This window comes from Isoptericola sp. F-RaC21 (assembly GCF_038593535.1).
Lineage (GTDB): Bacteria > Actinomycetota > Actinomycetes > Actinomycetales > Cellulomonadaceae > Isoptericola.
Genome location: NZ_JBCFYX010000004.1, coordinates 451,490 through 563,268, shown reverse-complemented (window position 1 = coordinate 563,268; position 111,779 = coordinate 451,490). Strand labels below are relative to the sequence as shown.

The following is a 111,779-nucleotide window of genomic DNA, read 5'->3' as shown; positions in this document are numbered from 1 at the left end:
CGTCGGCGCCGTGCTCTCCACCCTGGTGTCGGCGATGGCCGGCTACGGCCTGGCGAAGTACACGTTCGCCGGCAAGAACGCCGTGTTCAACGTGCTGCTGGCCGGGGTGCTGGTGCCCGCGGTCGTGCTCGCGATCCCGCAGTACCTGCTGCTGGCCGAGCTCGACCTCACCAACACCTACTGGTCGGTGCTGCTGCCCAGCATCATCAGCCCGTACGGCATCTACCTGGCGCGGATCTACGCGGCCGCCGCGGTGCCGGACGAGGTGGTCGAGGCGGCCCGCACCGACGGCGCGAGCGAGACCCGCACGTTCTTCCAGGTGGCCGTGCCGATGCTGGTGCCCGGCCTCGTGACGGTGTTCCTCTTCCAGTTCGTCGCGATCTGGAACAACTTCATGCTGCCGTACATCATGCTCGGCGACGACAAGCTCTTCCCGATCACCGTGGGGCTGTCCGGGCTGCTCAACCAGGGCGCCAGCCAGCCCGCGATGTACACGCTCGTGATCACCGGCGCGCTGCTGTCGATCCTGCCGCTCGTCGCCCTGTTCTTCGCGCTGCAGCGGTTCTGGCAGGTGGACCTCGCCGCCGGAGCGGTGAAGTCGTGACCCGGCCTCGTCCTGCCCCGGCCGGCGCGGCTCGTGTCCCTAGACTCGCGGGCGTGGACGGAACGGGTGGGCACGGGGCCGACGACGGCCGGGCGAAACGCCCCACGATCCGCGACGTCGCGGCCGTCGCGGGCGTGTCGCGCGGCACCGTGTCGCGGGTCATCAACGGCGGGCACTGGGTGTCGCCGGACGCGCGCACGGCGGTCGAGGAGGCCATCCGCACCACCGGGTACCGCGCGAACCCGCACGCCCGGTCCCTGGTGACCGGCCGCGCCAACTCGGTCGCGTTCCTCCTCACCGAGGAGCAGCACCTGCTGTTCGAGGACCCCAACTTCTCGCTGCTGCTTCGGGGCGCCACGCACGCCGCCGCCGAGCGGGAGATGCCGATGGTGCTGCTCGTCGCCGGCACCCCGGAGGAGCGGCGGCGGGTGGCGCAGTACCTCGAGGCCGGGCACGTGGACGGGGTGCTGCTCATCAGCTCCCACCGCGGCAACCCGATGATGGCCGAGCTGCTGAAGCGGGACATCCCCACCGTCGCGTGCGGCGTGCCGCTCGGGTACGAGGGCAGGGTCGGGCACGTCGCGGCCGACGACCGGTCCGGCGGGCGCGCGATGACGCAGCACCTGTGGGACACGGGCCGGCGCCGCATCGCCACTATCACCGGCCCGATGGACACCCCGGGCGGCGTGCTCCGGCTCGAGGGGTACCGCGAGGTGCTGGGCGACGCCTACGACCCCGAGCTGGTGGTGCACGGCGACTACTCCCGCGAGAGCGGGCGCCTCGCCATGGCCGAGCTGCTGGAGCGGCGGCCCGACGTCGACGCCGTGTTCGTGCACTCCGACCTCATGGCCGCCGGGGCGCTGGTCGCGCTGCAGGCCGCCGGCCGCAGCGTGCCCGGCGACGTCGCCGTCGGGGGATTCGACGACTCCGGCGTCGCCGCGCAGCTGCACCCGCCGCTCACCACGATGCGCCAGCCCTACGAGCGCATCAGCGCCGAGATGGTGCGCCTGCTGCTCGAGGTCGTCGACGGTCAGGAGCCTGCCGCGATCACGCTGCCCACCTCCCTCGTGGTGCGCGAGTCGGCCTGAGCGACCAGGAGCTCCCCGCGCTCGGGCTCGGGGTACGACGGCGGGTCCGCGCGCACCTCGGCCGACAGCCGCTCCAGCAGCAGCGCCGGCTCGAGGTCCGGCGACGGCTCCGCGCCGTCGGGCACGACGACGCCCACGACGACGAGCGCGCCCTCCACGACCGCGGCGACGGTCGTCGTGGTGCGCTCGACCCCCGCCGCGTCCCGGTGGTGCGCCACCAGGCCGAAGTAGCCGGGCCCGCCCGCGTCGAAGGCCTCGGCGCGATCTTCGAACCTCTCCTGCTCCGACGGCCGGTGCCCGACGTAGGCGACCGAGAGCAGCGTCTCGTCCGCGAACGGGTCGGCGTAGACCGGGTACTCCGTGTCGAGGAGACGCACCGGCGCGTCCAGCGCGGTGTCCCGCAGGGCCCAGGGGAGCGCGGCGCCCTGCGGTGTCGCGTACGACGGGCCCTCGGGCGCGCTGACGTAGGTGAGGACGTCGACGCCGTCCACCCGCGTCCCCGCGACCGCGTCGGTCGTCCGCCTGTCGTAGGAGAAGGTGCCGTCGTCCCGCCAGTCCCCCTCGGTGCCGACCGGACCCGTGGTGTAGAACAGCAGGTCCAGCCCCGGGACCATGCTCGCCTCGAGGGCCCAGTCGGGTTTGTGCCAGCGGGAGACGAACGCGCGGTCCACCGTCAGCTCCACGGCGTCGTGGCCGGGGAACTCGTCGGCGGTGAGCGCCCACGGCTCGGGGGTCCAGTGCATGGCGCGGTCGATCTGCCAGTCGTTGCGCAGGTCGGCCACGAGCGCCTTGCCCCAGGCGAACCACGCGTACGTGCCCACCGCGAGGAGGGCGATCAGGAGGCCGGGCGTGACCTGCGGGTTGGCGAAGACGCGCCTCAGGACGGTGCTCATCGGTCCTCCGTGCGGGGGGTTTCGGACATGGCCTCGAAGGTCTCGTCGAACAGGGTGGAGAGCGTCTCGTCCTCGTACTCGGGGTCGATCCCTCGGTGGGCGGTGATCGCCTCCTCGGCCGGGATGCCCCGGTCGATGTCGTGTGCGACCAGGAGGTCGTGCATCGTCGTGCCGTATCGCACGAACGTCTGCTCCTTCACCTCGCCGAGCGCGGCTCGCGCCTCGACGATCGGGCCCCTCGTGTCGAGGAAGGCCAGCCCCTGCGTCGCGGCGGTGGCACCGACCGCCTCGGCCGTGCTGCGCCCGAGGGTGCCGATCCCGAGCGCGCCGCTGGCCAGCGCGATCACCTGCTCGCGCGTCTCCACCCGGTCGTAGGCCGCGTCGAGGAGCTCCGCCCGCATCGACCCCGCGACGGCGCCGACGTCGCTGATCGCGTCCTGCGCGAGGCCGAGCCGGGCCGCGGAGCCGCCGTCGGCCGCCGTCGCCGCGAGCTCGACCATCGACGCCGTGTAGCGGTCGGTGGCGCCGAGCCAGGCGTCCGCCGCGCCGGGGGTGCGGGACGTCGCGGCGATCACGTCGCGCAGCGCGAAGGCGTCCAGCTCCGGCTGTGGCACGGCGGGCCACAGGTCCGCGTGGGTGGTGAGCCGGTACGTGTCGTCGATCCCGGGAGCGGGCCCGGACGCACGGCTGGTCGACGTGTCCCCGTCCTTCTGCTCGCGGGCGTCGTCGCCCATGCTCGGCAGGTACGGCTCGTACGCGCGGGCGATGTCCGCGCTGGCGCGGTCGTCCAGCGTCGGCCCGGACAGGAGCCCGGACGGCAGCTCCTTCGTCGCCCGCGAGACCAGCATCGTGGCGCGCCGCTGGTCCGCCTGGTGGGGAGACGACGTCCCCTCATCGACGGCCGCGGCGAGCGCGCCGGCGGCGGCCCTGCCGCCGTCGGGCCAGCCGTCCCGCGGGGCCCAGCCGAACCAGCGGCGGACGGCACGCGCGCCCTGCCCGTCGCTCGCGGGGGCGAGCCGGTCGAGCGCGAGCCGCGGGTGCCGCGCGTACCCCGCCAGGACGGCCGCGGCGAGCGGGGCGGTGAGCGTCGCGTCGACGAGCGCGTCGCCCGCGAGGTCGCCCGGTGCCCCGGCCGTACCCGCGCCGCGGGCCTCCTCGTCCGCGCGGACCCACCACCTCGCGTCGAGCGCGTCGCCGGCCGCGGCGTGCGCGGCCGCCGGGAGGCCGGCGGGCAGGAGCGCTGCCGCGAGCTGCGAACGCTCGGCCAGGCCGAGCGGCCAGTCGCCCACTCCGGCGACGACGCCGTGCCCGAACTCCCGCAGCTCGTCGTCCGACGCCGTGCGGGCCCAGTCGGCCGTTCCCTGGCTCAGCGCGCCGTGCAGCTCCGCGGAGACGGGCCGCGTCGGGTCGACGTAGGACGGCCCGAGCGCCAGGTAGAGGTCCTGCGGCGACGCCGTGTCCCAGAAGACGGCCCAGAACGCGGGGTCGTCGGCGTGCGCGGTCAGGACGCGGCGGACGTCCTCGCGCAGCTCGCGCCGGGCCGCGTCGTCCCCGCCGGACCCGGCGCGGGGCAGCAGCGCGGCGACCTGCCGCGCGGCGTTCCCGGAGGCCACGAGGGCGGCCGGGTCGGCACCGGCGGCCGTGACCGCCCGGACCGCGCGGACGTCCGCCAGTGCCGCGAGGGCGGCCGCCGCCCGGCGAGACGCCTCGGCTTTGGCGTCCCGTGCGGCGCGCCAGCGTGCCTCGGCCGCCACGACCTCCGCGCGCGCCGCGGCGGCCGCCCGCTCCGCCGCGGCCAGGCGATGGTGTGCCTGCCCCGGCCCGCCGAGCGGCGGCACCGTCCCCGGCCAGACGAGGGGCGCGCCTCCCAGCGCCTCGACCCCGGGGATGTTCCACGTGGAACGCCGGGCCTCGTCCGCTTCCGCCCGCCACCGGGCCTCGCGCCCGAGGGCCTCCGCCCGGTCCGCGAGCGCCCGCTCCGCCGCGAGCTGCGCCTCCCCGAGCGCGACCGCGTGCCGGCGCAGCGTGCCTGCGGATGCCTCGAGCATGCCGCCGCTCGCGCGGGCGTCGTCGGCCAGGGTGGTGACCCGCTCCCGCGCCCGCTCGACGGCGGTGCTGCGCTGGCCGTCGAGCGTCGCGCGCACCCGCAGCAGCGTCACGCGCACGTGCGCGAGCCGTTCCGCGGCGCGCGCCGCGGCGTCGGCGGCGTCGACCAGCGCAGGCGGGCTGCCCGTCAGGGGGCAGAGGTCCCCGTCGAGGCCGCCACCCGACGCGCCACCCGACGCGCCGCCGGACCGCACGACGGTGCTCACGACCGGTCCGCGGTGCCGGCGGAGCCCAGCAGCGCCGCCAGGTCGTGCGCCGTCCCGCGCTCCGCGCCGTCGAAGGCCTCCGCCGCCCGGGCGAGACCCGCGGCGACGGACTCGAGCGCCCCGACGAGCGACTCGTGGGTGGAGCGCCACGCCGCACCGAGGTCCTCCAGGGCGGCCGACAGGCTGGCGTCGCCGGTCGCGGCGGGAGCCGCGGCCGCGGCCAGCGCGCCGGTGCGGGCACCGGTGAGCGCCGTGGCGCCGCCGCGCAGGTCGGCTCCCGCCGCCGCGAGGGTCGTGGTGTCGAGGTCGAGCTGGGTCATCCCGTCCCTGTCCGTCGTCGGATCCGTCCGTGGCTGCGCCGTGGCGCGGGCACGACGCTAACGGCGGCGGGTGCAGGCGGGCCGAGGTTATCCACAGGGCCTGGTGCCGTCGGGTCAGTCCCACCAGACGCGCCACCACGGCTCGTCGTCCGCCCCGCTTCCCGCCCCGCCGGGCACGCCACGGTCGGGGAGGCGGCCGCGCCAGGGCGCGACCTCGTCGGGCGGCGCGTGCATGTCCTCGATGCCGACGTCGGCGAGGGCGCGCACCACGTCGGCGCGCCCGCGCCCGGGGCCGTCCCGCGGGCCGAGGTGCAGGTCGCGTCCGGCGCGGAGCAGCACCCCGGTCACGGTGACCCGCTCGTCGCAGCGCAGCGGCCCGACGACGTACCCCTGGGCGCGCACGCGGCCCGGGTGCCGCACGACGGCCCGCAGCACCGCGCCGAGCGTCGGGCCGAGGTTCTGCCGCTCGGTCTCGAGCTCCACCTCGTCGAGGCGCTCCAGCAGCCCGGCGGCGGTGCGCTCGTCGAGGGCGACGAACGGGTAGAAGCCCGGCGTCGTCGAGCCGGCGAGCACGGGCTCGAGCAGGACGTCGAGCCCGTCATCGAGCAGCCGGCCGTGCCGGCCCCGGCACCCACCGGCGCGGCCGCCGTGGTGCGGTGCGCCTGGCCTGGTCGCGAGCGCGCGCTCCCGGGTCCAGGCGGTGCGCAGGTCGACGAGGTCGGGCGGGACGAACCGGGCCGGGTCGGGCGGCGGTGCCGGGGGCACCGCTGGTGGCGTGCGCGGTGGTGTGGGGGACGGTGGCGTCGTCGCGACGGACATTGCGGCTCCTCGGGTCCGGACGCCCCGGAGCGGGCGTCGTGGCCGAGCCTGGCCGGGGCTGCGGCCGCGACGGGGGTGGCCGGCGCGAGCCTGTGGACGGCGTGGTCCTGGGGGCAGGCTCCCAGGACGGGCGTGGTGCGCCACCGTCGGGACCTTCGGACGCCGATGAGTTTCGGGCTGGTGCTGTGTCGTTCCCTCCGTAGACGATGGACATCCCTACCCGGCCGACGGAGGCCCCATGAGCGAGCTCAGCACCCACACCCTGGACGTGCCCGGCGCCGTCCTCACCTACGACGTGCGCCGGCCGGGCGCGCCCGGCGGCCACCCGCCGCTGTTCGTGCTGGGCTCGCCGATGGCGGCGTCGGGATTCACCCAGCTGCTCGACCACCTCGACGACCGGGCCGTGATCACCTACGACCCGCGCGGCACCGAGCGCAGCACGCTCGCCCCGGACGGCGAGGTGTCGGTGGAGCTGCACGCCGATGACTTCCACCGCGTGGCGCGGGCGGCCCGCGAGCTGGTCGGCGACGGCCCGGTCGACGTCTTCGCCTCCAGCGGCGGGGCCGTGAACGTGCTGCCGTGGGTCGTGGCGCACCCGGACGAGCTGGGCACCGTCGTCGCGCACGAGCCGCCGCTGTGGGCGCTGCTGGAGGACCGCGAGGTGCAGCGCAAGGTCACCCAGGACATCGTGGCGACCTACGAGCGCGACGGGTTCGGCCCGGCGATGGCCAAGTTCATCCAGCTCTCCATGCAGGGCGCGCCGCTCACCGAGGACTACCTGACGCAGCCCGCCCCCGACCCGGCGGCGTTCGGCCTGCCGACCGAGGACGACGGCTCGCGCGGCGACCTGCTGCTCGACGGCAACATGCGGGCGCTGCCCTGGTTCGAGCCGGACCTCGAGGCCCTGCGCGCCACCTCCGTGCGGCTGGTGCCCGCCGTCGGCGAGCTGAACCCGGGCACGATGCCGCGCCGCGGGGGAGAGGCGCTCGCCGCCGCGCTGGGGGTCGAGGTGATCACGTTCCCCGGCGACCACGGCGGGTTCGCGGCCAACGAGTGGTCGCCGGGCAACGACCCGGCGGCGTTCGCGGCCCGGCTGCGCGAGGTGCTGGCGGGCTGACGCTGCCCGGGCGGGAGACCGTCACACCGGGACGCCGGCGTCCCGGCCGATCCGCTCCAGCCCGGCGATACCCGCGGGGGCGTGCTCGAGGTACCGCGCGACGGCGGCGCGCACCTCGGGCCGCCCGGCCTGCTCGGGCGGCACGCCCGCGGGGTTGAGCAGCACGGAGTGCGCCCATGCGGCGACGTCCGGGTCGGCCATGAAGCTGGCGGCGGCGCGCGCCCCGCGGCCCTGCATGGCCGCCCAGTCGGCGGGCGTGCTCCAGTACGGCGTCGGTGGGCACAGGGCGTTCTTCTCGGCGTCGGGCCGGTCGTGGCGGTGGGCCTCGACGTAGCCGACCAGGGCCGCGCAGAACGGCGGGAAACCGGCCCGCACCGACTGCAGGGTGAGCCGCTCGCCCCAGATCGGCAGGGCCGGGCGCAGCTGCAGCCCGTACGCCGCGCAGTGCACCACGACCGCGCCCTGCGGCACCGCGACGTCGCCGGCGTCGAGCACCAGCCGGCCGGACGAGACCCGGCGCAGGTGGCCACCGCGCACGACGCGCGTCACCGACCGCAGCAGCTCGAGCTCCCAGCGCCCGAGCGTCGGCGTGCGGGCCATGCTCGGCATGACGTCCGGGTCGATCCGCGTCATGACGCCGGCGTCCTCGAGGCGGAGGAAGAGGTCGTCCGCCGACGAGGCGTCGCAGGCGGCGGCCATCAGCGTCCCCGCCATCCCCAGGAAGACCGCCGGGTCGGGCTGGACGACGGCGCGGTCCAGCATCCACGGGTCCCGCGGCCGCACCCACTGGATGGCGTCCGGGTCCACGCCGTGCCCGAGGAGCCACACGACGGCATCGGTCGCCGTCTTGCCGGACCCGGCGACGACGAACGCGGCGGCGTCCCCCGCGTCGGGCAGCGCGCCCGCGGGCACCACCCGGGCGTCGTCGTCGACGTCGAACGGCGGTGGGCCCACGGCGGGGATGGAGGGGGCGAGGTAGCGGGCGTCGACCACCCGCCGGCGCACGCGCGGCTCGACGACGTCCCCCGACGTGAGGTCGACGAGCAGACCGTCGCGGTACTCGACACCGCCGAGCAGCTCCACGCGCCCGGTCGGCAGCAGCCGCTCGGCGAGCACCGCCGCGTAGTAGTCGCAGATCTCGGGGCCGGTGGCGCGCTCGGCCAGCCCCGCTTCCGGGCCCGACTCCTGCAGGCGCCCCGTGCCGAGGCGGGTGGACGCGACGCCGTAGAACTGCGACGCCTGGTGCAGGCGCACGAACGGGTACGCGTCCCGCCAGTGCCCGCCCGGCGCCGTGCGCCGGTCGACGAGGGTCGCGTGCGCGGTCGGGTCGTGCTCGACGAGCGCGTCGACGAACGCCATCCCGACCGCCCCCGCGCCGACGACCAGATAGTCGGTGTCCACCGAGCGGGCCATACCTCCAGTGACCCACCGGCGTCCGGGCGGGTCAACGGGCGGCCGGGTGATGCCGCGGGTGATTCGACGTGCCCGGGGCGACGCCGTCGGCTCGGTCAGTCGTCCGCGGGCTCCTCGGTGACCTTGCCGTCCTGGGTGCCGACGCGGTAGTCGGTCTCCACGCCGTCCACGAGCACCGTGACCGACCAGTGGTACCGGCCGTCGTCCTCGTCGAGCTCGGCGTCGTCGAGGTCGCCCCCGGTCTTCGCCACCGTGCGCTCGATCGCCTGGCTGATGGAGAACCTCGCGTCGGCCAGCGCGCGCCGGTCGTCGGCGTCGAGGTCGTCGTCCCGCGTGCCGACCACCTCGGTGCCGTCGGCGCTCACCTCGACCTCGACGCTGATCTTCCCGGTCGCGACGTCGACCTCCCACGTGGTGTCGCGGTCCGGGTCGTCGATGGCGAAGGCGGTGCCGCCCGCCTTCTTCTCCGCGGTGGCGATCGCCAGCAGCCCGGCGGCCGTGCGGTGCTCCGGCGCGGCGGAGGCGCTGGGCGACGCGCCGTCGTCGGTCGTGTCGTCGGTCGCCGGGCTGGTGGCGCCGTCGTCGGACGCGGACGTCGTGGCCTCGCCCGTGGGCGCGGCGCCGTCGCCCGCGTCATCGGCGCAGGCGGTGAGGGTGAGGCCCAGCGTCAGGGCGAGGGCGGTGGGGACGGCGAGGCGGCGTGCGGTGCGGTTGCTCATGACGACGATCGTCCGGGCGGTCGGTGACCTCCGCATGAGATGCGGATGTGAATGCCCTCATCCACCGTCTTGCGGTTGACGCTGCGTCAACCTCTACCGTCGGAGTCATGACCCGTTCCATCCAGGACGTCGCCCGGCTCGCCGGCGTCAGCAGCCGCACGCTGCGCCACTACGACCAGATCGGCCTGCTGCCGCCGTCGGGCACCGGGCCCGGCGGGCTGCGCCAGTACGACGACGCGGCGGTCCGGCGCCTGCAGCGCATCCTGCTGCTGCGCGACCTGGGCCTGCCGCTGACCGACGTCGGCAGGGTGCTCGACGAGCAGGCGGACGAGGCCGGCGCGCTGCGCCGCCACCTCGACCAGCTGCGCGCCGAGCAGGACCGGCTGGCACGCATGATCGCGACCGTGGAACGGACCATGACCGCCATCGAGAAGGGAGAACGGCTCATGGCCGAGGACATGCTGGACGGCTTCGACCACACGCAGCACGAGCAGGAGGTGACCGAGCGCTGGGGCGCCGACGCGTACGCGACGAGCGACGCGTGGTGGCGCGGGCTCGGCCCCGACGGGCAGAAGGAGTGGCAGGCGCGCACCCGCGAGCTGGGGGAGGCGTGGGGCCGCGCCGCGGACTCCGGCGTCGACCCCAAGTCCGACGAGGCGCAGGCGCTCGCGGCGCGGCACGCCGACTGGCTCGGGAGCATCCCCGGCACGCCCGGGTCGGAGCACGGGCGGCCGACCAAGGAGTACGTCGTCGGCCTGGCCGAGATGTACGTGGCCGACCCGCGGTTCGCGAAGAACTACGGCGGCGCCGAGGGGGCTGTGTTCGTGCGCGACGCCCTCGTCGCCTACGCCGAGCGAGAGCTCTGAGGCCGACGCACACCCTGACAACTCGGCGGGTGGGAGGATGCCCCGGTGAGCGACGACTGGGCGGCGCAGCGCACGGAGGCGGCACGCGTGCAGGCGGAACGGCTGCGCGCGCGGCAGGACGCCGAGCACACGGAGGCGGAGGCGCTGCTGCGCGAGTTCGTCAGCGCCGCCGCGGACGCCGGGCTGGAGCCCGAGCCGCTGCAGGTCAAGGGCTACGGGGGCCGCGGGACGGCGCGCACGTCGCTGCGGGGCTGGTACCTGCGCACCGACCGCACGGCCGCCGTCACGACCGACGGCGCGTTCTACGTGCTCACCGCGCCGCTGACCGTGCTCGACCGGGTGCGCGGGGCGCGCGTCGCGCCGCAGCGGCCGCCGATGATCCTGGGCGCGGGCGGCAAGGACGGCAGCTCGATCGAGCTCGTCGACGCGCTGGAGCGGGTGCTGCCCGGCTGGCGAGCTCGGTGATCGAGCCCGTCGAGATCCAGGGCCCGGGTCTCGACAGGCTCGACCAGCGGGACGACTACGTCAGCGCCTCGCCGACCGGCCGGGCGACCTCCGGCAGCGCGAGGTAGCCGGCCCACGCGCCGTCGTCGAGCCGGTACGCGGCGGCGTGGTACCCCGGAGCCCGGTTCGTCACGCGCAGCGCCTCGATCGTCGGCGACCCGGCCGGCAGGGGGAAGACGTCGGGCGTGAGGTCGTGCAGCGCGAGCAGGTCGCGCGGGTCGCGGGGGCTCACCCAGCGCCTGACGCGCGCGGGGGAGGCGAGCGGGGCCCGCGCCACCAGCGCCTCACGGATCGCGCGGATGCCGAGCGGCGAGCCCGGCGTGAGGAGCAGCGGCACGTCCGGGCCGCCGGTGCGCGCGCCGAGCACCGAGTACGCGACGACGCTGCCGAGGGAGTGCGCGACGACGACGGCGGGCTCGCCGGCCGGGACGGCGGACAGCGCCTCGGCAAGGCCCGCGTCGATCACCGCCCGGACGGCGTCGTCGTGCAGGTAGGCGTACACGTCCCGGGTCAGCGTGAGCAGGACGGCGGCGCTCACGCCGGGCACGTACCGGTCCACGAGCGCCAGCGCCGCGACGGCGGCCTCGACCAGCGCGTCCCCGACGACGCCCTCGGCGACGGCGGGCGGCGCGACGCCGGGCCGGTGCCCGGCGCCCGCGAGCACCTCGCGCGCGACGTCGAGCAGGAACCGTAGCTCGCCGTCGGGCAGCGCGCCCACGAGCCGGGGGAGCGCCGCGGGGTCGGCGGCCAGCGCGTGCACCGTCACCGGGGGCGGCGTGCCGCCGTCCACCAGGCGCTCCAGGGTGTCGCCGTAGTAGACGAACGACGCGTCGGCGTCCGTGGGCCGCAGCGGCGACCCGGCCGCGGCGAGCCCCGCGCCCAGCGCGCCGAGCCACTGCGCCTCCAGCGCCTCCGGGTCGCGTCCGTCGAGGTCACGGCCGTGGACGAGCACCAGTCGGGTCACGCGGGCGACGGTACCGCCACGGCGAGTCTCGCGCGTGGCACGCTGGGCCCGTGAGAGACACCACCGAGGACGTCGCAGCCCTGGTCGCCGAGGTCGAGCAGCAGGAGCGCGAGCTCGTGCTCGGCCGGTTCACGCACGACGACGCGTGGCAGCTCGGCTGCCTGCTCGTCGAGCTCGCCACCGAGCGCGGCCTGGCCGTGACGGTCGACGTGCGCAAGGGCCCGCAGCAGGTGTTCCACGCGGCGCGCGAGGGCACCACGCCGGACAACGACACCTGGGTGCAGCGCAAGGTGCGCGTGGTGGAGCGGTTCGGCGCGTCGTCGTACCTCACCGGCCTGCGCGCACGCGCCAAGGGCGAGGACTTCAACGCCAAGCACCAGCTGCCGCTGCAGGAGTTCGCCGCGCACGGCGGCGCGTTCCCCGTGCGCGTGGACGGTGTGGGGATCGTCGGCGTCGTCACCGTGTCCGGGCTGGCGCAGGCCGACGACCACGCGCTTGTCGTCGAGGCGTTGCGCGTCCACGCCGCCGGCGGCGCCTGACCCGCGCGTCGTGGCAGGTCACGGCACGGCGGGACGGCGGGCGGCCGGAGCGGCCCCGAGCGAGGCGGAGGTGCTCCGGGTGCTGCGGGCGCTCGACGGCCACGTCGGCTACGGGGGCGACCCGGGCGTCACGGAGGAGCAGATCACGTGGCTGCGCTGGGAGAACGAGCACCCGACCGCCGTGTACCTGCCGCCCGGCCTCCCCCCGTACGCGGTGTGGAACCTCAAGCAGAACCTGCTGCGCGACCTGTGCCGTGCGTCCGTCCTCGCTCCGTTCGAGGGCGAGCTCGTCGAGCTGCTCCTCGGCGTGGTCCACCGTCGCCACGAGGAGTACGACCGCTACTACTCGCGCCTCGCGCTGCGCCTGGACGGGCCCCGCCTGCGTGCCGGGCTGACGGCGGCCCTGGACGCCCAGGAGGCGGGGACCGGGGTTCGGGCGGCGTGGCTCCTCGACGTCCTGGACCACCCCGACGTCCCCCCGACGCACGCCCGGTGGCGGGCCTGGACCGCCGCGCACGGGCTGCCGCACCGGCTCGACCGCTCCGCTCACGACGAGGACGAGCGCGACCGGCTCCATGCGCGACGGCGCGCGGCGATGCGCGCGTAGCCCGACGCTCGTCCCGCCGGGCGCCGGCGCCGTCTACCGTGGCCCCGTGCCCGCGCTGCTCCTGACGAACGCCCGCCTCGCGGGCCGCCCCGACCGGCCCGTCGACGTCCTGCTCGACGACGGCCGGATCGCCGCCGCGACCCCCTCGCGGGTCGAGCCTGTCGGCGGGTCTCGACGGGCTCGACCGGCGGAGGTCGTGGACGTCGACGGTCGCACGGTGGTGCCGGGACTGTGGGACGCGCACACCCACCTCACGCAGTGGGCGATGGTGCGCCAGCGGCTCGACGTGTCGGCCGCGACGAGCGCCGCGCACGCCGCGGCCCTGGTGCGCGACCGCCTCGACCTGGCCGCCCCGCCGACCGGCGGCACGCCGCTCGTGGGCTACGGGTTCCGGTGGGCCACGTGGCCGGACGACCCCACCGCCGCGGTGCTCGACGAGGTCGCCGGCGACGTCCCCGTGGTGCTGCTGTCCGGGGACCTGCACAGCGCGTGGGCCTCGTCGGCGGGCCTGCGCTTCCTCGGCATCGCGGAGCACCCCACGGGGCTGCTGCGCGAGGAGGAGTGGATGCCCGCGAGCCCGCGCATCGTCACGGTGGGCGACGCCGTCGCCGACGCCCTGGTGGCGGACGCCGCCCGCGCCGCCGCCGCGCGCGGCGTCGTCGGCGTCGTGGACTTCGAGGTGGCGGACAACCTGGCCGCCTGGCGGCGACGGGTGGCGGGCGGCTGGGACGGGCTGCGCGTGCGCGCGGCGGTGTGGGAGCAGCACCTGGACGGGGTGCTCGCCGCCGGGCTGCGCGACGGCGACCCGCTCGGGGACCCGGTCGGCTCGGACCTCGTGACGCAGGGGCCGCTCAAGGTGATCAGCGACGGCTCGCTCAACACGCTCACCGCGTACTGCTTCGACGCGTACGCCGGGGCGGTCGGCCCGGACGCGCACGGCGTGCTCAACGTGGCGACCGACCACCTCGTGCCCCTCATGAACCGCGCGCACGCCGCCGGGCTGCGGTGCGCGATCCACGCCATCGGCGACCGCGCGAACGCCCTGGCGCTGGACGCGTTCGAGGCCTCCGGAGCGCGCGGCTCGGTGGAGCACGCGCAGCTGCTGCGCGCGGACGACGTCGCGCGGTTCGCCGCGCTGGGCGTCACCGCGAGCGTGCAGCCCGAGCACGCGATGGACGACCGCGACGTCGCCGAGGAGCTCTGGCCCGGCCGCACCGCCCGCGCGTTCCCGCTGGCCGAGCTGCGGGCCGCCGGGGTGCCGCTGACCCTCGGTTCCGATGCGCCCGTCGCGCCCCTCGACCCGTGGACGGCGCTCGCGGCGGCCGTCACCCGCTCCCGCGACGGCCGCGAGCCGTGGCACCCCGAGCAGCGGATCGACGTCCGCGCCGGGCTCGAGGCGTCCGTCGATGGTCGCTCGCTGGACCTCGCCGTCGGCGGCCCCGCCGACCTCGCCGTGCTCGACGTCGACCCGCTCGCGCTGCCCGCGGCGCACGACGACCCCGCCGACCTCGCCGACGCGCTGCGCGCCGTACCCGTCGCCGGCACGCTCGTCGCGGGCCGCTGGACCCACCACGCCCTCGCTGGTTGAGGCTGTCGAAACCCGCCCGCCGCTGGTTGAGCCTGTCGAAACCCGGTGCATGGTTTCGACAAGCTCAACCAGCGGGTACCGGGTTTCGACAGGCTCAACCAGCGGGTGGTGGATCAGCCGCGCAGCTCGGCGATCTCCGCGAGCAGGGCGTCGCGCTGCTCGGCGTCGTCGACGTGCTTGGTCACGACGCGCTCCAGCCGATCCCAGTCCTCGCGGGCGAGGGCGGAGAACAGCTGCTGCGCCTGGCCGGTGGACAGGTCCAGGTCGGCGAGCCGCGCGAGCAGCCCCGGGCCGGCCTCGGGCTCCGGGTCGGTCTGCTCCTGCGCCGCCTTCCAGCCGATGAACGCGCCGGGGCGGTTGGTGATCATGCCCTCGACGCCGAGGTCGGTGAACCGCGACCAGTCGGCGGCGGCGTCGACCGTCCACACGAAGACGCCGACGCCGGCGGCGTTGAGGTCCTCGACGACGGACGGCCGGGTCGACAGCGCCGCGCCCGACGGGTTGTAGTACGCGGCGTGCAGGCGCTCCGCCGTGGCGACGGGGTCGGCGTCGAGGGTGCCGCGCAGCAGGCCCAGCGGGATCTGCGGCGCCCGCTCGTACGCGTACTCCAGGGCCTTCTCGTCGAACGACTGCAGCACCACCCGGTCCTCCAGCCCGGCCTCGAGGATCATGTCGACCGTGCGGTGCACCTCCTCGCGGGTCTCCGGCCCCTTGATCTCCAGCAGCAGGTCGGAGCTGCCGGTGCCCATGAGGTCGAGCACCTGCGCGAACGTCGGCACCCTCTCCCCGGTGAACGCGGGGCTGAACCACGACCCCGCGTCGACGCCGCCCACGTACGACGACTGCAGGAGCTCGACGTCGCCCGTGCCGTCGGTGGTGCGGTCCACGGTCTGGTCGTGGATGACGACGGGGACGTCGTCGGCGGTGGTGTGCACGTCGATCTCGACGTACTCGGCGCCGGCCTTCATCGCCGCGGCGTACGCGGCGAGCGTGTTCTCGGGGTTGACCGCTGAGTAGCCGCGGTGCGCCGCCGTGACGGGCAGCTCGCCGGGCTCGTTCACCACCGGCCGCGGCGGCAGCTCCGTGACGACGACGTCGTCGATGCTGACGCGGGCGCCGTCGGCGGAGAAGCCGAGCACGCCGTCGGTCGTGCGGCCGATGCGGCCCTCGAGCGCCTCCTGGCCGTCGTAGATCCACGTGGCGTGGTTGCCCTGCACCTCGACCGCGATCTGCACGTCCTTGCCGACCCCGGCGTCGGACGGCGCGGCCGCGGTGGACGGCACGTTCCAGGTGTTCCCGGTGGTGCGCTCGGCCAGCTCGAGGCCGTTCGTCGCCGTCGTGGTGGAGCGCATCGCGGCCTGCCACCAGGGCGCCGACCCGGAGGGCGCGATGTCGAGGACGGGCGCGAGCCAGCGGGCCGCGTTGTTGACCGCCTCGAAGCGGACGGTCGCCTCCAGGCGGTAGTTCTCCAGGTGCGGGCCGAACGTCACGCGCCCGATCGTCGACGGCTCGCCCACGAGGCGGCCGTCGCGCACCGACCAGTCACCGGCCGCGGCGGCCCACCCCTCGGGCAGCGCGCCGTCGGCGACGTCGTCGAAGTCCTCCGCGTAGGCGACGTCGCCGGGCTCCGCGGCCAGGGGCGCGGCGTCCGCGACGGGCGGCGCGACGGCGGTCGCCGCGAGCGAGGCGACGGTCACCCCGGCGGCGACGGCGAACGCCAGGGTGGCGGGGACGGTGCGCGTCCCCGGCGGGGCGAGCAGGGTGCGGCGGCGTGCGGTCATGGTGGTCCCTCCGAGGTCGGGGCCGGCCCGTTCCTGGCCGGTCGCCGCGGACGCTAGGAAGGCGGGATGACCACCCCGGGGGTGGTCCGGTGGCCTGTCGATGACGGGCCGCCGAACATTCGGCGCCGGGGGAGACTGCAGGGATGACGCATCGCACGGACGGCCGCGCGGGCGACGCCGAGCAGCGGCTGCGGGCGCGGCTCGCCGCCGTGCAGGAGCGGCTCGCGGCGCAGCGCGGCGCCGTCGAGGGCATCGTCGAGTCGGCGCGGGACGCCAACGTCGACGACGAGCACGACCCGGAGGGCACGACCCTCGCCTGGGAGCGGCAGCAGGCGGCGGCTCTCGCGGCCGAGGCGGAGCGCGAGCGTGACGAGCTGCTCGCCGCGCTCGACCGCGTCGCCGACGGGACCTACGGCGTGTGCGAGGTGTGCGGCCGCCCCATCCCCGACGCTCGGCTGGAGGTGCGGCCCGCGGCCACCCGCTGCGTGGAGCACGCGCGCTGACGCCCGGTCGCGGTCAGCCCGGGTCGACCTGCATCCCCCGCCAGGCGACGCGCACCGCCTCCCGGCAGCGGGCGACGGCGTCGGGGGCGTCGAGGCGCACGCCGCGCACCACGTACTGGTAGTAGAAGACGCCGTTGAGCAGGTCGATGCATGCGTCGACGTCGAGGTCGGGGTGCAGCTCGCCCCGGTCGATCCCGGCGCGGAGCAGCGCGACCATGGCGCCGCGCCGGCGCGCGACGTGGGAGCGCCAGTACGCCTGCGCGAGCTTGCGGTCCGTCATCGCGAGGCGGATCCGGAGACGGAACCGCTCCTCCGGGTAGTCCCGGCCGGCGGCCGCGGCGGCGGGCGTGAGGGCGGCGAGGAGGTTCTCGAGCAGGTCGCCGTCGAGCGGGATGACGTACGGCTCGCGCCCGTGGTCGAGGGCCGCGGCGACGAGGTCGGTGGTGCTGGGCCAGCGCCGGTAGATCGCGGCGCGGCTGACGCCGCTCTCCTCGACGAGGCGGTTGACGGTGACCTCCTCGCCGCGGCCGATGATCGCGACGGCGGAGGCGAGGATGCGCTCGTCGTGGCCCTCGGCCCGGGGCCGGCCGGGACGACGACCGGGGCCGCGGCGCTCGGCCGCGACCCCGGGACCCTCCGAGGGGAGCGTCGTCACGCGCGGCCCGCCGCACCGTCCGGCTCGCCCAGCGCGCGCTCGCGCAGCCGGGCGATCAGCCCGTCGGTGAGGCCCGCCGCGCGGAGCGGCGCCAGCGGGTCGCCGTGCCGCTCGGTGAGCACCGAGATGAGCTCGCGCATCGGCTCCGGCGAGAACTCCGGCCGGACGGCGGCCCGTGCGGCCTCGTCGAGGTCGAGCCCGAACCGGCGCATCAGGGGGCGCATCACGGGCGCGATGCGCGCCATGATCGCGGCCGAGTTCTCGCCCGTGCGGGCGTAGTCGGCCACGACGTCATCCTGCTCGGCCCCGAGGGCCAGCAGCAGGGACGCGGCAAGCACCCCGGTGCGGTCCTGGCCGGCGGCGCAGTGGAACGCGACCGTGCCCGGGGCGTGCGCGACGATCGCCAGCGCCGTGACCACCTGCGGCGCCGCGCCCTCGAACATGCGCAGGTACAGGCGGCCGAACCGGCTCTGGTCCAGCAGGTCGGTGGCGTCCCCCGGGACGTGCTCGGCGTCGTCCGCCGCCTGACCGATGTTCGCCATGAACGGCACGTGGTGGTAGGTCACCGCCGCCTGCGCGCCGAGCGGCCCGCGGCCGGTGACGCCGACCTCGTCGGCCGAGCGGAGGTCGATGACGGCGCGCAGGCCGCGCTCCACCAGGGCGTCCGCGACCTCGGGGGTCACGATCGACAGGTCGTCGGCGCGGATCGCGAAGCCTTCGCGGACGGAGCCGCCGGCGACGGGCACGCCGCCGAGGTCGCGGAGGTTGACGGGCGCGCTGAGCGGTACGGCCGGGAGGGCGACGGGCAGGTCGAGGGGGCTGTCGGTGACGGTCACGTGATCTTCCTTCGGATGACGGCGCTGGCCTGGTCGACGACCGTGACCAGCACGATGATGCAGATGACGATCGCGGACAGGTGCCCGTAGTCGTACATCTTCATGGCGGTGGTGAGCTCCAGGCCGATGCCGCCGGCGCCGACCATGCCGAGGATCGTGGCGCCGCGCACGTTGCCCTCGAACAGCAGCAGCGTGTACGACACGAGCAGCGGCGCGGCCTGGGGCAGGACGCCGTACTGCACGACCTGGCGCCGGGACGCCCCGACCGCCTCCATGGCGGTGACGGGGCCCCGGTCGACGGACTCCATGGCCTCGGCGAAGACCTTGCCGATCGACCCGATGGAGCCGACGGTCATGGCGAGGATGCCGGCGAACGGGCCGAGGCCCACGGCAGAGACGAACATCAGGGCGAACACGAGGTCCGGCAGGGACCGGATGACGTTCATGACCCAGCGGGTGGGGTAGTACAGCCACCTCGGGGCGATGTTCGACGCCGCGCCGAACGCGACGACCAGGGAGAGCACGGCGCCGAGCACGGTGCCCACGATCGCCATCTGCAGCGTCTCGATCAGCAGGTCGACGATGACGTCGAGCTTGTCCCAGGTGGGCGGGAACAGCCGGGAGAGGAACTCGCCCATGTTGGCCGCGCCCTCGCCGAGCTTCGCGAAGTTGAACTCCGCGCCGACGAAGGACCACACCAGCAGGACGACCGCGATCGGCACGCCCAGCATGAACCGGGCGCGGGGCACCCGGAACGCGTGCTCGAGCCGGTCCCGCTCGCGCGGGTCGAGCTGCGGCTTCTCCGTGCGCCGGGCCGCGGGCCGGGCGTCAGGCGACGTGAGCGTCATGGTCGTCCCCCTCCTCGTCGTCCTCGTCGCCCGCGTAGAGGACACCGAGCCTGTCGGCGTCGAGCTCCGTCGTCGGGGCACTGACGAGCATCTCGCCGCGGGCCAGCCCGACGATGCGGTCGGAGTGCTCGAGCGCGAGCGGCAGCACGTGCAGGCTGACCAGCACGGGGATCCCGTCCTGGCGCGCGATGTCGTGCAGCAGGTCGAGCACGGCGTGCGACATCTTCGGGTCGAGGGACGCCACGGGCTCGTCGGCGAGGATGAGCCGGGGGCGCTGCATCAGCGCACGGGCGATGGCGACGCGCTGCTGCTGCCCGCCGGAGAGCGTCCGGGCCTGGTCGTTCGCCTTGTGCGCGATGCCGACCCGGTCGAGCAGCTCCAGAGCCAGCCTGCGGTGCGCGCTGCTGAAGCCGCCGGCGAGGTTGAGCGGACCGGCGTCGTGCAGGCCGCCCGTGAGCACGTTGGTCAGCACGCTCAGCCGGCCCACCAGGTTGAACTGCTGGAACACCTGCCCGACGTGCGCGCGCAGCCTGCGCAGCTGGCCGTGCCGCAGGTTGGTGAGGTCGTGGCCGGCGACGCGGACGGTGCCGCCGTTCACCGGGGCGAAGCCGGTCAGGCTCTTCATGAGCGTGGACTTGCCCGAGCCGGACGAGCCCAGCAGCGCCACGAGCTCGCCCGGGAACAGGTCGAGGTCGACGCCGTCGAGCACGAGCGGGCCGTCGCCGTACGCGACCTGCAGGCCCCGCACGGTCGCGAGCGGCAGCGTCGCGCCCGTCGCGGTGGTCGTGGTGGTCGTGGTGGTCGTGCCCGTCGTGGTGGCGGTCGCCGTCATGATGCTCACGACCCGCCGAGGTCGGAGATGTCGACGTCGGCGACGGCCGCGATGTCGACGAACGGCTGGAAGATCTCGGGGTCCGGCTCGAGGATCGGGTCGGTGCCCTGCATCGCCTCCATCATGGGGCCGAGCGCCTCGGCGTTCTCCTCCGTGAAGATCTTGGGCAGCGCGTCGAGCAGCAGCTCGCGCTTGTCGTCCGCGAGCTGCTGGTCGGCGAGCACGGTGACCGACACCGGCATCGAGGCGCTCTCGCCGATCGAGCGGGTCTCGCCCTTCTCGAACGGGAACATCGCGCTGCCCTGGCCGGCCATGGTGGGGAAGATCGTCGACGTGCACGCCACGTCCGCCTGCCCCTCCTTGAGGGCGGTGAAGCTCATGTCGTGGCCGCCGGAGAACAGGGCCTGGTAGTCGGCGTCCTTCTCCAGGCCGGCGTCGTGCAGCGCCGCGACCGGCATGAAGTAGCCGGACGACGACGCCGGGTCGGCGAACGCGACCACGGTGTCGGGCGTGATGTCGTCGAACGACCGCAGCGGCGAGTCGTCGAGCACGAGGCACGTCGAGACCGGGTCGTCGTTGCCGGGCCACGCGACGAGGGAGTCGACCTCGCCGGTGTTGACGGCGAGCGCGGACGGGAAGCCGCTCATGAAGCCGATGTCGGTGTGGTGGTTGCGCAGGGCCTCGACCACCGCGGTGTAGTCCGGCACGTCGACGATCTCGACCTCGCGGCCGGTCTCGGACTCGACCAGGGCCGCGAACGCCTCGATCGGGTTCTCCGCGGCGGGGTCGTCGCCCAGCGGCGTGGTGGCGAAGGTGATGGGGGCGTCCGGGTCGGACGCCGCGACGGCCGCGGCGTCGGAGCCGGAGGCGGAGCAGCCTGCGAGGACGACGGCGGCGCCGAGGCCGAGCAGGCCCAGAGCGGGCAGAGCGCGGGCGCGCATGGGCGTTCCTTTCGGGGGGACGCCGGGCCCTGGCGGGCCCGGTGAGGTATCGCGACTGGCGATATCGAAATCACACCGGGCGCAGGTGACGGCGAAATACGAGACCGCTGGACCTCGAAAGGAAGGCTCGGTGAACAGTCGGTGCGGGGCGGTGGCAGCATGACCGGGTGCGCGTGGAGCCGGTGACCCCTGACGGCGTCGTCGAGCACGTCGTGGGCCGGGTCCTCGGCCGGGAGGACGGCGGCCCGGTGCGGGTGCTCGTCGACGGCCACCCGTCGACGCGCCCGGAGGCGCTCGCGGACGCGCTGGTCGAGCCGCTCCGGGCGGCGGGCCGGCCGGTGGCGCGGGTGCGCGTGCGGGACTTCCTGCGCGCGCGGTCGCTGCGGCTCGAGCGCGGCCGCCGGGACGCCGACGCGCTGCTGGACGAGTGGATCGACGTCGACGGCCTCAACCGGGAGGTGCTGCGCTCGGTGGTGACGCGCGGGAGCTGGCTGCCGAGCCTGCGCGACCCGGACACCGGCCGCTCGACGCGCGCCGCGTCCGAGGACGCGCCCCCGGGCACCGTCGTCGTGCTGGACGGGTCGCTCGCGCTGGGCCGGGGGCTCGACGTCGACCTCGCGGTGCACCTGGCGCTGCGGCCCGCGACGGAGACGCGGAACACGCCGCTCGACGACGCGTGGACCCTCGCCGCGTACGGCCGCTACCGCCGCGAGGTACAGCCCGAGCGGCGCGCGGACGTCGTCGTGCGCGTCGACCACGCCGACCGGCCCGCGCTCGTCCGGCACGAACGGGGGGAACGGACGGGGGAACCGGGCGGGACGCCCGCGCGTCGGAAGGGGCGTGATGTCTGAGTCCTCCCGCCACCGGCGGTCCGCGTCGTGGCTCGTCGGGCTCGCCGTCGCGTCCGGCGTGCTCGCCGCCGCCCGGCCCCTGGCCCGTGTCGTCCGGCGCCAGCGGGACGCGCTCGCGGCGGCGGACCGCCGCCTGCTGGGCCCGCTCGCGTTCGTGCCGATGATCCTGCATCGCGCGGTGCTGCCGCTGCTGCGGCAGTCGCCGCCCCGGGCGGTGCGTCCCGACGTCCGCACGGAGCGGCGCGCTGTGCCCGGCCCGGTCGGCGGGCCGGACGTCGAGATCGAGCTCTACCACCCGCTGCACCGGTCCCGGCCGTCCGGTGTGCTGGTGTGGGTGCACGGCGGCGGGTACGTCATGGGCTCCGTCGCCATCGGCGACACGTTCTGCTCCGACGTCGCCGCCGAGGGCGTCCTCGTCGTCAGCGTCGAGTACCGGCTCGCGCCGGAGCACCCGTTTCCTGCCCCGCTCGACGACGTCATGGCCGTGCTCGCGTGGGTGCTCGACCACGCCGTCGACCTGGGCGTCGACCCGGAACGGGTCGCCGTGGGCGGGGACAGCGCAGGGGGTGGCCTCGCGGCCGGCGCCGCGCAGCGCGCCCACGACGAGGGCCTGCCCGTCGCGTTCCAGCTGCTGGTGTACCCGATGCTCGACGACCGCACCGTGCAGCGGGCCGAGCGCGACGGCGAGTGGGCGCTCGTCTGGACGCCCCCGGCCAACCGCTTCGGGTGGACGGCGTACCTGGGGCACGCGCCCGGCGACCGGACCCCGGCCCCCTACGCGGCTCCGGCTCGTCGTGCGGACCTGGCCGGGCTGCCGCCCGCCTGGATCGGTGTCGGCGACATCGACCTGTTCCACGCCGAGGACGTCGAGTACGCGCGCCGGCTGCGCGCGGCCGGCGTCGCCGTCGACCTCGACGTCGTGCCGGGCATGTTCCACGGCGGCGACCGGTCGTCCGCCGTGCCGGCGGCGGAGTTCCGCGGGCGCGCCCGCGAGGCGCTGCGCGCCGCGATCGGCTGAGCCGCCGGGTCCGGATCAGCTGGTGCAGAGGCAGAACGGGTGGCCGGCGGGGTCGGCGAACACGCGGAACGTGTCCTCGCCCCCGGGCAGCCGCCTGGCGCCGACGGCGAGCGCCGCCGCCTCGGCGTCGTCCAGGCTCTGCGGGCCGATCTGCAGGTCGAGGTGCAGCTGCTGCGGGAAGGCGGGGTCGGGCCAGCGCGGCGCGGAGTAGCCCTCCACCTGCTGGAACAGGAGCGTCCGGTCGCCGCCCAGCATCGCCATGCCCTCGGCGTCGTACACCACCGGGTCGCCGAGCACCCGGGACCAGAACCCCGCGGCGGCGGACGCGTCGGGCACGTCGAACGTCAGGCCCATCACGGTCAGCCCGTCGTTGTCGGGCGCGTGGCACAGGTCGAAGGGGTGCCCGGCCGGGTCCGCGAGGGTGGTCCACTCGGGGTTCTCGCGCAGCACCGTGGCGCCCAGGCCGACGGCGCGCTCGACGGCGGCGGCGACGTCGGGCACGCGCAGGTCGAGGTGCAGCTGCTGGGGGTGCTCCTGCCCCGGCCACCGCGGCGGCACGAGGTCGGGCGCGGGCTGGAACGCGAGCGACCAGCCGTCGGGGGTGTTCAGCGTGATCCAGTCCTCGCCGTAGCCCTGCTGCTCCACCTCCGCGCCGGTCAGCGCGCGCCAGAAGTCGGCGGCGACCTGAGGCTCGGGGACGTCGAAGACCACCGCGTCCAGGGCCGCGACCCGCGTCGACGTCGTCGTCTGCTCGCTCATGCCGCCCAGGGTGCCGCGCCCCACCGACACCCGCACGGCGCCGGGGCTGTACACCGGGCCCCCGCGGGGCGATCATCGTGCCCACCGCCGCCGGTCCGAGAGGGAGCCCATGATCGTCGCACCGTTCGGACGCTTCACCGAGGGGCGGGTGCCCGACCCGGGGATCGCGCGCCTGTTCACGCGCGAGAACCGCTGGCAGGCGCGGCTCGACGTCGAGGCGGCGCTCGCGCTCGCGGAGGCCGACGCCGGCCTCGTCCCCGCGGAGTCGGCCCGCGCCATCGCGCTCACGGCGCGGATCGAGAAGCTCGACGTGCGGCGGGTGCTCGCCGCGACCGCCGAGGCGAGCCACCCGCTGGTGCCGCTCATCGAGGAGTTCGCGCGCGCCGTCGGCTCCAAGCACGGCGGCTGGGTGCACTGGGGCGCGACGACGCAGAACATCACCCAGACGGCGGACGTGCTGGTGCTGCGCGACGCGCACCGGGCGATCCTGCGCCAGCTCGGCCGCGTGCTGCGTTCGGCGGGCCGGCTCGCGGAGTCGTCCGCGGCGCTGCCGATGGCGGGCCGCACCCACAGCCAGCACGCCGTGCCGGTGACGTTCGGCTTCAAGGTGGCGGTCTGGATCGACCAGCTCGCCGCGCACGCCGACCGGCTGGAGCGGCTCGACGAGCGGCTGTTCTGCGTGCTCATGGGCGGCGCGGCGGGCACGTTCGCGTCGTTCGGCGGCTCCGGCCGCGCGATCGAGGCCGGGGTGGCGCGGCGGCTCGGGCTGCACCCGATGCGGGTGCCGTCGCGCTCGGTGAACGACGGCATCGTGGAGCTCGTGCTGGTGCTGGCGCAGCTCGCGGGCACGATCGGCAAGATCGGCAAGGACGTCTACACCCTCATGCAGCCGGAGTTCGCGGAGGCGTTCGAGCCGGTGCCGGAGGGCACGGTCGGCAGCTCGACCATGCCGCACAAGCGCAACCCGCAGCTCGCCCTGGACATGCAGACCATGTCGGCCGAGCTGCGCGCCCTCGCCGGCCCGGCGCTGGAGTCGATGCTGCACGACCAGGAGGCGAACGGCGCCATGACGGCCCTGCTCGAGGACGTCTCGGCGTCCGCGGCCGTCCTCGCGGGCGACATGCTCGCCCGCCTCGAGGTGGTCATGGACGGCCTGGAGCTCGACCCGGGCCGGATGCGCGCGAACATCCGGCTGTCCGAGGGGATGATCGGCTCGGAGTCGCTCATGCTCGCGCTCGGGGAGAAGATCGGCCGCCAGCGCGCGCACGATGTCGTCTTCGCCGTCGCGCAGGCGACGGCGTCCGACGGCCGGCCGTTCCTCGAGCTGCTGCACGGCGACCCGGTGGTCAGCGAGGCGTTCGACGACGCCGAGCTGCGCGCGCTGCTCGACCCGGCGGGCTACCTCGGCCTGAGCGTCGAGATCGCCCGCGAGCTCGCCATGTGCGCGACCGACGCCGCCGACCGGCTCGAGGCACTGCCCGAGCGCATCCCCGTCGCGATCGGGAGCCAGCGACCGGGCGAGGGGTGAGAAACGCCCGTGACCGGCCGCCGGGGACGCACTAGGGTCCCGGCATGGATCTCGAGGACGTCTGGCCGCTGTTCGGGCTCGAGATCCGGACCCCGCGCCTGATGTTGCGTCCGATGCGGGACGAGGACCTGCCGGGCCTGGCGCGGGCGGCGCTCGACGGCGTGCACGACCGCGAGCGCACGCCGTTCGGCGTCCCCTGGACCGACGCCGCCCCGGAGGACCTGCCGAGCAACCTCGCCGCGTACCAGTGGAGCCTCCGCCACCGCGTGGCGCCGCACAGCTGGGTGATCGCGTTCGCGGTGCACCACGGCGGCCGGGTCGTGGGTTCTCAGGACCTCTCGGCCCACGACTTCGCGAACCGGAAGACGGTCGGCTCCGGGTCCTGGCTCACGCGGAGCGTGCAGGGACAGGGGCTCGGGACGGAGATGCGGGCCGCGCTGCTGCTGTTCGCGTTCGACACCCTCGGCGCCGAGTGGGCGGAGTCCAGCGCGGCGTCGTGGAACGAGGCGTCCCTCGCCGTCTCGCGCAGGCTCGGCTACGAGCCGAACGGCGTGACGCGGGTGTCCCCGCGGCCCGGCCAGCCCGTGGACGAGCAACGCGTGCGGCTCGCCCGGGAGGCCTTCCGGCGGCCCTCGTGGGACGTGACCGTGCGCGGGGCCGAGCGGGCGCTCGCGCAGCTCGGCGTCGGGTGAAGTCGGCTCACGACCGCGCGGGCCGTCGCGGCCGGTGCCATCGTGGGCGCATGGACCGGCAGCCGGGCACGGACCGGCGGTGGACCCGCGGCGTGACGACGACCGTCGTCGTGGTCGCCGCTCTGGTGCTGCTGGGCGCCTGCGCGGCCGGGCCGAACCCCGGGGTGGACACGTCCGGGATCGGTGGCCAGGGGCCGTACGGGTTCTGGTGGGGGCTGTGGCAGGGGATGATCCTGCCGGTCACGTTCGTCGTCTCCCTGTTCACCGACTCGGTGTCGGTGTACGAGGTGCACAACAACGGCAACTGGTACGACGTCGGGTTCGTGCTCGGCATCTCGCTGGTCTTCGGCGGGCCGCTCGGTGCGCGCCGGGCCCGGCACTGAGCCCGTCACTGAGCGTCTTCGACCGTCTCCGCCGCGGCGTGCTCCTCGGCCGCGCGCGCGATGTTGCGCTGCATCCCGCCGAACACGATCCCGTGGAACGGGCTGATCGACCACCAGTACAGCTGCCCCGGAAGGCCGCGCGGGGAGAAGATCGCGCGCTGCCGGAAGACGGGTCGCGTGCCGGGCCCCTCCTCGACCGCCAGCTCCAGCCACGCGAGCCCCGGCAGCCGCATCTCGGCGCGCAGCCGGAGCAGCCGCCCGGGCACCACCTTCTCCACGCGCCACCAGTCGAGCGCGTCCCCGGGCTCCAGCCGGTGCGGGTGCCGCCGGCCGCGCCGCAGCCCGGGGCCGCCGAAGAGGCGGTCGAGGACGCCCCGGGCCAGCCAGCCGAGGCGCCAGGAGTACCAGCCGTGCGCCCCGCCGATGCCCTCGATGACCGACCACAACGACGCGGGCGGCGCGTCCACCTCGCGCGAGCGGTCGTCCACCAGGAGGCTGCCTCCTGCCCAGTCCGGGTCGTCGGGCAGGGGGTCGGACGGCGCGCCGCGCGTCGACGCCGAGGTCCAGCTGGTCCGCACGTCCAGGTCGCGGACGCGGGCCAGGGCCAGCGCGACGGCGTCGTCGAACCCCACCAGGCCCTCCGGTGGGTCGGGGACGTAGGCCGCGATGTCGCGGTCTCGGGCCACGACCTCGTGCACCAGCGACCCGACCAGCGGGCGGGCGATCGCCGGAGGAACGGGGGTGACCAGCCCGACCCACAGGCTCGCCAGGCCGGGCGTGAGCACGGGCACGGCTCCGATCACCCGCGGCCGCAGCCCCGCGACCGCGGCGTAGCGCTGCATCATCCGGCGGTAGGTCAGCACGTCGGGCCCGCCGATGTCGAAGCCGCGGCTGACGTCGTCGGGGATCGTGGCCGCCCCGACCAGGTAGCGCAGCACGTCGCGCACCGCGATGGGCTGGATGCGGTTGTCGATCCACCGCGGGGCGACCATGACGGGCAGGCGCTCGGTGAGGTACCGCATCATCTCGAACGACGCGCTGCCGGAGCCGAGGATCACCGCGGCCCGCAGGACGACGGTCGGGACGTCGCCGGCGAGCAGGACCTCCTCGACCTCACGTCGCGAGCGCAGGTGCGGGGACAGGTGGTCGGTGTCGGGGTACAGCCCGCCGAGGTAGACGACGCGGCGCAGTCCCGCCGCGGCGGCCTCGGCGGCGAAGGCGCGCGCGGTGTCCCGGTCCCGGTCGGCGTACCCCGCACCTCCGCCGAGGGCGTGGACGAGGTAGTACGCGACGTCCACCCCGTCGAGCGCGCGTCGCAGGTCGGCGCGGGAGGCGGCGTCGCCGGCCACGACGTCGACGGCGTCGGCCCAGCCGCGCCCGGCCACCCGCTCGGGGTGGCGGGCGAGCACGCGGACGCGGTACCCGGCGGCGAGCAGCTCGGGCACGAGCCGGCCCCCGATGTACCCCGTGGCGCCGGTCACGAGGACGAGGGATGCGTCGGACGTCATCGTGGGCCTCCCGGGAGCAGCGTGGTCGCTAGCCAGGCTAGCAATATTGTCCGCGCGGTGGCAGGGTTGGAGAGGCGCGGCGTCACGTCGCGGCGACGTCTCACGTGCGAGGAGGACCGGATGGTCGACACGACGGCCGCCCCGCGGCTGCACCAGGTCGTGGTCACGGCGAGCCTGCTGGTCTGCGTGGTGGGCTCGATGATCGGCGTGGGCGTCTTCGGTGGCATGCCGATCGCCGAGGCCGCGGGCGGAGCGCTCGCCGCCGACGCCACGCTCGTGGCCCCGGCGTCGCCGGCCTTCTCGATCTGGTCGGTCATCTACCTCGGTCTCGCGGGATACACGGTGTTCCAGTGGCTGCCCGCGCACGCGGCCGACGACCGCCAGCGGAGGCTGCGGCTCCCGGTCGCGGCGACCATGCTGCTCAACGCGGCCTGGATCCTCGTCGTCCAGGCCGGCGCCCTGTGGTGGAGCGTGCTGGTCATCGCGGTGCTCCTCGCCCTGCTCGCCCGGACGTTCCTGATCCTGGTGCGCACGCCCGCGAGCGGGGTGGCGGAGCGCGTGCTCGTGGACGGCACGCTCGGCCTCTACCTCGGCTGGGTGTGCGTGGCCACCGTCGCGAACGTGGCGGCGGCCCTGGCGGCCGCGGGGTTCGACGGCGGGGCCGTGGCGGCGGACTGGTGGGCCGTGGGGATCCTCGCGGCGGTCGCCGGCGTCGGCGTCGCCCTCGCGGTGCGGGGGCGGGGCCGCATCGCCGTGGCGGCGGCGATCGCGTGGGGGCTGGCCTGGGTGGCCGTCGCGCGGTCCGGGGGCGAGCCGGCCTCGGCCCCCGCCGCGGCCAGCGCGGTGGCCGCGGCGGTCGTCGTCCTCGGGGCGGCGGTGGTGCTGCGCGTGCGGGCCGCACGCGCCCGCGTCGTCACGGGCCCGGGTGCGCCGTGACCGGGGCCGACGTCGGGTCCGAGGCTGCCGGCGACCACGTCGTCCTGCTCGACGACGCGGGGACGCCGACGGGCACCGCGCCGCGCGCGACCGTGCACACGCGCGACACCCCGCTGCACCTCGGATTCTCCTGCTACCTGTCCCGGCCGGACGGCGGGGTGCTGCTCACCCGCCGCGCGCTGACGAAGCGGACGTGGCCGGGGGTGTGGACCAACTCGTTCTGCGGCCATCCCCGGTGGGGCGAGTCGCTGACGCAGGCCGTCCGGCGGCACGGCCGGCACGAGCTGGGGCTGGACGTGACCACCGACGGCGTCCCGGCCCTGCCGGCGTTCCGCTATCGCGCGGTCGACGCGGGCGGCGTGGTCGAGAACGAGCTCTGCCCGGTGCTGCTCGCGTCGGTGGACCGCGACCCGGAGCCGAACCCCGACGAAGTGATGGACTGGCGCTGGGTGCGGCCCGACGAGCTCGGGCCCCTCGTCGACCTGGCGCCCTGGGCGGTGAGCCCGTGGATGGTGGCGCAGGTGCCGGAGCTGCGGGCCGCGGGCCGGCTGTAGCGGCCCCGCGCCGTCAGGCGGTCGTGTCGCCGACCACGGTGCCCGCGACGTCGTCGGGCTCGCGCTCGGCCTCGGCAGCCATGGCGAGGAGGAAGTCGCGGACCGCGGGCCGGGAGCGCGCGGGGACGGCGCGGGCGATCTCGAGCATGCGGGCGTGGACCGGGGCGAGGCGCTCGCGCACCTCGGCGTGCGCGGCGTCGGACGCGACGACGACGACGGACCGACGGTCGGACGGGTGCGGGCGGCGTTCCAGGTGCCCTGACGCCACGAGCCGGTCGAGCAGCTTGGTGGTGGACGCCGTCGAGATGGTCAGGTACTCCGCGAGCCCGCGCGGCGTCGCCGGCTCGCCGTGCCCCTCGCAGGCGATGACGTGCTGCAGGGCGCGCAGGTCGGTGAGGTTCATCTTCATCTCGCGCCCGGCGCGGCGCCGCATGGCCTCGTCCGCGCGCCGGAACGTCCGGAGCGCCTCGAGGAGGCGGCGGGGCTCCGCGTCCGACTCCCCGTACCAGTAGGACGAGCCGCCCGTCGGTGCCTGGGTCACGCGGCCATCCTAGCCACTCGGCGTTCGGCTAGTATCTCGCTAAGCAATTAGATTGCTAGGCTAGGTAGATGCTGAGCGAGGAGGTGGGGGTCGTGCATCGCTCGTGGCCCGAGACGGACGACGCGGTCGGCCAGGTCGTCGAAGGCGCCGTCGACCGGCTGCTCGCGGCGGGCGACCGGCCGGACGCCCCCCGGCTGTGGGGCGCCGTCCGCGCCACCAGCCCCGGCGGCAAGCGGCTGCGCCCCCGGCTCCTGCTCGACGCCTTTGGCGCGCTCGTCGAAGGTGCGGAGCCGCGGGAGCCGCGCGAGGTCGCGGTGCGGGTCGCCGCGGCCCTCGAGCTGCTGCACCACGCGCTCCTCGTGCACGACGACGTCATCGACGGCGCGGACTCGCGCCGCGGGCGTCCCAACGTCTCCGGGACGTTCGCCGCCCAGGCCCGCGAGTCCGGGGCGACGGCCGGCCAGGCGCAGGCGTACGGGGCCGCCGCCGGCATCCTGGCCGGGGACCTCGCGCTCGCGGGCGCCGTGCGGGCGGTGGCGCTCTGCGGGGCACGGCCCTGGACAACGGAACGGCTGCTGGACCTCGTCGACGAGACGCTGCACCTCACGGCGGACGGCGAGCTGTCCGACGTCGGGCTGAGCACCGGCCCGTGCGCCGAGCTCGACGAGGCCCTCCGCGTGGCCGAGCGCAAGACGGCCGCCTACTCCTTCCAGCTCCCGCTGCGCGCCGCCGCGGTCCTGGCCGGACGGGAGGACCTGGACGCCGACGTCCGGCAGCTGGGTCGCGACCTCGGGCTCGCGTTCCAGCTCCGCGACGACCTGGACGGCGTGTTCGGCGACCCCGCGCGGACCGGCAAGAGCAACGCCTCCGACCTGCGGGAGGGCAAGTGCACCCCGCTGGTCGTGCTCGCCCGCGGCACGTGGGCCTGGCTCGAGCTGAGCGCGGTGCTGGGGCGCCCCGACGCGGGGGAGCAGGACCTGCAGCGGGCGCGCGACCTGCTCGCGGCCTGCGGGGCCGGCGCGGCCGTCGAGGCCCTGGCCGGCGACCTCGAGGACGCCGCGGCGAGGCTGGCGGTCGAGCTCGGACTGGGCGTGCTCGCCGAGCGCTTCTCCGGGTCGCGGCCCGCGCCGGCCGGGAGCGTGTCGTGAGCGCCGCCCCGGTCGTCCCGACGCCGGTCGTCCCGACGTCGACCGTCCCGATCCCGGTCGTCCGGGACGTGCCCGGCCCGCGCGCGGCGGACGCCGTCTACGACGCCGTGGCCGTCCGCAGCGCGGCGGTGGTCATCCGCGCGTACTCGTCGTCGTTCGGCTGGGCCTGCCGCCTGCTCGGCGGGCCCGTGCGCGACCACGTGCGCACCGTCTACGCGCTGGTCCGGGTCGCCGACGAGATCGTGGACGACCCGGCGTCGGGTCTGACCGGCGCCGAGCGCGGCGAGCTGCTCACCGAGCTGGAGCGCGAGGTCGGGCGCGCCCGGGAGCGCGGGCGCAGCAGCAACCTCGTCGTGCACGCCTTCGCGCGCACCGCGCGCGAGTTCGGCATCGGGGACGACCTGGTGACCCCGTTCTTCGGCGCCATGCGGGCCGACCTCACCGCCACCACGCACGACGACGCCAGCTTCGCCGCCTACGTGCACGGCTCCGCCGAGGTGGTCGGCCTGATGTGCCTGCGGGTGTTCGTCGCGGGGGACGACGCCGCCTACGGCCGGCTGGCCCCGGGCGCCGCCCGCCTCGGCGCGGCGTTCCAGAAGGTCAACTTCCTCCGCGACCTGGCCGAGGACCAGGACGTGCGCGGCCGCTCGTACTTCCCCGGCCTGGACGTCGACGCGTTCGACGACGCGGACCGCGACCGCTTGCTCGCCGACGTGGACGCCGACCTGGCCGCCGCGGCCGCCGTCATCGACGACCTGCCCCGCAGCTCCCGACGGGCCGTGCGGGTGGCGCACGACCTGTTCGCGGAGCTCTCCCGGCGGCTCGCGGCCACCCCCGCGGCCACCATCCGCCGCGAGCGGGTGCGGGTGCCGGACCTGGTCAAGGCGCGCCTGGTCGCTGCCGCCGTCGCGCGGGACGTGCTGCGGTGAGTCCGCGGGTGAGGCCGCAGGTGAGGTCGCGATGAGGGTGGTCGTCGTCGGCGCGGGGATCGCCGGGCTGGCCGCCGCGGGGCTGCTCGCGCGCGACGGCCACGAGGTGGAGGTGCTGGAGCGGCACGACGCGCCGGGCGGGCGCGCGGGCTCCTGGGAGCGGGCGGGCTTCCGGTTCGACACGGGGCCGTCCTGGTACCTCATGCCCGGGGTCTTCGACCACTGGTTCCGGCTCATGGGGTCGTCGGCGGAGGAGCAGCTCGACCTGGTCGGCCTCGACCCGGCCTACCGCGTCTTCTTCGAGGGGCACGACCGCCCGCTCGACGTCTCGCCCGACCGGGCGGCCAACGTCGCGGCGTTCGAGGGGATCGAGACGGGGGCGGGCGTGCGCCTGGGCCGGTACCTCGACTCCGCGCACGACACCTACGCCATGGCGCTGCGGCACTTCCTCTACACGACGTTCGCGTCCTGGCGGCCGTTCGCCCACCGGGACGTCGTGGCCCGCGCCCACCGGCTGGTGCCGCTGCTCGGCCGGTCGCTGGGTTCGCGCGTGGCGGCGACCGTCCGGGACCCGCGCCTGCGGCAGGTGCTGGGCTATCCCGCGGTCTTCCTCGGCTCGTCCCCCGACCGGGCGCCGAGCATGTACCACCTCATGAGCGCCCTCGATCTCGACGGCGGCGTGCGATACCCCCAGGGAGGGTTCGCGCGCGTGGTCGACGCGGTCACCGGGCTCGCGGTCGACGCGGGGGCCACCCTGCGCACCGGGGCCCGGGCGACCGCGATCACGACCACGGCCGTCGGGGCCGGCTCGGGGGAGGTGCGGCCCGGGCTCCCCGTCCCCGGGCCGCGCCGCCCCCGGGCCACGGTCACGGGGGTGCGCTGGGTCGACCGCGACGGCGAGGAGCACCATGCCCCCGCGGACGTCGTCGTGGCGGCGGCCGACCTGCACCACGTGGAGCAGGACCTGCTGCCGCCGGACCTGCGCGACCGGTCGCCCTCGTGGTGGTCCCGCCGTGACCCGGGGCCCGGCGGGGTGCTGGTGATGCTGGGCGTGCGGGGGAGGGTGCCGCAGCTCGCGCACCACTCGCTGTTCTTCACGGCGGACTGGGCGGAGAACTTCGGCGCGATCGCCGAGGGCCGCGTCCCGGACCCGGCGTCGCTGTACGTGTGCGCGCCGTCCCGCACCGACCCGGCCGTGGCGCCGCCCGGGCACGAGAACCTGTTCCTGCTGGTCCCGGTCCCGGCCGACCCCGGCCTGGGGCGCGGCGGCGAGGACGGCGCGGGGGACGCCGCCGTGGAGGAGATCGCGGACGCCGCGATCGACCGGGTCGCCGCCTGGGCGGGGATCCCGGACCTGCGCGAGCGGGTCGTGGTGCGGCGCACCGTCGGCCCGGGCGACTTCGCGGCCGACCTGTCGTCGTGGTCGGGCGGCATGCTCGGCCCGGCGCACACCCTGCGCCAGAGCGCGATGTTCCGGGCCGGCAACCGCTCGCGGCGCGTCGCCGGGCTGCTGCACGCCGGCGGGTCGACGATCCCCGGCGTCGGGCTGCCGATGTGCCTCATCAGCGCCGAGCTCGCGGTGAAGCGGGTGCGCGGCGACATCAGCGCCGAGCCGCTCCCCGAGCCCGGCCCCGTCCTCGCACCCCGGTGGTGATCGCCCTGCACTGGACCTCCTTCCTGTACCTCGCGCTGCTGCTCGGCGCCCTGGCCTCGATGGCCCTCGTGGACCGGCGCGCGCGCCTCGTCCTCTGGTCGGCGACGCCGGTCCGCGGCGCCGTCGCCCTCGTCGTGGGCACCGTCGCGTTCCTCGCCTGGGACCTGGCGGCGATCGCGGCGGGCTTCTACGCGCGCGGCGGCGCCGCCATGACCGGCGTCGAGCTGGCGCCACACCTGCCCCTCGAGGAGCTCTTCTTCGTCGTGTTCCTCTGCTGGTTCACGCTCCTTCTCCACGGGCTCCTGCGCCGCCGGCTCGCCCGGCGGCGTCGCTCGCCGCAGGAGCCCGCCCGGCGTGGCGCGCTGCACGCGGTGCCAGATCTCTCCGGGGAGGACCGATGACGTACGCCGGCCTCGCGGCCGTCGTCGTCGCCGGGGCGCTCGTCCTGACGCTGGTCGTCGCGCGGGTGCGCCGCCTCGGCCCCCGGTGGTGGGCCGCGACGGCGACGGCCGCCGTCGTGCTCATGGTGCTCACCGTCGTCTTCGACAGCCTCATGATCGCCGCCGACCTGTTCCGCTACGACGAGGCCGCGCTCCTGGGCGTGCGCGTGTGGCTCACGCCGGTCGAGGACCTCGCGTGGCCGCTCGTGGCCGCCCTGCTGCTGCCCGCCCTCTGGGCGCTGGTGGCCGGCGACGAGGCCGGTGCTCAGGAGACCGGGGCATGACGGCGGTGACGGCGTCGGGCCCGGCCGCGGCGCTGCGCCAGGTCGTGGGCTCGTCGCGCCCCGTGAGCTGGATCAACACGGCCTACCCGTTCGCCGCGGCGTACCTGCTGGCGGGCGGCGCGGGGCGGGTGGGGACCGCGGAGCTCGTCGTCGGTGCGCTCTACTTCCTCGTCCCGTACAACCTGCTGATGTACGGGCTCAACGACGTCTGGGACTACGAGTCCGACCTGCGCAACCCGCGCAAGGGCGGGATCGAGGGCGTGGTGCTGTCGCGCCGGTGGCACCGCCTCACCGTGCGGTCCGCCGTCCTGACCAACGTGCCGTTCCTCGCCTACCTCGTCCTGGTGGGCGACGCCGCGTCGACGGCGGTGCTCGCCGTGAGCGTGTTCGCCGTCGTCGCCTACTCGGCGCCGGGGCTGCGGTTCAAGGAGCGGCCGGTGCTGGACTCGGCGACCTCGAGCACCCACTTCGTGAGCCCGGCCGTCTTCGGGCTGGCGCTGGCCGACGGCGCGGTGACCGGGACGGTCGTCGCCGTGCTGGGGGCGTTCTTCCTGTGGGGCATGGCGTCCCAGGCGTTCGGGGCGGTGCAGGACGTCGACGCGGACCGCGCGGCCGGGATCGGCTCGGTGGCCACCTGGCTGGGCGCGGCGCGCACGGTGCGCGGGGCGATGGCGGCCTACGCGGGGGCCGGCGTCGTGCTGCTCCTGGCGGGCTGGCCGGCGGCGCTCGCCGCCGTCCTCGTCGTGCCCTACGTCGCGAGCGTCGCGCCGTACCGGAACCTGCCCGACGACCGCTGCGAGGAGGCGCACGCCGGCTGGCGCCGCTTCCTGTGGCTCAACCTCGTCACCGGCTTCCTGGTCACCCAGCTCCTCATCGCCGTCGCCCTGGGGTGGCTCTGACTCACGCCCGCTCCCAGTCCTCGCGGGGGCCCGGGACCACCGTGAACAGCGGGTGGGGGCGCACCTCGCGCACGTCCGCGTGAGCCTCCGCGAGCTCCGGGCTGCGCACGCGCAGCTTGGCCGTCAGGTGCTCCCACTCGACCGCCAGCTGGCCGTCGGTCACGGGGATCCGCGGCACGGGGGCCGCGGCGTCGTCCGGCGCGGCGAGGATCCGGCCGCGGTCGAAGGAGTACGACCGGGCGGACGCCTCCGCCGCGACCGCGTCGAGGTAGGCGCCGACCGCCGCCAGGGGGTCCGGCGTCGCGCGGAAGCGGGCGAGCTGGGGGTGGTTGCGGTAGCCCTTCGTCCTCCCGGCCAGCACGGCCTGCGCGAGCAGCGCCTCGCGCCAGCAGGCCGTCAGGCCCTGGCGGTCGAGGTAGTCGGGGGCGAGGGACCAGAGGCGCACGCCGTCATCGTGACACGCGGACCCAGCGCACGAGCAGCCCGACGGCGAGCACCGCGGCGCCCGTGAGCACCGCGGCCGGGGGCAGCGTCGCGCACAGGACCACGCACCCGGCGAGCCCCACGGCCTGGAACGCCCGCGGGTACCGGCGGTGCGGCGCGGTCTGGGTCCAGGCGGCCAGGTTCGCCACCGCGTAGTACACCAGCACTCCGAACGACGAGAACCCGATCGCGCCGCGCAGGTCGACCGTGAGCACCAGCGCGACCACGACGACGGCGACCGCCACCTCCGCCCGGTGCGGCACCCGGAAGCGCGGGTGCACGGCGGCGAGGGGGCGTGGCAGGTCGCCCTCGCGCGCCATCGCCAGCGTCGTCCGGCCCACGCCCGCGACGAGGGCGAGCAGCGCGCCCAGCGACGCCGCGGCCGCCCCCACGCGCACCACCGCCCCGGCCCACGGCGACCCGCCGACCGCCGCGGCCAGCGGCGTGGACGTCGCCGCCGTCCCCGCGAGGCCGAGCACGGCGAGCAGGGTCACCGCCACGACGGCATAGACCACGACGGTGCCGCCCAACGCTCCGACGATGGCGCGCGGGATTCCGCGGGCCGGGTCGCGGACCTCCTCGCCCAGCGTCGCGACGCGCGCGTACCCGGCGAACGCGAAGAACAGCAGCCCCGCCGCCTGCAGGACGCCGTACCAGCCGGCGGGTCCGCCGAGCAGGCCGTCCGCGGCCCCGCCCGCGCCCTCCGCACCGAGGCGGGCCGCGTCAGGAGAACCGGTGGCGAGCGCGACGGCGACCGTCACGGCCAGGGCGAGCAGCACCACGACGACGATCCACCGGGCCAGCCGGGCGGTGCGGGTGACGCCGCGGTAGTTCACCGCCGCCAGCGCGACGACGGCGACCGCCGCCACCGGCCGTTCCCACCCGGGCGGGGCGGCGTAGGCGGCGAAGGTCAGCGCCATCGCCGCGCAGCTCGCCGTCTTGCCGACCACGAACCCCCAGCCGGCGAGGTAGCCCCACCACGGGCCGAGTCGCTCGCGCCCGTACACGTAGGTGCCGCCCGACGCGGGGTACTGCGCCGCGAGCTGCGCGGACGACGTCGCGTTGCCGTACGCGACGACCGCCGCGAGGGCGAGGGCGAGGAGCAGCGCGGCACCAGTGCCCGCGGGCAGCAGGGCCGCCGCCGCAGGCGAGAAGGCCGCGAAGACGCCGGCCCCGATCATCGACGACAGGCCGATCACGACGGCGTCGGCGGTGCTGAGGCGGCGCGCGAGCGGGGTCACGGGCCGATCCTGACGCAATCCTGACGGCGCCGGGTCTTGCACCGCGACTGAACGCGTGTTTAGTCTCTTGAACATGCGTTCAGTCGATGCCGCTCCCGAGGACGCGGCCGAGGCCCGTGGCCCGGTCGTCCCGGCGCCCGACGGCAGCACGCGCGGCCGGATCCTCGACGCCGCGATGCGCCGGTTCGCCCGGTCCGGCTTCGACGCGTCGGTCCGGTCCGTCGCGACCGACGCCGGGGTGAGCGCGGCCCTCGTCATCCACCACTTCGGGTCCAAGGACAAGCTGCACGCCGCGTGCGACGAGTACGTGCTCGCGTGGATCCGCGACGTCAAGCGGGACTCGATCGGGCGCGCCGCGGGGGGCAACCTGCTGCAGGTGCTCTCGGCCGCCGACCAGTACGCGCCGCTCGTGGGCTACGTGCTGCGCTCGCTGCAGGCGGGCGGCGCGGTGGGCCGCGAGTTCACCGAGCACATGATCGCCGACGCCGAGGTGTACACGGCCGAGGCGGTGCGCGACGGCGTCGTGCGGCCCAGCCGGGACGAGGCGGCGCGGGTGCGCTACCTCGTCTACTCGGCGCTCGGCGCGATGCTGCTCTCCGTCACGCTCGACCCGCCGCAGGACGCCGAGGACGTCACGGCGGCCCTGCGCCGCTTCATGGACGAGCTGTACCTGCCGATGCTCGAGCTCTTCACCGAGGGCTTCCTCACCACCCGCCGCATGCTCGACGACTACCTCCTGTACGTGCCGGACCCGCCGGACGGGGCGCACGCCCCCACCGACGGAACCCCCCACCACGACGAAGAGGAACCATGACCACCACGGCTGCATCCACCACCCGGTCGGGCGCCACGACCGCGCCCGCGGTCGAGATCCACGACCTGCGCAAGTCCTTCGGCTCCGTCCAGGCCCTCGACGGGCTGGACCTGACCGTCGAGGCCGGCCAGGTGGCCGGCTTCCTCGGCCCGAACGGCGCCGGCAAGTCCACCACCATCCGCGTGCTGCTCGGCCTGCTGCGCGCCGACTCCGGCAGCGCCCGGCTGCTCGGCGGCGACCCGTGGCGCGACGCCGTCGCGCTGCACCGCCGGCTGGCCTACGTGCCCGGCGACGTGTCGCTGTGGCCGAACCTCACCGGCGGCGAGGCCATCGACTACCTCGCCCGCCTGCGGGGCAAGCCCGACAAGCGGCGCAAGGCCGAGCTGCTCGAGCGGTTCGAGCTCGACCCCACCAAGAAGGCCCGCACCTACTCCAAGGGCAACCGGCAGAAGGTCGCGCTCGTCGCCGCCTTCGTCTCCCAGGTCGACCTGCTCGTGCTCGACGAGCCCACGTCGGGCCTCGACCCGCTCATGGAGGCCGTGTTCACCGAGCAGGTGCGCGAGGCCAAGGCGGCAGGCACCTCCGTGCTCCTGTCGAGCCACATCCTGTCCGAGGTCGAGAAGGTCTGCGACACCGTGACGATCATCCGCGGCGGCCGCTCCGTGGAGTCCGGCACCCTCGACGACCTGCGCCACCTCACGCGCTCGGCCGTTACCGCCGTCGTCGACGGCGACCCGTCCGCGATCGGGAGCATGGCGGGCGTGCACGACCTCGCCACGACCGGGAACGGCGCCGGCACCCGCGTCACGTTCGACGTCGACAACTCCGAGATGGGCCGGGTGCTGCCCGCGATCAGCGCGCTCGGCGTGCACTCGTTCACCGCGCAGCCGCCGTCGCTCGAGGAGCTGTTCATGCGGCACTACGGCGACGAGCTCGCCGCCGACGGCGTCCCGGCCGACGGCGCGGGCAGGCACGCCGCGAGCACGCGGGCGGGTGCGCGATGAGCGCCGTCACCGCCGCCCCGCCGTTGTCGGCCCCGGCCGCGCGCGGCGGCACCACCCTGACCGGCACGTGGAGCCTGGTGCGGTTCATCCTGCGCCGCGACCGCGTGCGGCTGCTCGTGTGGTCGCTCGCGGTCCCGGCGCTCTACCTCGCGTCCCTCGGCGAGTACACGTCGATGGCGGACGACCCGGCGGGCATGCAGGCCCGCGCCGCCCTCGTCCAGACCCCCGCCATGGTGTCGATGACCGGGCCGGGCTACGGCACGGACGACTACACGGTCGGCGCGGCCGTCTCCAACGAGCTCGTCCTGTGGATGGTGCTGGCGCTCGCGGTGATGAGCATCATGCAGGTCGTGCGGCACACGCGCGCCGAGGAGGAGTCCAGCCGGTCCGAGCTGGTGCGCGCGGCCGCGGTGGGGCGCCACGCGGCCGTCGTCGCCGCGCTCGTCGTGGTGCTGCTCGTCAACCTCGTGGTCGCCGCCCTGTCCTCGGCGGTGCTGGTCGGCGCCGGGCTCGAGGCCGTCGACTCGGTCGCGATGTCGCTCGGCGTCGCGATGAGCGCGATGACCTTCGGCGCGATCGCGCTGGTCGCGGCCCAGGTGACCGAGCACTCCCGCGGCGCCACGGGGCTCTCGATGGCGGCCCTCGGCGCCGCGTTCACGCTGCGCACCATCGGCGACATGCAGGAGCAGCACGGCAGCTGGGTGTCGTGGCTGTCCCCGATCGCGTGGGCGCAGCAGATGCGCGCGTACGTGGACCTGCGCTGGTGGCCCGCCGCCCTCGGTGCCGTCGCCATCGTGCTGCTGCTGGTCGTGGCGTCGTCCCTGGCCTCGCGCCGCGACTTCGGTGCCGGGCTCGTGCCCGACCGCCCCGGCCGCGCCGACGCCCTGCCCAGCCTGCGGTCGCCGTCGGCCCTCGTGTGGGTGCAGCAGCGCATGGCCCTGCTGTGGACCGTGATCGGCCTCGCGTTCATGTGGTTCGCGACGGGCACGATCGTCAACCAGGTCGGGTCCATGACCGAGTCGCTCGCCGACAACCCCGTGTACGCGAGCGTGCTGGGCAGCGGCGAGGTGACCCAGGCGTTCGTCGGCATCATCGTGCTGTACGCCGCGCTCGGCGCGGCCGCGTACGGCATCGTCGCCGCGCTGCGCGGCAAGGCGGAGGAGGACGCCGGACGCGCGGAGTACGCCCTGACGACGCCGGTCTCCCGCGGCCGGTGGCTGGGGGCGAACCTCGCGGTGACGTCCGTCGGCACCCTCGTGGTGCTGGTCACGGGCGTGCTCGCCCTCGCCGGCGGCGCCGCCGTGGCCGGCACCGACGACGTCACCTTCGGCCAGGTCACCGAGGCCGGGCTGCTGTACCTGCCGGCGCTCGCGGTGTTCGTCGGGCTGGCGGCCGCCCTGTTCGCGTGGGCGCCCAGGGCGACCTCGCTGGTGTGGCTGCTGCTCGAGTACACGATCGTCGTCTCGCTGTTCGCGGACCTGTTCCACCTGCCCGACTGGGCACGCAGGATCTCGCCGTTCTGGTGGGTGTCCGACCCGCTGACCGGCGACGTCGACTGGGCGCACGTGGGCGGGCTGTGCGCCGTCGCGCTGGTGCTGTTCGTGCTCGCGTTCGTCGGCTTCCGCCGGCGCGACGTCGCGACGAAGTAGTCCCGCTCCGCCTGGTTCGCCGGTCGAGCCTGTCGAGACCCGTGGCCACGGTTTCGACAGGCTCAACCACCGGGCGCCGGCCGGGACAACGCGCCGCGGCGGGTTAGCGTGGTCCGCCGTGAGCACACCCACGGATCCCGGCGCGGGCCACGACGCCCAGCTGGCGCACGGACTGCGCACCCGCCACCTGACGATGATGGGCCTCGGCTCCGCGATCGGGGCGGGCCTGTTCCTGGGCTCCGGCGTCGGCGTCGCGACCGCCGGCCCCGCCGTCCTGGTCAGCTACGCCATCGCGGGCGCGCTCGTCGTCCTCGTCATGCGCATGCTCGCGGAGATGGCGTCCGCGCTGCCCGCGTCCGGCTCGTTCTCCGTCTACGCGGAGGCGGCGCTGGGCCGTTGGGCCGGGTTCCTGCTGGGCTGGCTGTACTGGTTCACGCTGATCATGGTGCTCGGCGTCGAGGTGACCGGCGTCGCGGGCATCGTCAGCGGCTGGTGGCCGGGCGTGCCGCAGTGGGTCGTGGCGGCCGTCGTCGTGGTGGTGCTGGGCGGCATCAACCTCGTGGGCGTGCGGCAGTTCGGCGAGTCGGAGTTCTGGTTCGCGGCGATCAAGGTGGCCGCGATCCTCGGCTTCCTCGTGGTGGGCGTCCTCGTCGTGGTCGGCGTCATCCCGGTGTCCGGCAGCGTGCTGGGCGACTGGGCCGCGCACGGCGGGTTCGCCCCCGCCGGCTGGGCGGGCATCGCGGCGGGCCTGCTCACGGTCGTCTTCGCGTTCGGCGGCATCGAGATCGTGGCCATCGCGGCCGCCGAGGCCCGCGACCCGCGCACCGCCGTCGCGCGGGCCACCCGGACCATCGTGTGGCGGATCCTGCTGTTCTACGTGGGCTCGGTGGCCGTGATCGTCGCGCTGATCCCGTGGGACGACGCCGCGGCGCTCGAGTCGCCCTTCGTCTCCGTGCTGCAGCTCGCCGGGTTCGACGGCGCCGCGCGGCTCATGGAGGTCGTCGTGGTGCTGGCGCTGCTCAGCGCGTTCAACGCGAACGTCTACGGCACGTCGCGGATGCTGTTCTCGCTCGGCCAGCGCGACGACGCGCCCGCCGCCACCACGCGCGTGTCCCGCCGCGACGTGCCGTGGGTGGCCGTGGCGGTGTCCGTGTTCTTCGGCGTCGTCGCCGTGGGGCTCAACTGGCTGCTGCCGGCGCAGATCCTGTCGATCCTGCTCAACGCCGTCGGCTCCGCGCTGTTCGTCGTGTGGGTGCTCATCACGATCTCGCAGCTGCGCCTGCGGCCGCGCCTCGAGGCCGACGCCGCGCGCGCCGGCGAGCCGCTGCGGCTGCGCATGTGGGGCTACCCGTACCTCACCTGGGTCACGCTGGCGGCGCTGGTCGCCCTCGCGGGGCTCATGCTGTCCGACCCGGCGGCACGCGCCCAGCTCGCCGCGACGGCAGGGCTCGTCGTCGTGATCCTCGTGGTCTACGGCCTCACGCGCCGGGTGCGGGGCCGCGCGACGACCTCGCCGTAGGCCCCGCCGGACGGGCGTCGATTCTCCTCTTGTCCACGTTTTCTAACACCGTTAGGCTACCCGGGACAGGAGGGGGACCCGGATGCCCAGACCGCCGCGCATCGGCACGGATGCGATCGTGAACACGGCGCTCGCGCTGCTCGACGAGCAGGGGACGGCTGCGCTGACGATGCGCCACCTCGCCGCCCGGCTCCAGGTGCGGGCACCCTCGCTCTATCACCACGTCGCGGGGAAGGCGGAGCTGCAGCAGCTCGTCGCCGACAGCGTCTGGGCGGAGGTGTTCGCCGGCCTCGGCACCGACCTCGCCTGGCGGCCGCTGCTCGAAGGGTTCGCCCGACGAGCCCGCCGCGCGCTGCGAGCACATCCCGGCGCCGCCCAGGTGCTCGCGGTCACGAACGTCTCCGAGGCGACCTACCGGCCTGTCGTGCCCGTCGTCACCCGCGCGTTCGAGGCCGTCGGCACCGACCCGCAGGAGGCCCTGCACCTGGTCTCCTCGCTCGGCGTCCTCGTCACCGGGCTGGCCCTCGCCGAGTTCGGTGACGCCCCGAATCCCCCCGTCGCACCACGGGACTACTACGACCACTGGTTCGAGCTCGCGGTCGGGACCTTCCTCGACGGTGTGGCGGCTCGGCACGAGACAGGGAGCTGACAGTGCTCATCACCGCCATCGCGCTCGCTACCACCGTGCTCGGGTACTTCCTCGTCACGACCCTGGTCGAGCTGCCGCCGTTGAACAACGTGGCCGCGGCCACGCTCGCCGAGCGCCGCACGGAGACCCTGGTCAACGGCCCCGTCCTGCTCGCCCCCGTCGTGCTGCTCGGCCTTGCCGGTGCCCTGCACACGCCCTGGCTCGGCTACGCCGGTGCCGGCGTCGAGGCGGTCGCCGTGCTGTCCGGCCTGGCGCTGTGGTGGCTGCCGTACCTGACGGGCCGGAGCGTGCCGTGGGCGACAGCGGGCACCGGCGACACGTGGGCGCAGCTGCACGCCCGCACCTACGCGCGCACCGTCATCGTGCTTCCCCGGATCGGCGACCGCCCTCGCCCGAACCTCGAGCACATGATCCTGCACTCGCTGATGGTCGCGGCGGCGGTCACGGCGTTCATCGCCTCGGCGCAGCAGTAGCGACTCCGGCGGCCGGCACTGGCCGCTATCGCTCCGGACGGATCGTCGGGACGTCGCCGACGATCGGGATCGGGCGGCGGTGGAACGGGAACCCGTACCGGGTGACCAGACCGGCGAGCGTCGTGACGCGGTTGCGCGGCCCGACCAGCGACATGATGTGCACGAACAGCCACACCAGCCAGGCGAGCCCGGCCGTGAGCCGCAGCTTCTTGGACGTCACGGGCAGCGTGATCTCGGCGATCGCGGCGCGGCGGCCGATGACCGCCATGGTGCCCTTGTCGTGGTAGGTCAGCGGCTCGGTGGCCCGGCCCTCGAGCAGCGCGAGGATGTTGCGCGCCACCTGCTCGCCGCCCTGGATGGCCGGCTGCGCGAGCTGCGGCAGCCAGTCGGGCGTCTCGGCGATGTCGCCGATCGCGAAGACCCCGGGCCGCCCCTCGACCTGCAGGTCGGGCCCGACGGCGATGCGGCCGCCCTTGCGGCGGGGCAGGTCCCAGTCGTCCACCTCGGGGTGCGGGCCGACGCCCGCGGACCACACCGTGAGGTCGGCGCGGATGCGGGTGCCGTCGGTGAGGACGACGGCGTCGGGCCGCACCTCCGCGACGCCCGCCCCCAGGTGCAGCCGCACCCCGCGGTGCTTCAGCTCCTGCGCCGCGTACTCGCGCAGGCTCGGGTGGAACGCCTTGAGCAGCTCGGTGCCGCGCTGCACCACGGTGATCTCGAACGCGTCGCCGTCGATCTCGGGGTAGGCGGGCGCGAGGCCGGCCGTGCGCAGCTCCGCGAGCGCCCCGGCGACCTCGACCCCGGTGGCGCCGCCGCCCACGACGACGACGCGCAGGCCGTCGTCCGACCCGGGGGTGAACGCCGACCGCTCCAGCCGGATGAAGAGCTGGTCGCGGATCCGCAGCGCCTGCGAGCGGGAGTACATGCCGAGCGCGTTCTCCTTGGCGCCCGGCGTGTCGAAGAAGTTCACGGTGACGCCGTTGGCGAGCACGAGGTGGTCGAAGGAGATCTGCTCGTCGTTGGCGAGGCGGATGGTGCGGGCGTCGTGGTCGATGCCGACCAGGTGCTCGTGCAGCACGCGCAGGTTCTTCTGCTTCAGCCGCAGCCCGCGCAGCCAGTAGGTGACGTCGCCGGGGTTCAGCCCTCCGGTGGCGACCTGGTACAGCAGCGGCTGGAACGTGTTGTAGACGCGGCGCTCGACGAGCGTCACCCGCACGGGCGCCTTCGCCAGGGCCTTCACCACCGCGAGGCCACCGAACCCTCCGCCGACGACGACGACATGGGGGAGGTTCTCGGTGCGTGCGCTCACGGAGACCACGGTAGGTGACCTGGGACCCGACGGCCTGCCGCCGGCGGTGTGAGGTGCGGCGCTGGCGGCCCGGGGCCCTCGGCCTGAGACGATGGAGCCGTGCCCGAGCTCCTCGCCGTCTGCCGCGTGTTCGCCCTCCTGCCCGACGCCGGGACGGTGGGCGTCACCGCCATCGACAAGCGCCCCGTGGAGGGCCGGGTCAAGGCCCGCCCGTACGGGCTGTACGCGGACGTCCAGGCGGACCGCAAGAACCACGGCGGGCTGGACCAGGCGGTCTACGCGTACTCCGAGGAGGACGCGGCGGTGTGGGGCGCCGAGCTGGGGTACGAGGTCGCGCCCGGCCTGTTCGGGGAGAACCTGCGCACCCGCGGCCTGGAGGTGAGTCGGGCGGTGGTCGGGGAGCGCTGGCGCGTGGGCACGGCCCTCCTCGAGGTGACGCAGCCGCGCACGCCGTGCCAGACGTTCGCCCGGCGCCTCGACTCGCCGCCGCGCTGGGTGCGCCGGTTCACCGAGGCCAACCGCACCGGCGCGTACCTGCGCGTGGTGGAGAACGGCGACCTCGGCGCGGGGGACGCGGTCGAGGTGGTGCACCGGCCGTCGCACGGCGTGACGCTCGCCGACTGGTTCGGGGCGTACAACGGGCTCGACGGCGCGCCCGAGCTCGCCGACGTCGCGAAGGCCCTGCTGGTGGCCCACGACGGCGGCGAGCTGCGGCTCAGCGGCGAGCTGCGGGGGCGGGCCGAGCACTCCCTGGGTCGCTGACCCCGGGGGCGTCCACGACGCCGTCCTCGACCCCGTACCGGTGCCCGGCGTAGCCCCAGACGGCGAGGGCGAGCGCGGGGCCCCAGAACCAGGCGGGGAAGTACAGGGCCGCGGCCCACCCCATCATGACGAGCATGGGGACGGCCGCGCCGCAGAGCATCACGGCGACGATCCCGGCGGGCACGATGGCGGCGGCCGGCGGCACCGGCCGTCCGGCGCGGCGTCCGAACCAGCGCGGCAGCCGCTCTCCCCACGGCAGGATCAGGCCGAGGGTGAGCACGATGCCGAGCCAGGCGCCGCTCGAGAGGGACAGGCCTTGGATGCGGACCGCGAGGGTCAGCTCCTCCGCGGGGCCCGCGAACTGCGGCCACGGCGTGAGCCAGGTGGCGCGGGCGAGCGCGTAGGGCAGGGGGCCGAGCGCGGCGACGATCGTGAACAGCCGCCGGTGCCGCGTCACCCAGGCGGTGGCGGTCCGCAGCGACCCGCGCTGCCAGGCGCGCACGGCGACGAGCCCGGCCCAGGCCGCCGCGGTCGCCAGCGGCAGCAGCACGGCCGGCAGCGCCCACGGCTCGCGTGCGAGCCCGGTCGTGATGGCGTCCCACCAGTCCGCGAACGCCCCGCGGCCGACGACGACGCCGACGGCGGCGAGCACCACGACGGCGCCGAGCGGCAGCCGCCACGCGGGGCGGGTGCGGAACACCTGCACGCCCGCCCACACGGCGAGCACGGGGACGGCGAACGACACGAGGTAGCCGGCGGCGGGGAGCGTGCCGGACCCCTGCGCGACGATCCCGAACGCGACGACCTCGAGGATCCCGACGGGGACGACGAGGCGCCCCGCGGCGCGGGCGGTGGGGCGGGCGAGCGCGGCCGCGGAGGCGACGACGCCGAGCAGCGCCGTCGCGAGCAGGACCAGGACGAGCGGCGCCGCGGGGACGAGCTCCGCGCCGAGCATGCGCCCGTCCGGGAGCAGGGCGTCGACGTCCGGTCGGGCGACGAAGACGCCGAGCATCGCCGCGGTGGCGGCCGACGCCGCGAGCGCGGCGCCCGCGAGCCGGCGGTCGGGAGGTGGTGCCTCGACGGTGCGCGCGGCGGCGCCGGGGGTGGAGCCGGCGCCGGGTCCGGCGTCGTGCCGGGGGAGGTCTCTGGGGACGGACGTGCTGGTCATCGTGCTGCCTCCGGTCGGTGGGTGGCTGTGCTCCCACGCTCGCGCCGACGGCGCCGCCGGGCTTCCCCCGTGCGGGGGAGCCGCGTCCCCCGCGCAGGGGGACCGACGTCGCACCGACCGTTGACCCGCCCGCCTGCCGGCCACTATGTTCACTCTCCGCACACTCGTTCGGAGAGCGGACCCTCTGTGGTCGTCTCCGGTCCGGACCGTTCAAGGGAGAACACCGTGCTCGGGAACACAGTCGCGCGCCGCACCGCCCCCGCCGTCGTCGCGGCGGCGGCCGCCCTCGCCCTGGCCGCGTGCAGCGGCTCGTCGGACGACTCCGACTCCGCCGCGTCCGGGGACGGCGGGCTCACGCCGGTCACGGTCGGCGTCATCCCGATCGTCGACGTCGCGCCCATCTACCTGGGCGTCGAGCAGGGGTTCTTCGAGGACGAGGGGCTCGACGTCACGCTCGAGCTCGCGCAGGGCGGCGCCGCGATCGTGCCCGCCGTCGTGAGCGGCGAGTACGAGTTCGGGTTCAGCAACGTCACGTCGCTGCTGCTCGCGTCGCAGCAGGGCCTGCCGCTCAAGGTGGTCGCCCCCGGGAACCTCACGACCGGCGAGGTCGGCAAGGACTTCGCCGCCGTCGTCGCGATGCCGGACTCGGGGATCGAGGACGCCGCCGACCTGTCCGGCAAGACGGTCGCGGTCAACACCCTCAACAACATCGGCGACACGACGGTCAGCGCCGTGGTGGACGCCGCGGGCGGCGACGCGTCGAAGGTCGACTTCGTCGAGATGGGCTTCCCGGACATGCCGGCCGCCGTGGAGAGCGGCCAGGTCGACGCCGCGTGGATCCTCGAGCCGCACCTCACGCGGGCGCTGCAGGCCGGCGCCGAGCCCGTGAGCTGGAACTACGCGGAGGTGGACCCGAACCTGCTCATCGCGGCGTACTTCACCACCGAGCAGCAGATCGCGAAGGACCCCGAGACGGTGGACGCCTTCACCGCCGCCCTGAAGAAGTCCCTCTCCTACGCCGAGGAGCACCCCGACGAGACGCGTGCCGTGCTCGACTCCTACACCGAGATCGACCCCGCCGTGAAGGACGCGATGATCATGCCGCGCTTCACCCCCGACCTCGACCAGGCGCAGCTGCAGCTCCTCGCGGACCTCGGCGAGCAGTACGGCGTGTTCTCCGAGCCCGTCGACGTCTCGGCGCTGATGCCATGACGGCGGGCGTCCGTCCGGTCGGCCGTCGCGCGGCGCCCGCCTGGCTGCTCGGCACCGCGGGCGTGGCGGCGCTCCTCGTCGTCCTGCAGGTGGTGCCGGCGACGGGCCTCGTGAACCCGGACTTCCTGCCCCCGACCACCGAGATCCTCGCCGCGCTCGCCGAGCGGATGCAGACGCCGGAGTTCTGGGCGGCTCTCGGCGACACCCTCGTCACCTGGATCACCGGGCTGGCGATCTCCGTGGTCGCGGGCGTCGTGCTCGGCGTCGTCATCGGCATGATCCCGTTCCTGCGGTCGGCGACCGCGTCGACGATCGAGTTCCTGCGCCCGGTGCCGTCGGTGGCGCTCATCCCGATCGCGGTGCTGCTGTGGGGCACGGGGATGCAGGCCACGCTGCTGCTGGTCGTGTACGCGGCGTTCTGGCAGGTGCTGGTGCAGGTGCTCGCGGGCGTGCAGGACGTGGACCCGGTCGCGAGCGACACCGCCCGGTCGTACCGGTTCTCCGTGCTCGCCCGCGTGCGCACCCTGGTGTGGCCGACGGCGCTGCCCTACGTCATGACGGGCGTGCGGCTCGGGGCGTCGGTCGCGCTGATCCTCACCGTCACCGGCGAGATGCTCATCGGCACGCCGGGGATCGGCAAGCTGCTCGCCGTCGCGCGCGAGTCCGGCGCCGTGCCGTCCATGTACGCGCTGGTCGTCGTGACCGGCCTGCTCGGCGTCGCCGTCAACCTGCTGGCCCGCGCGCTGGAGCACCGCGCGCTGTTCTGGCACCCCGCCGTCCGAGGGGAGGGGATCTCGTGAGCATCGTGCGGTCCGTGCTGTACGCCGTCGGCCTGCCGCTGCTGCTGCTCGCGGCCTGGTGGGTCGCGACGGCGAACAGCGAGTCGCCGTTCAACCCGCCGCTGTCGGAGATCCTCGCGACGTTCGGCCCGACGTGGTTCTCGGGCGACACCTTCGCCGACACCCGCTTCGCGGCGGACATCCTGCCGAGCCTGGGCCGGCTGCTCGTCGGCTACGCCGCGGCGCTCGTCGTCGGGGTCGGGCTGGGGCTCCTCATCGGCGCGGTGCGCCCGCTGCGCGAGCTCGCCGAGCCGGTGCTCGAGTTCTTCCGCGCCATCCCGCCGCCCGTGATGGTGCCGGTGCTCATGCTCTTCCTCGGCGTCGGCACGTCGATGCGGGTGTTCGTCATCGCGACGGGCGCCCTGTGGCCCATCCTCCTCAACACGGTCGAGGGGGTGCGCGGCCTCGACCCGGTGCTCAAGGACACGGCCCGCGCGTTCCGGCTGGGCCGCTGGGGTCGGGTGCGGCGGCTCATGCTGCCGGGCGCGAGCCCGCAGATCGTCACCGGCGCCCGGCAGGCGCTGTCGATCGCGATCATCCTCATGGTGATCAGCGAGATGTTCGCGGCCAAGGACGGCCTCGGCTTCTCCGTGGTGCAGTTCCAGCGCAGCTTCGCCATCCCCGAGATGTGGAGCGGCGTCATCATGCTCGGCCTGCTCGGGGTGCTCCTGTCCTTCGTCTTCCGGATCGCGACCGGCGCGGTCCTCGCCTGGTACCACGGGTACCTGCAGGCCCAGCGTGGAGGTGCCTAGATTGAACGCGATGCTCGAGGTCCGAGGACTTCGCAAGGTCTACACCGGCCGTGGCGAGCCCGTCGAGGCGATCGCGGACCTGTCGTTCGCCGTCGCCGAGGGCGAGCTCGTGTGCGTCGTCGGCCCGTCCGGCGCGGGCAAGACGACGCTGCTGCGCTGCCTGGCCGGCCTGCTGCCCGCGACGTCGGGCGAGGTCGTGCTCGCCGGGACGCCGGTCGTCGGGCCCCCGAAGGGCATGGCGGTGGTGCTGCAGGAGTACGGGCGCTCGCTGTTCCCCTGGATGACGGTCACCCAGAACGTCGAGCTGCCCCTGAAGGAGAAGGGCGTGCCGCGCGCGGAGCGGGCGCGGCTCGTCGGCGAGGCGCTCGAGGCCGTGGGGCTGGCCGACGTCGCCCGCTCCTACCCGTGGCAGCTCTCGGGTGGCATGCAGCAGCGCGTCGCCATCGCGCGGGCCGCGGCGTACGAGCCGCAGGTGCTGCTCATGGACGAGCCGTTCGCCGCCGTCGACGCGCAGACGCGCTTCGAGCTCGAGGACCTGGTCCGTGCCCTGTGGCAGCGACTCGGCGTCACGGTCGTCTTCGTCACCCACGACATCGACGAGGCGATCTACCTGGGGGAACGGGTGCTGGTGCTGTCCGCCCGGCCGACGGTGATCCTCGAGGACGTGCGCGTCGGCCTCGGCGCCGAGCGCGACCAGCTCGACACCCGCGGCGCGCCCGAGTTCGCCCGCCTGCGCACGCACGTCTACGAGCTGGTGCAGCAGGCCAAGCTGGGCGTGCGCTCGCTCGCCGACGCGAGGCTGACCCATGCAGGGTGAGGCCATGACAGACGAGGCGATGACAGACGAGGCGATGACCAACCACGAGAGCCGGTCCGGCGAGTTCGTCCAGTCCCTCGACCGCGGGCTGGCGGTGATCCGCGCGTTCGGGGCGGAGCGACCGTCGCTGACGCTGAGCGACGTCGCCCGCGTCACCGGGCTGAGCCGCGCGTCCGCGCGCCGCTTCCTGCACACCCTGGTGGAGCTGGGGTACGTGCGCACGGACGGGCGCGAGTTCGCGCTGCGTCCCGCCGTCCTCGACCTGGGCTACGCCTACCTCTCCAGCCTCACGCTGCCCGAGGTCGCCGTGCCGCACCTGGAGCGGCTGTCGGCGGAGGTGGGGGAGTCGTCGTCGGTGGCGGTGCTCGACGGCGCGGACATCGTCTACGTGGCGCGCGTCGCGACGCGCCGCATCATGTCCGCGGCGATCCACGTCGGCACCCGCTTCCCCGCCTTCGCGACGTCGATGGGGCGCGCGATCCTCGCGCACGTGCCCGACGGCGAGCGCGACGCCTTCCTCGCCGCGGCCGAGCTGCCGGCGCTCACGGCACGGACCGTGACGACGCCCGCCGCGCTGCGCGCCGAGCTGGACCGGGCGCGCGAGCAGGGCTGGGCCCTGGTGGACCAGGAGCTCGAGGAGGGCCTGCGCTCGGTCGCGGCGCCCGTGCACGACGCGCGCGGCGACGTCGTCGCGGCGGTGAACGTCTCGGCGCCGGTGCGTCGCGGCGACGTCGCCGAGATCCGCGACGACATCGTGCCTCCCCTGCTCGCCGCCGCGAAGCGCATCGAGGACGACCTGAGGAGGCTGCGATGAGGGACGCGTACGTCTACGACGCCGTGCGGACGCCGTTCGGCCGGTACGGCGGCGCGCTCGCGGGCGTGCGCCCCGACGACCTGGCCGCGTTCGTCGTCGGCGAGCAGGTGCGGCGCGCCCCGGCGCTCGACCCGGCGGCGATCGACGACGTGATCCTCGGCAACGCCAACGGCGCGGGCGAGGAGAACCGCGACGTCGCGCGGATGGCGGTGCTGCTCGCGGGGCTGCCGCTGAGCGTGCCCGGTGCCACCGTGAACCGGCTGTGCGGGTCGTCGCTGGAGGCGGCCGTGCAGGCGGCGCGCGCGGTGGAGACGGGGGACGCGGACGTGGTCGTCGCCGGCGGCGTCGAGTCGATGTCGCGGGCGCCGTGGGTGCTGCCCAAGCCCTCCCGCCCCTTCCCCGCGGGCGACGCCGCGCTCGTCTCGACGACGCTCGGCTGGCGGCTGGTGAACCCGCGCATGGCGCCCGACTGGACGGTGTCGCTCGGCGAGGCCACCGAGCGCCTGCGCGAGAAGCGCGGCGTCTCCCGCGAGCGGCAGGACGCGTTCGCGCTGCGGAGCCACGTGCTGGCCGCCCGGGCCTGGGAAGAGGGGTGCTACGACGACCTGGTGACGCCCTACCCCGGCACGGACCTGCGCCACGACGAGGCGATCCGCCCCGACACCACCCTCGAGAAGCTGGCCGCCCTGGCACCGTCGTTCCGTGACGACGGGACGGTCACCGCCGGCAACGCCTCCCCGCTGTCGGACGGCGCGTCGGCGGCGCTGATCGGGTCGGAGCGCGCCGCGGCGCTCACGGGCCTGGAGCCGCTGGCGCGCGTCGCGGGCCGGGCCACGGTCGCGGGGGAGCCGCAGTACTTCGGCGCGGCGCCCGTCGAGGCCGTGCACCGGGCGCTGGAGCGTTCCGGCATCGGCTGGGAGGACGTCGGCGCGGTCGAGCTCAACGAGGCGTTCGCCGCGCAGTCGCTCGTGTGCGCTGACGCGTGGGGCCTGGACGACCACGCCGCGTTCCTGGATTCCCCGATCCGTGACGTCCAGATTCTCAACGGCTGGGGCGGGGCGGTCGCGCTGGGCCACCCGTTGGGCGCGTCGGGCACGCGGGTGCTGGGCACGCTGGCGCGACGGCTGCAGGCGTCCGGCGCGCGGTGGGGCGTGGCGGCGCTGTGCATCGGCGTCGGGCAGGGCACCGCGGTGGTGCTGGAGAACGTGACGGAGAAGAGGGCTGCATGACCAGGGTCGCCGGATCGGCGCGCGAGGCGCTGGGGGAGGTTCCGGACGGCGCCACCGTGATGATCGGCGGGTTCGGACCGGCCGGGCAGCCGGTGGAGCTCGTCGAGGCGCTGCTCGCGTCGGACGCGGGCGACCTCGTCGTCGTGTCGAACAACGCGGGCAACGGCGACGACGCCCTCGCCCGCCTGGTGCGCGACGGGCGGGTGCGCCGCATCGTCTGCTCGTTCCCGCGGCAGGTGGACTCGTGGCACTTCGACGCCGCGTACCGGGCGGGGCGCATCGAGCTGGAGCTGGTGCCGCAGGGCAACCTCGCGGAGCGCATCCGTGCCGCCGGCGCCGGCATCGGGGCGTTCTTCACGCCCACCGGCTACGGGACGCCGCTCGCGGAGGGGAAGGAGACGCGCGTGCTCGACGGCGTGCCGATGGTGCTGGAGACGCCGATCCGCGCGGACGTCGCGCTGGTCAAGGCGCACCGCGCCGACACGGCCGGCAATCTCGTCTACCGGCGCACGGCGCGCAACTTCGGCCCGGTGATGGCCATGGCGGCGACCCGCACGGTGGCGCAGGTGGGGGAGGTGGTGCCGGCCGGGGGCCTCGACCCCGAGGCCGTCGTCACGCCCGGCATCTACGTCGAGGCCGTCGTGGCCCTCCGCTCGACGACCGCCGTGGCGGGGGTGAGCGCATGACGACGCGGACGACCACCGACGGCCCCCTCACCAAGGAGCAGCTCGCCGCGCGCGTCGCCGCCGACATCGCGCCGGGGTCGTACGTGAACCTCGGCATCGGGCTGCCGACGCTCGTCGGCGACCACCTGCCGCCCGGCTCGGGCGTCACGCTGCACACGGAGAACGGGATGCTGGGGATGGGCCCGGCGCCTGCGCCCGAGGACGTCGACCCGGAGCTCATCAACGCCGGCAAGGTGCCGGTCACGGAGCTGCCGGGGGCGTCGTACTTCCACCAGGCCGACTCGTTCGCGATGATGCGCGGCGGGCACATCGACGTGTGCGTGCTGGGCGCGTTCCAGGTCTCCACGTCGGGCGACCTGGCGAACTGGTCCACCGGCGCCCCGGGGGCCGTGCCCGCCGTCGGCGGCGCGATGGACCTCGCCGTCGGCGCCCGGCGCACGGTCGTGATGATGACGCTGCTGACCAAGGACGGGACGCCCAAGCTCGTCGAGGATTGCACGCTGCCGCTCACCGGCGTCGGCTGCGTGTCGCGCGTCTACGCCGACCGTGCGGTGCTCGACGTCGGGACGGGGCGGGACGGCGCGGGCGCCACCGTGGTGGAGCGGTTCGGCGTCACGCACGCCGAGCTGGAGGACCTGCTGGGCCTGACGCTGGGAGGGGCGGCATGAGCGTCGAGCGCACCCGCGTCGCGATCGTCGGCGGGGGCCCGGCGGGGCTGCTGCTGTCGCACCTGCTGCACACCTCGGGCGTCGAGCACGTGGTGCTGGAGGCGCGCTCCCGCGACGAGATCTACCGCACCACGCGCGCGGGCATCCTCGAGGCGAGCTCCGTGTCCACCCTGGTCGACGCCGGCATGGACCGCGTGCTGCGCGACGGCGACCGGCACGACGGCATCGCGCTGCGGTTCGACGGCGAGAGCCACCGCATCGACCTGCACGGGCTCACCGGCAGCGCGGTGTGGCTGTACCCGCAGACCGAGGTGTTCGCGGACCTCGCCGACCGGGCGGCGGCGAACGGGGCGGACGTGCGCTGGCAGGCCACCGTGACCGAGGTGCTGGACGTCCGCACCGACCACCCCGGCGTCCGCTGGACCGACGCCGAGGGGCGCGAGCGCGAGCTGCGCTGCGACGTCCTCGTGGGTGCGGACGGCTCGCACTCCGCGTGCCGGCGCTCGCTCCCCGAGACCGTGCGCCGGCACTACGTGCACGAGTACCCGTACGCCTGGTTCGGCGTGATCGTCGAGGCGTCGCGCAGCGCGCCGGAGCTCGTCTACACGACGTCGGAGCACGGCTTCGCGCTGATCAGTCAGCGCACCGACACCCACCAGCGGCTGTACTTCCAGTGCGACCCCGACGAGGACCCCGCCGGCTGGGACGACGCGCGGATCTGGCACGAGCTGCAGCGCCGCGTCGCCGGCACCGACGGCTTCCGCCTGGTCGAGGGCCCGGTGACCGAGCGGTCGGTGCTGCGGTTCCGGTCGTCCGTCGTCGAGCCGGTGCGGCACGGCCGCATGCTGCTCGCCGGCGACGCCGCGCACACCGTGCCGCCCACCGGCGCCAAGGGGCTCAACCTCGCGCTCGCGGACGTGGTCGTGCTGCACGACGTGCTGACCACCTGGTTCGCGCGCGGCGCCGGGGGCGGCACCCGAGGCGACGACCTGCTCGACGAGTACGGCCGCCGCGTGTCGGAGCGCGTGTGGCGGGCGCAGCACTTCTCGGCCTGGATGAGCCGGATGCTGCACTCGCACCCCGCCGAGTCGGGGTTCGAGGCGAAGCGGCGGGTGGCCGAGCTGCGCACGCTCGTCGCCTCGGAGAGCGGACGACGGTTCCTGGCCGAGGGATACACCGGCTGGGGCCGGATCATCAGAGAAGGAGCGATGTGAGCATCCACGACCCGCAGGCGCCGCCCGAGGTGCGGCTCGACGCGGAGACCGAGAGCCAGACGGACCTGTCCACCGAGATCCGGGCGAGCCACCGGGCGTACCGGGACAGGCGCGACACGAGCGGCCCCGAGGAGTCGGTGGTTGTCGAAGAGACGGGGCCCGTCCGCGACTTCGCCCCGTACCGCAGCTCGCTGCTGCGGCACCCGACGAAGGACCTGCGGCACGCGGACCCGGAGACGATCGAGCTGCTCTCGCCCGTGTTCGGCGAGCGCGACATCGGCACCCTCGAGTCCGACCTCACCGTGCAGCACGGCGGCGAGCCGATCGGGGAGCGCATCGTCGTCGCGGGCCGGGTGCTCGACGGCGCGGGCCGTCCCGTGCGGAGGCAGCTCGTGGAGATCTGGCAGGCCAACGCGGGCGGGCGCTACATCCACAAGCGCGACCAGCACCCCGCGCCCATCGACCCGAACTTCACCGGCGTGGGGCGCACCCTCACGGACGACGACGGCTGGTACCGCTTCACCACGATCAAGCCCGGGCCGTACCCGTGGAAGAACCACCAGAACGCCTGGCGGCCCGCGCACATCCACTTCTCGCTGTTCGGCACCGACTTCACGCAGCGCACCGTGACGCAGATGTACTTCCCCGGCGACCCGCTGTTCGCCCTGGACCCCATCTACCAGTCCGTGCGCGACCCGCGGGCGCGTGACCGACTGATCGCCGTCTACGACCACGCGCTCACCTCGCACGAGTGGTCCACCGGCTACCGGTGGGACATCGTGCTGTCGGGGGCGGACCGCACCTGGACGGAGCCGGAGGACGACGATGAGTGACGCCGTGACCAGCGGGCGCGCGCCGCGCCTGCGCCCGACGCCCGGCCAGACCGTCGGGCCGTTCTTCGGCTACGCCCTGCCGTACGACCGGGGCAACGAGCTCGTCGAGCCCGGCACCCCGGGGGCGGTGCGGCTGCACGGGCGCGTGCTCGACGGCGCGGGCCGGCCCGTGCCCGACGCGCTGCTGGAGATCTGGCACGCCGACCCGTCGGGCACCGCCGTGCGGCGCAGCGGCTCGATCCTGCGCGACGGCACGTTCACCGGCTGGGGCCGCGCCGCCACCGACCGCGAGGGCGGGTACTGGTTCCGCACACTCGAGCCCGGCCCCGCCGCGTCGACGGACGGGCGTCGCCGGCCCGCGATGGTCGCCGTCGCCGTCTTCGCCCGAGGCCTCACCGACCGGCTGTTCACCCGCATCTACCTGCCGGACGACGAGGACGCGCTCGCGGCCGACCCGCTCCTCGCGGGGCTCGAGCCGGAGCGTCGAGCGACGCTCGTCGCGGCGCGTGAGTCCGACGGGTCGCTCCGGTTCGACATCCGGCTGCAGGGGGAGGGGGAGACGGTGTTCCTCGACCTCGGCCAGGGCACTCCGGGTCACGCGCCGCCCGACGCGACCCCGGACGAGGTGCACGGCGTCGTCCGCGGGCTCGCCGCCGGCCTGCCGTCCGACCCGCTCGACCTGCCGGACCCGAGCGGGGAGATCGTCTCCGGGGTGCCGTCGCGTGCCTGACGTCGGACTGCTCACCCCCGGCGCGGACCTCGCCCCCGGCTCGCCCGCCGCCGTCACCGACGACGTCGCCGTCCTGCGCGCGATGCTCGCCGCCGAGGCCGCGTGGGTGCGTGCCCAGGCGCGGTGCGGCGTCGTCCCCGCCGCCGTCGTGCCCGTCGTGGACCGGGCCGTCGTGGCGCTCGCGGCCGACGACGGCGCGGCGCTCGCCCTGGCGACCGAGGTCGCGCGCGACGCGGCGGGCGGCGGCAACCCCGTGATCCCCCTCCTCGCCCGGCTGCGCGCGGCCGTGGAGTCCGGGTGCGGGCCCGCCGTCGAGGCGGGGGTGCCCGTCGCGGACGTCGTGGGCGCGGTGCACGCCGGCCTGACGTCGCAGGACGTGCTCGACACCGCCCTCGTGCTCGTGCTGCGCGACGCCGGCCGGGTGGCCGACGCCGGGCTCGGCCGCGCCGTCGTCGCCGCCGCGGGTCTCGCGCGCCGGTACCGCGACCTGCCCGCGCTGGGGCGCACGCTCACGCAGCCCGCCGTCCCCACCACCCTCGGCGCGCGCTGCGCCGGGTGGCTGCAGGCCCTCGCCGAGGCGCGGGCCCGGCTCGACGACGCGACCCGCGCGCTCCCGCTCGCCTACGGCGGCGCGGCGGGCACGCTCGGGGCCCTGCCGACCCCGTCGACCGGGCCTGCCGAGGCCACGTCGAGCCCGTCGGTCGAGCCCGTCGATGCCACGCCGGCCCCGTCGGTCGAGCCTGTCGAGACCCCGTCCGTGCCCGTGACCGCCGGCCCGTGGCCTCTGGTCGACGCCTGGGCGGCGGAGCTCGGCCTGCCCGTGACGGCCGGCCCGTGGCACGTGACCCGCTTCCCCGTCGTCCGCGCGGCGGGCGCGCTCGCCGAGGCGTGCGCGGCGACAGGCACGGTCGCGGCCGACGTCCTGGTCGGCGCCCGCGGCGAGGTGGGCGAGCTGCGCGAGCCGGCCGCCCCGGGGCGCGGCGCGTCGTCGGCGATGGCGCACAAGCGCAACCCGGTGCTGTCGGTGCTGGTGCGCCGGTCGTCGCTGGCCGCGCCCGCGCTGGCGGCGCAGGTGCTCGGGTCCGCCGGCGAGGCCGTCGACGAGCGGCCCGACGGCGCGTGGCACGCCGAGTGGCCGGCGCTGCAGCAGCTCGCCCGGCACGCGATCGGCGCCGCGCACGCCGCCGCCGAGCTGCTGGAGGGGCTGGAGGTCGACGAGGCGGGCGTCGCGCGGAACCTGCGCGAGCAGCTCGGCGTGGACGCGGGCTCCGCGGACACCGGCGCCGCGGCGACCGTCGTCGACCGGGTGCTCGCGCGGTACGCGCCGGACGCGGGGCCCGACGGCGCGGGGGCGGAGCGATGAGCGCCCCCGACCTGGGCGCCGTGGCGTTCGCGGTGCGCGACGCGTCCCGGCCGCTGCTGGTGCTGGGTCCGTCGCTGGGGACGTCGGTCGCGGCGTTGTGGCACGACGTCGTCCCGCTGCTGGACGACGGGCTCGACGTCGTCGGCTGGGACCTGCCGGGCCACGGCGCGTCGCCGGCCGTGGCCCCGGGGTCGCTCGACGACCTGACCATGGCGGACCTGGCGGCCGCCGTGCTGGGGATCGCCGACCGCGCGCAGGCCGAGCGCGGCGACCCCGGCGCGCCCTTCTGGTACGCGGGCGTCTCCGTGGGCGGCGCCGTCGGCCAGCAGCTGCTGCTCGACGCGCCGGAGCGCGTGCGCGGCGCCGTCCTGTGCTGCACCGCCGCCCGCTTCGGTGAGCCCGGGCCGTGGCTCGAGCGCGCGGCGCTGGTCGCGGCGGCGGGCACCCCGACGCAGGTCTCGTCCTCGGCGGGCCGCTGGTTCGGTCCTGGCTTCCTGGCGCGGGAGCCCGACGTCGGGACCCGCCTGCTGGCGTCCCTGCAGCACGCGGACCGGTTCGGCTACGCCGCCGTGTGCGGGGCGCTGGCCCGGTTCGACGTCCGCGACCGGCTCGCCGAGATCGGCGCGCCCGTGGTCGCCGTCGCCGGCGACGAGGACCCGGCGACGACGCCCGACGACGTCCGCCAGGTGGCGGACGGCGTGCAGCGCGGGCGGCTCGTCGTGATCCATGGCGCGGCGCACCTCGCGCCCGCCGAGCGGCCGGGCCGCGCCGCGGCCCTGGTCCGCGAGCTGGTGGACGAGGGGGAGGGGCGATGACGGAGCACGACGAGCGGCCGGGCGACGAGCGGCCGGACGGCAGGCGCGCGGACGAGAGGCGCACGGGCGACGAGCGAAGGCACGACGCCGGGATGCGCGTGCGCCGCGGGGTGCTGGGCGACGCCCACGTGGACCGGGCCGAGGCAGGGACGACGTCGTTCACGGCGGACTTCCAGGACCTCATCACGCGCTACGCCTGGGGCGAGATCTGGACGCGGCCGGGCCTCGACCGCCGCAGCCGGTCGATGATCACCCTCACCGCGTTGGTGGCGGGCGGGCACACGGACGAGCTCGCCATGCATGTGCGCGCCGCGGTGCGCAACGGGCTCACCGTGGACGAGATCCGCGAGGTGCTGCTGCAGTCCGCGATCTACTGCTCCGTGCCGAGCGCGAACTCCGCGTTCGCCGTCGCGCAGCGGGTGCTGCAGGAGGACGGCCTGGTCTGATCGTCGCTGATCGTGGCTGACTAGCGCAGGTCGTCCACAGCCTTCGGGCGTGCCCTTGTGGCGCGGTGCCATCCCCGCTACTCTCGAACACATGTTCGAAGACGACGGAGCGAGAGTCGCGCCGCCCGCGGCTGGCCGCCGTCGTTCTCGGGCGCTCGGTTCCGGCGCGGCCTGTGCCCCGGTCGCGCCGGAACCGCCCACGTCGCGCGCACCGCACGTCACGGCGGTGCGCGCGACGGTCCTCGAACGAGCCCTCGCCGGCCTGCTCGGTGGCGACGGGCCCGGCGATGGTCGGGACGAGCGTGGTCGGGACGAGCGCCTCGGCGATCGCGCCGCCCGGGTGCGCTGGGCGCCGGACGGCGCGACGGTGGACGCCGCGATGCTGGACGTCGCAACGCTGCACGCCGCGACGCTGCACGCCGCGACGCCGGACACCGCAACGCTGGACACCCCGACGCTGGACACCCCGACGCTTGACGGCGCCGCGCCACGGCACGGGAAGCTCGAGGCGCCGGCGCGCGACGACAGGGCACCAGCCGCGACGGCCCGCGCGGGCTCGGCGGCCGGGAGCCTGAGCGACGACCCGTTCGACCGTCCGCTGCTCGCCGTGCTGGACGACGCGGCCCCCGGCCCGGACCTCGCGGGCACGCTCGCGTCGCTGGACGAGGCCGAGCTCGACGACTTCACGATCCTGGAGGTGCTGGCCGCGTGGGAGCGGGTCGCCGCCTGGGCGCAGGCGGGCTCCGCGCGCGTGCTGGCCGAGATGCTGGAGCGCACGCGCGGCTCGTCGCGGCACGAGTTCGTGGCGGACGCCGTCGCGGCGCGGCTCGGCCAGACCCGGCACGCGGCCGCGCAGCTCGTCACGGTGGCGCACGGGACGGCCCGGCTGCCCGAGGTGGCGGACGCCCTCGCGGCGGGCGTCGTTGACCGTCGCAAGGCGGAGGCGCTGATCGACGCGGGCCGGCTGCCCGACCCCCTGCGCCGCGAGGTGGTCGCCGGCGTGCTGCCCGACGCCGAGCGCCTCACCGTCCCGCAGATCCGCGCGCGCATGCGCCGCGCGGAGATCGAGGCCGACCCGGAGGGCACGGAGGCCCGGCACCGCGCCGCGCGCGCCGAGCGCTTCGTCCGGCTCGAGCCGGTCGACGACGCGATGGCCTACCTCACCGCCTACCTGCCCGCCGACGACGCCGCGCGCGCGTTCGCGGTGATCGACGACGCCGGGCTCGCCCTGCGCCGGGCGCCCGGCGAGTCGCGTCGGCTCGACGAGTGCCGTGCCGACGCCCTCACCGCGCTCGTCACCGGACGGCTCGCCAACGGTCAGCTCGCTACCGGACGGCCCGCCGCCGGCGGCACGGCACCGGGCGGCGACGTGGACGGACCTGTGTCCCCGTCGTGCCGGGGCGCGCGTGCGGGCATCCGGGTGACGGTGGCGGCGTCGACCCTGCTCGGCTCGGACGACCTGCCCGCGATCCTGGCCGGCCACGGCCCGATCCCGCCGGCGATGGCGCGGGCGCTCGCGTCCGACCCGGACGCCGTCTGGCAGCGCCTCTTCACCGACCCGGGGAGCGGCGTGCTGACGGACCTGTCCCCCCGCTCCTACCGCCCGAGCGCCGCGCTGCGCGCCGCGGTCGTCGCGCGGGACGTCACGTGCACGTTCCCCGGCTGCCGGGTGCCCGCCGCGTCGTCGGACCTCGACCACGTCGACCCGTTCGACCCCGCGTCGGGCGCACCGCAGACCCACGGCGACAACCTGCACGCCCTGTGCCGCACCCACCACCGGGCCAAGACGGTCGGCGGGTGGCAGGTCGCACGGGACCCGGACGACGGCCGCACCACCTGGATCGCGCCCACCGGTCACCGGTTCGCCCGCGACCCCGTGCCGCAGGACCCTCGCGTCACGTCCCGGCCGCCGGCCCGCCCGCCGGGAGACCGGGACGGGCCGCCGCCCTTCTGAGCTCGCCCCGAGCAGGCGTCCCGACCGCCGCGCTGTCCGACGGCCGTGCTGTTCGACACCTGTGCACGGGAGGTTCATCGCCCGGTGCCCCCGACGTCTCCCGGGCCTCTTACGTTCCGGGGCATGACCGAGAACCAGAACGAGCACGTCGACGACTCCGAGCGGGACGGGCTGGGCCGCCGCACGTTCATGACCCTGACGGGGCTGGGCGCGGCAGGCACCGCCGTCGCCGCGGCACCGTCGGCGGCGGCGTCCAGCGGCGCGGCGTCCGCGGGGGCGGGGCACACGCCGCGGCTGCGCTTCCGCAAGGACGGCACGTACACGATCGTGCAGTTCAACGACACCCAGGACGACGAGAAGATCGACCGCCGCACGCTGGAGCTCATGCGCGCGGTGCTCGACGACGAGCAGCCGGACCTGGTGATCCTCAATGGCGACAACATCACGGGCGGCTGCGACACCCCGCTCGAGATGCGGCAGGCGATGAACAACGTGGTCCAGCCGATGGAGGAGCGGCAGATCCCCTGGGCGATCACGTTCGGCAACCACGACGAGGACTCGACGCCCAGCAGCGGGGTCGACGAGGCCCAGATGCTCGCGTTCTACCGCTCCTACCGCTACAACGTGAACGGCCCGACGGCGAAGGGCGTCACCGGCCAGGGCAACTCGCACCTGCTGATCGACGGCACGGACGGGAAGCCGGCGTTCAACGTGTGGCTGCTCGACTCGGGCCGGTACGCCCCGGGCACGATCGACGGGCAGGACCTGACGGGCTACCCGACGTGGGACTGGGTGCGGATGGACCAGGTGGACTGGTACTACCGCACCTCGGTCGAGCTGGAGAAGCGGTACCGGCGCGCGATCCCGTCGCTGATGTTCATCCACATCCCGCTGTGGGAGTACCGGTTCATGTGGTTCGGCTCGGTCGACGGCCGCACGGCCGCGGACCACGAGCGCGGCGTCGCGCGCCACGGGATCGTGGGGGAGCGCAACGAGGAGGAGTGCCCGGGCCCGTTCAACTCGGGCCTGTTCTCGGCGGTGCGGCACCGTGGCGACGTGAGGGGCATCTTCTGCGGCCACGACCACGTCAACACGTACTCCGGGAACTACTACGGCGTGCTGCTGGGCTACTCCGGCAACACCGGCTTCGGCACGTACGGGCTGAGCGGCGCGGAGCGCAACCGCCTGCGGGGCGCCCGCGTCTACCGCCTCGACGAGTCGGTGGACGGCGTCCTCGTCGACACGACGATGCGGTTCGCGTCGGAGTTCGGCATCGACCTCACGGCCGACGACCAGTGGATGGAGCCGCTTCCCCTGCCGCGGGGCAAGGGCTGACCGAGCAGGGGCTCAGCGCCGGCGCCCGCGCGACGGCTCGGTCGGCGGCCACTCGCCGTCGTCCGAGCCGTCGTCGGCGTGGTGCAGCAGCTCCTGCAGCTGCACCTGCACCCGCTCGACGCGGGGCACGTCGCGCAGCACCATGCCCGCCTTCTCGGTGGCGTCGGAGACCTGCAGGGTGCCGCAGCCGAGGAGGCGGTCCAGGAGGTCCTTCTCGAGCGCGATGTCGTTGATGCGGTAGAGCGGGATGTCCCGGCCCACGCGGGTGACGATCCCGGAGCGCATGGCGATCCGCTTGGTGGTGACGGTCCACGAGGTGGTGCGCCACTTCAGCCAGGGCACGAGCACCCACACGACGGCGACCACGAGGAGCAGGCCGAGCACGATCCACCGCACCAGGTCGTCCATGGGGACGACGAACGAGAACGCTGCGGCGACGAGCAGCACGAGCAGCAGCAGGAAGGGCCACACCACGGCCTTCGCGTGCTCGTGCAGGTCCATGACCACGCGCTCGCCGTCGATGAGGTCGTCCTGGTTCAGCGACATGCCGCACATCGTGCCAGACCGCCGGCCGGCGGGGCCGGAGCCGTTCAGCGCACCCAGCGCTGCTCAGACGTGCGGCGGCAGGTTCCAGCCCTCGATGGTGCGCAGGTCGTGCCCGTACCCGAGCTGGCAGATCGCGGCGGTGCCGAGCTCGAGCCGTGCGCCGAACCGCGGATCGATGCCCAGCCAGGCCGTGGCCAGCACGCGCAGCAGGTGGCCGTGCGCCACGGCCAGCACGTTGCCGCCCTCCTGCAGTGTCGCGTCGGCCCGCTCGACGAAGCGCCGGGCGCGGGTCGCGACGTCGTCCAGGAGCTCGCCGGGCCGCCCGTCGCCGTGCTCCGGGTCGGGCGGCAGCACGCGCACGCCGTCGTCGAAGATCTGGAAGCCGCGGCCCAGCAGGGCGGACACGTCCGCGCTGGAGCGCCCGTCGACGGGCCCGTAGTCCCACTCGGCGAGGTCCGGGTCGACGACGGCGTCCGGGTGGCCGGCCAGCGCGGCGGTGCGGCGGGCGCGCTCGAGCGGCGACGTGTAGACGGCGGAGAACGCGATGCCGGCGACCGCGCGCCCCGCGGTCCGGGCCTGCTCCTCGCCGGCCGGGGTGAGCGCGATGTCGGTGCGGCCGGTGTGCTGGCCGCTCACGCTCCACTCCGTCTCGCCGTGGCGCAGGAGCACGAGCTGGGGGTCCTTGCTCGGCACGAGTGGCATGCCTCCGAGCATCGCGCAGGCCTGCCGCGGCGGCACGTGGAGGCGCCTGTGGACCGGCCGTCCAGGAACTGTCCAGAGTTCGCTAGGGTGTCGTCGCCGTCACACGACCCTCACATCTTCGTCACCCTCACCTCGGGAGACCGCGTGCTCGTCTTCGTCCTCATCGGCTCGGCAGGGATGCTCCTCCTGCTCGTCTCGCTCCTCGTCGGCGACCTCGTCGACCTCGGTGACGGCGCGCTGTCGGGGACGTCGCTCGGCGTCGGCGCGGTCGTCTTCGGCGCCGTGGGCTCGATCGTCGTCGCCAACGACCTCGCCCCGTGGATCGCGTACGTGGCCTCCGCGGTGGTCGGCCTCCTGGCCGTCGTCCTGGCGCAGGTGCTGGTCCGACGGCTCGCGTCGAGCGACGACGGCGTCGCCGTCTCGCTCGTGGGCGCGCACGGCACGGCGACGACGGACGTGACGGCGACCTCGGGCGAGGTCTCCCTCGACGTCCCGAGCGAGCTCGAGCGTCGCCTGGCCCGCTCCGACGAGCCCATCGCGGCAGGGTCGCGCGTGGTGGTGCTCGAGCACTCCGGTTCCACCGTGCGGGTCGGGGCGTACGAGCCCAGCCCGCACCCCCGCTGACCTCCCCCCGACCGGAAGGAGACGCGCTCCGGCGCGCACCATGTTCGACTCGTCCGACAGCAACTTCATCACCACGATCGCGGTCCTCGCGCTCGTGGTGGCGTTCCTCGCGGTGGGCATCTTCGTCGCCCAGCGCATCCGCCGGGTCCCGCCGAACCAGGCGCTCGTCATCGTCGGCCGCGGCGCCGGCAAGAAGGAGTCCGCCGCCCAGAGCCAGCGCGTCGTCATCGGCGGCCGCACGTTCGTCTGGCCGATCCTGCAGCAGGGCTTCGCGATCTCGCTCGAGCAGCGGCAGATCGGCATCACCGTCGAGGGCGTCGACAAGAACCGCATCAAGATCGCGATCAAGGCGTCGATCAACTTCAAGGTGCGGGGCGACGACGAGGGGGTGCGCCGCGCGGCGCAGCGCTTCCTGTCCCAGCAGGAGATGCTCACCGAGATCATCAAGGAGTCCCTCGAGGGCTCGCTGCGCTCCATCGTCGGCGACATGACGATCGAGCAGATCATCTCCGACCGCAAGGGACTGTCGGACCGGGTCGTCGAGTCGACCAAGACCGACCTGGCCGAGCAGGGTCTGCAGGTCGACCTGCTCAACATCTCCGACATCTCGACGCCGGGGTCGGACTACCTGTCGAACCTCGGCCGCGCGGAGGGTGCCCGCGCCCTGCAGGTCGCGGAGGTCTCCGAGGCGGAGGCGCGCCGGGTGTCCGAGTTCGCCGTCATCGAGGCGGCCGAGCAGATCGCCGAGCGGCAGAAGGCGCTCGACCTCAAGAAGGCCGCCATCAAGGCGGACACCGACCGCGCGAACGCCGAGGCCGAGGCCGCGGGCCAGCTCGCCCGCGCGGAGCAGGACCGGCTCGTGGCGCAGCAGGAGCGCGAGGCGCTGGCCGAGCAGGCCCGCGTGACGCAGGAGCGCCTCGACATCGAGGTCCGCAAGCCGGCCGAGGCCCAGGCGTACGCCGAGGTTCAGGAGGCCACGGCCCGTCGTGACGCGGCGAACGCCGCCACCGAGGCCGACGCGTTCAAGCGCACCACCATCGCCGAGGCGAACAAGACGGCGGCCATCCAGGACGCCGAGGCGTCCGCTGCCGCCGTGCGCCGCGCCGGCGAGGCCGAGCGCGACCGTCAGGTGGCGCTGGCCGAGGGCATCAAGGCCGAGGGCGAGGCGCGGGCGTCCGCGATCGAGGCCGAGGGCCGTGCGGAGGCCGTCGCCACGGACGCCAAGGCCGAGGCGCTGAAGAAGTACGGCGAGGCCGCGCTGGTGCAGGAGCTCATCGAGCGCCTGCCCGAGATCGTCCGGGCCGCAGCCGAGCCGATCGGCTCGATCCAGGGCATGACGGTCGTCTCCACGGACGGCGCGTCGTCGCTGACGAAGTCGGTGGCGTCCGTCCTCGGCGAGGGGCAGGGCGTCGTCAAGCAGCTCACCGGCGTGGACATCCACCAGCTGATCGCCGGGATCGCCGGCGGGCAGCTGCCGACGTCGGACGGCGAGGCCAAGGCCGCCGCACGCGAGGCCGCGCCGCTGAACTGACGTCTGCGACGCACGACACGCCCCGCCGCGGGAATCGCCTCCCGCGGCGGGGCGTTCGCACGTGCGTGACCGCCATCGAGAAGACCCCGCTCAAGGTCGACGTCTGGTCGGACGTCGCATGCCCCTGGTGCTACATCGGCAAGCGCCGCTTCGAGTCCGCGCTGCAGCGGATGGCGGAGCGCGACGGCGACGCCCCCGAGGTGGAGGTCGAGTACCACTCCTTCGAGCTCTCGCCCGACACCCCCGTCGACTTCGACGGCACGGCGACCGAGTTCCTCGCCGACCACAAGGGCATCCCGCTGGAGACCGCCCAGCAGATGCAGGACCAGGTGACGGCGCTCGCGGCGGCCGAGGGGCTCACGTACCGGATGGACCAGGTCCGGCACACCAAGACCCTCAAGGCGCACGAGCTGCTGCACCTCGCCAAGGCGTTCGGCAAGCAGGAGGAGATGAAGGAGCGCCTGCTGCGCGCCTACTTCACCGAGGGGGAGCACGTCGGCCGGGTCGAGGACCTCGCGGACCTCGCCGCCGAGGTGGGCCTCGAGCGGGAGGCCGTCGTCGTCGCGCTGAACGCCGGCACCTTCGCCGACGCCGTCGCGGACGACATCGCCCGCGCCCGCGCGTACGGCATCAACGGCGTCCCGTTCTTCGTGCTCGGCGGCCGCTACGGCGTGTCCGGCGCGCAGGACCCGGACGTGTTCGTCCAGGTGCTCGACCAGGTGCTGGCCGAGGGCGTCTCGGCCTGACCGACGCCGTGACGAGGCGCATCTCACACCGCCAGCCCTGGCTGTGAGACGCGGTATCACCGAGAATCGAGGCCTGCCCGCACCGTCGCGGGCGCGCCGTGGTCCCGGGCCCACCACGCCCGGCCGTATCGCGGCCGTGGTTCCGTTGGAGGAGAAACATGAACGACGCCACCGAGAGCTCGTACCGCTCGATCGCCAACCCGCGCCGCACCACGCTCATGACCGTCAGCGCGGCCGAGGCGGCGGCGCCCTATCACGGCGCGGACGAACGCCCGCTGCAGCTGCTGGGCGACGACGGCGCGGTCTGCGTGGACGGCGTGTGCAGCCTGCCGGAGTAACGCTGGTCAACCGGCGGATTCGGTGATTGAGCCTGTCGAGATCCGGTGACCGAGGTTTCGACACGCTCAACCAACGGTCTCGACCACCGGACGCTCACATCGCGCGGTAGTCCGCGATCGACAGCCGCGGGCCCCGGCGCGGGGCCTGCGGCCTGCGGTCGAGGAACAGCAGGCGCACCACCCGGTGCCGGTGGGGCGCGTACGGCGCGAGCAGGCGCAGCATCCCCTCGTCGTCGGTGCGCTCGCCGGTGAGCGCCCAGCCGACCGCGCCCGCCAGGTGGAAGTCGCCCACGGACACGGCGTCGGCGTCGCCGAACGCCCGCTGCGCCACCTCGGCCGACGTCCACACCCCGACGCCGGGGACCTTCTCGAGCCGGGCGCGAGCCTCGTCGGCGGGCATCGTCGACGCGTCCTCGAGCCGCGCCGCGACCTGGGCGCAGCGCACCGCCGTGGCGGCGCGGCGGGGGTCGACGCCGGCGCGGTGCCAGTCCCACGTCGGGACGGCGGCCCAGCCGCGCGCGGACGGCACCACCCGCATCCCCTCCGGTGCGGGCCCCGGCGCGGGGGAGCCGTGCCGGGCGACGAGCGAGCGCCACGCGCGGTGCGCCGTGACGATCTGCACCTTCTGCTCGAGCACCGCCGGCACCAGGGCCTCCAGCACCCGCCCGCTGCGGCACATCCGCAGCCCCGGGGTGCGGCGCGCGGCGTCGCGGGCCTGCGGCGGCGGGGTGAAGCCCGTGACGTCGTCCGCCTCGCCGAGCAGGTCGGGCACGGCCTCCGCAGCCTCCCGCGACCCCGGGCCCCAGTGCTGCACGACGACGGTGCGCGCCCCGGTCGCGACGAACCGCTGCGTCACCGGGCCGGTGCGCACCAGCGTGGTGCGCCACAGCGCGCCGTCGGGCGTGCGACGGAACGTCGGGTCGAAAGCGCCGTGCCGCAAGGGGCCGAGCGTCAGCCCGAGGTCGAGCGGCCGGTCGGAGGCGTGCTCGAAGGTCACGTCGCTGCCGCCGGCGGCTCTGCCCGCCGCCGGCGGGGCGGGGCTCGACGCGAGTGAGCTAGTCAAAGAGGGTTCCGAGCTCCCAGCCGGTGTCGCTGCGGGCGCCGACGGGTGTGACCTCGGGCAGCGCCGTGTCGCGCGACGACCGCCCGGCCGGGCGCCCGGCGTCGTGCGTCGTGTCCTCGCGCGGGGAGCCGCCCGTGCCGGCGTCCTCGGTGAGCAGCAGCTCGTCGACGCCGCCGCGTCCGGCGGCCCAGTCCTGGGCGGCGAGCCCGGCGAGCTGGTCGGCGCGCTCGTTGAACGGGTTGCCCACGTGACCGCGCACCCACCGGAAGCGGACGGGACCCTCGCGGCCGGTGATCGCGGCGTCGATGGAGCGGATCAGCTCGAGGTTCTTCACGGCGTCGCCCGACGCGGTGCGCCAGCCCTTCCGCTTCCACCCGTGGATCCACTCGGACGCGCAGCGGATCGCATACTGCGAGTCCGACTCGATGAGGAGCGGCTCGGCCCCGGGGTGCGCCTCGATCGCGCGCAAGAGCGCGGTGAGCTCCGCGACCTGGTTGGTGCCGGACGCGGCGCCGCCGGAGTCGAAGCGGCCGCCCTCGTGGGCGATCCACGCCCAGCCGATCGCGCCCCCGGGATTGCGGAGGCACGAGCCGTCAGTGCTGACAATGATCACGCCGGAGTCTCCCAGTGTCCGAGCCCCTGGTTGCCGCCCCCATTGTGCCCCGAGCCGGTGACACTCGGGGCCGCGTCCACGCCGCCGACCCGAGAGTGGCGCGGGCACGGGCTGCGGACGGCCGAAAACTCGGGCGGGCGGCACCGGAAGACGGTGCGGCTCCGCCCGGAACCCACGGGCGGCCCTCGGCGGTGATCATGGCGGAATGACCGACGGCACTGCCATGCCTGGCGACGACATGCCCGAGAACGACCTGCCCGCCCGCCGCCCGGCCGACATCCGCAAGTGGCGGCGCTATCTCGCCGACGAGCGGGCCGAGGCCGCCACCTACCGGGACCTCGCCCGCCGGCGCACCGGCGAGGAGCGTGCCATCCTGCTCGCCCTCGCCGACGCGGAGAAGCGGCACGAGCAGCACTGGCTCGACCTGCTGGGCGACGACGTCGGCCGGCCGCTGCGCGGCGACCTGCGCACCCGCATGCTCGGCCTGCTCGCGCGGCGCTTCGGCGGCGTCTTCGTGCTCGCCCTCGCGCAGCGGGCGGAAGCGCGCTCGTCGTACGAGGCCGACGAGCACGCGACCGCCACGATGGCCGCCGACGAGCAGATCCACGAGGAGGTGGTGCGGGCGCTCGCCACCCGGGGCCGCAACCGGATGTCCGGCACGTTCCGCGCCGCCGTCTTCGGCGCCAACGACGGCCTGGTCTCCAACCTCGCGCTCGTGCTCGGCATCGGCGCCTCCGGCGTCTCGTCGCAGACCGTGCTCCTCACCGGCGTCGCCGGCCTGCTCGCCGGGGCGCTGTCCATGGGCGCCGGCGAGTTCGTGTCGGTGCGCTCGCAGCGCGAGCTCCTCGAGGCCTCCACCCCCGACCCGAAGAGCGCCACCGTGCTGCCGCACCTCGACGTCGACGCCAACGAGCTCGCGCTCGTCTACCGCGCCCGGGGCATGTCGTCCGACGAGGCGCAGGGGCGCGCCGACCGCGTGCTCGCCGGGCTGGCCGCGACCGGGACGCTGGCACCGGAGGTGCTCGAGGACGAGCGGGAGGACGAGCCCGCCCCGGCCCCCGCCGTCGAGCAGGACGACGACCTGGAGACGCACGGCACCGCCTGGGGCGCCGCGATCTCGAGCTTCTGCTTCTTCGCGTCCGGCGCGATCATTCCCGTGCTGCCCTACCTGCTGGGGCTCACCGGGTTCGCGGCGATCGCCGTGGCCGCCGCGCTCGTGGGCGTGTCGCTGCTGGTCACAGGCGCGATCACCGGGCTGCTGTCCGGCACGTCGCCCTGGACGCGGGCGCTGCGCCAGCTCGCGATCGGGCTCGGGGCCGCGGCCGTCACGTACGCGCTCGGGCTGCTGTTCGGGACGTCGGTGGCCTGACCCGCAGGGCGCGACCTCTCGGGCCCCTGATGTTGCAGGACCGTTGCTCCGGCGTCACAGTGTGACTTGGGTCATGTTCGAGCAGCACCTGACCTCGCGTGGCATCGAAGGGGGCCGAGTGACACGCAGCGTGGACCGAGCTCCGGCGGCAGCACACCGCCGGCGCTGGCTCGCGCGCGTGGCCGGAGCCGCCGTCGGTCTCGCCGGCGCGGCCGCGCTCAGCGTGGCCCTCGCGGGGTCCGCGTCCGCCGACGACGACGCCGGGCGGGACGGGCCGCTGAAGTCCGTCGTCCGGTCGATCGCCGACCACGGTGACGACGGCGGACACGGCGGCGACGCCGCGGAGCCTCAGAAGAAGGAGCCCGCGACGGCTGCGACCGAGAAGCAGCCGGTCGAGAAGCAGCCGGTCGAGAAGCAGTCGGTCGAGAAGCGGGCGCCGGAGCCGCGTGCCGAGGAGCCGGATCGGGACGGGGCCGCCCCGGCGGAACCGGTCGAGCGGGAGACGCCGTCCGAACCGCTGCGCGACGCCGTCGAGGACGCCGTCGCCCCCGTCCGTGAGAAGGTCGAGCCGCTGCGCCAGAAGGTGCACGACGAGGTCGTCGCGCCCGCGGAGGAGACGGCCGAGCGTGTGGCTCGCGAGCTGTCCGGCACGGAGAACGCCGAGGACGCGGAGAAGGCGGAGGCGGCGCGGGGTCCCGAAGAGCCGGAGGACCAGTCGGCTCGCGCTGAGGACGTCGCGGCCGAGCAGCCCGAGGACGCCGCGACCGAGCAGCACGCCGACGAGGCGGACGAGGCCGACGCGGCTGACGAGGCCGACGCGGCAGATGCGGCCGAAGGACTCGACCCCGCCGAGGCGGCGGAGCGCGCCGACGAGTCCGCGCCCGCTGCGGAGCCACGGTCCGCGCCGGAGTCGGAGGAGAACACCGACGACGGTTCCGCGGAGCGACGCAAGGTGCTCGAGCCGGTGGCGGCGACGGTCGAGGCGGTGACCCGGCCGGTCGGCGCGGTGACGAGGCCGGTGGGCGCGCTCGTCGAGGAGGTCGTGGCCCCGCTGTCGCCGGTGCTGGACCCGGTGACGAAGGTCGTCGAGGGCGTCACCACGCCGGTCGGGTCGGCGCTCGAGCCGGCGACGGGTGCGGCCGCTCAGACGCTGGCCCCCGTGACGAAGAGCCTGTCGCCCGTGCTCGAACCCGTGGGCCGCATCGTGCACGAGGCCACCCGGCCCCTCGCCCCCGTCACGGACGGTGTGGGCGACGTCGTCGCGCCGGTCGTGACGACGCTGGACCCGGTGCTGCGGCCCGTCGTCGGGCTGGTGGAGCCGGTGACGAGCTCCCTGAAGCCGGTGGTCGACCCGGTCCTCGACACCGCCGCACCGGTGGTCGATGCGCTCGCCCCCGTGGTCGAGCCCGTCGGCGGCGTGCTGGCGCCGGTCGTGGAGCCTGTGGCCGACGCCGCGGCTCCGGTCGTCGAGCCGGTCCTGGAGCCTGTGCCCGGCCTGGCCGGCGCGAGCGCAGACGCCGCATCGGCGCGTCCCGTGCCCCCGCGCTCGCCCGTCGTGCCGGCGGACGAGGCGGCGCCGGTCCCCGAACAGGCCGCCGACCGTGACGCCGACCGCGCCATGGTGGCGGAGCCGACCGCGATCCCGGCGGAGCCGACGGGCGACCTCGCCCCCGCGGCCGTGCACGGGCAGACCGCGGTGGCGGTCGACACCGCCGCCGACGCCGGCGAGAAGGCCACCGCGGATCGCGAGACGACGCCGGCCGCGCCGTCGTCGGCGCCCGCCACGAGCCCCGCATCGTCGGGCTCCTCCTCGACCACCCGCGTGCCGTCGGGCGGCGACGCCGCCGCCGACCTCGTGGGTCACCTGCACCCGACCGCACGGGCCTGGACGGCCCCCGCGGCGGACCAGCTCGACCGCCTCCCGGCGGTCGCCTTCGACATCCCCGTCTCTCCTGCCTGACGTGGCCGCGTCGCGCCCTGGTGCGCGACCGCGACCGCGGGCGGCGTCCGCCACCCGCGTACCACGTCAGTCAGGAGCGGATCATGCATACCCATGTCCGACGAGCGTTGAAAGTCGCGCTCGTCGCAGGCGGCCTCGTGGTCGCCGGGGCCGTGACGGCCCAAGCAGCGGACGATGACGTCGTCGACGCCACCGTCGGTGCGGACACCTCGGTCGACCTCCACCTGAGCGAGGTCTCCGAGGAGACCAACGACGCACAGCTCGACACGCCGGTCGACCTGCCCGAGGTCGACACCGAGGCGGTCGAGGACGCGGTCGACGGCGTCGCCGGTGATGGCGGTGCGGCCGACGACGTCGCCGGACCGGACGAGCAGTCCGACACGACGACCGACGACCTCGTGGACGCCGTCGCCGACGACGTCCACCGCACGGCGGACGACGCCCAGTCCGGCGACGTCGCGGGCGTCGTCGAGGACGTCGCCGGTGAGAGCGGTGTCGTCGACGACGCGATCGAGGACCAGCCCACGAGGCCAGGCCATGACGACCGGGCTGGGGCCGGCGACGCGGCGTCGGGCGCCAAGGACGCCGGTGGCGACGACTCCGGTGACCGATGCACCTGCGGTCAGGGTCCCAGTGACAGCGGTTCGGGCGACAAGGGTTCGGGCGACAAGGGCTCGGACGACAAGGGCTCCGGCGACGGCGCTCAGGACGGTGCTGACGGCGGTGCGACCCCTGGCGGGGGCGACGACCGAGGCGACGGCGGGGTACCGCAGCCTGCGGACCGCGGCGCCGGCGCGGTGGTGGACGAGACCGTGGACCGCGCGGCCGGCGAGGTGTCGGATGTCGCCGGGGCCGCCGACGAGGCGCTCGGCACGGGGTCGGCCGTCCGGGACACCGTCGACGGGATCGCGGGCGAGGACGGTGTCGTGGACGACGTCCTCGGCGCCGACGAGCCCGAGTCCGGCGTCACGGACCAGGTCACCGAGCACGTGGTGGACGACGTCGAACAGGCGGCCGGGCATCTCGTCGCAGGTGACCTCGACGGCGTGGTGGACGACGTGACGGCCGACAGCGGCGTCGTCGACGACGCGCTCGAGGACCAGGGCGTCGACGAGGCGCTCGGCCAGGTCGGCGAGACCGTCGACACGGCGACCGGCGCGGTGGACGGCGTGCTCGGTACCGGCACCGCGGTCCAGGACACCGTCGGCGCGAGCGTCGACGGCGCGGTCGAGGGACTCGTCGGTGAGGACGGCGTGGTGGACGACGTCGTCGGTGCTGACGAGCCCGAGGTCGGGGTGACGGACGAGGTCGTGGAGCACGTGCTCGGTGACGTCGACTCTGCGCTCGACGGTCTGGCCGCTGGTGACCCGGCGGGTGTGGTCGATTCCGTCGTTGCTGATGACGGGCTTGTCGATGACGCGCTCGAGGGCGACACGGTGGCCGGTCTGCCGGGGCTGGACGGTCTGGGTGAACTGGGTGAACTGGGTGACCTGGGTGACCTGGGTGACCTGGGGTCGCTTCCCGGGCTGGGTGGCGGTGAGCTGCCTGGTCTGAGCGGGGCGCTGCCGGGTCTGGACGGCACGGTGGATGACGTGCTGGCCGGGGTGTCGGACGTGGCCGGGAAGGTCGACTCCGCGGTCGGCACGGCTCCGGTGGTGCAGGGCACGGTGGACGGTCTCGTCGGTGAGGACGGCGTGGTGGATGACGTCGTCGGGGCTGACGAGCCCGAGGTCGGGGTGACGGACGAGGTCGTGGAGCACTCGCTCGGCGACGTCGATGCCGCTCTTGACGGGGTGACCGCTGGTGACCTGGACGCTGTCGTCGATTCCGTCGTTGCTGATGACGGGCTTGTCGATGACGTGCTCGAGGGCGACACGGTGGCCGGTCTGCCGGGGCTGGACGGTCTGGGTGACCTGGGTGACCTGGGTGACCTGGGTGAGCTGGGGTCGCTTCCCGGGCTGGGCGGCGGTGAGCTGCCTGGTCTGAGCGGGGCGCTGCCCGGACTCGACGGCACGGTGGATGACGTGCTGGCCGGGGTGTCGGACGTGGCCGGGAAGGTCGACTCCTCGCTGGGGACCGCTCCGGTGGTGCAGGGCACGGTGGACGGTCTGGTCGGTGAGGACGGCGTGGTGGATGACGTCGTCGGGGCTGACGAGCCCGAGGTCGGGGTGACGGACGAGGTCGTGGAGCACGTGCTCGGTGACGTCGACTCTGCGCTCGACGGGGTGACCGCTGGTGACCTGGACGGTGTCGTCGACTCCGTCGTCGCCGACGACGGCCTGCTGGACGACGCGCTGGAGGACGGTGCGACGGACACCATCGTCGGTGACCTCGGTGACCTCGGTGACCTCGGTGACCTCGGTGACCTCGGTGACCTCGGTGACCTCGGTGACCTCGGTGAGCTCGGTGACCTCGGTGACCTCGGTGACCTCGGTGACCTCGGTGAGCTCGGTGACCTCGGTGACCTCGGTGAGCTCGGCGACCTCGGTGAGCTCGGCGACCTCGGTGAGCTCGGCGACCTCGGCGACCTCGGCGACCTCGGCGACCTCGGCGACCTCGGCGACGTGGCCGGCCTGGACGGTGCGGTGGACGAGCTCGCCGGGACGGTGTCCGACACCGTGGGGACCGTCGAGGGCGTCCTGGGCACGCAGCCGCTGCTGCTTCCGGTGGTGAACGGGCTGCTCGGTGAGGGCGGTGTCGTGGACGACGTCCTCGGTCCGGACGAGCCGCAGGACGGTGTCACGGACGGCCTCGTGGAGGCCGTGGTGGACGACGTCGACTCGACGCTCGACTCGGTCACTGCTGGTGATCTGCCGGGCGTCGTGGACGACGTGACCGCCGAGGACGGTCTGGTCGACGACGTGCTCGAGGACCAGGGTCTGGACCCGGTGCTGGCTGACGTCGTGGGCTCCACCGGTGCGGTGGACGACCTGCTGGGCACCGGTTCGACGGTGGAGGACACCGTGGACGGTCTGCTCGGTGAGGACGGCGTGCTGGACGACGTCCTGGGTGCCGACGAGCCGCAGGACGGTGTCACGGACGGTCTCGTGGAGGCCGTGGTGGACGACGTCGACTCGACGCTCGACTCGGTGACGGCCGGTGACCTGCCGGGCGTCCTCGACGACGTCGCTGCCGACGACGGGCTGCTGGACGACGCGCTCGAGGACGGTGGCGTCGACACGGCCGCGGACGATCTGGTCGGTCAGGTCTCCGACCTGGCGGGCACGGTCGACGACACCGTCGGCACCGGCACGCTGGTGCAGGACACCGTGGACGGTCTGGTCGGTGAGGACGGCGTGGTGGACGACGTCGTCGGTGCCGACGAGCCCGAGGGCGGCGTCACCGACGAGGCCGTCGAGCACGCGCTCGACGACGTCGAGCAGGTCGTGGGGGACCTCACCGAGGGCGACCTCGGCGCGGTGACCGACGACCTCACGGCCGAGGACGGGCTGGTCGACGACGTGCTGGAGGACCAGGGTCTGGACCCGGTGCTGGCTGACGTCGTGGACTCGACCGGCACGGTGGACGACGTGCTCGGCACGGGTGACCTGGTCGAGGACACCGTCGACGGGATCGCTGGTGAGGACGGCGTGCTGGACGACGTCCTGGGTGCCGACGAGCCGCAGGACGGTGTCACGGACGGTCTCGTGGAGGCCGTGGTGGACGATGTCGACTCGACGGTGGACTCGGTGACGGCCGGTGATCTGCCGCGCGTGGTGGACGACGTGACCGCCGAGGACGGTCTGGTGGACGACGTGCTGGAGGACCAGGGTCTGGACCCGGTGCTGGCTGACGTCGTGGACTCGACCGGCACGGTGGACGACGTGCTCGGTACGGGTGACCTGGTCGAGGACACCGTCGACGGGATCGCCGGCGAGGACGGCGTGGTGGACGACGTCGTCGGCGCCGACGAGCCCGAGGAGGGTGTCACCGACGAGCTGGTCGAGCACGTGGTCCAGGACGTCAACGACACGGCCAACGACCTGCTCGAGGGCGACCTCGGCGGCGTGACCGACGACGTCCTCGCTGACGACGGCCTGGTCGACGACGTCCTCGAGGACGGCGCCACGGCCACCGACCCCGGTGACGGTACGGATCCGGGTGATGGTGGCGACGGTACGGATCCGGGCGATGGTGGCGACGGCACGGACCCGGGTGATGGCGACAACGGCACGGACCCGGGTGACGGTGGCGACGGCACGGACCCGGGTGATGGCGACAACGGCACGGACCCGGGTGACGGCGACAACGGCACCGACCCTGGTGACGGCGACAACGGCACCGGCACTCCCGGTGACGACGGCACCGGTGACGACGGATCCGGCGACGGCACGGGCGCTGGCGACGGCGGGACGGTGCCGGTCGGCAACCCGATCGCGGGTGCGCCGGGCTCGGACGGCCTGGTGCCGGTGACGGGCACCGGGTCGGACGGCCTCGCGGCGGCCGCCGGCACCGACGCCATCGAGGGCATCGACGGCATGTCAGGAACCGACGGCACGGGCGCGATGCAGTCCCTGCCGACGACGGGCGGTGACCTGCGCCTGCTGGGCCTGGCGCTGCTGCTGATGCTGACGGGCGGCGCGCTGGTGCTGCGTCGTCGGAAGGAGGTGGCGGCGGTCGAGCACCGCTGACCCCACCGGAGCCGGTACCGGCTCCGGACGGGGCGGCGTCGTCACGGGGGATCACTGGGGAGTGTCCCGTGGCGGCGCCGCCCCGGCTGGGGTCGGCGCGGGCGCAGCACGGCGCAGGGGGCCGGGCCGCGCCCACGACGCACCGGCGCCGCGGGGTGCGCGCGGCGGCCCCGGGCGGACGATCACCGGACCCTCGACGGAGGGTCCCGGCAGACCCGCCCGGGGTTGCCCGCGGAACACGCCTACCCTGGGACACCGTGCCCCGACTGATCGCCGACCTCACGCCGCTGCGCGTCTCCCCGGCCTTCCGTCGGCTGTGGTGGGGGCTCGGGGTCTCGAACATCGGCACGCAGGTCACCGTGGTCGCGGTGGGCCTGCAGGTGTACGCGCTGACGGGCTCGACGCTCGCGGTGGGCACGCTGGGCATCGCGGCGCTGGTGCCGCTGGTCGCGCTCGGCCTGTACGGCGGGGCGCTGGTGGACCACTACGACCGGCGCCGCGTCTCGCTGCTCGCGTCGGCGGTGCTGTGGCTGGTGACCGCCGCGATCGCGGTGCAGGCGTGGCTCGACGTCGGCTCCGTGAACCTCCTGTACGGGCTGGTGGCGCTGCAGTCCGCGGCGTTCGCCATCAACAACCCGGCGCGCACGTCGATCGTGCCGCGGCTGCTGGAGCCGCAGCTCATGCCGGCGGCCAACGCGCTGCAGACGCTGTCGATGAACGTGGCCCTCACGGGCGGCCCGCTCATCGGCGCGACCCTCGTCGGCTGGGGCGGGTACGGCATCGCCTACACGCTGGACGCGCTGCTGTTCACCGCCGCGCTGTGGGCGGTGTGGCGGCTGCCGGCGGTGCCGCCCGAGCGGGCCACGACCGAGGACGACAGGGGCGAGGACGACACGGCTGAGGACGGCGCCGCGCCCGCCCGGCGGCGCGTCGTCGGGCTGAGCTCCGTGCTCGACGGGCTGCGCTACCTCGCGACGCGGCCCAACGTGCGCACGACGTTCGTCGTCGACCTCGCGGCGATGGTGCTCGCGTTCCCGCGCGTGCTGTGGCCGGCGGCGGGCGCGCTCTACCTGGGCGGCGGGGAGGCGACGACGGGCGTGCTCGCGGCCGGGTTCGCCGTCGGCGGCATCCTGGCGAGCGTCTTCTCCGGCGCCCTGGTCCGCGTGCGGTGGCAGGGCCGGATCATCGTCTGGGCCATCACCTCGTGGGGGCTGTGCGTGGCCGCGTTCGGCGCGGTGCTCGTCGCCGTCGGGCCGGACGCCCCGGACGGCGTCCTGTGGGGCGCCGTCGTGCTCGCGGGCGTGGCGCTGCTGCTGGCGGGCGGGTCCGACGCGATCTCGTCGGTGTTCCGCCAGTCGATCCTGCAGACCGCGACCCCGGACCACATGCGCGGCCGCCTGCAGGGGGTGTTCATCGTCGTCGTGGCGGGCGGGCCCCGGCTCGGGGAGATGGTGCTCGGCTCGGAGGCCACGTGGTTCGGTGAGGGATGGGCGGCCGTGGTCGGCGGGTTGGCGTGCGTCGCCGTGCTGTGGCTGGTCGTGCGGCTGCAGCCCCGGTTCTGGCGCTACGACGCGCACCACCCGGAGCCCTGACCGCCGTGGTGGTCGAGCCTGTCGAGACCCGGGGTTTCGACAGGCTCAACCCACGGTGGGGTCGGCGTACGGACGACGACGCCGCATCCCGGGCAGCGCGACGAGCGCGAGCAGCGCGCAGGCCCAGCCGCCCGACATCGTGACGAGGAACCCGGCGTGCGAGTCCACCGCGTCGACGGCGACGCCCGCCAGCCACGACCCGAGCGAGACGCCCACGCCCAGCGACGTACCGACCCACGTGAGGCCCTCGGTGAGCTGGTGCGGCGCGACGAGCGCCTGCACCAGGGCGTTGCCGTTGATGAGCGTCGGGGCGATGGCGAAGCCGGCCACGAACATCACCACGCCCAGGACCACGAGGTTCTGGACGAAGAAGAACAGGGAGACCCCGACGGCGATCCCGCAGGCCGTGACCGTGAAGCGGATCGACAGCGGGGACACCCAGTGCCGGGCCCCGTACGCCAGGCCGGAGACCATCGAGCCCAGCGCGAAGCAGGCGAGCACCAGCCCGGCGAGGCCCTTGACCCCCTGCTCCTCCGCGAACGCCACGGTGGCGACGTCGCTCGACCCGAACATGACGCCCATGCCGACGAAGACGACGGCGAGCACCGGCATCCCGGGCATGCGGATCGCCGAGCGGCCGCCGCCTTGCGGCAGCGCCGCACGGCCCCGAGCGGGCGGCTCGGTGCGGCGCTGCGTGAGGAACCAGGCGGCGCCGCCGCCGCCCACGACCGCCGCCACCAGCAGACCGCCCGAGGGGATCACCGTCGTCGCGAGCGTCGTCGCCAGCACCGGCCCCACGATGAACACCAGCTCGTCGAGGGCCGACTCCAGGGAGTAGGCGGTGTGCACCCGCTGCGCCTCGGGGAGCACGTGGGACCAGCGGGCCCGGGCGAGCGACCCGTACGAGCCCTGGCTCGCCCCGCCCACCGCGGCGCACACCCACAGCACCCACTCCGGCGCGCCCAGGGCCGCGGCCACGATCAGCCCCAGCAGCCCCACCGTCGTCGCGACCAGCATCGGGGTCATCACACGGGCCTGGCCCGACCGGTCCACGAGGCGGGCGATCTGCGGCGCGACCAGCGCCTGCGCCACCACCAGCACCGCCGACACCCGGCCCGCCATCGCGTACGAGCCGTACAGGGCCTGCACCATGAGCACCGTGCCGATGCCGACCATCGACATCGGCAGCCGGGCGATCACGCCCGCGACCGAGAACCGGGCGGCGCCCGGCACGCGCAGGACGTCGAGATAGGGGTTGCGCTTCCGGGGCCCCGACGCCGCGTCGGGGGTGTCGGGGACGGGAACGTTCACTGCGGGATTCTCCCACCCGAGCCGTGTGTGTGGGGGGTGCGGGCAGCGCCGTCGCGCGCTCCGGGCGACGGCCGCCTACCGTGACGAACCATGACCACCGGAGACCGCGTCCGCGCGGCACAGCTCGTCCCGCGGGGCCTGTGGGCACTCGGCGGCGTCGCCGTGCTCGCCCTCGGGTCGGCCGCGCTGCTGTCCGCGCACGTCGGCGTCGACCCGTTCACGGCCGCGAACATCGGGGTCAGCGGGCACCTCGGCGTCGGGCTGGGGGCGTACCAGCTCGCGGTGAACGTCGTGCTGCTGGTGCCCGTGGTGGTGTGGGCGCGCCGGTACGTCGGCCTCGGCACCGTCATCAACATGGTGATGACAGGCTTCTTCGTCCAGTGGTTCGGCGCCCTGATCGACCCGCTGGTGCCCGACCCGCCCGGCCACCTGCTGCAGGCGGTCCTGTTCGGAGTGGGGATCGTCCTGTTCACCGCGGGGGCGTCCGCCTACATGACCGCCGGGATCGGCACGGCGCCGTACGACGCGATCGCGCCGATCGTCGTCGACCGCACCGGCTGGCGCTACCGGGCGGTGCGCGTGGTCCAGGACCTGGTGTTCGTCGGGCTCGCGGTCGCGTTCGGCGGCCCGGTGGGGGTGGGCACCGTCATGACGGCGTTCTTCGCCGGGCCCCTCATCGACTTCTTCACCGAGCGGGTCAACACGCCGCTGCTGCACCGCCTGCTGCCGACCGACGCGGCCGCGACCCCGACGCGGCCCCGATCGACGCGGTCCTGATCGACGCGGTGACGTCCGTCTCGCTGCGGCACGGGGTGTGACGGATGTCGGCGACAGCGGCCAGGATGGGGGCCATGAACGACTCCCCGACCCCCGTGACGGTCGTCGACGACCGCGACCACCAGGTCTTCCTCGCCCGGCTCGACGACGGGCGCCGCGCCGGCGGCGCGTACTACGAGCGGAAGGACGAGGCGGGCACGGCCGTCGTCGTCTTCACGCACACCGAGGTGGACCCGGCGTTCGAGGGGCAGGGCGTCGGGTCGCAGCTCGCCGCCGGGGCGCTCGACCAGGTGCGCGCGGCGGGAGAGAAGATCGTGCCGCTGTGCCCGTTCATCAAGGCGTACGTGCAGCGGCACCCGGAGTACGCCGACCTGCTCGCGCACCCCGCCCGGTGAGGGCGGTCAGCACCACCCGGCGCGGCGGGCTCGCGGCGCTGGGTGCCTCCGTCGCGCTCCTGCTCGGCGCGTGCGCGGGCGGGCTCGACCCCGCCTCGTCCGGCCCCGGCGGCGCGGACGACGAGCCGCCGGCGGCGACGGCCACGACGGGGACGGCTGCCCCCGAGGAGTCCGAGCGCCCGGGATCCGCACCCGCCGCGTCCGGCACCGCGCTCGCCGCGCTCGACGCGCTGCCGGTCAAGGGCCGCGCACCGAAGACGGGCTACGCGCGCGACCAGTTCGGCCCGGCGTGGGCCGACGTCGACCACAACGGGTGCGACACCCGCAACGACATCCTGGCGCGCGACCTGACCCGCACCGTCACGGACCCCGGCACGCACGACTGCATCGTGCTGCGCGGCGTGCTCGCCGACCCGTACACCGGCACGCGGATCGACTTCCTGCGCGGGCAGGCCACGTCCACCGCCGTACAGATCGACCACGTCGTGGCGCTGTCCGACGCGTGGCAGAAGGGCGCCCAGCAGCTCGACGGCGAGGCGCGCCGACAGCTCGCCAACGACCCGCTGAACCTGCTCGCCGTCGACGGCCCCACCAACGCGGGCAAGAGCGACGGGGACGCCGCGACCTGGCTGCCGCCGTCGAAGGCGTTCCGCTGCCAGTACGTGGCGCGCCAGGTGGCCGTGAAGCAGGCCTACGGGCTGTGGGTCACCCAGGCCGAGCACGACGCCGTCGAGCGCGTGCTCACGCGCTGCCCCGACGAGCCGCTGCCCTCGGGCGGCGCCGCGCCGACGCTCGACGACGCGACGTCGGACCCGACGTCCGACCCGACAGCCGACGCGACCGACCCGACGGACGGCGGGCAGACGCCGTTCGCGAGCTGCGCCGAGGCCCGGGCCGCCGGCGCGGCGCCGGTCCGCCGCGGCGACCCGGGCTACTCGTCGCGGCTGGACGGCGACGGCGACGGGGTCGGCTGCGAGTAGCCGGTCAGCCGGGCAGGGTATCGCCCTGCGCCGCCTGGATCTCCAGCTCCACCTTGAGGGTGGTGCCGACGATGGCGACGCCGGCCGCGGCGACCTCGTTGTACCGGATGGCGAAGGCGTCGCGGCGCAGCTCGGTGGTGGCGCGGAACGCCGCACGCACCACCCCCTGCGCGTCGGCGCCGGTGCCCAGGTAGGTCAGGTCCAGGTCGACCGGGTGGGCGAGCCCGTGCAGGGTGAGGTCGCCGTGCACGGTCCAGCGGCCGTCGGCGACCGGCGTCATCCCCGTGGAGCGGTACGTGATGTGCTCGTACCGCTCCACGTCGAGGAAGTCCGCCGAGCGCAGGTGCCCGTCCCGGTAGGCGTTGCCGGTGTCGATGGACGCCGCGGCGATCACCGCGGCCACGCCGGAGCGGGAGACGTCGCCGGACGCGACGTCGATCCGGCCGGCGAGCTCCGTGAACCGGCCCCGCACGCTGGAGATCCCCAGGTGCTGCGCCACCGCCGTCACCGACGAGTGCGCCGGGTCGATCGTCCACGGGCCCGGCGGCGGCAGCTCCGTGCCGCCCTGCCGCGCCAGCGTCACGGTGCCGACCGCGGCGCGGCCCGCGGCGGTGACGATCGCCGACGTCGCGGCGGGCGCGTAGCCCACCGCCGTGACGATCGCCACGTACGCCCCCGGCGCGAGCGCGGCCTCGCCGCGGACCGCGCCCTCGTCGTCCGCGGCCACCCGCAGCACCTGGGCGCCGGCGGAGTCCGTGAGGGTGACGACGGCGTGCGGCACCGCCCACCCGTCGCGCGTCCGGACGGTCGCCGTCAGCACGCCGCTCGCCCGCCCGACCTGCTCGCTCGTCACGTCGCTCACTCGTCCGGGTGGGCGAGCGCGATGTCGTGACCGTCGACGCCCGCGCCGGCGAGGCTGAGCGCCGTCGCCGCCGGCGGGTAGCCCGTCGCGATCACGGTGTACTCGCCGCCGTCCAGGTCGGTGAACGCGTAGGCGCCGTCGGCGCCGGTCGTGGCCGTCCCGGCGACGTTGCCCGCCGCGTCGACGAGGGTCACGCGGGCGTCCGGGAGCGGGCCGTGCGGGGAGCGCACGACGCCGGTCACGCGGGCGCCGGCGGCCAGCTCCACCTCGACGCGCGTCACGCCGGTGGCGCCGACCTCGACGGGCAGGGCCCGCGGCCGGAACCCGTCGGCGTTGACCGCCACCGTGACGGGGCCCGGCACGAGCTCCTCGAGGGCGAACGTGCCGTCCTCCGCCGTGCCGGTGCTCGCCTGCAGGTCGCCGCGCACGTCGGTGACCAGCACCATCGCGCCCGCGACGGGCTGCTGGTCGGGGCCGCGGACGATGCCGCGCAGGCCGCTGGTGCCGCTGAGCAGCACGTCGTGGGCCAGCGGCGTCGAGCCGACCACGATCGTGGAGGCCTGCGGCTGGAAGCCGTCGGCCGAGGCGATGAGCACGTAGGTGCCGGCGCCCGGGGCGTCGACCGCGTACGCGCCGTCGGACCGCGCGATCGCCAGGCCGAGCTGGCGCCCGCCCAGCGAGATGAGCGTGATCGCCGCCTGCGGCAGCGGGTGCCCCTCGGCGCCGCGGACCAGGCCGTGCACCGGCACCCCGCCACCGCCCTCGAGGGCGGCCGACGTTCCGGGGACGAGGGCCGCCTGGGCGGGGCCGGCGCCGGGCATCCCGCCCGCCGGGTCCGCCGTCGTGGCTGCCGTCGCCGGGGACGCCTGCGTCGCGCCCACCGTCGCGAGCTCCTCGGCCGGGCCGGTGGCCTCGGCCTCGGCCGCCTGCTCGAGCCCGGCCTGCGTGCGCAGCGGCACCTCCTTGATGAAGATCACCAGCAGGAACGCGACGAACGCGGCGCAGGCGCCGATCGCGAAGACGTCCGCGATGCCGTCGCCGTAGGCGCTCTCCATGACGGTGCGCAGGGGCCCGGGGAGCGCGTCCATGTCCGGGATGGCGCCGGACGCGGCACCGCTGCCCTGGGCGAGCTCGGCACCCTTCGGGCCGAGGTCGGCCAGCCCGTCCTTGACGTAGTCGGTGACCCGGTTCGCCAGGACGGCGCCCAGCGCGGAGACGCCGATCGCGCCGCCGAGCGAGCGGAAGAAGTTGATCGTGGAGCTGGCCGCGCCGAGCTCGTGCGGGCCCACCTGGTTCTGTGTCGCGAGCACGAGGTTCTGCATCATCATGCCGACGCCCAGGCCCATCAGCGCCATGAAGACGGCGACGTGCCAGTACTCGGTGTCGTACTCGATGGTGCTCAGCAGGCCGAGACCGCCGGTGAGGAGCACCGCGCCCGTGACGAGCCAGGCCTTCCACCGGCCGGTCTTGGTGATGATGAGGCCGGAGACCGTGGAGGAGACGAACAGGCCGCCGATCATCGGGATGGTCATGACGCCGGCCATCGTCGGCGACTTGTCGCGGGCCAGCTGGAAGTACTGGCTGAAGAAGATGGTGCCGGCGAACATCGCCACGCCCACGAACAGCGACGAGGTGCTCGCGATGGCGACCGTGCGGTTCTTGAACAGGTGCATCGGGATGACCGGCTCGGACACCTTGGTCTCGACCAGGATGAACAGCAGGATGAGGACGAGCGCGCCGCCCGTCATCGTGTAGGTCTGCCAGGAGTTCCAGTCGTACTTGTCGCCGGCGAAGGTGACCCACAGCAGCAGCAGGCAGACCGCGGCCGTCGAGAGGAAGGCGCCGCCCCAGTCGATCTTGACGTTGTCCCGCTTGACGACGGGCAGGTGCAGCGTCTTCTGCAGCACGATGATCGCGATGATCGCGAACGGGATCCCGACGTAGAAGCACCAGTGCCAGCCGAGCCAGTCGGTGTCGGTGATGACCCCGCCCAGCAGCGGGCCGCCGACCGTGGCGACGGCGAACGTCGCGCCCAGGTAGCCGGAGTACCGGCCGCGCTCCCGCGGCGCGATCATCGACGCCATGATGACCTGGGCGAGCGCGGACAGGCCGCCGCCGCCGATGCCCTGGAAGACGCGGCAGACGATCAGCCACTCCGGGGACTGCGCCATCCCGGCGGCCGCCGAGGCGAGGACGAAGATCACCAGGGCGACCTGGACCAGGACCTTCTTGCTGAAGAGGTCGGCGAGCTTGCCCCACAGCGGGGTGCTCGCCGTCATCGCCAGGAGCGAGGCGGTGACCACCCAGGTGTAGGCGGACTGGCCGCCGCCCAGGTCCGCGATGATCTCGGGCAGGGCGTTCGACACGATCGTGGACGACAGGATCGCGACGAACATGCCGAGCAGGACGCCGGTGAGCGCCTCCAGGACCTGCCGGTGGGTCATCGAGAACCCGGCGCCGCCGGGTTCGGGGTGCCCTCCGCGCTTGGCGTGGGCAGGCGCCGACGCTGTCGTGGTTGCCATGAGTTCCTCTCGAGGTGCTGCGTGATGCTGCGTGGGGTGGGGCGGGCCGTCAGGCGCGCGCCGGGACCGCGGGACGGGCGGTCGGGGTGCAGTCGGCGAAGCTGCCGTGCAGCCGGGCCATGAGCTCGGTCAGCCGGTCGATCTCCTCGTCGTGCCAGTCGCCCATGCGCTCGGCGAGCAGGCCGGTGGTGCGTTCGGAGATCTGCTCGAGCTTCCGCCGGCCGGCCGGGGTGAGGCTGAGGATCCACGACCGGCGGTCCTCCGGGTCGTGCGTGCGCTCGACCCAGCCCTGCTCGACGGCGTGGGAGGCGTGCCGGCTGGCGACGGACGGGTCGAGCCAGAGCTGGTCGGCGAGCCGGCTCAGCCGCATCGACCCCTGTCGGCGCAGGGTCGACATGACGGCGGTCGGCCCCACGGCGCAGTCCTGCGGCAGGTTGCGCACGATGGTCCGCTTGACGACTCCGACGGCGCGCAGCTGGCGCTGCAGCTCCTCGTACCGTGCGTGTTCAGGCATGCGTGCCCACCCCCATGTTGGTTGCGGGGAGCAAACATAAAAAGGTTGCCTGCTGAAATCAACTTCTGACCGCGATGCGGACGCGGCCCGTCCTGGTGCTCCTCAGGGAACGGTCAGGCGTCGCCGAGCGCGCCGTCGACCAGCTCCTTGGCGGCGTCCTGCACCTGCGCAAGATGGTCCGCGGAGACGAACGACTCGGCGTAGATCTTGTACACGTCCTCCGTGCCCGACGGGCGGGCCGCGAACCACGCGTCCTGCGTGGTCACCTTGAGCCCGCCGACCTTGGCCCCGTTGCCCGGCGCCTCGGTGAGCGTCGCGGTGATGTCCTGACCGGCGAGCGTCGTGGACGTGACCTCGTCGGGGGAGAGGGCGGACAGCCGCGACTTCTGCGCGCGGGTGGCCGGGGCGTCCACGCGGGCGTACCAGGACTCGCCGTAGCGGCCCACGAGGTCGGCGTGGTGCTCGGACGGCGTGCGGCCGGTGGTCGCGATGATCTCCGACGCCAGCAGCGCCAGCAGCAGTCCGTCCTTGTCCGTGGACCAGACGCGGCCGTCGCGGCGCAGGAACGACGCCCCGGCCGACTCCTCGCCGCCGAAGCCCACCTCGCCGTTCAGCAGGCCCGGCACGAACCACTTGAAGCCGACCGGCACCTCGACCAGCGCCCGGCCCAGGCCCGCCACCACGCGGTCGATGAGCGCCGACGACACGAGCGTCTTGCCGACCGCCGTGCCCTCGGGCCAGCCCGGGCGCGCCCCGCCGTACAGGTACTCGATCGCGACGGCCAGGTAGTGGTTCGGGTTCATCAGCCCCGCGTCGGGCGTGACGATGCCGTGCCGGTCGGAGTCCGCGTCGTTGCCGGTCGCGACGTCGAACGGCGCGTCGCCCTTCATCCGCTCCACCAGCGACGCCATCGCGTACGGGGAGCTGCAGTCCATGCGGATCTTGCCGTCCCAGTCGAGCGTCATGAACGACCAGCGCGGGTCCACCTGCGGGTTCACCACGGTGAGGTCCAGGTCGTACCGCTCGCCGATGGCGCCCCAGTACTCCACCGACGCGCCGCCCAGCGGGTCCGCGCCGATGCGGACGCCGGCGGAGCGGATCGCCTCGAGGTCGACGACGTTCGGCAGGTCGTCGACGTACGTGGTGAGGAAGTCGTGCTTGTGCGTCGTGTCGGCGGCGAGCGCCTCCTCGAGCGAGACGCGGCGCACGGACGCGAGGCCGCCGGTGCGCAGGATCTCGTTGGCGCGGTCCGCGATCCAGCCCGTCGCTTCGGACCCGGCGGGCCCGCCGTGGGGCGGGTTGTACTTGAAGCCGCCGTCGCGCGGCGGGTTGTGCGACGGCGTGACGACGATGCCGTCTGCCAGCCCCGGGCCCTGCGTGCGCACGCCGTCGCCGGTCGTCGCGCCGTTGTGGATGAGGATCGACTGCGAGACGGCGGGCGTCGGGGTGAACGAGTCGCGCGCGTCGACCATCACCGTGACGCCCGCCGCGGCGAGCACCTCCAGCGCCGTCTGCCACGCCGGCAGCGACAGGGCGTGCGTGTCCCGGCCGATGAACAGCGGCCCGTCCGTGCCCTGCGACGCGCGGTACTCGACGATCGCCTGCGTGACCGCCGCGATGTGCGCCTCGTTGAACGCCGTGTCCAGGCTGGAGCCGCGGTGCCCGGACGTGCCGAACACCACCTGCTGCGCCGGGTCCGAGACGTCCGGCACGAGGTCGTAGTACGCCCCCACCACCTGGTCGACGTCGATGAGGTCGATGTCCTGGGCCGGCTTCCCCGCGCGCTCGTGCATGGGGTCGATCTTGCCAGGCGACCCCGTCGGGTGTCAGGGCGGTCCGGCCGACGTCAGCGGCGGAAGTCCGCCTTGCGGACCAGCCCGTGCACGCCCACGGTGCGGTCGACGACCTGCGAGACGGCGAAGTCGGCCGCCGCGGACAGGTAGGCGTACGCGATCGCGCGGTCCAGGCCCTGGTCGTGCTCGAGGAAGTCGAGGGCGTTGACGACGGCGCGGCGCATCGCGACGTCGAGGTCGCTGCCGTTGCCGCCGACGGCCCCGTCCGGGTCGGACAGGCCGATGGGGATCCACGCGTCGTCGGTCTCGGCGAACGGGTAGGAGTAGGCGACGGACGGCGCGTCGCCGGAGCCCGGCTTGCACACCGTGAGGCGGAACGTGCCGCGCAGCGAGCCCTCCATCGCGGTGAGCGCCACCTCGCCGTCGCCCATCGCCATGTGCGGGTCGCCCACGTAGAACAGGGCGCCCGGCGCGCGCACGGGCAGGTAGAACGTGGAGCCCGCGCCCAGCTGGCTGATGTCGATGTTCCCGCCGCCGAGCGTGGGCGGGATCGAGTTCGCCTCGGGCGCGGTGAGGCCGGTGTTCTCCGAGAACGCCACGCCCATCGTGCCGAAGAAGCACCGCAGCGGGAACGACACCCGCGAGCCTCCCTCGCCGATGACGGCCCGCTTCCCCTGGATCCGTGCGAGCACCGACACGTTGCCGTACTCGGTGGGGATGCCGGAGGCGCGGCCGTCCGTCGCGACGGGCGGCATCACCTCGTCGAGGGTGATGCCCGCGGGCGCGCCGCCGCCGGTCAGCGCGAGCGCGCCCTTGCCGTGCCGCGAGGAGATGACCCCGTACGGGACACGCGGGGCGACGTCGAGCGTCTCGATCTTCAGCACGTCGCCCGGCTCGGCGCCGTCGACGTGCACCGGGCCGGTGATGACGTGCGGGCCGTCGGCGTCGAAGTCGCGCGGCGTGCGGTCGTAGCCGCCGGCGATGGCGACGGCGTCGTCCAGCACCTCGCGGCGGCGCACGCCCCGCTCGCCGAACCACGCGACGGGGTCGCGCCCCTGGTCCTCGAGGATGCCCTCGTGCGAGACGGAGTCGATCGTGATGGTGCGGCCGGAGCGGACCCGTGTCACGGCCGTCGCGTGCACCGACGGGACGTACCCCCACAGGACGTCGTCGACGTCCGAGCCCAGGTAGTGGTCCCCGCGGATGCGGCCCCGGCCCGGCTGCAGGATGCCGCCGAAGCCCGCACCGCCACCCTTCCGGGTCGTGGGAGCGGCGACGGCCGGCACGGCCGAGCCGACCGTCAGCGCGGCCCCCGCGCCCACTCCGGCCGCGGCCTGGAGGAAGCGGCGGCGGCCGAGGCCGGCGGTGAGGGTCTCGGCGGCGTCTCGTCCGTCGTGCATGGTGCTCCTCCTGAGGTCGGGCCTGGTTCGTCGACTGGGCCCGACGGTAGGCAGCGCGCATGACGCCCGTGTTCGGGACGGGTGTCCACGGGGTAACGGACGCGCCGCGTTCGCTGGGAGTTCGCCGGGGCCGCTCTGACGTTCCGCTGCCCGGTGTCTCGGCGTCACCGGACGGTTGCCTCGGCTGCCTACCGTCGTCGCCATCGGCATGCCGGAGCGCCCTGACGAGGGCGTGTACTCGATCCGCTCTCTCAGACCCCGGAGGAAGTACATGAACCCCCGCAGCATCCGCCAGGCCTGTGCCGTCGCCGGGACCGCCTCGCTCGTCGGGCTGGTCCTCGTGGCGCCGGGCGCCGCGGCCGCGCCGTCGCCCGACCCGGCTCCGACGACCGCGGCACAGGCGGCCGCGGCCGCCCAGCGCGCCCAGGCAGGCCTGTACACCGGCCACGTCGAGGTCGTCCGCGGCGAGGCCGCCGACCCCGAGGTGCTCACCGGCACCGTGTTCCACGACAAGGACGAGGACTCCACCCAGGACAAGGGCGAGAAGGGCGTCGCCGGCGTCCAGGTGTCCAACGGGCGCGACGTCGTCACGACCGACGGCAAGGGCCGCTACAGCATCCCCGCGTTCGACGACATGACCGTCTTCGTCACCCAGCCCGCGGGCTACCAGGTGCCGGTGGACGAGAACGCCATCGCCCAGTTCAGCTACAACCACTCGCCCGAGGGCTCGCCCGACCTGAAGTACGGGGGTCTCGAGCCCACCGGGCCGCTGCCGCAGGCCGTCAACTTCCCGCTCGGGAAGTCGAAGGCGACCGGCAAGGCGAAGCAGAGCTGCCCGATCGCGTCCGACACGCAGGCGTACAACATGACCGAGATGGGCTACGCCCGTGACGGCGCCGTGGCGGACCTCATGGACCGCGACGACTACGCCGGCTGCGGCATCCTCATGCTCGGCGACAACGTGGGCGACGACCTGAGCCTCAACCCGGCGCTCAAGGACATCTACGCCGCCGCCAACGGGCCGGTCCGCCTGGCGCCCGGCAACCACGACATGGACTACGACGCCGTGGACGACTCGCACGCCCTCGACACGTTCCGCCAGCAGTTCGGGCCGGGCTACTTCTCCTACGACGTCGGGCAGGCGCACGTCGTCGTCCTCGACAACATCGTCTACAACGGCGCCAAGCCGGACGGCAAGAACGGCGGCTACCTCGAGAAGATCGACGAGCAGCAGCTCGCCTGGCTCGAGGCGGACCTCGCGGAGGTGCCGAAGAACAAGCTCGTCGTGGTCGCGGCCCACGCGCCGATCCTCGACCACCGCGAGGTCATCACCGACAACGCCCCCGAGCTGTACGACGTGCTGCGCGGGCGCAACGCCGTCACCGTCGGCGGCCACACGCACATGCTGGAGAACCTCCTGCCCGGCGACACCCGCGCCGAGTGGCAGGAGGGCGGCGTCGACGAGCTCGAGCACACCCAGCTCGTGGCCGGCGCCGTCTCGGGCGACTGGTACTCCGGCGGCCTGGACGAGCACGGCCTGCCGTTCGCGTACATGGCCGACGGCGCCCGCCCGGGCGTCCTCACCCTGGAGCTCGACGGCAACGCGTTCTCCGAGCGGTACACGATCCGCGGCGAGTCGGACGACCTGCAGCTCGCGCTCGGCGTGAACACGCCGCACTGGCGGGACTGGGCGGCCGACGCGCTCGCCTGGCGCGACGGCGGCAAGGTCGGCGACGCACCGGCGCTCGGCGACCAGCACCTGGTGAGCGCCGAGGACCTCGCGGGCGACAGCTGGCTCACGACCAACTTCTACGCCGGCTCGTCGGACGCGCGCGTCGAGGTGTCGATCGACGGCGGCGCCGCGGTCGAGGCCGAGCACACGCAGCCGATGACCGGCGAGAGCCTGCACACCGGGTGGGAGTTCTCCGACCCGTCGGCGGCCACGCGCAACCTGCTCACCAGCGGGAACGCGACGCGGTCCAACGCGCACCTGTGGCGCCTGCCGATCCCCGAGGACCTCGAGGAGGGCACGCACGCCGCGACCGTGACGGCCACCGACCACCGGGGCCGGGAGTTCACCGACACCGTGCGGTTCACCGTCGGCAGCCGCTGACCCCTCAGGCGAAGTAGCGCGGCACGTCCAGCGGGCCGCCGTGCGCGACGAACTCGTCGTGCACGGCGGTCCGCAGCGCGTCGTCCGTCAGGTACTCGAGCGCCGTGAGGGCCAGCCCGACGGCGCCGTCGACGGCGGCGGGCACGGCCGCCGGGCCGCCCGCGGCGGCGGCGAACTCGGCGGTGTGCAGGGCGACGTCGGGCGCCGCGACCTGGATCAGCGGGTGCATCCCGGGCACGCGGAAGGACACGTTGCCGAAGTCGGTGGACGCCGCGAGGGTCTCGGAGACGACGCCGGCCGGCAGCGGGTCGCGGCCGCGCCGCCGCTGCGCCGCCACCCAGCGCTCGGTGAGGGCGGCGTTGGTGCGCACGGGCAGGCTCGGCAGCGCGCCGTCGTCCCAGACGATCTCCACCTCGGTGCCGGTCATGAGCGCGGCGCCCCGCGCGACGTCGTCGAGCCGGGCGGACAGGTCGCGCAGGGTGTCGGGGTACTTGGACCGGGCGTACAGCCGCATGACGGCGCGCTCGGTGATGATGCTCGGGCGGGTGCCGCCCTCGACGATCGTCGCGTGCACGCGGTCCACGGGCGGCAGCTGCTGCCGCAGCAGGCCGATGCCCTGGTAGGCGAGGTTCGCGGCGTCGAGCGCGTTGCGGCCCATGAACGGCTGGGCGGACGCGTGCGCCGGGCGGCCCGTGAACGTCCAGGTGAGCAGGCGCCGGCCCAGCCACACCTGGTCGGCGACGTCCTGGCCGTACGGGTGGACCATGATCGCCGCGTCCACGTCCTCGAACGCGCCGGCGCGGGCCAGCACCTCCTTGCCGGAGTGGCCCTCCTCGGCGGGCGTGCCCAGCAGCACCACGCGGCCCGCGGGCGCGTCCGCACCCGACAGCACGTCGCGCAGCGCCAGGAACGCGCCGACGCCCGCAGCGGCGATGACGTTGTGGCCGCAGGCGTGGCCGATGACGGGCAGCGCGTCGTACTCCGCGCAGATCGCGATCGTCGGCCCGTCGCCGGATCCGTGCAGCTCCGCGCGGAACGCCGTCGGGACGCCGTGGGCGCCGGGCTCGGCGTCGATCCCGTGCCGGGCCAGCACCTCGACCAGCAGGGCGGCGCTGCGGTGCTCCTCGAACGCCGGCTCGGGGTCGGCGTGCAGGCGCTCGACGACCTCGCGCAGGTCGGGCTCCAGCGCCTCGGCCGCGCGCTCGACGGCGTCGGCGACGGCGGCGGGCAGCAGCGAGGGGGCGACGTCGACGGGCGGGGCCGACCGCCGGCGCTCCTCGCTCTCGTGGAACAGGTGGTCGAGGTAGGCGGTGCTCGGGCGGGCGGAGGGCACGGTCGGGTCAGGCACGGCGTTCGCGTCGGGCACGGTCATGTCAGGCATCGTAGGGAAGCCGCCGCGGCGCGCGGGAGGAATCGTGCGAATCTCATGATGCGGACGATTCCGTCGATCTCTCGCCACGGGTGACCGGGGCCACTACGTTCGGGCGGACACGCCCGCGGCGGCGGGCCTGACCCGAGGAGACCGCGTGACCACCTCCGTCGACGCACGATCCCGCACCGACCGGTTCCTGGCGGCGGTGGAACGGGTCGGCAACAGGCTGCCCGAGCCGTTCACCCTGTTCCTCATCCTGTTCGGCGTCATCGCGGTGGCGTCCACCGGGATGGCGCTCGCCGGCGTCACGGTGCAGATGCCCGGCAGCGACGAGGTCGTCGAGGTCAAGGGCCTGTTCACGGCCGAGGGGATGACCTGGCTCACCGAGAACCTCGGCGAGAACTTCCTCGGCTTCCCGCCGCTGGTCACCGTGCTGCCGATCCTCATGGCGGTGGGCGTGGCGGAGAAGTCCGGGCTGCTGGGCGCCGCGGTGCGCTACGCGTTCGGCTCCGCGCCGCGCTGGGCGCTCGCGTACGCCGTCGGCCTCGTCGGCGTGATGGGCAGCATCATGTCGGACACCGCGTTCATCATCATCCCGCCGCTCGCGGCCATGGTGTTCCGGGCCGCCGGCCGGCACCCGGTCGCGGGCCTGCTCGGCGGGTTCGCGGCGGCCGGCGCGGGGTACTCCACGAACATCCTCGTCACCAGCCTCGACGCGCTCTTCGCGGGCATCACCAGCTCGGTCGCGCAGATCCTGCCGGACCCGGGCTCGCCCGTGAACCCGCTGTCGAACTGGTTCTTCAACGCCGTCTCGTCGATCGCCCTGGCCCTGCTCGCGGGCTTCCTCATCGACAAGCTGCTCGAGCCGCGCATCCGCCGGCAGGGCGTCCCCACCGAGCAGGTGGTCGAGGACGGCGAGGACCCGCTCGCGAACGCGTCCGCGGCCACGACGGCGGACGAGCGCCGCGGGCTGCGCAACGCGCTCGTCGTGGCGCTCGGCGTCGCCGCGGTCATGGCGGTCGCCGTGCTCGTGCCGGCGTCGCCGTGGCGCAACGAGGACGGCGCGTTCCTGCCCGAGTCGCCGCTGCTCAGCTCGATCGTGTTCATCGTCTTCACGCTGTTCCTGGTGCCGGCGATCGTCTACGGGCGTGCGGTCGGGACGGTGCGGCGGTTCGAGGACGTGCCGATCATGTTCGGCCAGGCGCTCAAGGACATGATCGGGTTCGTCGTGCTGGCGTTCGTGCTCGGCCAGTTCATCGCGCTGTTCAACTGGTCCGGCGTCGGGCAGTGGATCGCGGTGTCCGGGGCGTCGGCGCTCGAGTCGATCGGCCTCACCGGTTACGGGGCGATCCTCGGCTTCCTCGTCGTCGCCTCGCTGCTCAACCTGTTCATCATCTCGGGCTCGGCGCTGTGGACGCTCATGGCCGCCGTCTTCGTGCCCATGTTCGCCCTCATCGGGTACGAGCCGGCGTTCGTGCAGGCGGCGTTCCGGGTGGGCGACTCCGCGACGCAGATCATCACGCCGCTCAACCCGTACATGATCGTGCTGCTCGCCTACCTGCGGCGGTGGGAGCCCAGCGCCGGGCTCGGCACCGTGATGGCGCGGCTGCTGCCGTTCACCGTCTGCTTCTGGCTGGTGTGGGCCGCGATCCTCACGGTGTTCTTCTTCCTCGACCTGCCCGTGGGCCCCGGCAACGGGATCTTCCTCGACGGCTGACCCCGTCGCCGGGACGGTCACGCGCGCTGGTTGCGGCTGGGCCGGGACTCGTTCCAGAGCCGGTCGAGCGCGGTGACGGCGTACGCATGGCGCTCGCCCGGCGTCGCCGTGGTGTCCGTGAAGCCGTGCAGCACGCCCCCGTCGGAGCGGACGGTGCCGAGCAGCTGCGTGGCGTCGTCCACGTCCACGCGGCCGCCGGCCGGTGCGCGGTAGACCGCGAACGACGTCGCGCGGCGGCGGTGCGGGGCCGCGTCCACCCAGCGCAGCTCGACGCCGTCGTCGCCGGGGCGGGCGTGCGTGAGCACGGGCGGCTGCACGCGCGTGCCCGGCAGGTGCGGCATCGTCGGCACCAGCGCGGGGTGCGCGTAGTGGTCGGCGCGCACGCGCGACATCGAGCTCTGCGGGTCCTGCGGCACGTGCACGGCCGAGAAGTAGACGTTGCCGTGCACGGGCGTCCCCTGCGCGGTGACCTCCGCGCAGAACGTGAGGTGGTTGCTCAGCTCCGCGGGGTCGGTGAACACGCCGGACGTCACCTTGTACAGGGCTTCCCCGACGTAGAGATGGGTGCCGGACGTCGCCGCGACGTCGGCCCACCACGGCACGAGCTTGCGGTAGTCGGCGACGGCCAGGCCGAACTGCCAGTAGATCTGCGGGTTGATGTAGTCGAGCCAGCCCTCGAGGACCCACTTCCGGGTGTCGGCGAACTGCAGGTCGTAGCTCTGCGAGCCGCTCGTGTCGGAGCCCCGCGGGTCGGTCGACGCGTTGCGCCAGATGCCGAACGGGCTGATGCCGAACTTGACCCAGGGCTTGAGCTGCTTGATCCGCTCCGAGATCGTCCGGACGAACTCGTCGACGTTGTGCCGGCGCCAGTCCTCGATCGTCGCGAAGCCGGCGCCGTGCTCGGCGTACGTGCCGGCGTCGGGCAGGGTCTGGCCGGCCACGGGGTACGGGTAGAAGTAGTCGTCGAAGTGCACGCCGTCGACGTCGTAGTGCTCCACGCTGTGCAGGATCGCGGCGTAGATGTGCTCGCGGACCTCCGGCAGGCCCGGGTCGAAGTAGAGCTTGCCGCCGTACGGCCACACCCAGTCGGGGTGCTGCCGGGCGGGGTGGGTGGGCACGAGCTTCGCCGGGTCGGTCTGCATGGACACGCGGTACGGGTTGTACCAGGCGTGCAGCTCGAGGTTGCGGGCGTGCGTCTCCGCCACGACGAAGGCGAGCGGGTCGAAGCCCGGGTCGCCGCCCTGCGTGCCGGTGAGGTACTGCGACCACGGCTCGTACGGGCTGGGCCAGAAGGCGTCCGCCGTCGGGCGCACCTGCACGAAGACGGCGTTGAGGTGCATCCCGACGGCCACGTCGAGCCAGTGGACGTACTCGCCCTTGAGCTCGTCGGCGCTCAGGCCGGTGCGCGATGGCCAGTCGATGTTGACGACGGACGAGATCCACATCGCACGCAGCTCGCGCTTGCGGGCGGTGGTGCCGGCAGCCCCGGCGTCGTCCGTGTCGGCGGCGGCCCCGGTCGCCGCGGCGGGCGTCATCGAGCCGACGGTCACGGACAGCGCCGAGCCGGCGACGCCCGCCGTCGCGAGGGAGAGGAAGCCGCGGCGCCCGAGGGAGCGGTCGGGGGAGCTGGCGGTCGGATCGGGGTGCGTCATTGCAGACCTCCGGTGGTCAGGCGTGGGTAAGGGAGTTTCACGCTCACTGGTACCTGTGAAGACGAGTGTCGTGGATATGGTCCCGCGCGCGCCACCCCGTGCCCTGTGCTTACCGTGCCGCTGGGCAACGACGCCCCAGGACCCTGACGCTGAGAGGGCACCACCATGCGCACCGTGCGACGGATCATCACGACCGGAGTCACCATGGGGATCGCCACCACCGTGGCGCTCACGACGAGCCTCGCGGGAGCGGGGGCGGCGACGGCCGCCGTCCGGCCGCTCCCCGACAAGAGCTACGGGCTCTCGTCCTACTACGGGCCGCGGTGCATGCCGATCAAGTCGGCGTCCACCTACCACCTCGGCCAGGACATGAGCGCCAAGAAGGGCACCGCGATCAAGTCCGTCGCGCCGGGCACCGTCATCAAGGCCGGGTCGGCGCCCGGCTTCGGCCAGGTCGTCGTGGTGCGCTCCAACGCGAACGGCGGCAAGGTCTTCGCCGTCTACGGCCACGTCATCGACGGCGACAACTACGTGAAGAAGGGCAAGACCGTGAAGCGCGGCCAGCGCATCGCCGACGTCGGCAGCTCCGGCACCTCCACCGCGCCGCACCTGCACCTGGAGATCTGGAAGGGCGCGTACAAGGGCTCCGGCAGCACCACCGACCCGCTGCCCTGGATGAAGAACCACGGCGCGTCGCTCACCGCGGGAGCCGCGTGGGCCAACAAGCGCGTCGTGCCGAAGTCCTGCACCTACTACACGACCACCAAGGTCAACCTGCGCTCCGGCCCGGGCACCAACTACCGGGTGGTGCGCGAGGTGCGCGTCAACCGGGTGATGACCGCCAAGCCGGGCGCCAGCTCCGGCGTCTGGCGCAAGGTGACCCGCGACGGCACCACCGGCTGGATGCACTCCGCGTACGTCTCGCCCGGGCTGACGTCCCTGGGCACGCGCTACGTGGAGGTGAACGGGCTGCGGCTGCGCTCCACGCCCAGCACCAGCGGCAAGGTCCTCGACACGCTGAACAAGGGCAAGGCCGTGAAGAAGATCTGGCCCAAGTCCGGCGGCTGGGTCAAGGTCTACGTCAACGGCAAGCAGGGCTTCGTCGCCGCGAAGTACCTGCGCTACTGACCTCGCACCGCGTGCGGGTCGGTCGCGTTGAGCCGCGCGACCGTCGCCGCGTAGGCGCCCGACGTCTCGGCGAACCGCAGGAACTTCACGCCCTCGACGAGGATCTCGTGGGCGTCGGGCTGCGACGCCAGGAGCTCGACCGCCTCGTCCGCGAACGCGTCGAGCGGCATGGCGATCGGGCTGTCCTCCTGGCCGGGCATGAGCGACGTCCGCACCGCGGGCGGCACGATCTCGATCACCTGCACGCCCGCCGGCTCGAGCTGCAGCCGGATGCCCTCGCTGAGCCGGTGGACCGCGGCCTTGGTCGCGTTGTACGTGGGCGTCACGGCGAGCGGGACGTGCGCCAGGCCCGACGAGACGGTGACGAACGCGGCGCCCGCCCCTGCGTCCGCGCGGGCGCGCAGCTGCGGCAGGAACGCGGCGGCCAGCCGGATCGGGCCGAGCAGGTTGGTCGTGACGGTGCGCTCGGCGGTGGCGAGGAAGTCGTCCGACGCCCAGTCCTCCGCCTGCATGATCCCCGCCATCGCGACGACGGCGTCCAGGTCGGGGTGCCGGTCGAGCACCTCGCGTCGTGCCGCCTCGATGCTCGCCGGGTCGGCGGTGTCGATGCGGACGGCGTCGATGCCCGGGTGCGCGGCGACGATCTCCTCGAGCAGCGCGGTGCGGCGGCCACCGACGATCACGGTGCTGCCGCGGGCCTGGAGGCGGAGCGCGAGGGCCAGGCCGATGCCGCTGGTCGCGCCGGGGACGAAGACGGTGCTGCGGGTGAGATCCATGCCGCCCACCCTGCGTCGCGGGCCGGCAGCGCGGGAGAGGAGCGGACATCGGGGGACCGGCGATCCCTGGCTGCGCTCTGGCCCGGCCGCCGTCGGCGGCGGACGATGGGCGCATGGATCGTGCAGGTATGGATCGTCCTGCCCTCGCCGAGTTCCTGCGCCGCCGTCGCGAGGGGGTGCAGCCCGCCGACGTCGGTCTGCCCGCCGGGGCGCGGCGTCGGACCGCGGGCCTGCGGCGGGAGGAGGTGGCGGCGCTCGCGGCCATGTCGGCCGACTACTACACGCGGCTGGAGCAGCAGCGCGGCCCGCAGCCCAGCGAGCAGATGCTCGCGTCGCTGGCGCGGGCGCTCCGGCTCACCGACGACGAGCGCGACTACCTGTTCCGCGTCGCGGGCCGGGGTGCGCCCGACCGGGTGACGGTGTCGTCGCACGTGTCGCCCGCGCTGCTGCGCGTGCTCGACCGGCTGTCCGACACCCCGGCCCTCGTGCTGTCCGCGCTCGGCGAGACGCTCGTGGCCAACGACCTCGCCGTCGCGCTGCTGGGCGACCGGTCGGCGCTGACCGGGTGGGCGCGCAGCGACGTCTACCGATGGTTCACCGACCCCGCCGAGCGGCTGCTGTACCCCGAGGACGACCGCGACCGGCAGGGGCGCTCGCTCGTCTCCACGCTCCGCGTGGCGCACGGGATGCTCGGCCCCCGGTCGCGCGCGGGAGAGCTGGTGCGCGAGCTGCAGGCACGCAGCCCCGAGTTCGCCGAGCTGTGGGACCGGCACGAGGTGCACCAGCGGTTCTCCGACCACAAGACCCTGGTGCACCCGCAGGTCGGCCCGGTCGAGCTGGACTGCCAGGTGCTGTTCACCGAGGACCAGACCCAGGCGCTGCTGGTCCTGACCGCGCCGCCGCGCTCCGAGGCGGAGGAGAAGCTCGCCCTGCTCGCCGTCGTCGGTCAGCAGGCGATGGCGCGCTGACCGGCAGTTCGGCGCGTCTGGCATGCATAAGTTTGCGACGAGGGTATGGTCCTCGGCATGGCATCGAAGCCCGCACACAGACCGCTGCAGGAACCCGCGTTCCTCGTCCTGTCCGCCCTCGCGCAGGGGCCGGCGCACGGGTACGGGATCTCCAAGGACGTCGAGGAGAGCTCCGGCGGGCGCGTGACGCTGCGCGCCGGCACGCTCTACGGCGCCATCGACCGGCTCGTCGCCGCCGGCCTGGTCGAGGTGGACCACGAGGAGGTGGTCGACTCGCGGCTCCGGCGCTACTACCGGTTGACCGACGACGGCGGTACCCGGCTCGCCGTCGAGGCCCGGCGGGCCGAGGCGCAGGCGCGGCAGGCTTTGGAGCGGCTCGCGTCGAGGCGCGCTCCGGGGTCACGTCGCGGCCGCGCCGTCACCGGCGGGCTCGGGGAGGTGCCGGCATGAGCACCGACCGCCGCGACCTCCCCGACGTGCCCGAGCCGCACGCCGTCGTCCCCGCGCTGGTGCGCGACTACCGTCGGTTGCTGCGGCTGTTCCCGTTCGCGTACCGCCGCGCGCACGGCGCCGAGATGCTCGGCCACCTGCTCGACGCCGCCGCGCCCGGTCGGTCGCGGCCCGCGCGCGGTGAGGTCGTCGACCTGCTGCGCGCCGCCGCGCGGGAGTGGGTGCTCGCGCCGCTGGGGTCGACGGCGGAACGACGACGGTGGGGCGCCGTCGGCGTGCTCGTCGTGCTCTCCGTCGTGCTCGGCTATCCCGCGGCCGCGTCGATCGGCGGTGCCGCCGGGATCCTCGGCCGCGGCGGCGGGCTCCACGGGGTCCTCGCGTTCGCGCCGCTCGCGCCCGGCTGGGCGTTGTGGACCGTCGGGCTGCTCACGCTCGCGGTCGGGACCGTTCGGGGCGCGGCCGTGGTCCTCGGTGCCGCCGCCGGCACGTCGTGGGTGCTCCTCGGCGGCATGGCGTACCTCGGCCCGAGCGGGGGAGGGCTGTTCCCGGTGCTGTCCGGTCTCGGTTGGGGGCTCGCGCTGACCGCGACGGCGATGGCGGCGGGCGTGCTCGCGGGGCTCCAGGGCCTGGCGCAGGGCCGCCGCCGGTCCGAGCGGGCTGTCCGCGTCGCGGCGGCCCTCGGCGCGCTGATGCCGGTGGTCGCGGTGGTGCGGGCGGCGCTCGGTGTCCCGGCATGGTTCCCCGAGTACGCCTCGCCGGTGACCGACCTCAGCGGCGGCACGGTCGTGGTCGGTACCTGCCTGCTCGTCGGGGGCCTGCTGGTGGCACGTCGGGCCCGCCAGGCGCTGCCGGTCCTGGCGGGCGTGGGCGCCGCGGTCGTCGTGGGCCGTACGGGGCTGATGGGCTCGCGGGGGCTCGAGCCGATGGACGTCGTGGACGTCGGGAACCTCTGGGCGCTCCTCGCGATCGCACTCGTGGTGACCGCCGTCGCGCGCTGGGTGGTCAACCGAGTGGACGAACTCTCCGAGGTGCGGTCCACCGTCATGCTCGCTGGTTGAGCTTGTCGAAAACCGGTGACCTGCGAAGGAACCACGCTTCGACAGGCTCGACCGACGGTGGCCGGGTTTCGACAGGCTCAACCAGCGGGGGCGGGGCTACCAGCTCGCGTTGCGGGCCAGCTCCAGGGCGATCTCCTGCCACCAGGCGCCGGCGGCGGGGCCGCCGTTGCAGGTGCCGTCGCTCTCGCCGGGCAGCTTGACCCACAGCAGGGCGTCGAGGTGGCTGCCGTCGTCGACGACGGCGGGCCGCTCGCCCAGCGCGCGGCCGCGCGGGTTGCACCACTCACCGTTCGACCCGTTGCCGTTGCGCGACGTGTCGACGACGAACGGCAGGCCCCCGAGCAGGGCCGAGACTTCCTCGCCGTAGGCGCGCGACTCGTCCGTGGTGCGGTAGTTGGACACGTTGAGCGCGAAGCCCGCGACGTGCTCCAGGCCCACCTGCTGCAGCCGGGACGCCGCCTCGGCGGCGGGAAGCCAGGCCGAGTGGCCGACGTCGAGGTACACGCGGGCGCCGGCGTCGTCGAGGATGCGGGCGGCGTCGGCCAGCATGCCGACGCGGTCGCCCTGACCGTCGCAGTCGCCGAGCTGGGGGAGGGCGTCCGGCTCGAGCACCACCCACGGCTCGCCCTCCATCCCGGCGGCGACCTCCTCGACCCAGGTGCGGTACTCGGCCTCGTCGGTGCCGCCGCCGGAGTGCGAGCCGCAGTCACGCCCCGGGATCGCGTACACCGCCAGCAGCGGCGTCGCGCCCGCCGCGGCAGCCCGGCCCGTGTAGTCTGCGACGCCGGCGCGCGCCTCGGCCGGGTCGGCGTCGGTGACCCAGAACGCCTGGGGCGTGGTGGCGATCTTCTCCAGGAGCTCGCGGTCCGTGCCGGACGCCGCCTGCCACGCCTCCCACGCCTGCGTGCCCTCGTCGACGAAGAACGCCGCGTCGGCGGGCCGGTCCGGCGACGGCGCGGCGCCCGCCGCGGACGAGGCGAGGCCTGCGGCACCGGCGGTGAGGCCGGCACCGCCGAGCAGGGCGGCCGCCGCGAGGGCGGCGACACGGGTGGTCGATCGGCGTTGCGTGCGCATACGAGGCTCCGTCGCGTCGTGGACTCGGACGAGCCCACGCTAGGAGCCGGGCGCGGCGACCTGACGTCCCCTAAACGGTTCGGTGACCGCCCTCGAGGCGGTTCAGGCGAGGTAGTCCTCGACGAGCCGCGCGGCGATGCCGGTGTACGACGCGGGCGTGAGGTCCGCGAGCCGCGCGGCGACGTCGTCGGGCAGGCCGAGGCCGGCGACGAACTCGCGCATGCGGGCGGCGTCGACGCGCTGGCCGCGGGTGAGCTCCTTGAGCCGCTCGTACGGGTTCTCCATGCCCGCGACGCCGGCGACGGACGCGGCGCGCATCGCGGACTGGACGGGCTCGCCGAGCACCTCCCAGTTGGCGTCGAGGTCGTCGGCCATGAGGGCGGCGTTGACGTTGAGCGCCTTGAGACCGCGGCGGACGTTGTCGATCGCGAGCAGCGAGTGGCCGAAGGCCGGGCCGATGTTGCGCTGGGTGGTCGAGTCGGTGAGGTCGCGCTGCATGCGGGACGTCACGAGCGTCGCCGACAGGGTGTCGAGCAGCGAGCAGGAGATCTCGAGGTTCGCCTCGGCGTTCTCGAACCGGATCGGGTTGACCTTGTGCGGCATGGTCGACGAGCCGGTGGCCCCGGCGACGGGGATCTGCGTGAAGAAGCCCAGCGAGATGTACGTCCACACGTCGGTCGCGAGGTTGTGCAGGATGCGGTTGAAGCGGGCGACGTCCGCGTAGACCTCGGCCTGCCAGTCGTGCGACTCGATCTGCGTGGTCAGCGGGTTCCAGACCAGGCCGAGGTGCTCGACGAACGCCTTCGACACGGCCGGCCAGTCGGCGCCCGGGACGGCGACGGTGTGCGCGCCGTAGGTGCCGGTGGCGCCGTTGAGCTTGCCGAGGTACTCCGCGCCCTCGACGCGGCGCAGCTGGCGGCGCAGCCGGTGCGCGAGGACGGCGAGCTCCTTGCCCATCGTCGTCGGCGTGGCCGGCTGCCCGTGCGTGCGGCTCAGCATCGGGACGTCGGCGTGCTCGCGGGCCATGTCCGCGAGCTGGTCGGTCAGGGCCGTGGCGGCGGGCAGCCAGACGTCGCGCACCCCGCCCTGCACCATGAGTGCGTAGGAGAGGTTGTTGATGTCCTCGGACGTGCACGCGAAGTGCACGAGCTCGCTCGCGGACGGCAGGTTCGTCTCGCCGAGGGCGGCACCGGCGACGGCGCTGTCGAGGCGGCGCTTGATGAAGTACTCGACGGCCTTGACGTCGTGCACCGTCTCGCGCTCGATGGCGGCCAGCTCGGCGATCTCGTCCGCGCCGAAGGCGGCCGGGATCTGCCGCAGGTAGGCGATCTCGGCGTCGGTCAGCGTCGGGGCGCCGGGGACGACGGCGCCCGGGGCCTCCTGCGTGCCGTTGCACAGCGTGACCAGCCACTCGACCTCGACGTGGATGCGCGCCCGGTTGAGGGCCGCCTCGCTGAGGTGGTCCACCAGGGGCGCGACGGCGCCGCGGTAGCGGCCGTCGAGCGGCCCCAGGGCGATCGGCGGGGTGACGTCGGCGAGGTTCACACGGGCGGGCCGGACGGCTGTGGACTCGGTCGGCGAGGTCTGCGGCGCGGGGGAGGTCACGGCGCACATTCTCCCACGCGCGGTCCCCGAGGCGGACGTCGGTCCGTCGCGGTGCGGCTCGAGCCTGTCCCCAGGGCGGCGTCGTCCACAGGCCGGGGGCGGGCGGCGCGTCGCCGCGCGGGAGCGGCCTAGCGTCCGGGTCATGACCCCACCGGCCTCGCCCTTCCCGTCCCCGGCACCCGACCCCGCTGCGGTGCGCGGCGTCGTCCTCGCCGCCCGCAGCGACGCGGTCGACGCCGCGGCGGGCGCCCGGCGCAGCCTCGCGGTCGCGTGGGAGTCGACGGCGGCCGACCGGTTCCGCGACGACGTCGCCGCCCTGCTCGCCGACCTCGACGCCGACCTGCGCCTCCTCGAGGAGGCCGCGGCGGTGCTGGCCCGGTGACCCGCGGGCTGCCGCCCGAGGAGACCCTGACGGTCGCGGGCGGCCGGGCCCTCTCGCGGGTCGACGCGGAGGCCGTGCACGGGGCGGCGCTGCTGCTCGACGGCGCGGCGGAGGGCCTGCGACGGGCGGCGCACCGGTGCCTCGGCGCCGCGGGCACCCTGCGGGGCGCGGTGTGGGCGCCCGACCCGGTCACGCCGCCCGCCCTGGCGCTGCCTTCGGCACCCGACGGCGCGGAGGTCGAGGCCGTGCGCCGGGCGGCGGCCGCCCGGCTGGACGAGGCGGCCGCCCGGCTGCGCGCCCGGACCTCGGCGGCGGAGCGCTGCGCGTGGCGGCTGCGGCTCGCGGCCGGCCTGTACCGGGAGGCGGAGAGCGCGGCGCAGCGCGTCACCGACGGTGCGGTCACCCTGCTGGCGGGGGCGGCCGGGGCCTGGCTCGGGCTGCAGGCGCTGCCGGTGCTCGCCACGGCGTCGGTGGCGGGCGGCGTGCGCGACCTGCTCACGACCGGGGCTGCGACCGGCACGCCCACGGGCCCGCTCCGGGCTGCGCAGCTGCCCGAGCCCCCGTCGGCCCCGGTGATCTCCGGCCCCGACGGGCTGCTCGCGCGAGCCTGGCGGGTCGTGGCGCCGCTGTCGGACGAGGTGGTCGCGGGCGTCGCGACCGGGCTCGGCGCCACCCGGCCGCTGAGCTGGAGCGACCTCCGGCGGGGGACCGCGGAGGGCCCCGCGGCCGCGCTGGACCCGGTGACGCGGGGCGCGGGCTCGCTGTCCGACGTCGTCACCGCGCTGCTGCCGCGCTCCGTGACGCGGGTGGTTCCCCTGACGGAGGACGACCTCGCCGGGCCGCCGCCCGCGTGGGCCGACCGTCCGGCGGGCACCGTCGCCGAGGCGCTCGCCCGCACCGCGGACCTCTACCCCCAGGGCAGCGGGGTGGTCGACCGACCGGCGGCCGGCGTCCCCGAGGGGACGCTCGCGGTGGAGCAGGTGGTGCACGACGACGGCACGACGTCGTGGACGGTGCTGATCCCCGGCACGCAGGCCTTCCTGTCCCCGGCGAACCCGTTCGACGCCGCGACCGACCTGAGCCTCATGGCCCACGAGTCGGCGGACGTGTCCGTGGCGGTGGAGCAGGCCCTCGACGCGGCGGGCGCCGCACCGGACGAGCCGGTCGTGCTCGTGGGGCACAGCCTCGGGGGCATCGCCGCGGTGGCGCTCGCGGCCTCGCCGGCGTTCCGTGCGCAGCACCGCGTCGGCGGTGTCGTGACCGCCGGGGCTCCGACGGCGACGTTCGCCCTGCCCGCCGGGGTGCCGGTGCTGCACCTGGAGAACGACGAGGAGCTGGTGTCGGCGGTGGACGGCCGCTCGAGCGGCGAGAACCGCACGTCGCCGGACCGGGTCACCGTGGGCCGGCGCCTGCTCGACTCCACCGACCCGGCCGACGTCGCCGCGGCGGGCAGCATCCCGCTCGCGCACATCGTGCCCACGCACCTGCGCACCCTGACGGCGGCGCAGCGGTCCGGGAGCGTGCAGGTGGCCGGCGTGACGGGGCGGCTGGAGCGGCTGCTGGACGGCAGCCGGGCCCGCACCCGGTTCTTCGCGGCGCGTCGGGCGGGCCCGGCGGCTCTGGTGCTGGCGCCCGGGCCGGGGACGACGTCGCCCCCGCCGGGAGTCCCGACGGGGGCGACGCTGCACTGACGGTGCGGTGCTGCGGTGCGGGCTGGTCAGCCCCGCTTCGGCGCGAACGCGCCGATGATCGCCTGCAGCACGGCGAGGATGAGGGCGATCCAGACGAACCACCAGAAGCCGCCGCTGACGTCCACGCCCCAGTCGCCGAACCACCCCTGGTCGGTGATCCAGGTGGTGAGCCACAGCACGAAGGCGTTGATGACCAGGTAGAAGAGGCCCAGCGTGAGGATCAGCAGCGGGATGGAGATGATGCTGACGATCGGCTTGACGAAGCTGCTGATGATGGTGAACACCAACGCCACGCCGAGCACGGCCAGGACGTACTCGAGCAGGTTGTCCCCGTCGTACGGGGGCAGGATCTCGAGGTTGGTGAAGATCAGGTCGCTCAGCCACAGCGCCACGGCCGTGACGAGGGTGCGGACGATGAAGTTCATGCCGCCATCGTGGCACGTCACGCCCGCGCGGGGACGGTGCGACGCTCGGGCCGAGACGTCTCGCCACGGGATCCCCGCGGCCGGCGGGCGCGCGTAGGCTCGACCGGGTGAGCGAGCCGTCCGTCCTCGTCCTGCACGACAACCCCGACTGGCTGCCGCCGTTCGAGCGGGCCTTCGAGCGTGCCGGGGTGGCCCTCGAACCGTGGCACCTCGGCGACGTCACCCTGGACCTCGCGGCGTCGCCGCCCGAGGCCGTGCACTGGTCGCGCCTGAGCGCATCCGCGCACACGCGCGGCGTCCCGCACGCGCCCGAGGCGGCGCAGGCGGTGCTGTCCCGCGCGGAGGCCGCCGGGCGCCGGGTCGTCAACGGCACGCGGGCCGCCGCGCTCGAGGTCAGCAAGGTGCGGCAGTACGCCCTGCTGCGCGCCGCGGGCCTCGACGTGCCGCGCACGACGGCCGTCACCGACCGCACCGCGCTGCGGGCGGCGGCCGAGCGGTTCGGCGCTCCGTTCATCACCAAGCACAACCGCGGCGGCAAGGGGCTGGGTGTGCAGCGGTTCGACGACGTCGAGACGTTCGCCGCCGCCCTGGACGCGGGCCTCCTCGGCGAGCCCGTCGACGGCGTGTGGCTGCTCCAGGAGCTGCTCGTCGCGCCGGAGCCGTTCGTCACGCGGGCGGAGTTCGTCGGCGGCCGGTTCCACTACGCCGTCCGCGTGGACACCTCCACCGGGTTCGAGCTGTGCCCGGCCGAGGCGTGCGCGCTGCCCGGCGCCGACGGCGTCGCCCCGCCGCCGCTGTTCGCCCTGCGGCCCGAGATCACGGCCGAGCACCCGCTCGTGGTGCGGCTCGAGCGGTTGCTCGCGGAGCAGGGGATCGAGATCGCCGGGGTCGAGTTCTTCGAGACGGTCGACGGCCGCACCGTGCCGTACGACATCAACACGAACACCAACTACAGCCCGGACGTCGAGGCGTCCGTCGAGGTGCCGGCGGCCGACGCGATCGCGCGGTTCTTCGCCGGGCTGGTGCGGCAGCCGGAGCGCGCCGGAGTCTGACCGCGCACCCCGCGGCGGGTGGCATCCTTGATCGCTGTGACCACCCCCGCTGACCCCACGACTGTCCCCGACGCGGCCGTCCCCGACCCCGTCGTCCCCCTGCGCGCCGCCGTCGCCGCGCTGCCCGCGTACGTGCCGGGCGCGCGGCCCGCCGAGGGCGCGAAGCTGTGGAAGCTGTCGTCGAACGAGAACCCCTACCCGCCGCTGCCGTCCGTCCTCGAGGCGATCACCCGCGCGGCGGAGGAGACCAACCGCTACCCCGACATGTACGCCACGGAGCTGGTCGAGGCGCTCGCGGCGCACGTCGGCGTCCCGGCCGAGCAGGTCGTGGTGGGCAACGGCTCGGTGGCCGTGCTCGGGCACGTGCTGCAGGCGGTCGTGGAGCACGGCGACGAGGTCGTGTTCCCGTGGCGCTCGTTCGAGGCCTACCCGATCGTCGTCGCCGTCGCGGGCGGCGCGGCCGTGACGGTGCCGGTGCGCGCGGACGGCCGGCTCGACCTGCCGGCCATGGCCGCCGCGGTCACGCCGCGCACGCGCGTCGTCATGGTCTGCACGCCCAACAACCCCACCGGCCCGGTCGTGCACGCGGACGAGCTCGAGACCTTCCTCGCCGCCGTCCCGAGCGACGTGCTGGTGATCGTCGACGAGGCGTACCTCGAGTTCGTCCGGGACCCGCAGGTGCCCGACGGCGTCGACCTGCTGCTCCGGCACCCCAACGTCGTCCTGCTGCGCACGCTGTCCAAGGCGTACGGGCTGGCGGGCCTGCGCGTCGGGTACGCCGTCGCCGAGCCGCGCCTCGCCGCCGGCATCCGCGCCGTCTCCACACCGTTCGGCGTCAACCACGTCGCGCAGCGCGCGGCGCTCGCCTCGCTCGAGCCGGCGGCCCAGGACGAGCTGCGCGAGCGGGTCGACGCGCTCGTCGCCGAGCGCGAGCGCGTCACGGCCGCCCTGCGCGAGCAGGGCTGGGAGCTGCCCGAGACGCACGCGAACTTCGTCTGGTTCCCGCTCGGCGAGGACACCGTGGCCCGAGCCGCCGAGGCGACCGCCGCCGGCGTCCTGGTGCGCCCGTTCGCCGGCGACGGCCTGCGGGTGAGCATCGGCGAGGTCGAGGCGAACGACGCGTTCCTCGCCGTCGCCGCCACCTGGCGCCCCTGACCTCGCTGGTTGAGCCTGTCGAAACCTGTCACCCCGTTGGTTGAGCCTGTCGAAACCTCGGCGACTGGATTTCGACAGGCTCAATCACCGAACGGGCAGCCGGTCAGCGGGGCAGGTTGCGCAGGTTCGAGCGGGCCATCGACATGACCTCGCCCATGCCGCCGCCGAAGACCTGCTTGGTCATCGCGGTGGCGAACCCCCGGATCTGGCCGGACGTGATGGACGGCGGGATGGACAGCGCGTTCGGGTCGGTGACGACCTCGATGAGCGCCGGCCCCTTGCGGGCGAACCCGTCGGCGAACGCCCGGCGCAGGTCCTTGGGCCGCTCCACGCGGACGGCGGGGATGCCGACGGCGGTGGCGATCGCGCGGTAGTCCACCGGCGGCGAGTCGGTGCCGTACGACGGCAGGCCCTCGACGAGCATCTCGAGCTTCACCATGCCGAGCGTGGCGTTGTTGAAGACGACGACCTTCACCGGCAGGTCGTAGGCGCGCACGGTGATGAGCTCGCCGAGCAGCATGGACAGGCCGCCGTCGCCGGCGAGCGCCACGACCTGCCGGCCGGGCTGCGCGAACGCGGCGCCGATGGCGTGCGGCAGCGCGTTCGCCATCGAGCCGTGGATGAACGACCCGATGACCCGCCGCTTCCCGTTGGGCGTGAGGTAGCGGGCGGCCCACACGTTGTTCATGCCGGTGTCGACGGTGAACACGGCGTCGTCGGCCGCCGTCTCGTCGAGCTGCACGGCGGCGTACTCGGGGTGGATCGGCGTGTGCTTCTCCACGTTGCGCGTGTAGGCGCCGACGACCTTGGTCATGAGCCCGGCGTGCTTGTCGACCATCGAGCGCAGGAACTTGCGGTCCTTCTTGCGCCTGACCAGCGGGTTGAGCAGCCTCAGGGTCTCGCCGACGTCGCCGTGCACGGGCAGGTCGAGCCGGGTGCGCCGGCCCAGGTGCGAGGCGTCGACGTCGATCTGGGCGGTGGGCACGTCGGCGGGCAGGAACGAGTCGTACGGGAAGTCCGTGCCGACGAGGACCAGCAGGTCGGCGGAGTGCATGGCCTCGTGGCAGGAGCCGTAGCCGAGCAGGCCGGACATGCCGACGTCGTGGGGGTTCTCGTACTGGATGATCTCCTTGCCGCGCAGCGAGTGGCCCACGGGCGCGGCGGCCAGGTCGGCGAGCTCCAGGACGGCGTCGCGGGCGCCGCGCGCCCCGGCGCCGACGAACAGCGTGACCTTCTTGGCCTTGTTGATCGCCTCGGCCAGGGCCTCGACGTCGGCGTCGTTCGGTACGACGCGCGCCGGGCAGGCGCCGGGCACGAGGATCGGGGCGTCGTCGTCGGGGACCTTCTCGTCGGCGACGTCGCCCGGCAGGGTGAGCACGGCGACGCCGGGGGCGGCGAGGGCGTGCTGGATGGCGGACCGCGTGACGCGCGGCAGCTGGGCGGGCGACGAGATCAGCTCCGAGAACACCGACGCCTCGTTGAAGATGCGGTCGGGGTGCGTCTCCTGGAAGAACTGCGTGCCGATCTGCGCGCTCGGGATGTGCGACGCGATGGCGAGCACGGGCAGCCGGGACCGGTTCGCGTCGTAGAGGCCGTTGATGAGGTGCAGGTTGCCCGGCCCGCACGACCCGGCGCAGACGGCGAGCTCGCCCGTCACCTCGGCGTCGGCGGCGGCGGCGAACGCGGCCGCCTCCTCGTGGCGCACGTGCACCCAGTCGATCCCGTCGGTGCGGCGCACGGCGTCGACGACGGGGTTCAGGGAGTCCCCGACGATGCCGTAGATGCGCTTCACGCCGGCGGCGACGAGCTGGTCGACGAGGTGTTCGGCGACGGTGCGGGCCATGACGAGACCTCCTGGTGACGGCGGCGGGTCCGTCTCGATCCTGCCTCCGACGTCGTGTTTCCGCAGGACGGCTGCGCGTGAGGTGCCGCACGCCGGGCTTCCCGAGAGGGGGTTGACCTGAACCATGGTTGAGGTCAGAGCATCGAGGCATGACGACGACGACCTCACCGCCGGCCCCGCCCGCCGCGACCTCCGCCACACCCCCGCGGCGCGTCCCGCAGCACGTCCGCGACCTCGTCGCCCGGGTCACGGGAGACGAGAAGCACGACCCGAGCGCGCACTCCACGCTCGACGTCGTGTGGACCCTGTACGACCAGGTGCTCCGCGTGGACCCGGACGACCCGGACCACCCCGACCGCGACCGGTTCCTGCTGTCCAAGGGTCACGGCCCCGCGTCCACGTATGCGGTCCTGGCCGCGAAGGGCTTCTTCCCCGCCGCCTGGCTGGACGACGTCGCGTCGTTCGGGTCGCCGCTGGGCCACCACCCCGACCGCACGCTGGTGCCGGGCATCGAGATCGGCAGCGGCTCGCTCGGGCACGGGCTGCCGCTCGCCGTCGGCCTGGCGCTGGGGCTGCGGGGCCGTTCGCCCGCGCGGGTCGTCGTGCTCGTGGGGGACGCCGAGCTCGACGAGGGCAGCAACGCCGAGGCGATCCAGGTCGCCGGCCGGTACGGGCTCGCGAACCTCACGTGCGTCGTCGTCGACAACCACAGCGACAGCCTCGGCTGGCCCGGCGGCATCGCGTCGCGGTTCGCGCTCGAGGGCTGGTCGGCGGCGGAGGTGCGCACCCACGACCAGCCGCGCCTGACCGCGGCGCTGCGGCGCACCGAGCCCGACCGGCCGACCGTCGTGGTCGTCGACACCTCCGCCCCGATCGCCCCGACCAGCAAGGAGGCAGCATGACCGCCCTCGCCCCGCCCGCGCCGGCGCTCGACCTGCGCACGCGCTTCTACGCCGAGCTCGACCCGCTGCTCGACGCGTACCCGGACGTCGACGTCGTCCTGGCCGTGATCGGGTCGGGCTACATGGCCCGCGCGATCGAGCGTCACCCCGGCCGCGTCATCGACGTCGGCATCCGCGAGCAGGCGCTGATCGGGGTGGCGGGCGGCCTCGCCCTGGCCGGCCGGCGCCCGATCGTGCACACGTTCGCGTCGTTCCTCGTGGAGCGCCCGTACGAGCAGGTCAAGCTCGACCTCGGGCACCAGGACGTCGGCGCGGTGCTGGTCAGCGCGGGCGCGTCCTACGACGTGAGCGCGGGCGGCCGCACCCACCAGTCGCCGGCGGACGTCACGCTGATCTCCGCGCTGCCCGGCTGGACGGTGCACGTGCCGGGGCACGCGGACGAGGTCGCCGAGATCCTGCACCGCGAGGCCGCGGGCACCGGCCGCGTCTACGTGCGGCTGTCCGGGCAGCGCAACGTCCGGCCCGGGCCGGTGGACGGGCGGCTGCACCTGGTGCGCGACGGCGGGACGGCGGGCGCGCCGCTCGTGGTCGCCGTCGGGCCGATGCTCGACACCGTGCTGGAGGCCACCGCCGACCTGCCCGTCCGCGTCGCGTGGACCGCCACCCCGCACCCGCTCGACGCCGAGGGCCTGCGCGCCCTGGCCGGCCCGGCGCCCGTGCTCGCCGTGGTGACGCCGTACCTGGAAGGCACCGGGGCGGGGGAGGTGGCCGCAGCCCTGGTCGACCGGCCCAGCCGGGTGCTCCACGTGGGCGTACCCGGCGAGACGGAGCTGCGCCGGTACGGGACGCCGCGCGACCACGCCGCGGCGCACGGCCTCGACGCGGCGGGGGTCCGGCGGCGCGTGTCCGCGTTCCTCGCCTGACCGTCATGCCGCGCGCCTAGGCTGCCGGGGTGAGCAACGACGTGAGGAACATTCGGACCGCGCTCGAGAGCATCTCCGAGCCGTGGCAGCCGCACCTGCTGGCGAGCGTCAACGACTACGCGGTGAAGGTGGTCAAGCTCGACGGCGAGTTCGTCTGGCACACGCACGACGACACCGACGAGCTGTTCCTCGTGCTCAGCGGGCGGCTCACCATCCAGCTCCGGGACCGCGACGTCGTGCTCGGGCCGCAGGACGTGTTCGTCGTGCCGCGTGGGGTCGAGCACTGCCCGCGGGCCGACGGCGAGGTGCACGCGCTCCTCGTCGAGCCCGCCGCGACGGTCAACACCGGCGACGCGGGCGGGGAGCGGACCGCGCCGCTGCGCGAGCTGGGCTGAGCGCGTGGCGCACGCGAGCGACGCCTACGCGGCGCGCGCGGAGGAGTACACGGCGCTGTTCGGCTCCATGGACGCGGTGCACGACGACGACCGGGAGCTCGTGGCGCGCTGGGCCGGGGGGCTGACGGGGCGCGTCGTCGACGCCGGCTGCGGGCCCGGCCACTGGACGGACTTCCTCGCCCGGCAGGGGCTGGACGTCGAGGGCGTGGACCTCGCGGAGCCGTTCCTGGCACGCGCCCGGTCGGCGTACCCCGGCGTCCCGTTCCGCCGCGCTGCGCTCGGCGACCTCGGCGTGCCCGACGGCGGACTCGGTGGGCTGCTGTCCTGGTACTCGCTCATCCACACGCCGCCCGAGCCTGTGGGCGGAGAGTCCGTCGACGCCGTGCTGGCGGGCTTCGCCCGCGCCGTCGCACCGGGCGGCGGCCTGCTGCTGGGCTTCTGCCGCGGCCCGCGCGTCGAGCCGTTCGACCACGCCGTCGCGACCGCCTGGTTCTGGCCCGCCGACGAGCTGGCGGCGCGCGTCGAGCGGGCAGGGTTCGACGTCGTGGAGACCGCCGAGCGCGCCGACGCCGGCGTCCGGCCGCACGGCGCGATCAGCGCGCGGCGTCGGGCGGCCGATCGTCAGGTGCTGGCTCCAGCGTGACCCGACCGCCCGCGAGCGGGTCGTCGGGCACCGGCTCCACGAGCTCGGCGACCGGCCTCGCGGGGTCGCCGTAGTCCACGGGCGGGCGGATCCGGCCGAGGTAGAGGTCCTGCACCTCGTCGATGCCCTGCCCCGCGGGTCGTAGCCCCCGGCGGAGGCTGCGCGCCCGCACCACCCGCACAACCAGCGCCACGACGACCGCGCCCCAGAACGCCCAGACCGGCACCGCCGCCCACGGGTTCCCCGTCGCCTGGAGCGCGACGGCCACGCCCAGCAGCACAACCGCCCCCAGCAGGGCGAACCAGCCTCGAGCAGTCATCGGCGTCCCCTTCGACGGCTCGACCCTATGACCTGCGCGGCGTGAAGACGCCTCGAGCCCGCGTCGTGTGACTCTCGCGCATCGCTCACCAACACATTCGCAGTAAGTGTTACTAGGATGGCGGGCGTGGTCACAGTTCCGGTGCCCGAGATGGGCGACGAGGAGCATGTCTGGCAGGCAGAGCCCGACGGACTTCACGGGCGCGCACGGGTGGCG

The 111,779-nt window shown here is 74.9% G+C and carries 109 protein-coding genes (2 of these 109 running past the window's edge); 71 read left to right on the top strand and 38 right to left on the bottom strand.

The genetic code is table 11. The features are described from left to right. Positions 1 to 604: the 3' portion of a carbohydrate ABC transporter permease gene (locus tag AAG589_RS17440; protein WP_430568545.1), read on the top strand. It extends 326 nt beyond the left edge of the window; the window shows 604 of its 930 coding nt (coding positions 327-930); the start codon falls outside the window, past its left edge; its stop codon occupies positions 602 to 604. Positions 605 to 657: 53 nt separating this feature from the next. Continuing rightward, a complete protein-coding gene (locus AAG589_RS17435) occupies positions 658 to 1,692 on the top strand; it encodes a LacI family DNA-binding transcriptional regulator (RefSeq protein WP_430568544.1) in 1,035 nt (344 codons plus the stop codon). Here AAG589_RS17435 and AAG589_RS17430 read toward each other — a convergent pair. From AAG589_RS17430 to AAG589_RS17415, 4 genes are all read right to left on the bottom strand, one after another. Continuing rightward, positions 1,635 to 2,585, bottom strand: a complete 951-nt coding sequence (locus AAG589_RS17430; protein WP_430568543.1) for a hypothetical protein — start codon at positions 2,583 to 2,585, stop codon at positions 1,635 to 1,637. The two genes, AAG589_RS17435 and AAG589_RS17430, sit on opposite strands and share 58 nt — an antisense overlap. Beyond that, positions 2,582 to 4,897 (bottom strand): hypothetical protein, encoded by a 2,316-nt coding sequence (locus AAG589_RS17425; protein WP_430568542.1) that lies wholly within the window; start codon positions 4,895 to 4,897, stop codon positions 2,582 to 2,584. Before AAG589_RS17425 ends, AAG589_RS17430 begins: the two co-directional genes overlap by 4 nt. Next, positions 4,894 to 5,217, bottom strand: coding sequence for a hypothetical protein (locus AAG589_RS17420; protein WP_430568541.1), 324 nt, complete (start codon positions 5,215 to 5,217; stop codon positions 4,894 to 4,896). Before AAG589_RS17420 ends, AAG589_RS17425 begins: the two co-directional genes overlap by 4 nt. Positions 5,218 to 5,331: 114 nt before the next feature. Continuing rightward, positions 5,332 to 5,982 carry a hypothetical protein gene (locus tag AAG589_RS17415; protein WP_430568540.1) on the bottom strand — a complete coding sequence of 217 codons (651 nt, stop codon included), beginning with the start codon at positions 5,980 to 5,982 and terminating at the stop codon, positions 5,332 to 5,334. A gap of 292 nt (positions 5,983 to 6,274) precedes the next feature. On the opposite strand from AAG589_RS17415, the gene AAG589_RS17410 reads away from it, so the two are divergent. Beyond that, positions 6,275 to 7,153 (top strand): alpha/beta fold hydrolase, encoded by an 879-nt coding sequence (locus tag AAG589_RS17410; RefSeq protein WP_430568539.1) that lies wholly within the window; start codon positions 6,275 to 6,277, stop codon positions 7,151 to 7,153. A 21-nt stretch (positions 7,154 to 7,174) separates the two neighbouring features. Here AAG589_RS17410 and AAG589_RS17405 read toward each other — a convergent pair whose 3' ends face one another. Further along, positions 7,175 to 8,554: a pyridine nucleotide-disulfide oxidoreductase gene (locus AAG589_RS17405; protein ID WP_430568538.1), complete on the bottom strand. Its 1,380-nt coding sequence runs from the start codon at positions 8,552 to 8,554 to the stop codon at positions 7,175 to 7,177. Positions 8,555 to 8,661: 107 nt separating this feature from the next. Beyond that, the gene (locus AAG589_RS17400; protein ID WP_430568537.1) at positions 8,662 to 9,285 is read right to left on the bottom strand and encodes a PepSY domain-containing protein; all 624 of its coding nucleotides are present in this window, start codon (positions 9,283 to 9,285) and stop codon (positions 8,662 to 8,664) included. A 107-nt stretch (positions 9,286 to 9,392) separates the two neighbouring features. Here AAG589_RS17400 and AAG589_RS17395 point away from each other — a divergent pair, with 107 nt between their 5' ends. Further along, positions 9,393 to 10,151: a MerR family transcriptional regulator gene (locus tag AAG589_RS17395; protein ID WP_430568536.1), complete on the top strand. Its 759-nt coding sequence runs from the start codon at positions 9,393 to 9,395 to the stop codon at positions 10,149 to 10,151. Between the two features lie 45 nt (positions 10,152 to 10,196). Continuing rightward, on the top strand, positions 10,197 to 10,616 hold the full coding sequence (locus AAG589_RS17390) for a hypothetical protein (protein WP_430568535.1): 420 nt from the start codon (positions 10,197 to 10,199) through the stop codon (positions 10,614 to 10,616). Positions 10,617 to 10,671: 55 nt separating this feature from the next. On the opposite strand, the gene AAG589_RS17385 is transcribed toward AAG589_RS17390, so the two are convergent. Beyond that, positions 10,672 to 11,619: a hypothetical protein gene (locus AAG589_RS17385; protein WP_430568534.1), complete on the bottom strand. Its 948-nt coding sequence runs from the start codon at positions 11,617 to 11,619 to the stop codon at positions 10,672 to 10,674. Positions 11,620 to 11,669: 50 nt separating this feature from the next. Here AAG589_RS17385 and AAG589_RS17380 point away from each other — a divergent pair, with 50 nt between their 5' ends. From AAG589_RS17380 to AAG589_RS17370, 3 genes are read left to right on the top strand one after another with little or no spacing between them, the layout of a single operon-like run. Continuing rightward, positions 11,670 to 12,158, top strand: coding sequence for a heme-degrading domain-containing protein (locus AAG589_RS17380; RefSeq protein ID WP_430568533.1), 489 nt, complete (start codon positions 11,670 to 11,672; stop codon positions 12,156 to 12,158). Positions 12,159 to 12,168: 10 nt separating this feature from the next. Beyond that, on the top strand, positions 12,169 to 12,765 hold the full coding sequence (locus AAG589_RS17375; protein WP_430568532.1) for a hypothetical protein: 597 nt from the start codon (positions 12,169 to 12,171) through the stop codon (positions 12,763 to 12,765). Positions 12,766 to 12,811: 46 nt separating this feature from the next. After that, a complete protein-coding gene (locus AAG589_RS17370; protein ID WP_430568531.1) occupies positions 12,812 to 14,353 on the top strand; it encodes an amidohydrolase in 1,542 nt (513 codons plus the stop codon). 113 nt (positions 14,354 to 14,466) lie between these two features. Here the strand turns inward: AAG589_RS17370 and AAG589_RS17365 are convergent, their stop codons facing one another. Continuing rightward, on the bottom strand, positions 14,467 to 16,134 hold the full coding sequence (locus AAG589_RS17365) for a glycerophosphodiester phosphodiesterase (RefSeq protein ID WP_430568530.1): 1,668 nt from the start codon (positions 16,132 to 16,134) through the stop codon (positions 14,467 to 14,469). Between the two features lie 143 nt (positions 16,135 to 16,277). Here AAG589_RS17365 and AAG589_RS17360 point away from each other — a divergent pair, with 143 nt between their 5' ends. Further along, complete coding sequence (locus AAG589_RS17360; protein WP_430568529.1) at positions 16,278 to 16,637, top strand: TraR/DksA family transcriptional regulator; 360 nt, start codon at positions 16,278 to 16,280, stop codon at positions 16,635 to 16,637. A 13-nt stretch (positions 16,638 to 16,650) separates the two neighbouring features. Here the strand turns inward: AAG589_RS17360 and AAG589_RS17355 are convergent, their stop codons facing one another. The 5 genes from AAG589_RS17355 to AAG589_RS17335 are packed head-to-tail and all read right to left on the bottom strand — an operon-like array spanning position 16,651 to position 20,749. Next, positions 16,651 to 17,292: a TetR/AcrR family transcriptional regulator gene (locus AAG589_RS17355; RefSeq protein ID WP_430568528.1), complete on the bottom strand. Its 642-nt coding sequence runs from the start codon at positions 17,290 to 17,292 to the stop codon at positions 16,651 to 16,653. Next, complete coding sequence (locus tag AAG589_RS17350) at positions 17,289 to 18,128, bottom strand: tyrosine-protein phosphatase (protein WP_430568527.1); 840 nt, start codon at positions 18,126 to 18,128, stop codon at positions 17,289 to 17,291. Before AAG589_RS17350 ends, AAG589_RS17355 begins: the two co-directional genes overlap by 4 nt. Then, positions 18,125 to 18,976, bottom strand: a complete 852-nt coding sequence (phnE, locus tag AAG589_RS17345; protein ID WP_430568526.1) for a phosphonate ABC transporter, permease protein PhnE — start codon at positions 18,974 to 18,976, stop codon at positions 18,125 to 18,127. Before phnE ends, AAG589_RS17350 begins: the two co-directional genes overlap by 4 nt. Beyond that, entirely contained in the window at positions 18,957 to 19,808 is an 852-nt protein-coding gene (locus AAG589_RS17340; RefSeq protein WP_430568525.1) for a phosphonate ABC transporter ATP-binding protein, read from the bottom strand. The genes phnE and AAG589_RS17340 overlap by 20 nt, the downstream gene beginning before the upstream one ends. Positions 19,809 to 19,813: 5 nt before the next feature. Beyond that, a complete protein-coding gene (locus AAG589_RS17335) occupies positions 19,814 to 20,749 on the bottom strand; it encodes a phosphate/phosphite/phosphonate ABC transporter substrate-binding protein (RefSeq protein ID WP_430568524.1) in 936 nt (311 codons plus the stop codon). 167 nt (positions 20,750 to 20,916) lie between these two features. Between AAG589_RS17335 and AAG589_RS17330 the strand changes: the two genes are divergently transcribed. Next, complete coding sequence (locus AAG589_RS17330) at positions 20,917 to 21,600, top strand: uridine kinase (protein ID WP_430568523.1); 684 nt, start codon at positions 20,917 to 20,919, stop codon at positions 21,598 to 21,600. Next, the gene (locus AAG589_RS17325) at positions 21,593 to 22,618 is read left to right on the top strand and encodes an alpha/beta hydrolase (protein ID WP_430568522.1); all 1,026 of its coding nucleotides are present in this window, start codon (positions 21,593 to 21,595) and stop codon (positions 22,616 to 22,618) included. Before AAG589_RS17330 ends, AAG589_RS17325 begins: the two co-directional genes overlap by 8 nt. A 15-nt stretch (positions 22,619 to 22,633) precedes the next feature. Here AAG589_RS17325 and AAG589_RS17320 read toward each other — a convergent pair whose 3' ends face one another. Then, the gene (locus AAG589_RS17320) at positions 22,634 to 23,377 is read right to left on the bottom strand and encodes a VOC family protein (RefSeq protein ID WP_430568521.1); all 744 of its coding nucleotides are present in this window, start codon (positions 23,375 to 23,377) and stop codon (positions 22,634 to 22,636) included. A gap of 109 nt (positions 23,378 to 23,486) precedes the next feature. On the opposite strand from AAG589_RS17320, the gene AAG589_RS17315 reads away from it, so the two are divergent. The 3 genes from AAG589_RS17315 to AAG589_RS17305 are packed head-to-tail and all read left to right on the top strand — an operon-like array spanning position 23,487 to position 25,980. Next, entirely contained in the window at positions 23,487 to 24,905 is a 1,419-nt protein-coding gene (locus tag AAG589_RS17315) for a class-II fumarase/aspartase family protein (protein WP_430568520.1), read from the top strand. 44 nt (positions 24,906 to 24,949) lie between these two features. Next, positions 24,950 to 25,597, top strand: coding sequence for a GNAT family N-acetyltransferase (locus AAG589_RS17310; protein ID WP_430568519.1), 648 nt, complete (start codon positions 24,950 to 24,952; stop codon positions 25,595 to 25,597). 50 nt (positions 25,598 to 25,647) lie between these two features. Next, a complete protein-coding gene (locus AAG589_RS17305) occupies positions 25,648 to 25,980 on the top strand; it encodes a hypothetical protein (protein ID WP_430568518.1) in 333 nt (110 codons plus the stop codon). A gap of 5 nt (positions 25,981 to 25,985) precedes the next feature. Here AAG589_RS17305 and AAG589_RS17300 read toward each other — a convergent pair whose 3' ends face one another. Next, on the bottom strand, positions 25,986 to 27,488 hold the full coding sequence (locus tag AAG589_RS17300) for an SDR family oxidoreductase (protein WP_430568517.1): 1,503 nt from the start codon (positions 27,486 to 27,488) through the stop codon (positions 25,986 to 25,988). 120 nt (positions 27,489 to 27,608) lie between these two features. Here AAG589_RS17300 and AAG589_RS17295 point away from each other — a divergent pair, with 120 nt between their 5' ends. Next, positions 27,609 to 28,424 (top strand): tryptophan-rich sensory protein, encoded by an 816-nt coding sequence (locus AAG589_RS17295; protein ID WP_430568516.1) that lies wholly within the window; start codon positions 27,609 to 27,611, stop codon positions 28,422 to 28,424. Further along, positions 28,421 to 28,978, top strand: a complete 558-nt coding sequence (gene idi, locus AAG589_RS17290) for an isopentenyl-diphosphate Delta-isomerase (protein WP_430568515.1) — start codon at positions 28,421 to 28,423, stop codon at positions 28,976 to 28,978. The genes AAG589_RS17295 and idi overlap by 4 nt, the downstream gene beginning before the upstream one ends. A gap of 13 nt (positions 28,979 to 28,991) precedes the next feature. On the opposite strand, the gene AAG589_RS17285 is transcribed toward idi, so the two are convergent. Then, positions 28,992 to 29,519 (bottom strand): MarR family winged helix-turn-helix transcriptional regulator, encoded by a 528-nt coding sequence (locus AAG589_RS17285; protein WP_430568514.1) that lies wholly within the window; start codon positions 29,517 to 29,519, stop codon positions 28,992 to 28,994. Between the two features lie 68 nt (positions 29,520 to 29,587). Here AAG589_RS17285 and AAG589_RS17280 point away from each other — a divergent pair, with 68 nt between their 5' ends. The 6 genes from AAG589_RS17280 (at position 29,588) to AAG589_RS17255 (ending at position 34,873) form a co-directional block, all read left to right on the top strand. Next, positions 29,588 to 30,667, top strand: a complete 1,080-nt coding sequence (locus tag AAG589_RS17280; RefSeq protein WP_430568513.1) for a polyprenyl synthetase family protein — start codon at positions 29,588 to 29,590, stop codon at positions 30,665 to 30,667. Positions 30,668 to 30,735: 68 nt separating this feature from the next. Continuing rightward, the gene (locus tag AAG589_RS17275; protein ID WP_446719763.1) at positions 30,736 to 31,596 is read left to right on the top strand and encodes a phytoene/squalene synthase family protein; all 861 of its coding nucleotides are present in this window, start codon (positions 30,736 to 30,738) and stop codon (positions 31,594 to 31,596) included. Between the two features lie 31 nt (positions 31,597 to 31,627). Next, positions 31,628 to 33,250 (top strand): phytoene desaturase family protein, encoded by a 1,623-nt coding sequence (crtI, locus tag AAG589_RS17270; RefSeq protein ID WP_430568511.1) that lies wholly within the window; start codon positions 31,628 to 31,630, stop codon positions 33,248 to 33,250. Then, complete coding sequence (locus AAG589_RS17265) at positions 33,247 to 33,651, top strand: lycopene cyclase domain-containing protein (RefSeq protein WP_430568510.1); 405 nt, start codon at positions 33,247 to 33,249, stop codon at positions 33,649 to 33,651. Before crtI ends, AAG589_RS17265 begins: the two co-directional genes overlap by 4 nt. Next, positions 33,648 to 33,974 carry a lycopene cyclase domain-containing protein gene (locus tag AAG589_RS17260; protein ID WP_430568509.1) on the top strand — a complete coding sequence of 109 codons (327 nt, stop codon included), beginning with the start codon at positions 33,648 to 33,650 and terminating at the stop codon, positions 33,972 to 33,974. The genes AAG589_RS17265 and AAG589_RS17260 overlap by 4 nt, the downstream gene beginning before the upstream one ends. Then, entirely contained in the window at positions 33,971 to 34,873 is a 903-nt protein-coding gene (locus AAG589_RS17255) for a prenyltransferase (protein ID WP_430568508.1), read from the top strand. Before AAG589_RS17260 ends, AAG589_RS17255 begins: the two co-directional genes overlap by 4 nt. A 1-nt stretch (position 34,874) precedes the next feature. Here AAG589_RS17255 and AAG589_RS17250 read toward each other — a convergent pair whose 3' ends face one another. Further along, a complete protein-coding gene (locus AAG589_RS17250) occupies positions 34,875 to 35,318 on the bottom strand; it encodes a pyrimidine dimer DNA glycosylase/endonuclease V (protein ID WP_430568507.1) in 444 nt (147 codons plus the stop codon). 4 nt (positions 35,319 to 35,322) lie between these two features. Continuing rightward, positions 35,323 to 36,597, bottom strand: coding sequence for an APC family permease (locus AAG589_RS17245; protein WP_430568506.1), 1,275 nt, complete (start codon positions 36,595 to 36,597; stop codon positions 35,323 to 35,325). A gap of 73 nt (positions 36,598 to 36,670) precedes the next feature. Between AAG589_RS17245 and AAG589_RS17240 the strand changes: the two genes are divergently transcribed. From AAG589_RS17240 to AAG589_RS17215, 6 genes are all read left to right on the top strand, one after another. Beyond that, positions 36,671 to 37,411: a TetR/AcrR family transcriptional regulator gene (locus tag AAG589_RS17240; protein WP_430568505.1), complete on the top strand. Its 741-nt coding sequence runs from the start codon at positions 36,671 to 36,673 to the stop codon at positions 37,409 to 37,411. Further along, positions 37,408 to 38,415 carry an ABC transporter ATP-binding protein gene (locus AAG589_RS17235; protein WP_430568504.1) on the top strand — a complete coding sequence of 336 codons (1,008 nt, stop codon included), beginning with the start codon at positions 37,408 to 37,410 and terminating at the stop codon, positions 38,413 to 38,415. Before AAG589_RS17240 ends, AAG589_RS17235 begins: the two co-directional genes overlap by 4 nt. Next, a complete protein-coding gene (locus AAG589_RS17230; protein WP_430568503.1) occupies positions 38,412 to 40,064 on the top strand; it encodes an ABC transporter permease in 1,653 nt (550 codons plus the stop codon). The genes AAG589_RS17235 and AAG589_RS17230 overlap by 4 nt, the downstream gene beginning before the upstream one ends. A gap of 118 nt (positions 40,065 to 40,182) precedes the next feature. Then, on the top strand, positions 40,183 to 41,583 hold the full coding sequence (locus AAG589_RS17225) for an amino acid permease (protein ID WP_430568502.1): 1,401 nt from the start codon (positions 40,183 to 40,185) through the stop codon (positions 41,581 to 41,583). A gap of 82 nt (positions 41,584 to 41,665) precedes the next feature. Further along, positions 41,666 to 42,232 carry a TetR/AcrR family transcriptional regulator gene (locus AAG589_RS17220; RefSeq protein WP_430568501.1) on the top strand — a complete coding sequence of 189 codons (567 nt, stop codon included), beginning with the start codon at positions 41,666 to 41,668 and terminating at the stop codon, positions 42,230 to 42,232. A gap of 2 nt (positions 42,233 to 42,234) precedes the next feature. Next, positions 42,235 to 42,705, top strand: coding sequence for a hypothetical protein (locus tag AAG589_RS17215; protein ID WP_430568500.1), 471 nt, complete (start codon positions 42,235 to 42,237; stop codon positions 42,703 to 42,705). A gap of 25 nt (positions 42,706 to 42,730) precedes the next feature. Here AAG589_RS17215 and AAG589_RS17210 read toward each other — a convergent pair whose 3' ends face one another. Beyond that, on the bottom strand, positions 42,731 to 44,014 hold the full coding sequence (locus AAG589_RS17210) for an NAD(P)/FAD-dependent oxidoreductase (protein WP_430568499.1): 1,284 nt from the start codon (positions 44,012 to 44,014) through the stop codon (positions 42,731 to 42,733). A 99-nt stretch (positions 44,015 to 44,113) separates the two neighbouring features. Here AAG589_RS17210 and AAG589_RS17205 point away from each other — a divergent pair, with 99 nt between their 5' ends. Next, positions 44,114 to 44,776, top strand: coding sequence for an MOSC domain-containing protein (locus AAG589_RS17205; RefSeq protein WP_430568498.1), 663 nt, complete (start codon positions 44,114 to 44,116; stop codon positions 44,774 to 44,776). On the opposite strand, the gene AAG589_RS17200 is transcribed toward AAG589_RS17205, so the two are convergent. Next, on the bottom strand, positions 44,730 to 45,944 hold the full coding sequence (locus AAG589_RS17200) for a hypothetical protein (RefSeq protein ID WP_430568497.1): 1,215 nt from the start codon (positions 45,942 to 45,944) through the stop codon (positions 44,730 to 44,732). The genes AAG589_RS17205 and AAG589_RS17200 overlap by 47 nt on opposite strands. 225 nt (positions 45,945 to 46,169) lie before the next feature. Between AAG589_RS17200 and AAG589_RS17195 the strand changes: the two genes are divergently transcribed. From AAG589_RS17195 to AAG589_RS17120, 16 genes are all read left to right on the top strand, one after another. Then, complete coding sequence (locus AAG589_RS17195; protein ID WP_430568496.1) at positions 46,170 to 47,156, top strand: ABC transporter substrate-binding protein; 987 nt, start codon at positions 46,170 to 46,172, stop codon at positions 47,154 to 47,156. Beyond that, the gene (locus tag AAG589_RS17190) at positions 47,153 to 47,956 is read left to right on the top strand and encodes an ABC transporter permease (RefSeq protein ID WP_430568495.1); all 804 of its coding nucleotides are present in this window, start codon (positions 47,153 to 47,155) and stop codon (positions 47,954 to 47,956) included. The genes AAG589_RS17195 and AAG589_RS17190 overlap by 4 nt, the downstream gene beginning before the upstream one ends. Then, on the top strand, positions 47,953 to 48,747 hold the full coding sequence (locus AAG589_RS17185; RefSeq protein ID WP_430568494.1) for an ABC transporter permease: 795 nt from the start codon (positions 47,953 to 47,955) through the stop codon (positions 48,745 to 48,747). Before AAG589_RS17190 ends, AAG589_RS17185 begins: the two co-directional genes overlap by 4 nt. A gap of 10 nt (positions 48,748 to 48,757) precedes the next feature. Next, positions 48,758 to 49,564: an ABC transporter ATP-binding protein gene (locus AAG589_RS17180; RefSeq protein WP_430568493.1), complete on the top strand. Its 807-nt coding sequence runs from the start codon at positions 48,758 to 48,760 to the stop codon at positions 49,562 to 49,564. Between the two features lie 4 nt (positions 49,565 to 49,568). Continuing rightward, positions 49,569 to 50,378, top strand: a complete 810-nt coding sequence (locus AAG589_RS17175) for an IclR family transcriptional regulator domain-containing protein (RefSeq protein WP_430568492.1) — start codon at positions 49,569 to 49,571, stop codon at positions 50,376 to 50,378. Continuing rightward, positions 50,375 to 51,607: a thiolase family protein gene (locus AAG589_RS17170; protein WP_430568491.1), complete on the top strand. Its 1,233-nt coding sequence runs from the start codon at positions 50,375 to 50,377 to the stop codon at positions 51,605 to 51,607. The genes AAG589_RS17175 and AAG589_RS17170 overlap by 4 nt, the downstream gene beginning before the upstream one ends. Beyond that, entirely contained in the window at positions 51,604 to 52,293 is a 690-nt protein-coding gene (locus AAG589_RS17165; RefSeq protein ID WP_430568490.1) for a 3-oxoacid CoA-transferase subunit A, read from the top strand. The genes AAG589_RS17170 and AAG589_RS17165 overlap by 4 nt, the downstream gene beginning before the upstream one ends. Continuing rightward, positions 52,290 to 52,961 (top strand): 3-oxoacid CoA-transferase subunit B, encoded by a 672-nt coding sequence (locus AAG589_RS17160; protein WP_430568489.1) that lies wholly within the window; start codon positions 52,290 to 52,292, stop codon positions 52,959 to 52,961. The genes AAG589_RS17165 and AAG589_RS17160 overlap by 4 nt, the downstream gene beginning before the upstream one ends. After that, positions 52,958 to 54,175: a 4-hydroxybenzoate 3-monooxygenase gene (locus AAG589_RS17155; RefSeq protein ID WP_430568488.1), complete on the top strand. Its 1,218-nt coding sequence runs from the start codon at positions 52,958 to 52,960 to the stop codon at positions 54,173 to 54,175. Before AAG589_RS17160 ends, AAG589_RS17155 begins: the two co-directional genes overlap by 4 nt. Next, the gene (pcaH, locus tag AAG589_RS17150; protein WP_430568487.1) at positions 54,172 to 55,008 is read left to right on the top strand and encodes a protocatechuate 3,4-dioxygenase subunit beta; all 837 of its coding nucleotides are present in this window, start codon (positions 54,172 to 54,174) and stop codon (positions 55,006 to 55,008) included. Before AAG589_RS17155 ends, pcaH begins: the two co-directional genes overlap by 4 nt. Next, positions 55,001 to 55,738 (top strand): protocatechuate 3,4-dioxygenase subunit alpha, encoded by a 738-nt coding sequence (pcaG, locus tag AAG589_RS17145; RefSeq protein ID WP_430568486.1) that lies wholly within the window; start codon positions 55,001 to 55,003, stop codon positions 55,736 to 55,738. Before pcaH ends, pcaG begins: the two co-directional genes overlap by 8 nt. Then, positions 55,731 to 57,101, top strand: a complete 1,371-nt coding sequence (locus AAG589_RS17140; protein ID WP_430568485.1) for a lyase family protein — start codon at positions 55,731 to 55,733, stop codon at positions 57,099 to 57,101. The genes pcaG and AAG589_RS17140 overlap by 8 nt, the downstream gene beginning before the upstream one ends. Beyond that, on the top strand, positions 57,098 to 57,916 hold the full coding sequence (locus AAG589_RS17135; protein ID WP_430568484.1) for an alpha/beta fold hydrolase: 819 nt from the start codon (positions 57,098 to 57,100) through the stop codon (positions 57,914 to 57,916). Before AAG589_RS17140 ends, AAG589_RS17135 begins: the two co-directional genes overlap by 4 nt. A gap of 92 nt (positions 57,917 to 58,008) precedes the next feature. Beyond that, entirely contained in the window at positions 58,009 to 58,362 is a 354-nt protein-coding gene (gene pcaC, locus AAG589_RS17130; protein ID WP_430568706.1) for a 4-carboxymuconolactone decarboxylase, read from the top strand. 226 nt (positions 58,363 to 58,588) lie between these two features. Then, positions 58,589 to 60,316, top strand: coding sequence for an HNH endonuclease signature motif containing protein (locus tag AAG589_RS17125; RefSeq protein ID WP_430568483.1), 1,728 nt, complete (start codon positions 58,589 to 58,591; stop codon positions 60,314 to 60,316). A 123-nt stretch (positions 60,317 to 60,439) separates the two neighbouring features. Next, positions 60,440 to 61,651: a metallophosphoesterase family protein gene (locus AAG589_RS17120; protein WP_430568482.1), complete on the top strand. Its 1,212-nt coding sequence runs from the start codon at positions 60,440 to 60,442 to the stop codon at positions 61,649 to 61,651. Positions 61,652 to 61,663: 12 nt separating this feature from the next. Here AAG589_RS17120 and AAG589_RS17115 read toward each other — a convergent pair whose 3' ends face one another. Continuing rightward, positions 61,664 to 62,197: a PH domain-containing protein gene (locus tag AAG589_RS17115; protein WP_430568481.1), complete on the bottom strand. Its 534-nt coding sequence runs from the start codon at positions 62,195 to 62,197 to the stop codon at positions 61,664 to 61,666. 63 nt (positions 62,198 to 62,260) lie between these two features. Further along, positions 62,261 to 62,899 (bottom strand): histidine phosphatase family protein, encoded by a 639-nt coding sequence (locus AAG589_RS17110; RefSeq protein WP_430568480.1) that lies wholly within the window; start codon positions 62,897 to 62,899, stop codon positions 62,261 to 62,263. An 87-nt stretch (positions 62,900 to 62,986) separates the two neighbouring features. On the opposite strand from AAG589_RS17110, the gene AAG589_RS17105 reads away from it, so the two are divergent. The 4 genes from AAG589_RS17105 (at position 62,987) to AAG589_RS17090 (ending at position 66,138) form a co-directional block, all read left to right on the top strand. Then, positions 62,987 to 63,523 (top strand): NfeD family protein, encoded by a 537-nt coding sequence (locus AAG589_RS17105; RefSeq protein WP_430568479.1) that lies wholly within the window; start codon positions 62,987 to 62,989, stop codon positions 63,521 to 63,523. 40 nt (positions 63,524 to 63,563) lie between these two features. Further along, the gene (locus tag AAG589_RS17100; RefSeq protein WP_430568478.1) at positions 63,564 to 65,054 is read left to right on the top strand and encodes a flotillin family protein; all 1,491 of its coding nucleotides are present in this window, start codon (positions 63,564 to 63,566) and stop codon (positions 65,052 to 65,054) included. Between the two features lie 65 nt (positions 65,055 to 65,119). Further along, positions 65,120 to 65,800 (top strand): DsbA family oxidoreductase, encoded by a 681-nt coding sequence (locus tag AAG589_RS17095; RefSeq protein WP_430568477.1) that lies wholly within the window; start codon positions 65,120 to 65,122, stop codon positions 65,798 to 65,800. Between the two features lie 158 nt (positions 65,801 to 65,958). After that, a complete protein-coding gene (locus AAG589_RS17090; protein WP_430568476.1) occupies positions 65,959 to 66,138 on the top strand; it encodes a hypothetical protein in 180 nt (59 codons plus the stop codon). A gap of 94 nt (positions 66,139 to 66,232) precedes the next feature. Here AAG589_RS17090 and AAG589_RS17085 read toward each other — a convergent pair whose 3' ends face one another. Then, entirely contained in the window at positions 66,233 to 67,135 is a 903-nt protein-coding gene (locus tag AAG589_RS17085; RefSeq protein WP_430568475.1) for a DNA-3-methyladenine glycosylase family protein, read from the bottom strand. Positions 67,136 to 67,193: 58 nt separating this feature from the next. Beyond that, positions 67,194 to 67,814, bottom strand: a complete 621-nt coding sequence (locus AAG589_RS17080) for a ribonuclease H family protein (RefSeq protein WP_430568474.1) — start codon at positions 67,812 to 67,814, stop codon at positions 67,194 to 67,196. A gap of 223 nt (positions 67,815 to 68,037) precedes the next feature. On the opposite strand from AAG589_RS17080, the gene AAG589_RS17075 reads away from it, so the two are divergent. From AAG589_RS17075 to AAG589_RS17060, 4 genes are all read left to right on the top strand, one after another. Further along, complete coding sequence (locus AAG589_RS17075) at positions 68,038 to 69,183, top strand: VIT1/CCC1 transporter family protein (protein ID WP_430568705.1); 1,146 nt, start codon at positions 68,038 to 68,040, stop codon at positions 69,181 to 69,183. Positions 69,184 to 69,301: 118 nt separating this feature from the next. After that, positions 69,302 to 71,143, top strand: coding sequence for a hypothetical protein (locus AAG589_RS17070; RefSeq protein WP_430568473.1), 1,842 nt, complete (start codon positions 69,302 to 69,304; stop codon positions 71,141 to 71,143). A 152-nt stretch (positions 71,144 to 71,295) separates the two neighbouring features. Then, positions 71,296 to 75,774, top strand: coding sequence for a hypothetical protein (locus AAG589_RS17065; protein ID WP_430568472.1), 4,479 nt, complete (start codon positions 71,296 to 71,298; stop codon positions 75,772 to 75,774). A gap of 257 nt (positions 75,775 to 76,031) precedes the next feature. Continuing rightward, complete coding sequence (locus AAG589_RS17060; protein WP_430568471.1) at positions 76,032 to 77,366, top strand: MFS transporter; 1,335 nt, start codon at positions 76,032 to 76,034, stop codon at positions 77,364 to 77,366. A 45-nt stretch (positions 77,367 to 77,411) separates the two neighbouring features. Here the strand turns inward: AAG589_RS17060 and AAG589_RS17055 are convergent, their stop codons facing one another. Continuing rightward, positions 77,412 to 78,677, bottom strand: a complete 1,266-nt coding sequence (locus AAG589_RS17055) for an MFS transporter (protein WP_430568470.1) — start codon at positions 78,675 to 78,677, stop codon at positions 77,412 to 77,414. A gap of 90 nt (positions 78,678 to 78,767) precedes the next feature. Between AAG589_RS17055 and AAG589_RS17050 the strand changes: the two genes are divergently transcribed. The 3 genes from AAG589_RS17050 (at position 78,768) to AAG589_RS17040 (ending at position 80,829) form a co-directional block, all read left to right on the top strand. Further along, positions 78,768 to 79,454 (top strand): YczE/YyaS/YitT family protein, encoded by a 687-nt coding sequence (locus AAG589_RS17050; protein ID WP_430568469.1) that lies wholly within the window; start codon positions 78,768 to 78,770, stop codon positions 79,452 to 79,454. A gap of 74 nt (positions 79,455 to 79,528) precedes the next feature. Continuing rightward, entirely contained in the window at positions 79,529 to 79,849 is a 321-nt protein-coding gene (locus AAG589_RS17045; RefSeq protein ID WP_430568468.1) for a GNAT family N-acetyltransferase, read from the top strand. Further along, entirely contained in the window at positions 79,846 to 80,829 is a 984-nt protein-coding gene (locus tag AAG589_RS17040; RefSeq protein WP_430568467.1) for a GmrSD restriction endonuclease domain-containing protein, read from the top strand. The genes AAG589_RS17045 and AAG589_RS17040 overlap by 4 nt, the downstream gene beginning before the upstream one ends. 4 nt (positions 80,830 to 80,833) lie before the next feature. Here AAG589_RS17040 and AAG589_RS17035 read toward each other — a convergent pair whose 3' ends face one another. The 5 genes from AAG589_RS17035 to AAG589_RS17015 all read right to left on the bottom strand — a co-directional run bounded on the left by AAG589_RS17035 (position 80,834) and on the right by AAG589_RS17015 (position 87,920). Further along, a complete protein-coding gene (locus AAG589_RS17035) occupies positions 80,834 to 81,682 on the bottom strand; it encodes a YceI family protein (protein ID WP_430568466.1) in 849 nt (282 codons plus the stop codon). A gap of 5 nt (positions 81,683 to 81,687) precedes the next feature. Beyond that, entirely contained in the window at positions 81,688 to 84,213 is a 2,526-nt protein-coding gene (locus tag AAG589_RS17030) for an MFS transporter (RefSeq protein ID WP_430568465.1), read from the bottom strand. A 49-nt stretch (positions 84,214 to 84,262) separates the two neighbouring features. Next, complete coding sequence (locus AAG589_RS17025; protein ID WP_430568464.1) at positions 84,263 to 84,727, bottom strand: MarR family winged helix-turn-helix transcriptional regulator; 465 nt, start codon at positions 84,725 to 84,727, stop codon at positions 84,263 to 84,265. A 113-nt stretch (positions 84,728 to 84,840) separates the two neighbouring features. Next, positions 84,841 to 86,520, bottom strand: coding sequence for a phosphoglucomutase (alpha-D-glucose-1,6-bisphosphate-dependent) (gene pgm, locus AAG589_RS17020; protein ID WP_430568463.1), 1,680 nt, complete (start codon positions 86,518 to 86,520; stop codon positions 84,841 to 84,843). Between the two features lie 53 nt (positions 86,521 to 86,573). After that, on the bottom strand, positions 86,574 to 87,920 hold the full coding sequence (locus AAG589_RS17015) for an acetamidase/formamidase family protein (protein ID WP_430568462.1): 1,347 nt from the start codon (positions 87,918 to 87,920) through the stop codon (positions 86,574 to 86,576). 271 nt (positions 87,921 to 88,191) lie between these two features. Here AAG589_RS17015 and AAG589_RS17010 point away from each other — a divergent pair, with 271 nt between their 5' ends. After that, positions 88,192 to 90,033 (top strand): calcineurin-like phosphoesterase family protein, encoded by a 1,842-nt coding sequence (locus AAG589_RS17010; protein WP_430568461.1) that lies wholly within the window; start codon positions 88,192 to 88,194, stop codon positions 90,031 to 90,033. A 4-nt stretch (positions 90,034 to 90,037) separates the two neighbouring features. On the opposite strand, the gene AAG589_RS17005 is transcribed toward AAG589_RS17010, so the two are convergent. Further along, positions 90,038 to 91,405, bottom strand: coding sequence for a M20 family metallopeptidase (locus AAG589_RS17005; protein ID WP_430568460.1), 1,368 nt, complete (start codon positions 91,403 to 91,405; stop codon positions 90,038 to 90,040). Between the two features lie 154 nt (positions 91,406 to 91,559). Here AAG589_RS17005 and AAG589_RS17000 point away from each other — a divergent pair, with 154 nt between their 5' ends. Beyond that, positions 91,560 to 93,122: an AbgT family transporter gene (locus AAG589_RS17000; protein WP_430568459.1), complete on the top strand. Its 1,563-nt coding sequence runs from the start codon at positions 91,560 to 91,562 to the stop codon at positions 93,120 to 93,122. Positions 93,123 to 93,139: 17 nt separating this feature from the next. Here AAG589_RS17000 and AAG589_RS16995 read toward each other — a convergent pair whose 3' ends face one another. Beyond that, complete coding sequence (locus AAG589_RS16995; protein ID WP_430568458.1) at positions 93,140 to 94,774, bottom strand: glycoside hydrolase family 10 protein; 1,635 nt, start codon at positions 94,772 to 94,774, stop codon at positions 93,140 to 93,142. Positions 94,775 to 94,939: 165 nt separating this feature from the next. Here AAG589_RS16995 and AAG589_RS16990 point away from each other — a divergent pair, with 165 nt between their 5' ends. Continuing rightward, entirely contained in the window at positions 94,940 to 95,902 is a 963-nt protein-coding gene (locus AAG589_RS16990; RefSeq protein ID WP_430568457.1) for an SH3 domain-containing protein, read from the top strand. On the opposite strand, the gene AAG589_RS16985 is transcribed toward AAG589_RS16990, so the two are convergent. Further along, positions 95,896 to 96,678 carry an SDR family oxidoreductase gene (locus AAG589_RS16985; RefSeq protein WP_430568456.1) on the bottom strand — a complete coding sequence of 261 codons (783 nt, stop codon included), beginning with the start codon at positions 96,676 to 96,678 and terminating at the stop codon, positions 95,896 to 95,898. The two genes, AAG589_RS16990 and AAG589_RS16985, sit on opposite strands and share 7 nt — an antisense overlap. Before the next feature lie 128 nt (positions 96,679 to 96,806). Between AAG589_RS16985 and AAG589_RS16980 the strand changes: the two genes are divergently transcribed. The 3 genes from AAG589_RS16980 to AAG589_RS16970 are packed head-to-tail and all read left to right on the top strand — an operon-like array spanning position 96,807 to position 99,154. Then, positions 96,807 to 97,646: a helix-turn-helix transcriptional regulator gene (locus AAG589_RS16980; RefSeq protein ID WP_430568455.1), complete on the top strand. Its 840-nt coding sequence runs from the start codon at positions 96,807 to 96,809 to the stop codon at positions 97,644 to 97,646. A gap of 57 nt (positions 97,647 to 97,703) precedes the next feature. Next, complete coding sequence (locus tag AAG589_RS16975; RefSeq protein ID WP_430568454.1) at positions 97,704 to 98,096, top strand: PadR family transcriptional regulator; 393 nt, start codon at positions 97,704 to 97,706, stop codon at positions 98,094 to 98,096. Continuing rightward, positions 98,093 to 99,154 (top strand): hypothetical protein, encoded by a 1,062-nt coding sequence (locus AAG589_RS16970; protein WP_430568453.1) that lies wholly within the window; start codon positions 98,093 to 98,095, stop codon positions 99,152 to 99,154. Before AAG589_RS16975 ends, AAG589_RS16970 begins: the two co-directional genes overlap by 4 nt. A gap of 96 nt (positions 99,155 to 99,250) precedes the next feature. Here AAG589_RS16970 and AAG589_RS16965 read toward each other — a convergent pair whose 3' ends face one another. Continuing rightward, positions 99,251 to 100,228 carry a glycoside hydrolase family 6 protein gene (locus AAG589_RS16965; RefSeq protein ID WP_430568452.1) on the bottom strand — a complete coding sequence of 326 codons (978 nt, stop codon included), beginning with the start codon at positions 100,226 to 100,228 and terminating at the stop codon, positions 99,251 to 99,253. Positions 100,229 to 100,330: 102 nt separating this feature from the next. Then, the gene (gene purB / locus AAG589_RS16960) at positions 100,331 to 101,842 is read right to left on the bottom strand and encodes an adenylosuccinate lyase (RefSeq protein ID WP_446719755.1); all 1,512 of its coding nucleotides are present in this window, start codon (positions 101,840 to 101,842) and stop codon (positions 100,331 to 100,333) included. Positions 101,843 to 101,975: 133 nt separating this feature from the next. Here purB and AAG589_RS16955 point away from each other — a divergent pair, with 133 nt between their 5' ends. After that, positions 101,976 to 102,215 carry a hypothetical protein gene (locus AAG589_RS16955; RefSeq protein ID WP_430568450.1) on the top strand — a complete coding sequence of 80 codons (240 nt, stop codon included), beginning with the start codon at positions 101,976 to 101,978 and terminating at the stop codon, positions 102,213 to 102,215. After that, positions 102,212 to 103,906, top strand: a complete 1,695-nt coding sequence (locus AAG589_RS16950; protein WP_430568449.1) for a hypothetical protein — start codon at positions 102,212 to 102,214, stop codon at positions 103,904 to 103,906. Before AAG589_RS16955 ends, AAG589_RS16950 begins: the two co-directional genes overlap by 4 nt. Positions 103,907 to 103,932: 26 nt before the next feature. On the opposite strand, the gene AAG589_RS16945 is transcribed toward AAG589_RS16950, so the two are convergent. After that, positions 103,933 to 104,331 carry a phage holin family protein gene (locus tag AAG589_RS16945; RefSeq protein WP_430568448.1) on the bottom strand — a complete coding sequence of 133 codons (399 nt, stop codon included), beginning with the start codon at positions 104,329 to 104,331 and terminating at the stop codon, positions 103,933 to 103,935. A 107-nt stretch (positions 104,332 to 104,438) separates the two neighbouring features. Here AAG589_RS16945 and AAG589_RS16940 point away from each other — a divergent pair, with 107 nt between their 5' ends. Together AAG589_RS16940 and hisC are read left to right on the top strand one after the other, a co-directional pair. Continuing rightward, on the top strand, positions 104,439 to 105,383 hold the full coding sequence (locus AAG589_RS16940) for an ATP-grasp domain-containing protein (RefSeq protein ID WP_430568447.1): 945 nt from the start codon (positions 104,439 to 104,441) through the stop codon (positions 105,381 to 105,383). A 36-nt stretch (positions 105,384 to 105,419) separates the two neighbouring features. Further along, positions 105,420 to 106,538, top strand: coding sequence for a histidinol-phosphate transaminase (gene hisC, locus AAG589_RS16935; protein WP_430568446.1), 1,119 nt, complete (start codon positions 105,420 to 105,422; stop codon positions 106,536 to 106,538). Between the two features lie 103 nt (positions 106,539 to 106,641). On the opposite strand, the gene AAG589_RS16930 is transcribed toward hisC, so the two are convergent. Next, on the bottom strand, positions 106,642 to 108,381 hold the full coding sequence (locus AAG589_RS16930) for a pyruvate dehydrogenase (protein ID WP_430568445.1): 1,740 nt from the start codon (positions 108,379 to 108,381) through the stop codon (positions 106,642 to 106,644). Between the two features lie 149 nt (positions 108,382 to 108,530). Between AAG589_RS16930 and AAG589_RS16925 the strand changes: the two genes are divergently transcribed. From AAG589_RS16925 to AAG589_RS16910, 4 genes are read left to right on the top strand one after another with little or no spacing between them, the layout of a single operon-like run. After that, positions 108,531 to 109,283, top strand: coding sequence for a thiamine pyrophosphate-dependent enzyme (locus AAG589_RS16925; RefSeq protein WP_430568444.1), 753 nt, complete (start codon positions 108,531 to 108,533; stop codon positions 109,281 to 109,283). Next, a complete protein-coding gene (locus tag AAG589_RS16920) occupies positions 109,280 to 110,206 on the top strand; it encodes a transketolase family protein (RefSeq protein ID WP_430568443.1) in 927 nt (308 codons plus the stop codon). The genes AAG589_RS16925 and AAG589_RS16920 overlap by 4 nt, the downstream gene beginning before the upstream one ends. 29 nt (positions 110,207 to 110,235) lie before the next feature. Beyond that, complete coding sequence (locus AAG589_RS16915; protein WP_430568442.1) at positions 110,236 to 110,601, top strand: cupin domain-containing protein; 366 nt, start codon at positions 110,236 to 110,238, stop codon at positions 110,599 to 110,601. A gap of 4 nt (positions 110,602 to 110,605) precedes the next feature. Continuing rightward, positions 110,606 to 111,244 (top strand): class I SAM-dependent methyltransferase, encoded by a 639-nt coding sequence (locus AAG589_RS16910; protein ID WP_430568441.1) that lies wholly within the window; start codon positions 110,606 to 110,608, stop codon positions 111,242 to 111,244. On the opposite strand, the gene AAG589_RS16905 is transcribed toward AAG589_RS16910, so the two are convergent. Further along, positions 111,195 to 111,563: a hypothetical protein gene (locus AAG589_RS16905; protein WP_430568440.1), complete on the bottom strand. Its 369-nt coding sequence runs from the start codon at positions 111,561 to 111,563 to the stop codon at positions 111,195 to 111,197. The genes AAG589_RS16910 and AAG589_RS16905 overlap by 50 nt on opposite strands. 126 nt (positions 111,564 to 111,689) lie before the next feature. Here AAG589_RS16905 and AAG589_RS16900 point away from each other — a divergent pair, with 126 nt between their 5' ends. Continuing rightward, on the top strand, positions 111,690 to 111,779 hold the start of the coding sequence (locus AAG589_RS16900; protein ID WP_430568439.1) for a Fic family protein. Its footprint extends 1,122 nt past the window's final position; the window shows 90 of its 1,212 coding nt (coding positions 1-90); it begins with the start codon at positions 111,690 to 111,692; its stop codon lies beyond the right edge, outside the window.

Coding starts and splice junctions, on each gene's coding strand:
- AAG589_RS16980 (WP_430568455.1), top strand. CDS start 96,807: ATGGATCGTCCTGCCCTCGCCGAGTTCCTGCGCCGCCGTCGCGAGGGG.
- AAG589_RS17075 (WP_430568705.1), top strand. CDS start 68,038: ATGCCTGGCGACGACATGCCCGAGAACGACCTGCCCGCCCGCCGCCCG.
- AAG589_RS17365 (WP_430568530.1), bottom strand. CDS start 16,134: ATGACCGCACGCCGCCGCACCCTGCTCGCCCCGCCGGGGACGCGCACC.
- AAG589_RS17170 (WP_430568491.1), top strand. CDS start 50,375: ATGAGGGACGCGTACGTCTACGACGCCGTGCGGACGCCGTTCGGCCGG.
- AAG589_RS17400 (WP_430568537.1), bottom strand. CDS start 9,285: ATGAGCAACCGCACCGCACGCCGCCTCGCCGTCCCCACCGCCCTCGCC.
- pcaC (WP_430568706.1), top strand. CDS start 58,009: ATGCGCGTGCGCCGCGGGGTGCTGGGCGACGCCCACGTGGACCGGGCC.
- AAG589_RS16995 (WP_430568458.1), bottom strand. CDS start 94,774: ATGACGCACCCCGATCCGACCGCCAGCTCCCCCGACCGCTCCCTCGGG.
- AAG589_RS16945 (WP_430568448.1), bottom strand. CDS start 104,331: ATGAACTTCATCGTCCGCACCCTCGTCACGGCCGTGGCGCTGTGGCTG.
- AAG589_RS17360 (WP_430568529.1), top strand. CDS start 16,278: ATGACGCATCGCACGGACGGCCGCGCGGGCGACGCCGAGCAGCGGCTG.
- purB (WP_446719755.1), bottom strand. CDS start 101,842: ATGTGCGCCGTGACCTCCCCCGCGCCGCAGACCTCGCCGACCGAGTCC.
- AAG589_RS17220 (WP_430568501.1), top strand. CDS start 41,666: ATGCCCAGACCGCCGCGCATCGGCACGGATGCGATCGTGAACACGGCG.
- AAG589_RS17115 (WP_430568481.1), bottom strand. CDS start 62,197: ATGTCGCTGAACCAGGACGACCTCATCGACGGCGAGCGCGTGGTCATG.
- AAG589_RS16965 (WP_430568452.1), bottom strand. CDS start 100,228: ATGCGCACGCAACGCCGATCGACCACCCGTGTCGCCGCCCTCGCGGCG.
- AAG589_RS16985 (WP_430568456.1), bottom strand. CDS start 96,678: ATGGATCTCACCCGCAGCACCGTCTTCGTCCCCGGCGCGACCAGCGGC.
- AAG589_RS17255 (WP_430568508.1), top strand. CDS start 33,971: ATGACGGCGGTGACGGCGTCGGGCCCGGCCGCGGCGCTGCGCCAGGTC.
- AAG589_RS17230 (WP_430568503.1), top strand. CDS start 38,412: ATGAGCGCCGTCACCGCCGCCCCGCCGTTGTCGGCCCCGGCCGCGCGC.
- AAG589_RS17200 (WP_430568497.1), bottom strand. CDS start 45,944: ATGACCAGCACGTCCGTCCCCAGAGACCTCCCCCGGCACGACGCCGGA.
- AAG589_RS17100 (WP_430568478.1), top strand. CDS start 63,564: ATGTTCGACTCGTCCGACAGCAACTTCATCACCACGATCGCGGTCCTC.
- AAG589_RS17175 (WP_430568492.1), top strand. CDS start 49,569: ATGACAGACGAGGCGATGACAGACGAGGCGATGACCAACCACGAGAGC.
- AAG589_RS17010 (WP_430568461.1), top strand. CDS start 88,192: ATGAACCCCCGCAGCATCCGCCAGGCCTGTGCCGTCGCCGGGACCGCC.
- AAG589_RS16930 (WP_430568445.1), bottom strand. CDS start 108,381: ATGGCCCGCACCGTCGCCGAACACCTCGTCGACCAGCTCGTCGCCGCC.
- AAG589_RS17160 (WP_430568489.1), top strand. CDS start 52,290: ATGACGACGCGGACGACCACCGACGGCCCCCTCACCAAGGAGCAGCTC.
- AAG589_RS17305 (WP_430568518.1), top strand. CDS start 25,648: ATGGACCGGCAGCCGGGCACGGACCGGCGGTGGACCCGCGGCGTGACG.
- phnE (WP_430568526.1), bottom strand. CDS start 18,976: ATGACGCTCACGTCGCCTGACGCCCGGCCCGCGGCCCGGCGCACGGAG.
- AAG589_RS17295 (WP_430568516.1), top strand. CDS start 27,609: ATGGTCGACACGACGGCCGCCCCGCGGCTGCACCAGGTCGTGGTCACG.
- AAG589_RS17430 (WP_430568543.1), bottom strand. CDS start 2,585: ATGAGCACCGTCCTGAGGCGCGTCTTCGCCAACCCGCAGGTCACGCCC.
- AAG589_RS17190 (WP_430568495.1), top strand. CDS start 47,153: ATGACGGCGGGCGTCCGTCCGGTCGGCCGTCGCGCGGCGCCCGCCTGG.
- AAG589_RS17120 (WP_430568482.1), top strand. CDS start 60,440: ATGACCGAGAACCAGAACGAGCACGTCGACGACTCCGAGCGGGACGGG.
- AAG589_RS17260 (WP_430568509.1), top strand. CDS start 33,648: ATGACGTACGCCGGCCTCGCGGCCGTCGTCGTCGCCGGGGCGCTCGTC.
- AAG589_RS17240 (WP_430568505.1), top strand. CDS start 36,671: ATGCGTTCAGTCGATGCCGCTCCCGAGGACGCGGCCGAGGCCCGTGGC.
- AAG589_RS17410 (WP_430568539.1), top strand. CDS start 6,275: ATGAGCGAGCTCAGCACCCACACCCTGGACGTGCCCGGCGCCGTCCTC.
- AAG589_RS17135 (WP_430568484.1), top strand. CDS start 57,098: ATGAGCGCCCCCGACCTGGGCGCCGTGGCGTTCGCGGTGCGCGACGCG.
- AAG589_RS17005 (WP_430568460.1), bottom strand. CDS start 91,405: ATGACCGTGCCCGACGCGAACGCCGTGCCTGACCCGACCGTGCCCTCC.
- AAG589_RS17395 (WP_430568536.1), top strand. CDS start 9,393: ATGACCCGTTCCATCCAGGACGTCGCCCGGCTCGCCGGCGTCAGCAGC.
- AAG589_RS17235 (WP_430568504.1), top strand. CDS start 37,408: ATGACCACCACGGCTGCATCCACCACCCGGTCGGGCGCCACGACCGCG.
- AAG589_RS17110 (WP_430568480.1), bottom strand. CDS start 62,899: ATGCCACTCGTGCCGAGCAAGGACCCCCAGCTCGTGCTCCTGCGCCAC.
- AAG589_RS17310 (WP_430568519.1), top strand. CDS start 24,950: ATGGATCTCGAGGACGTCTGGCCGCTGTTCGGGCTCGAGATCCGGACC.
- AAG589_RS17030 (WP_430568465.1), bottom strand. CDS start 84,213: ATGGCAACCACGACAGCGTCGGCGCCTGCCCACGCCAAGCGCGGAGGG.
- AAG589_RS17165 (WP_430568490.1), top strand. CDS start 51,604: ATGACCAGGGTCGCCGGATCGGCGCGCGAGGCGCTGGGGGAGGTTCCG.
- AAG589_RS16975 (WP_430568454.1), top strand. CDS start 97,704: ATGGCATCGAAGCCCGCACACAGACCGCTGCAGGAACCCGCGTTCCTC.
- AAG589_RS17045 (WP_430568468.1), top strand. CDS start 79,529: ATGAACGACTCCCCGACCCCCGTGACGGTCGTCGACGACCGCGACCAC.
- AAG589_RS16970 (WP_430568453.1), top strand. CDS start 98,093: ATGAGCACCGACCGCCGCGACCTCCCCGACGTGCCCGAGCCGCACGCC.
- AAG589_RS17015 (WP_430568462.1), bottom strand. CDS start 87,920: ATGCACGACGGACGAGACGCCGCCGAGACCCTCACCGCCGGCCTCGGC.
- AAG589_RS17280 (WP_430568513.1), top strand. CDS start 29,588: ATGCTGAGCGAGGAGGTGGGGGTCGTGCATCGCTCGTGGCCCGAGACG.
- AAG589_RS17155 (WP_430568488.1), top strand. CDS start 52,958: ATGAGCGTCGAGCGCACCCGCGTCGCGATCGTCGGCGGGGGCCCGGCG.
- crtI (WP_430568511.1), top strand. CDS start 31,628: ATGAGGGTGGTCGTCGTCGGCGCGGGGATCGCCGGGCTGGCCGCCGCG.
- AAG589_RS17025 (WP_430568464.1), bottom strand. CDS start 84,727: ATGCCTGAACACGCACGGTACGAGGAGCTGCAGCGCCAGCTGCGCGCC.
- AAG589_RS17335 (WP_430568524.1), bottom strand. CDS start 20,749: ATGCGCGCCCGCGCTCTGCCCGCTCTGGGCCTGCTCGGCCTCGGCGCC.
- AAG589_RS17320 (WP_430568521.1), bottom strand. CDS start 23,377: ATGAGCGAGCAGACGACGACGTCGACGCGGGTCGCGGCCCTGGACGCG.
- AAG589_RS17050 (WP_430568469.1), top strand. CDS start 78,768: ATGACCACCGGAGACCGCGTCCGCGCGGCACAGCTCGTCCCGCGGGGC.
- AAG589_RS17340 (WP_430568525.1), bottom strand. CDS start 19,808: ATGACGGCGACCGCCACCACGACGGGCACGACCACCACGACCACCACG.
- AAG589_RS16905 (WP_430568440.1), bottom strand. CDS start 111,563: ATGACTGCTCGAGGCTGGTTCGCCCTGCTGGGGGCGGTTGTGCTGCTG.
- AAG589_RS16925 (WP_430568444.1), top strand. CDS start 108,531: ATGACGACGACGACCTCACCGCCGGCCCCGCCCGCCGCGACCTCCGCC.
- AAG589_RS17180 (WP_430568493.1), top strand. CDS start 48,758: ATGCTCGAGGTCCGAGGACTTCGCAAGGTCTACACCGGCCGTGGCGAG.
- AAG589_RS17325 (WP_430568522.1), top strand. CDS start 21,593: ATGTCTGAGTCCTCCCGCCACCGGCGGTCCGCGTCGTGGCTCGTCGGG.
- AAG589_RS17420 (WP_430568541.1), bottom strand. CDS start 5,217: ATGACCCAGCTCGACCTCGACACCACGACCCTCGCGGCGGCGGGAGCC.
- AAG589_RS17300 (WP_430568517.1), bottom strand. CDS start 27,488: ATGACGTCCGACGCATCCCTCGTCCTCGTGACCGGCGCCACGGGGTAC.
- pcaG (WP_430568486.1), top strand. CDS start 55,001: ATGAGTGACGCCGTGACCAGCGGGCGCGCGCCGCGCCTGCGCCCGACG.
- AAG589_RS16920 (WP_430568443.1), top strand. CDS start 109,280: ATGACCGCCCTCGCCCCGCCCGCGCCGGCGCTCGACCTGCGCACGCGC.
- AAG589_RS16955 (WP_430568450.1), top strand. CDS start 101,976: ATGACCCCACCGGCCTCGCCCTTCCCGTCCCCGGCACCCGACCCCGCT.
- pgm (WP_430568463.1), bottom strand. CDS start 86,520: ATGCACGAGCGCGCGGGGAAGCCGGCCCAGGACATCGACCTCATCGAC.
- AAG589_RS17315 (WP_430568520.1), top strand. CDS start 23,487: ATGATCGTCGCACCGTTCGGACGCTTCACCGAGGGGCGGGTGCCCGAC.
- AAG589_RS16990 (WP_430568457.1), top strand. CDS start 94,940: ATGCGCACCGTGCGACGGATCATCACGACCGGAGTCACCATGGGGATC.
- AAG589_RS17090 (WP_430568476.1), top strand. CDS start 65,959: ATGAACGACGCCACCGAGAGCTCGTACCGCTCGATCGCCAACCCGCGC.